Below are 115,343 nucleotides of genomic sequence, written 5' to 3'. Positions count from 1 at the left end.
AAAGGGGGATTATGAAGATGTGGAAAAGAATTGAATTGCACAATCATACCATAGAATCAGATGGCAGCATGACGGCAGCGGAGCTTGTGGATTATCTGGAAGGACAGGGGATTGATGCCTTTTCATTAACGGATCACAATACGATATCCGGATTTACGAAACTGGAAGAAAAACTTGCTTCCCATTCTTCACGGGTTGAATTCATAAAAGGGTTTGAGCTGACTTCTTATTACGGGCATCTTCTCTGCCAAAACGTATCTAATTATATTCCCTGGGATGATATTGATGAAATGAATGGAGATCTGCTGTTTTTAAGGGTTCATGAAGCCGGAGGACTTGCAGGACCTGCCCACCCGTTTTCCATTCCCTCTCCTTTTTCAAACGGAATGCGCTGGTCCATGAAGATACATGACTTAGGACTGATTGATTTCATTGAGGTTGTAAACAACTCCCATCCAATGGATCCGGATAACCAGAAAGCCATCCTGTGGTGGGAAGATTTGATTTTTTCCGGTTTCAATATCTGTCCGGTGACAGGAATGGACCTTCATCGTCCAGTTTCTATGAAAGGATTTTTCTCCACATATATCTTTGTAAAAGAGGAAGATTCTTCTCTTCCTCTTTCCATTAAACTGGACAAGGCCATACGGACTTGTTCCGCCTGCGTTACAAAAGGCCCTGTCCTTGACTGGGAACTGACGCAGGATGGGCTTAAAATATTTCTTGAAGACAGTCCCGGCCATCAGGAATGTTCTTACTTATGCCAGCTTCGAACCAGAGAGGAAACCCTTACTTTTTCACTAAAAAAAGAGTACTTACTTAAAGACATTACTGAAGGTATTCTATCCTGCAAAGCTGCTACACTTATGCTATTTGAGGATAAAACCGATATGTCTCATTTAACGGCCATTGCCCGCCCGCTTTTTTTTATCTGCAATAGTTAAAAATACTTTATTAATCCTTGGAAAGCTCTTATTCTGTTTTGTGTTTTCCCCAGTAAGACCGGTTCATGGTAAAGCTTAAAATCAGACGTCTGGGAAGGGTACGGTACCGTTTCCCCATAAGATACCCCATATATTTAAAGCCGCTTTTTATGATGACACCTGGAATCAGCCAGGGTTTCTTTTGCTTTACCAGCCAGATACAGGTATTCTTCACCAGCCGGATTCCCTCGCTTTCTGACCGGATTCCCTCGAACACCTCCGGGTGGTCTGCCTGGGATACAGCAAGATCAAAATTCCGTCTAAACTGGGCTATACACCCATAATTATGGGAGTGTATTACTTTTGCATCCGCTGCATATGCCACGGCCTCTCCCCGGTAGCGCACTGCATTTCCTGCATAAATCATATCTTCGTTGAAGATGGTGGTTTTTGTGAATCCCCCAGCCTCTAAAAATATGCTTCTGTCATAGGCACAGCATACATTGGATGCAAAAAACGTTTTAATCCCCAGTTCCTTTAGATCTGCCTCCGTCTTAACCCGGCTCCTTGCCGGATAATTAAAGGAGCGTGTGTACTGCTCTGCAAGGGCACAGTCCGGATTGGGAAGCTGTCTTGCATAAGCCATGACTACCCTTTCCCCTCCTTTGCCAGTGGCAAGGAACGCCTTTACCAGAGAACGGATCAGATTCTTATCAGCAGGAACCGCATCATCTGTCATAAACACCATAATATCTGCCCGCGAATAGCCGGCGCCCCGGTTTCTTGTACCGCCATGGTCGAACTCTTCTTTCGTCACATGATGGACTTCCAGATTCTTTATGTGTTCATAATCAGTTTCCTTCCAGAAGGACTGATCCGTATTCATAACAATTATTTTTCGTATGGGATAAGATTGTTCCTCCAGCCTGTGAAAAAGCCGCTTCAGCGTGTCATCCGGCTTATAAACCGGAATGATCACATCAACCGTTCTTTTCTCCCCTGTTAATTCTTCCATTTCAGATTCCTTCTTTCCTATCAGTAGCGCAGGCACGATGTGGAGCAGATCCGGATCAGCGCATAGATACTGACAAAACATTCCAGATACCATGCACTTTTTCTTAAATCTGCGCCGATTACCAGGCGGCGGTCATATATAGTCAGTAGAAGCAGGGGCAGAAGGGGAATGAAATAACGTCCCTGTACTCCTGTAATATACGTTAAATCTCTTGGTGTCCACCCCAGAAACATGGAGGTCAGAACAAGAACGGAGCTGGTAAATACCACGAATAATATCCACAGCTTCTGTCCGTCAGTCATAAGCACCTCTTCTCCCTTTCTCTTTATGACACTGATAAAGAGAGCGTACCAAAGCAGGGTTAAGCAAACCGGCGGAACCGTCAGGTTGGGATCCAGATTCCCTAAAAACCCTCCCAGCATAGTCACCAGATAATAGTCGTACTGAGTGACAAGAGTTTCGTAGTAAACCGTAAATACCTGAAATGGTCTCTGCCATACGTCAGATAAGTTATAACCTGCTGCTTCGCTCCATCCCACATAGCTTTCCGTGGCGCCTGCCCATGCTGAAAGTATCAGGTGGTTCACCAGAAAAACAGAAAGCAGCGTCACAGTAAGGACACAAAAAAGCGAAATCCAGTAATGTCTCCGGGATTGAAATTTAGATTTTGGAATCAGCAGACAGATTCCCGCTGCTGGCAGATAAACAATTTTTCCAGGCTCTAAAAGCACCAGCAGGAGCGTCAGAACCAGAAGATCTTTTCCTCTTATCTTCTCCTTTTCATAAGCCAGATGAAAACACCAGGAAAGCAAAAGCATGGAAAGCCCGATAAATGCAGCATCATAGGAATAAGAGGCTGCCAGATGAAGAGTCATGGGAAGACAGGAGACTGCCATCAGTACTTCTTTTTTAAAAGGCATCAGGCGGACAGAAACCGCTGCCATAGCTGCAAACGCCAGAAGGTTCATAAGCCGTCCTGAATATACCAGCGGAATATACCCCAGATGCATCAGTCTAGCAAGGGTGATCCCTGCTGCCTGGGGAAGATAGACCACTGGCGTGGTGTTAACCGGAATCTCCTCCCGGACAGTCACCGACTGACTGTGATCAACAGAAAACAGTTCTGTCAAAACCCGGTTATATGTTCTCTGACCAGGCTCCTTATAAAGACCGGGAACGTCATCACCGCTTCTTACCAGGACATTAGCTCCTTTTTTGATGCGTTCCTGTTCCTGAATTGAAGCATGCTTTAAAAACGCCTCGTCTGCCACGGCCGGCTTCCCCATGAGTTGGCTGGAAAGACGGTAGGCGCTGACAAAGTGGGCGGCTTCATCGGGAGCAGAAAAAGGTGTTAAGGCAAATAAGTAGAAAAAACCCAGTCCTATTACCACAATTGGATATAACCAGGGAAAAACTGCTTCCCTGATCCACAAAAGGAAGGCAAACGCAGCAAGAAATCCACAACCGAAAACAATCATCCACCAATAAAAACGGCGGACCGGTTCAAACTCCGGTGAGGGAATCCCCACGATGGTTTTCATATAGGTTCTGACAAACAGGAACATTAAAAGCAGAATGCTTCCGGCAGCAAGCCACAAGCCTTTCGTCCTTATCAAACGTTTCACAGTTTATGCTCCTCCTTCTCTGACGCTTCCTCTTTATCTAAGGCCAGCATCTGGATCAGCTCTGTCACCCTGCGTTCTAACTGGGATATCTTTATGGACTGGAAAAAGACCTTGGTGAGCAGGATAAAAATCATCAGGGTAAAAATAAAATTTGCTGTGGAATAGGTTCCCACCATGCCTGATATAAAATCTGCCACTCTGGGAAAAACACTGAACACAACCAGCAGCATGGAAAACATAACCCAGAAAATCGAATCCTCTATCTTCATTTTTGAGTGGCGTATCCTTGCCAATACATAAATAGTCAGCACCAGAGAAACGCTTATCAGCACGCAGCGCAGTAATAACGTCATGTCACGCACTCCCTCCTTTATCTTCTGTCCCGGACGCGGAAGCTCTGTACCAGTAAAATGGAAAAGAGCATCTTACCCATATACCGGGCCGCATTTAAGGGATTTAAGTAACTCTCTCCCAGAATCCGCTCATCCATCACCACTGGGATCTCCGCAACCCTGGCACCGTGGCGGATCAGATAGGATATGGTATCCGGTTCGGGTCCATAATTCAGCCCGTCTGCAAATTCCTTGATCATCTTACGGCTGAACATACGCATTCCGGATGTGGGATCGTTCACCTTCACCCCTGTTGTAAACCAGATGGCACCACTTAACATTCGGCTGCCAAGCATCCTGAGAGAGTGAGGTTTTTTGTCCGCTATAAAACGGGATCCTATGACGATGTCGTAACCTTCATCCATCTTTTCCTTCATTGGAAGGATGAATTCCGGCCGGTGCTGTCCGTCTCCGTCAAACTGTATGGCATAACCATAGCCCTTCCTGTGGGCATATTTCAGTCCGGTCTGAAACGCGCCTGCAAGTCCTAAATTCATGGGAAGATCGATGATCTTCCACCCGTTCCTTCTGCAGATTCTGGCGGTATTGTCAGTCGAACCGTCATTGATAATCACATAATCATACATGGGATAATTCTCTATGACCTCTCCCACCACCCGCTCAATATTCAGGGCTTCATTGTATGCAGGTATTACTACCAGTACCCGGTCTGTCATATCCTTTGTTCTCTCCTTCCCTTCTCTTTCGTATGAATAATACGGATTGCCTGCCCCATAAAGCAGAGCATGAGAATCAGCATTTCAAGCATGTACGAATACGCACCGCCGTTAATTCCGCCTGTTTTTACAAACTGATAGGAAAGTATAAACGAAAGGATACAGACCGGAACATATCCCCAGAATATCAGTCTCTGTCTCTTCATGATCACCAGGACATAATAAAATAAATTCATGACTGCGAAAAATCCGCCTCCCACAATAATGGCAAGAAGTCCTGATAAATAGGGAGCCAGTTCCACGTTAAACACAGCGGAAAGCACAGGAACTCCGATCGCCCACGCCCCTGCCAGGGCAATTACAGTAAGAAACAGTATAATTCCCGACAGCTTTTTTAGTACCACGCGAAATTCCGGAATCCTGTCTTCATTCCAGAGAATGGAGAGTCTTGTCAGGAACGGCCGGATTACAAAATTGGCCGCAAGGTTAATCACAGATGTGGGCATGAAGATTGCAACAAAAATAGCATTGTCTGCAGAGGTCATCTGGGAATCAACGGCATACTTTGCCATGGCAAAGATGAGACCATCTAAAAATACAGATAAAAACAAAAGGAAGCTGTCCTGTAACAGCTGTCTGTACCTTCCCTTAGCATGTACATAAGTAATATCCGTTATCCGGTCTGCCATTCGTTTATCAAACAGATAAATCCCCACTGCCTGGGATGCGGCTGCAACCGCTGATGAAACAATGAGATCCCTGGTAAATGCCAGAGTTCCTAAAAACAAACATACAGAAAACAGTGTCCGCCAGGTCATAGCCTGTCCGGTTAAATAAAGCTTTCCTTTTCTTTGAAATTCCGACTCGTAAACATCAGCAAAACCATCTAAGACCTTATAAAGAACCATGAAAAACACTACCATGATCTTTTCATACGTATAGTCGGAGGAAGAAATAAAAACTTTCCACAGAATATAGCAGATGCCGGAAAACAGGGCAGCGCCGCAGGTAACCAGACGGGCAAGCCGGTATTCTCCAAAGGTATAGCTCTCTCTAACATCGGTGCTCTGAATCGGTCTCATTCCAAAATATGCCACAAGAAACATCTGCTGCCCGAATGTACTGAAAGCAAACCCAAAGATTCCTCCCTGATCTGTTCCCACCAGATGATTGACCAGAGCCGTCAGCAGCATGCTGGATCCTGCATAAACCAGGCTTCCAATCATATTCCATGCTACATTTTTTCGTTCCATTATTATTCCTCTATTTCATTTCATTTCATTTCATTTCAATTCCTTTTATTCTACATGAAACGCCCAGAAAAGTAAACTGCCGGCGTTTTCTTACCTCCTCATGTTTTTCACCGTCCTGCATAAGTAAAAGAAACTTTCATACCGGAGCAGCCAGGAAAAACCTGCATAAAAGAGAACTCCTGTGATGATCTGCAATATCAATGTCAAAAGTGTCCCTTTAACCAGAAACTGCACACTGTAAACCAGGGCACACATGGCTGCGGACAGAACCAGAGAGGGAAATACATCTCTCCACTGCTGAAAGAAGCTGTAATTGAGAAGCTTCTTATTGGGGTATGCATTAATAAAGGTACAGATAAAATCAGTCAATGCCCGTAACGCCACCATGGTATAAATCCCAAATGGAATACTGATAAGCAAAGCGGCCACACTGACTGCTTTTTTAATAATTTCCAGCTTTAAAAAGATCTCACTTCTTCCAAGGGCATTGATTGCCTGTAAGTTTGCCACGTGAAGCGGCCAGGTGGCATAGGCAATGCAAAGCAGCCGAAGCATGGGAACACAGGGTAAATACTGATCTGTCAGCAGAAGCTTCACCATGGGTTCTGCTACGGCAATTAAACCTGCCATCATGGGAAAGACCAGATAGGAGCTTGTAACAATGGACCTTCTTACCATGCTTTTCACCCGGTCCCGGTCATTCTGGAAGGATGAAAAGGCAGGAAGCATCACAGACTGAATGGCAGCCCCCAGATTGTTGGCAATGAGGGCTGGAAACTGGTTTCCTCTTGAGTATTGCCCCATCATAGCCGAATTATATATTTTTCCAATTACCAATCCGTAAACATTGGTAAAAACCGTGTCAATCAGTCCGGACATCAGGATCTTCCATCCATAAGAGAACAAATCCCCTGCTTTTTGAAGGGAAAACTTAAAACTGGGTTTCCAGGTTTTTAAAACATGCAGCACAACCATAAGAAAAAAACTGTAAAAAAACTGCTGCATGGCAAGAGACCACAGCCCCAGACCCTTTAATGCCATCAAAACACCGATGATACCGGAACCGGCAGCTGCAAAAAGACTGGCCATACAAAGCTTTCTAAATTCCATGTTTCTGGAAACCGATGCGGACTGGACAGATATGACTGCACCAAAGAACAGAGTCAGGGATAAAATCCTGAGGACTGGAACAAATACTGGTTGTCCATAAAAATTCCCGATTGCAGGTGCACAAAAGAACAGAATTATATATAGAACAAAGGCAATCAGAAAGCTTACACAAAAAGCAGAGGAATAATCCATTTTATCCACATTCTGCTTCTGAATCAGAGAAGTGTTAAAACCGCTCTGGACAAATACATTGCCGATGGTAATAAATATCATGATCAGCATGACTTCCCCGGATTCGGACGGCGTTAAAAGTCTGGCGAGAAGGATGGATACAAGAAACTGGATTCCCTGTGTTCCCCCGTTTTCCATGACTTTCCAAAACAGTCCGGAAAGCACTCTCTCTTTCATATTTTCCTGGTACATACTGGCTTTTCTCCTCAATTATCCAATTTACATTTCCGCCTTATTGTACTATATTGACCAATAAATGTAAATCGTATATAGCATTTTCCAATTAGTTATGTTAAAGTATTATGGAATCACCATAAAATTTAGAAAGATTTACAGGAGGTTTTTAACATGCGTAAACTGACACGCGGCCTGGCGGCATTCTGCCTGACAGCTGCTCTTGTGCTCGGACAGGCTGCCCTTACTTGGGCGGATGAGGCATATGGACCAGGCTACAGGAATGGCGTCAGCATCAGTGATATCAGCCAGTCTGAAACTCAGAAACCGGCTGAAACTGAGGGAGGCGTTACAACAGAGGAAGCAGAAACCGCTTTGGCAAATGCAGGAATAGATATTGGACAGGAAGGAGAAGGAGGAGGTGAGGACGGCGTTGTGGATGAAGCCACGAAAGCTGCCCAGGAAGCAATGAAAGCAAACTTCCCCCGTCTTCAGACCACAGTTATGATCGGCGACGGCAACTGGACACAGCCTTTTGTCAACGACGCCTGGATTACCAATGACGGACAGGGCTTCCATGGATTATCTACATTTCTCACGAATATAGTAGGAAACGTGCTTTACCGGACCTATACATCAGGCACTGGCTGGTCCCCATGGGTTATGAACGGACAGCAGACCACCAATTATCCCAATGATGTGAATATCGAAGCCATACAGATGCGGTTTTCCGGTTATGTAAATAACCAGTTCAATCTCTATTATTCAGCGAAATTAGAAGACGGTACCACCACCGACTGGGCAAAGAACGGTACCAGTGCGGGAACCATGGGAACCGGACATTATATCACAGGCTTTCGAATGGCATTCTATGCAAAGAACTCTGTCTTTCCTTATAAGACTGACAAGCCGCTTATCTCCTCTGCTAAAGACGGTATGCAGATTATTGACGGCGGACTGCGTTACTTTAACGGAGACGGCACTCCCTTTACCGGCTGGGCCTGGCAGGAGAATGACCGATACTATTTTAAGGACTCTCTTCCAGTTGTAGGCTGGCAGTACATAGACGGCTTCAAATATTATTTTGATTTAAATTCAGGTAAAATGCTTACTGATTTAGAGCCTCTTGTGGGCAGCAGCGGTCCGTTTTTTATCAGCATCAACAAACAGATGAACTGTCTTACGGTCTTTGCTAAGGACGGAGCCAATGGATTTATTATTCCAGTCAAATCCTTTTTAACCTCAACAGGTCCGGATACTCCTCTTGGAACCTTCCAGACACCTGTAAAGTACCGTTGGAGGGATATGAATCATGGGATTTTCACTCAGTATGCAACAAGGATCTGGAAGGGCTTTTTGATCCATTCTATTCTTTACAGCCGTCCAGACAAGATGACTCTTGATCCCTCTACCTATAATTATTTAAGTATTGCCGAGTCAGCCGGCTGTGTCCGCCTCCTCTCCGGTGATGCCAAATGGATCTATGATCACTGCGCACTGGGTACTACGGTAAACATTTACGAATCACCGGTTCCCGGACCATATGAACGTCCTGCCATTGAGCAGATTATACCGGATACACAGACCTGGGATCCGACTGATCCTAACCTATAAAAACAACAAGTATTTTATCTGCTTCCGGTAAATGACCTACGAAGCAGATTGTATAAGCCGGGAGTCCGGTATTGAAACTGAATAAAGAACCTGGTCAGAGGCGAAAGCTCCTTATAATACCTTCGGAATGCAGGATTTAATATTTCCTTAAAATCTCTGGTATTGACCTTCGTCTGGTAATAGGTTCTGTCAGAAGCACTCATGGCGGCCGCCTTAAAACGGCCGCCTGTTGCTTTATCAAATTCATCATAGACCACTTTCATCCGCTCATAATAGGCCTGCTGCTTCCCGGCATAATTTCCTTTTTTCCCTTCAGCAGTCCAGGATCCTGCAACACCTACCCGGTATACGCTCATAGGTTCATCCATGTAATAACCGTACCCATTGGCTGCTGCCATCAGCTGCAAGGGGGTATCTCCTACGGGACAGTCCGTATAATAGTCAGGGAGTTCCTTCACAAGTCTGGCTGGAAATGCCATGGAAGACATGGCATACCCGGAGGCTTTGTCTATGATCTCTTCAGGCGTAAGAACTGTGGTCTTCCGGTAAGGCCTCATCTGGCGTTCTGCAACCGCTTTCCCCATCAGCTGAATTCTTGCACTGTGAATGCAAAGGGTGCAGTCCGGATGAGACTCCATATAATCCACCTGCTTTTGAAGCTTATCTGGTGAATCAAAGTAATCATCCCCATCACACATAAATATATATTTTCCTCTTGCACGGGGAAAATTAAATGCGCCGCTGATGTTATCGATCCCCTGGGAATACTGGTTTTCAGTCTGAATCAGAGGGCGGATCTTATCTGGATACTTAGCGGCATATTCCCGGATGATATCGCTGGTTTCGTCGGTTGAAGCATCATCATGAACCAGAATCTCATACTCAAAGTCCGTTTTCTGCATCAGAAAGCTGTCAAGAGCCTGCCGGATGAACGCACCGTGGTTATAAGTAACACAGTTAATGCTTGCCATGATATTCCTGTTTGATCCGTCTGTCATTCTGTAGTTCCTTCCTTTTCCAACACCTTTGTCACGTATTCCTCATATTTTCTGGCGATATACATTTCCGTGACAGCCACCTGGGCATCGATCTCCTCTTCCATGAAGCACCTCACATGGTTGGAGACAAAGTCATACCCTGCCATACAGGAAAATTCCACGCCGCCGGAAAACCGTGGATTACATTCCAGCATGGAATACGTCCCATCTTCCCCCTCAATGAATTCAAAATTAACACAACCGGTAATTTCAAGCGCCCTTGCTGACTCTTTACATAACTCTTCCAGAACAGGACTTGAAAACACCATAACAGAGGTACCTGCACCATTTAACGTCCTCAGCAATTCCCTGCGGCAGACAGCTGCAGACCGCTCAGGGTCCGCCTGCCGCACCACGTCCACTGTGATCACATTTCCCTTATAAAAGGGCTGTACCACATAATTAACCGCTTCACAGCCGGCAAGAAACCGTTTCGTCTCTTCCTGGCTGTGAAGATAGCAAAGCCCCTGGCTGCTTCTGCCGTTATACGGCTTTACAACTGCCGGATAAGGGATAGATTCAGGAGTCATGCTGTCCAGCCGTGCGGTGGGTATGGGATTTCCAATACCTCTTTCAGAAAGGAACTCATAAAACTTCATTTTATCTCTGCAGACCGTTATGGTTTCTTCCGGTGATAAGCATAATGTTACTCCGGCTTCCTCTAGTTTATTTCTGTTCCGGTTCCACACATCCACTTCTGCATCGGTCAGAACAATCAGTCCATCGGCAGCTTCCTTCCTGCATATGGTAAGAATCTCCTCAATGTACTCATCCTCCTGTGTAGCCAGAGGTACCTGATAAAATACAGATACATTGGAAGAATCAACAATCCACTCTGCAGGATAGATATCACAGCCGATCACCTTCAATCCCAGTTCTATTAAATTTTTAATTACAATGTCAGCGGAAAATGATCCGATCGCTGTTACAACTGCAGCTTTCATACGCTTTGGGTTCCTTCCTGTGCAGCATTTATGATTATATTACAGATTCGGTCTATATCCTCAAGAGGCAGATCCGCATAAAGCGGCAAAGTCAGAACACTGTCCGCCGCCCGTTTTGCATTGGGAAGCTTCAGACCGGAAAAACGCTCCCTGTAACAGTCAAAATCAGTAATCAGGGGGTAAAAATACTTCCTGGCAAAGATATTGTGGGAGGCAAGAATATCATATACCTGGTCCCTGGTAAGGCAAAAGCCTTCAAATGACACAGGAAAATAAGCATAATTATGCCGGATCCCCTCTTTTACCGGACTCAGACGGATTCCGGCAATCCCTTCCAAATGCTCTCTGTACCGTTGTGATGCGATCCTTCGTTTTTCAATGTTTTCCTCCACATGGCGGAGGTTGCAGATTCCCATTGCTGCCTGAAATTCATTCATCTTTGCATTGCCGCCAATGTATTCCACGGATTCTTTCCCGGTTATTCCAAAATTCTTTAAGTAATTGAGCAGGATCTCCAGCGCAGGCTCCTGAAACGTAACCGCGCCTCCCTCTATGGTGTTATACACCTTGGTCGCATGAAAGCTGAACATGGAAGCATCTCCGTAGGTTCCGATTCCACGATGATTCACCTCAACACCAAAGGCATGGGCTGCATCATAAATCACCTTTAAGTTATACTTCTTTGCAATAGACTCTATTTTTTCCACGTCACAGACATTTCCATACACATGAACGGGAAGGATGGCTGTGGTTTTATCTGTAATCAGAGCTTCGATCTGACCGGCATCAATGGTATAATCATCTTCTCTGATATCACAGAATACAGGAGTCAGATTATTTCTCACAATAGCATGGGTGGTGGAAGCAAAGGAAAAGGGCGTGGTTATTACCTCTCCGGTTAAGTTCATCGCCTGCAGCACCATCTCAAGAGCCATATGTCCGTTCACAAACAGAAGAAGATTTTCCGCTTTTAAATAATCCTTCAGCTGGTCCTTCAGTTTGTCATGGAATTCGCCCATATTGGTCATCCAGGCAGTCTCCCAGATTGGTTTGATCTCTTCTATAAATTCTTCGTAAGAAGGCATGGAAGCCCTCGTTACCAGTATTTCTTTCTCATTTGGTATCATTCTGCCATTCTCCTCATTTTCCCATACGCTGTGTCCGTTCAGATGGAAAACATCTGTCCCAGCGTTCTTACACGGGTACTTTTAAACAGTTTGTATTTTATAATGGTCTTAATCTTTCCCGCTCTGCTTCTTCCGGAAAGCTTTATAAATTCACGAAACAATTCCAGCTGACCGTCAGTCATGGATTGTCCGTAGATAGAAAGAAACGACTCTGCCTGTTCAAACAAACTGTGGTAATTTTCCCTGATTTTCTCCCGGCGGCCAATTCTCTGTGAGAGCTGTTTTATTCCGCTCTTTGCTCCTACCTGATTGGTGCCATGCTGCCGGTAGCGGACCAGCGGCTTGTCAATATAGGAGATTTTTCCAAAACAGCTTGCAACGAGACCAAGCCACCAGTCATGCATAACACATGTTTTTGGAATCTGCACTACCAGATTTTTTAAGGAGCGGTTAATCATCATGGTATTGCCTGTAATATTATTTTCAACCAGATAGTGGCTGGGGCGGTTATCATTAACTCCGATTTTCTGGTACCTTGCCATGGAAGGGGAAATCACCGTTCCTGACTGGTCCATGACCGAAAGGTCGGAATGGATTAAAAGCGGCATATCCCTGCCCCATCGTTTCTCCATCTTTTTCATTTCCCGCAGGGTTACTTCCACCTTATCCGGCAGCCAGATGTCATCCTGGTCACAAAACATAAGATATTCATCCGAGGCAGCTTCTAACAGGCGGAAAAAATTGTCTTTTGCGCTGCCTGTAGGCTTCCCGTTTTTTAAAGATACCACCCTGTCCGGAAACCAGTTTTCATATTCCATAATAATCTGGGGAGTCCGGTCAGAGGAACCGTCATCAGATATTAAAATGGTAAACTCCTGATTGGTCTGCCTCAAAAGTGATTCCATCTGCTCTTTTAAATATGCTTCCCCATTCCAGGCAGCCAGTAGTACTGTTATCATTCCATTCCCCTCTCTCAACTCCAATTACCATGACATTCCCAGAATCTTAGTTAAAAACCAGATCTCAAACATGAGAAAATTCAGGAATCCTTTTGCTGCCAATTCCTGAAACCGGTTTATTTTTAAATATTTTCTATAATAATGAAGCTTGCTTCTATGCAGCAGCGCCTGTTTCTTAAGTATTGAGCTAACTGATTTATTAATAGAGACCGAGTGAAGATGGACATAGGTCCTGTCAAGCAAAAGGAGTGTCTTATACCCCTTTTCTTTCAACTTATGGCCCAGAATCTTCTCCTCATAATAGAGAAAGACTTCTTCGTCATAGAGTCCGCATGCAGTTAATGCATCTGCATCTGCCAGCAAAAGAGAACCAGGAACTGCATCTGCTAAAGCGCAGCGTTTTGCTCCCCCTGGTACAGCCGCCCAAAAAGCACGCTTATCCGGATCATAGGTGAGCCACCGCTTCAACAGCCGGCGTGTAACCAGCCCGGTATCCAAAAGGTCCGCAAACAGACCTGTAAGCTTCCAGCCAGGCAGCCCTGCCTTACCGCTCTGGTCAACGGGAATTGCAGCTGTCACTGCAACAGATTTATCAGCAGCAAATAAAGCCTTCATGGCAAGAAGCGTCTCCTGTGAAAACAGGACATCGGGATTTGCAATGAGTACATGGGTAGCACCTAATTCGCTGTATGCATAGCGGATACCCAGATTATTCCCATAGCCATATCCGCCATTCTTTAAGGAGCTGACCACATGTATCCTTCCGCCGCTTAATTCCTTTAATCTGGCGGCAGAATCATCTGTGGAATGGTTGTCAACGATAACAATGGAGTCCAGAGAGGAATACTCTTTGATCGATTGAACCAGTCTTATGGTGGTATCGGCATCGTTATAGTTCAAGATGATACAGCTTACGTTCATATCTGCTCCTTTTAAGATCCTTTTCTGGAATTCACCAGCTTCATTCCAAACCGGCTGCTTATAAAGTCACGAAACGGGGGGCATAAATATGTGCCGTAATTCATGAGATGATACGCTGCCATATAGAATCGGTTTCCCTTCTCCTTAGGAGTCCCTGCCCAGGGAGTCTTCGCAAGATACTTCTCGTACGCTCTGCGGTAGTGGTTTAGATTTCCTTCCTTCCAGGGTCTTTCATCTCCCATGAAATGAAGAATCGCCGGGTGCCTGCCAGCCTGTTTAAAGCCGTTCTCCGTAATCATGGCATACACCGGCGACAGCCTGACCAAATGCCGGTAATGAAAATACCGGTAATTGGTAAAGTAATTATAGCGGGGAGACAATGGCCTGATTCTGCCCTTTAAGCTTCCATTAATGGTATCCTGGTCTCCGGCAAAGAGCTTTCCTCCCTTGGAGCGGTAGAAATCAAGAAGCATCTTCTGGGCGTTCTTCTCTCTCCACTGGTTTAAATCTATTAAAAGTACTCCGGAATTGAAATAAGGTTCTTCCGGACTTAAGCCGATCTCCTCTTTAATACATGGATAAATGGTAGGTTCCATCACTGCGCCAAGCAGAAAGGGCCCCAGATCTGCCTTCCATAGTCTCTCTAAGGAAGACAGCACCACCGTATCACAGTCCAGATAGAGAACCCGTTCCACATGCTCAGGAAGCACATCGCCTAAAAACAAACGGGCCATAATACTTAAATCAAATCCCCCGGTATCCACCTTATGGGAAAACCGTTCTTTTAAATTTCCCAGCTCTATCACCGAAAGCTCCCGGTCAAATTCTTCTGCTATCCCGCATAAGCGGTCTTTTGTTTCCTCTGACAACCCCATGGATAAAACCCAGATATCCAGTGTTTCTATCTTTTTGTTATGATCTAAAAGAGAATAGAGAGAAACTGCCAGGTGTCTGGCATACTTATCGTTGGATGCATAAACTACATTCATCATAACCTCCCCGGCCTGCCGATTTTTCCGTTGTATTGTACTATAGCTGACTGGAAAGAGCAAGCTGAGCTTCCGCCATTCTCATAGCAGACTCGATGACCTTGTCCATATCATAATATTTATATTCTCCCAGTCTTCCTCCGAAGATCACACGATCTTCCTTTTGGGCCAGTGCCGCATAGGTCTGATACAATTCCTGATTCTTTTCATCATTTACCGGATAGTAAGGTTCCATACCCTCACTCCAGTCACTGGGATATTCTCTGGTTATCACTGTCTTTTCCTGTGTGCCAAACTCAAAATGCTTATGTTCAATGATTCTTGTAAAAGGCGTCTCACGGTCTGTGTAGTTGACAACTGCAACTCCCTGATAATTGTCTGTAGGAAGAGTCTCTGTTTCAAATTTCAGGCTGCGGTATTCCAGTTTTCCAAACCGGTATCCGTAAAAGGCATCAATCATACCTGTATAGATAATCGTTTCCCCTAGGCTGTCATACTTCTCTCTGTCTTCCAGATAATCCACAGAAAGCTCCACATCACAGCCCTCAAAAAGCTTGTCTGTTATCACGTTATAACCGCCGATTGGAATTCCCTGATATAAATCATTGAAATAATTGTTATCATAGGTGAAGCGGACTGGAAGCCGCTTAATAATAAAAGCCGGAAGATCCTTACAGTCTCTGCCCCACTGCTTTTCCGTGTAACCCTTTACCAGTTTCTCATAAATATCTGTTCCAACAAGACTGATTGCCTGCTCTTCTAAGTTTTTCGGCTCGCCTGTAATCACCTGTCTCTGCTGACTGATCTTCTCTTTCGCCTGCTCCGGGGTAGACACTCCCCACATCTTGCTGAAGGTATTCATATTAAAGGGGAGATTGTACATCTGCCCTAAGTAATTGGCAACCGGACTGTTGGTGTAGCGGTTAAATTCCGCCAGTTCATTTACAAACTGCCAGACCTTACGGTTACTGGTATGGAAAATATGGGCGCCATACCGGTGTACATGGATTCCTTCCGTCTCCTCACAATACAGGTTGCCCCCCAGATGCTCTCTTTTTTCAAGAACCAGGCATTTCTTTCCCTGCTTTCCAGCAAGATATGCAAATACGCCGGAATAAAGGCCGCCTCCGACAAGCACATAATCATATTTCTTCATTTTTACTCTCCCGTCGTTTATAAACTGCATTTATTATACTAAAGTCTGCCACAAAAGTAAACGCCGGAGGCAGTCTGCTTTAAAAAGAGAATAAAATGACAAAAAAGGGACCCTGTCTCAAAAAAGATAGGATCCCTTTCATTATCTGATCTTAATAAAACAAACGGTTTACCGCACTGAAGATACCCCGGATCGACGCTCTGGTGATATTGGAACTGATTCCCACACCGTAAGTTGCCTTACCGGTCTTCACATCAAGCAGATGGATATAGGAGGCAGCCTGTGCTCCTGATCCTGATGTAAGAGCGTGCTCGTAGTAATCCAGCACCCGGATCTCGATACCAAGCTCCTTCTCCAGACCCTTCTGGACTGCATCGATAGGACCGTTCCCGACTCCCTCGAATACTTTTTCCACACCATGGTCTGTGTAGCGGACTTTTGCAAGAGTTGAGAACTCCACATCTTCCTCTGCCTCTGTAATCTGGCTCTTTCTGAAATGGACCGGTTCCTTTCTCTCTGTATAACAGCTTTTAAACTCTTCCAGAATCTGCTCAGGCGCAACTTCACCCTGCTTCTCGGAAATTGCCTGAATGACATCAGCAAACTCCTTGTGCATTCCCTTCGGAAGCTTGAAGCCATAGAAGGTATCCATAACAAATGCTACGCCGCCTTTTCCAGACTGGCTGTTGATCCGGACAATGGGCTCATACTGCCTTCCAATATCGGAAGGATCGATGGGAAGGTAAGGAACCTCCCAGAACGGATTCTTCCTTTCATGCATCATCTGCATGCCTTTGTTGATGGCATCCTGATGAGAGCCTGAGAATGCGGTGAAAACAAGCTTTCCGGCATATGGGTGTCTGGGTTCCACCTCCATCTTGGTACAGCGTTCGTAAACATCTACGATCTCACGGATATTCTCAAGATGAAGCTCCGGATTAATGCCCTGGGAAAACATATTATAGGCAACGGTTAAAATATCCACGTTGCCGGTACGTTCTCCATTCCCAAGCAGGGTACCTTCCACACGGTCTGCTCCCGCAAGAAGTGCCAGCTCCGTAGCCGCAATTCCGGTTCCCCTGTCATTATGAGGATGAACGCTTAAAATAATGCTGTCACGGTTTTTAAAACGGGAATTCATCCATTCTATCTGGTCTGCATATACATTGGGAGTAGTCATCTCCACTGTTGACGGAAGGTTAAAGATAATCTTTTTCTCCGGAGTGGCTTCCCAGGTATCCTGCACTGCCGTACAGATATCAAGGGCAAATTCCAATTCTGTTCCGGTAAAGCTTTCAGGAGAATACTCAAGCATAACCTCTCCCTTAAAATCCTGCATGTACTGCTTCACCCATTGGGTTCCCTGCACAGCAATTTCCTTAATCTCATCCATCTCTTTACGGAAGACCACATCACGCTGTAATGTAGATGTAGAATTGTAAATATGAACGATCGATTTTTTAACTCCCTCTAAGGCTTCAAAGGTTCTCTTAATCAGATGCTCCCTGCACTGGACCAGAACCTGAATCACCACATCGTCCGGAATCAGCTTCCGTTCCACAAGCTGCCTTAAGAAATCAAACTCAATCTGGGAAGCAGCAGGAAATCCCACTTCAATCTCCTTAAAACCAAGTTTAATCAGAAGGTTAAACATCTCAATCTTCTCTTCCACCACCATAGGCTCAATTAAAGCCTGGTTTCCGTCTCTCAAATCCACACTGCACCAGATCGGCGCTTTCATAATCTCCCTGCAAGGCCATTGTCTTTCCGGATAGCTTACTACCGGTACCCGCTTATATCTTTCATAATTCAACATGTCTGATCTCCTCCATCTTCCCTTAATGTCTGCTTTTACCTCGTTACATAAAAAATCAGTCCAGGCTCTGGAGTCGATAAATCACGCTGTATTTTTTGACAATGAACAACGTAGGCTTTAAAGGTCTAACCCCATCTATCATCATTCCTTTGCATTAAAATCACATGCCGTGCTGTAACAAACCACCACGGTAAAGTGTTATGCTATTATAGCATGAGTAAAAATGACTTACAAGAAAAACTTTTCAAAACTAACAACATTTATCTGCTCATCTGTAAAAGCTTGGTCTTTAATTCCCCTTCCATACGGGCAAGCTCTGCTTCTGCTTCTCTTCGCTTCTCCCTGCCCTCAACCTGAATGCGAACCACTTCATTAAGGGTTGTAATCAGGGATTCATTGGTCTTTTTCAGGGTTTCCATATCCACAATTCCGCGCTCTGATTCCTTCGCAGTCTCAATGGTTGCCGTCTTTAACACTTCTGCATTCTTTCGCAGCAGCTCATTGGTCATATCCGTAACTTCTCTCTGCGCCTTTGCCGCCTGCTCCGAATGATTGATTCCAATAGCAAGCACCATCTGGCTTTTCCAGAGTGGTATGGTGTTGACCAGAGTGGACTGGATCTTCTCCGTCATTAAAGTATCGTTATTCTGAACCAGTCTGATCTGAGGTGCCATCTGAATGGAAATCATACGGGTCAGCTCTAAATCGTGGATCTTCTTTTCAAAACGTCCGCACATGGCAGACAGATCATTGGCCGCCTGGGCATCTTCCGGAAGACCGCTTTTTGCCGCACGATCCATCAAAAGAGGAAGTTCCTCCTGCCGGACCCTGGTCAGCTTTCTTTTTCCTGCCAGAATATACATGGTAAGTTCTTTAAAGTAAGTGGTATTTAACTCATACATTTTATCTAACAGAGCAACGTCCTTTAAAAGCTGAATCTGGTGATTTTGAAGAAGCTTGCAGATCTGGTTTACATTGGTCTCCGCAGAAGCGTACTTAGCCTTTATGCTGTCAATACGGTTGGCGCTCTTTTTAAAGAAGCCAAAAAAGCCTTTTTCCTGTTCCTCGTCTTCAAAGCTTTTCAGCTCAGTGACCACATTGGAAAGCATCTGTCCAACTTCTCCCAAATCCTTTGACTTTACATTATCAAGAGCCGTCTCAGAAAAGTCAGCAATCTTTTTCTGTGCTCCTGCGCCGTACTGGAGAACCATATTGGAATCTTTTAAATTGATTTTTTCAGCAAAATCAGAAACGAGCCGCTCTTCTTCCGGGGTAAGCTCCGGGTCCGGCACTGCCTGTGTAACCGTAGCTTCACGCTCTAAAAGTTCTGCACCCTCTTTCACACCCTCCGTCTGTTCAAATGGAGTAAGTGTAAGCTGGGGTGCTTCTTTTATCATATCTTCCATATCCTTGCTCATTCTTTCATTCCTCCTGTAAAATCGCTTTCCGCCCAGCCATCCTTTTTGAGCATGGTCTGCAGCACCGACGCATCTGTGGTGATGTCCATAGCCGTATCCTGGTATAGATCATCCAGGAGCCGTTCAAACGCCTGATTAATGGTGTCAAGAGTGCCTTCTATTTCCTTTTTTGCATTCAGGATATTATTGCCCTCGATTCCTGTGCTGTCAAAATCCCGGTAGGCGTTCACCAGCTTTACGGTGGTAGGAAGGTAATAATCCATAAACTGTTCTATCTCTCCCATCTGATCCGGATGCTTTAAAACCGTATCAAAAATTCTCTGTATTACGTCCTCCAGCATGGATATTTTCCGGGATATCACTTCGCCTGGAATGGCATCGTTGGCTTCTTTTAATACCCGCAGATAATTTCTGCCCTGGGCCATTATCTCCTGTAAAGCCTGATTCTCCTGCACAGCCTCCTCAGTAATCTGACTGAGTCTGGCTTCTTCTTCCCGCTCCTTTAATGCCTTCTGGCATTCCAGATACTGGTTATAGGTAGCCTCACTTAATATCAGGCAGGTTTTCTGTTCATCTAAATAAGCATGGGGGAAAATCCCCAGCTTCATCATCTTCTCTATATCCTTCAGCACATATTCACGGGACTTTCCAACACTTGCGGCTAATTCCTCCAGATTGGAATACATCCGTTTTTCTGACTGCTTCGCATAGATTCTGGCCCTTTTTAATCTTCCGGTTATGGACAGTCCGGAAAAAAGAATGAAGCCAGAAGCAGTTCCGATTGCAAGAAGGGATACAAAAGCAATGGCTGCCGCCCATGCAACAGGTTTTAAAATCAGAGAAATAAACAGAGCAGCAAGAAGAGCAATAAAATTAAAACCCAGAAAAAGGCTTCCAAAAACAGTTAAAAGTATCCCGGATACCCGTCCCTGCTGGTTAATCTTAATCTCCTGTCTGCCTGTCCCTGCCTTTACGGTGCTGCTGGTCTGAAATGCTCTGTAGCCAGGTCCCTCATCCGTACGTTTTTTTTCTTCACCGGTTTCACCCGGATCAGTCCGCTTAAGCGTCTGGGTCCATCCTTTCGATCCTTTTACCAGCTGGTTTTTTACTTCCTCAAGCGCAGAGTTTACGGAATCGGATATCATTTGGTTCAGCTGGTTAAAATCCCTGGAATCAATTGCACTTTGTACTGTGCTGCGGATATGTTCTCCTAAGTTCGATTTATCTTTCTTATCCATATTTCCGATCTCCCAAAATAAGTTTGCAGATAAGTACAATCATAGCATGATTTTTTGGTATTTACAATCAGCCCCCCTTTCCGATCAGGAAATAACATGCCCCTTTGATTTCATAACATCAATTACCTGTTCCACATACTGCTCGCATGTTTCTAAATCAGCGGCTTCTACCATCACACGGACCACAGGCTCCGTACCTGACTGGCGCAGAAGAATCCTTCCGCTGTCTCCAAGGCTTTGTGACACTTTATCCACTTCAGCCTTTACCGCTTCATCATCCTGGGCTGCTGTCTTATCGTGAACCCTGACATTTTTTAAAACCTGCGGATAGATCTCCAGCTCAGAAACCAGCTTACCAAGGCTTTCTTTTTTCTCCAGAATCACTTCCATCACTTTTAATGACGTTAAAATCCCATCTCCGGTCGTTGCATGCTTACTGAATATGATATGACCTGACTGTTCACCGCCCAGGCAGTTTCCATTGGCAACCATATTCTCATAGACATATTTATCGCCCACAGCGGTTTTCTCGTATTCAATTCCTTCCCGCTCCAGCGCTTTATACAATCCGAAATTAGACATTACGGTTGTTACCACTTTATTATTTTTAAGGACGCCCTGCTCTTTCATGTATTTACCGCAGATATATAAGATACCGTCTCCATCAACTACATTCCCATTCTCATCCACTGCCAGACAGCGGTCTGCATCTCCGTCATAAGCGAATCCTACATCAGCTCCCACTTCTTTTACAAACTTCACCAGCTGATCAATATGAGTGGAACCACAGCCTGTGTTAATATTCAATCCATTGGGTTCATTACTGATTACATGGGTTTCTGCACCAAGCGCATCAAAGACATTCTTCGCAATTGCCGACGCGCTTCCGTTGGCACAGTCTAAAGCAACCTTTTTATTTTTAAAGGATCTGGTTGCCGTTGAAATCAAATAACCGATATAGCGGTTTCTGCCTGCTGCAAAATCCACGGTTCTGCCGATCTGGTCCTGGGTGGCAAAGGGAAGTTCTTCCATCTCACCATCTAAATATTTCTCGATTTCCGCAATAACTGATTCTTCTAACTTCTCTCCCTTTTCATTGATCACCTTGATCCCGTTATCGTAGTAAGGATTATGGCTTGCAGAAATCATAATTCCGCATGAAAAGCCTTCTGTCCGGACAACATAGGATACGCTGGGAGTTGTGGTTACATGCAGAAGATACGCATCTGATCCTGATGCTGTAAGACCAGCCACAAGAGAGTATTCAAACATATAACTGCTGCGCCTTGTGTCTTTTCCGATTACGATCCGGCATACCTCCTCCGGTTTTTTCCGGCCATAATACCAGCCTAAAAACCGGCCTACCTTAAACGCATCCTCAACCGTCAGTGTTACATTTGCTTCTCCTCTAAAACCGTCTGTTCCAAAATATTTTCCCATATTATTATTCTCCTTTTATACTACTGGGGTGATACAAAGTGATATGTACTATATCATAAACCTGCCTTTTTTTCAATTTAAGGGGCTGATACTGCGTAAAGAATGGTTCTGGCATCATCAAACTCATAGCTGCAGGTGACAAACGACCACAGGGTATCCACCGGCTTTTGCGGTGCCTGATAGAACTGGCCGTTCTTTGTCATCTCATCAACATAAGACTGAAAACTGGCATCTGAATCAAATTTCGTTTTTCTCCGGATACCTCCCGCATCGGTATAGAGCACCGTAACGGGCCGCAGATGAAACTCCTGCTGCGGTGTATAGATCACTATGGTCTGATGGGCCTGGTAAAAAGATTCATCCTTGTATTTTATGATATCTTTAAACATGGAACCGTTTTTCATATGATGCCCATAAATTATGTTATGCCTGCCGGAAAAATCAGGTTCGCTGTCACAATCCAGAAAAATAGCTCCTGACGGATTCTTTTTTCCCTCAAAATCTGTATCTAAGTAAGTATCATTGTTATCTGTCCTGACAATGGGGTAATCGATATTTGTGCCTTCAATGAGGATCCAGCCGACAACATCCGGATTGATTTTCTTAAGTTTATCAAAATCAATGGGGGAAACGTAAGGTTCTTCTTTATTTCCCTCTGTAACTGTATTGGCAGTCGTGCTCTCCTTCGTTCCCTCTGCAAGCTCTGCCAGACTTTCATAAAGATGCTCAGAATCCTGCCTCTCCCGGTAATCCGAATAAAGTGCACCGGCTCCCGCTGCCAGAAGCAGGAAGGCAAGCACAAGAATTCCTGCTGACAGTTTGTTTCTGTTCATAACTATCTCCTGCTTTCTTTTTTGTATTCTTATGCTTCAGTATAGCTTATTTTAATAAAAATCTCAATCTTTTATAAGCTGCGCTAGACTTTTGGCGTTTTTTTCTATATACTAAGGAAAGAAAATGTTACTTTGGAGATAACTTATGAAAAAACAAGAGACGATCATTTATGTGAACATGCTAGGCGGCTTCTCCGTTGCAGTAGGAGACAAAATAATAGTTGATCAGAATAATCAGGCAAAAAAACCATGGAGTCTTTTGGAATATTTGATCACCTTTCGGGGAAGAGATATTCCAGTTGAGGAATTAATCGACCTGTTCTGGAAGGATGAAGCAAGCAATAATCCTGCCGGTGCTTTAAAGACACTGATGTTCCGTGTCCGTAAACTTCTTGAGCCTCTTGGATATCCAACTCAGGAACTGGTATTTCAAAACAGAAAAGCTTACGGCTGGACAAGGGATCTTGTTACCGTGTGTGACACAGACAAGTTTGAAGAACTTTGTCTTCAGGCTGAAAGCAAGGAATTTCCGGAAGAGACACGCCTGAAACTGTCAATGGAGGCTTTTCATCTTTATAAGGGAAACTTTCTTCCTAAATCCGAATGGGAATCCTGGGTAATTCCGATTCATACGTATTATCATACCCTTTATCAGAAATTAGTCAAAAAAATTCTTTCCATGTTAGACAACCGGAAAGATTATCCCACTATGATTGATGTCTGCCAGCAGACAATTTCTATCGATCCTTACGGAGAAGATGCTCATTACTATCTGATTTATGCCCTGTACCAGAGCGGCAATCAGATGATGTCACTGGAACATTACAAACGGGTGAATGACATGTTCTATAACGAATTCGCCATCACTCCTTCCATCCGCTTTAAAGAGCTGTATAAGATGATCAGCGATAAAAAGCATGGAATTACCATGGATTTAAGCACTATCCGGGAGATACTTCTGGAAGGCGGAACCAATAAGGGGGCGTTCTGCTGTGAGCCTTCTGTGTTCCGGGATATCTACCAGCTGGAATCCAGAGCCATCGAACGAACCGGAGATTCCATCTTTTTATGCCTGCTTACCATCAGCAACTTAAAGGGGGAATTATTAAAGCCTGCAGTTCAGACCAGAGCCATGGATGAGCTGGGCAGTTCCATCCGCAATTCGCTGCGAAGAGGTGACGTTTACAGCCGGTACAGCGTAAGCCAGTATTTAATGCTTCTGCCTACTGCAACCTATGAAAACGGAGAGATGGTTTTAAAGCGGATCATCCAGAATTTCAAAAAGGAATACTCGAGAAAAGATCTGTCCATTACCTATTCTCTGCAGAGTGTTCTGCCATTTAATTAAGGTTTTACTTATCACTACCTACTACAGGAGGACTATGATGTTACAGGAAGATTTTATTACATTGACGCTTCAAAAGCAAAAGAACATAGCACTGATCGCCCATGACAATGAGAAACATTCATTGATTGAATGGTGTATAGAACACAAGGAGATCTTAAAAAATCATACGCTTTGCGGTACTGGTACCACAGCACGTATGATTACAGACCAGACCGGTCTTAAAGTTAAGGGGTATAACAGCGGTCCTTTAGGCGGTGACCAGCAGATCGGTGCCAAGATCGTGGAAGGACGGATTGATCTGGTTATCTTCTTTTCCGATCCCCTCACTGCACAGCCTCATGATCCGGATGTAAAGGCGCTGCTTCGTATTGCCCAGGTTTATGATATTCCCATTGCCAATACCAGAGCGACTGCTGATTTTATCATAACTTCTCCGCTTATGGAACAGACTTATGAACATCAGGTAATTAACTTCAATAAGAATGTTGCAGACAGAGCGAATACACTGTAACATGTAATAAATCAAATGGAGATACTGCTTCAATATCTGTTTTAGCAGCATCTCCATTTTTTTATCCGTTTCTTAGATTTTACTCTGTACTATTTTTATCTCAGCAGAATATCTGCAATTCTTCCGCTGGCCTTACCGTCTCCATAGGGATTGCCCGCCCTGCTCATCCTCTCATATAAATCTTTATCACTAAGCAGACCGGATACGCAATCATAGATACTCTTTTCTCCAATCCCGGCCAAAACCAATGCCCCTGATTCAATTCCTTCCGGCCGTTCGGTTGTTGTCCGCAAAACAACAACCGGTATTCCCAGACCGGGTGCTTCTTCCTGAATCCCACCGCTGTCTGTCAGTATTAGCGCTGCCCTTGCTAGGAAATTATGAAAATCAACTACATCCAAAGGCTCAATCAGACGGATCCGTTCCTCTCCTGCCAATACAGAACCTGCAATTTCCCTGACGAGTGGGTTTAAATGAATGGGATAGATGACCTTAACGTCGGGATAATCCTCTGTGATCCGTCTGACTGCCTGGAAAATCTGCCTCATGGGATCTCCAAGATTTTCTCTTCTGTGAGCGGTCAGTAAAATCAGGCGGCTTCCGGATGACCATTTTAGCAGATCATGATTATAGTCCTCCCTGACAGTTGTCTTCAGTGCATCGATTCCAGTATTGCCTGTAACAAATATGGCAGATGACTTCTTTCCCTCACGAAGCAGATTCTCTCTGGCCTTCTCAGTTGGAGCAAAATGGTATTCTGCCATAATACCAATAGCCTGTCTGTTAAATTCCTCAGGATAAGGAGAATAAAGATCATACGTCCTTAACCCGGCCTCTACATGACCTACCGGAATGTGCAGATAAAAGCAGGCAAGTGCACAGGCAAATGCCGTGGATGTATCTCCATGTACTAAAACCACATCCGGCTTTTCCTTTTCCAAAATAACACGAATGTTATTTAAGATACTGACGGTAATCTCAAACAGCGTCTGCTTCTCCTTCATTATGGAAAGATCGTAGTCCGGATTAATGGAAAATGCTTCCAGAACCTGTTTTAACATGGATTTATGCTGCCCTGTAACGCATACGCACACTCTGGCCTCATTTCTTCTTTTCAGTTCTTTCACCAGAGGACACATTTTTACAGCCTCTGGCCTTGTTCCAAACACAAGCATAATATTTTTCACATTTAACTCCTTACATCAGTCATACGGTTTTCCAGTATATTCATAGGCCAGCATTGCCATTACCTGATCAAACGCGGTAATCCCGCTGCCATCTTCCATACCAAAAGCTCCGTAATAAGGATAGGCAGTATCCATAATTCTCATTTTATCCATTTTTCTCAGGGCTTTCCCACGAAGTTCCATATCGCCTTCTGTCTCTGCTATCATTGCAATCAGAGCGTAAACGGCCGTTGAATCATAATTATAACCATCTGCAACAGTTCCATCTGTTTTGTACCGTGCCTTTACTCCCTGGGAGTCCATACGGGCATTTAACCATGCCATGGAATCCTCCGGCAGCAATCCGGCTTCTGCCAGGTGAAGCAGTGTAACCATGGCTTCTGCTGAATTTAAATCATCAGATGCATAGGATTTCTTCCCGTAATGATACCAGCTGTAATACAAGGGAAATTCATCACTTATTTTTCCGCCCAGAATTATCTTTCTGGCATACTGATACGGTTCTTTCAGCCTGTCATCCAGATCTGCCAGCCGGGCCATGGTTTGTAAATCCCCATAACACAGAGTAAACCTGTCTGCGTATTTCCGATAACGAAATTCATAGAAATCCACATAATTCCTATTATGCATTCCGTATTTTGCAACCTCAGAGGAATAACTGTTTATCAGCTGGTCATAACCGCCCCACAAATTATCCGCAGAGATAAGTGCACCCATAATCCGCAAATCATCTAACAGTGAATTTACCTGCACCGGCTTGTTTCCGCTCACTTTCCAGGATGTTAATCCATTCTGGCGCATTACCCCGGTAATATAGGATAGAACTTTATCAAACAACTGCTGATCTTTGCGCAGCACTGCATATTCCAGCAACACTCCCTGGGTTTCACTTAATACATCGCTGTTCATGGCATCGCCGGTTGCAGGATCATAGGACGTGTGTACCCCGCCCCTGTCATCCATCAAATGATTCAAAACAAAATCGCCGGTTATTTTTGCGCTGCCCTCAGTCAGATCTCTAACATATCCCTCAAATATAGAATCTTTCACAATCGGCTTTGTGCTCCATGACCGGATCACCCCGTGCTCATCCAGAAATAATGTGGTTGGTATGGAATGAAGTCCCAGCTCATTCCAGGCCGATAAACCCACATCGTAATAAGCTTCGACTGGGATTGCCTGATCAGAAAGATACTGTTTTGCTGCCTCCTTTGTCTCCTTCTTATTATCTGATTTATTTACCAGAATATATTGAAGATCTCCATACTTTTTTGAAATGTTTAAGAATTCACTGGTATGTGAGAGTTCGTTTCTGCAATCCGGACACCAGCTTGCCCAGAAAGTTATTATAACCGGCTTACCCTCAAACTCTTTGATTGATACCTTTTTTCCTGAATCACTAAAAAAACTGATATCCGGAATTTTTTCACTTAGATTGCAGTGTTCCGGAAGAATAGCAGTAATGTCGTCAAGAGAAGTTTCTTTTGCACTATCTTTTTGTTTTTTTAGCAGATCTTGTTCCCTGTTAAAATAATGGGATAATAATAACAGACCTCCGGTGGTGAATACCGTCAGCATGCAAAGTATGATTATCAATACTTTTTCCACTCTGGTGGGGGGAGGTGCCTTTTTCATACCGTATTCCCTCCTTCATTCTTTGCAGCGTCTGCATGGATCTGCCTCACCTGCTCTATTTCTTCCCGCAGCATGGTATATCCTTCCAGAAGATCCTTCTGGTTCTTCTCCAGTTCATTGATTTTATTCAGAATATCCTTTAATTCAGAGACCTCATTATTACCAGAAGCGGGTTGATGCAGGTCCATGGAAGGAATAACCATCTCTTTGGATTTGTGTGGAACTTTTCCGGTTTCTGCTATTTCTTCCAGCTCCAGTATAAGTGATTCTAATTCTTTATCTTCAGCCTTCACCGTTTCCTTCTTTCTTACTATTTCGTTTTTTTCTTCCTGCATCAGGTTCGGGGGAGGAGCTTCAGCAGCGGTAACTATGCTTTTTTCCTTTTTTATCTTAACAGGCTGCATATAGCTTTCTGAAACAGTGACAGTTATATTGCCGCTTCGTATGGCAGACTCCATATCAAAGGCATTGGTCATACTCTTATAACGTTGTTCTATAGCTTTATGTTCCTCGAATTCAAATTGTTTTAACAAATCTTCTTCTCTTTTCTCCTGCTTCTCCTTCTGCCGCCGTTCTAAGTCTGATGTTTTTACAAATATCACTGCATTATCAAATATAAATTTTATCCCAACAGATGCAATAATTATAAAAACCGGCAGGATATGAAAATGATACCGGTTCTGGCTTTCCACCATAAGATGAATGGCGGCTGTTCCAAGATAAACCAGAATGAGAACATAGAGAGCGGATGCCCGGCCTTGCAGCAAATAAATCAGCGTCAGAAAAGAGAACAGGACAACAACCATATACGCTATCTGGCTGACACCCTTCATCTGATTTAAAAATACTGCCCCGCCCTGAGCGAGCTGATTTTGCTCTTTTAAAAAAGCCAGATTCCAGTCAGCCCCATAATTATCGTTTCCCCATAGTAATTCGTATTTCTTTATAAAAAGGTTCAGGATTCCCCCCGGGTCGGCAGTCAGCCGTTCATAAGCTTTATTCCTGCAAGCCAACTGTGCCTCTATGGGAGAACCGGTCCGGTCCAGATTCTCATATAGAAATTTGGAATCCTCCTCATTCCACCCGCCATCAGAACTGGTATTGAGTCCCACCAGCAGATTATAGCCAAAGGACTGGCTGAAGGAAGGGATCGATTGATTAATCGTGAGTTCTATATCTGTATGAATGATATTGGATACAGCCATATAAGCAGTCAGAATAAAAGCCGCCCGCAGCCAGCCTTTAGCCAGAAATCTCACCCAGATAGAAATGCTGTTTCTGGGTATGTCTGGCAATTTCGTCTTTAGTGGCAGCAGGAACAACAAAACAGCAATTAATAGAATCAGAGCCATAGGGCGGATTGCCGCCGTTACTGCAATCATACAGCCAAGGACAATATGAAGGAGAACACCTCTGACTGCATGCTTAGTGGCACCATCATAATCCATGACCAGATGAAGAAAGAGGAGAACGCAAAAGTAAAAGAAGAATGTAAAAGAATACTCAGCTGCAAGCATATTGATATAGAGAATTTGGGAGGGCCAGAATGCGGCAGCCGCAAGTGCCGTCATGCCTGCTATTCTTCCACCCAGTCTTCTGGCAATCCGGTAAATGAAAAATACCGTTCCAACAGAAAACAGGACATTTGTAACCTGTCCGTTCCAGACACTTGTCCCAAATAGAACAAATACCGTTTTTAATAGATAGCAGTATCCCAATATATGGGGAAACATCCCAATATAATTGCAATATCCCTCTCCTTTTTCCTGGAGTATTCCCTCTTTTAACATCCATGCAATCTCGTAATAGGTCTTATAATCAGATTCCGGCTGCATAGGAAATTTTTGTATCATATAAATTCTGGCTGCAAATGCCAGGATCAGAATCACAATGACAGTGATCACCTCCAGGCCCAGGAAGTATTTATGATACTTCCTCAGCTTTTCGGTAAATTTAAACCTTGCTAAGAGCAGTGCAAAAAAATTCACTCCTGCCCAGGCGAGGAAAAAGATCAGGATAAGCATTCCTTTCATTGCATACGGATATGCCTGATTCTCCGGTACATCAGAAACGCCGGCAATCAGGATATATGCCATTCCCGCAATTGATAATGCAATACAAAAACTATAAAACCAGTTTTTCTCTAATTTCAACCTTCTCTTCATCCCTTCCCAAGGTTCTGTTTCTTAACTATTATTCATTCTTTTTCCGGTACGCCCGAATCCGCAGCAGGATTATAATAACTGCCAGGAGCATAAAAAACATTGCTGATGTGGCAACTGCTGTAAAAACAAGGGATTTTCTGTTCCGCACCAGCTTTTCCGCCAATGTGGGACCTTCCTTCACTTCCACGGTCTTTATAAACTTAAGAGCTGTCCCCTTTAAGTCAGGATCTATTATGACACAATCCTTCGTCAGTTTTTCTCTTTTGCTGCTGTCTCTAAGATACTCCTGTAGATTTTTAAGCGATTCCTCATTGCTTCCTGTCAGAACCAGCAATGCCCGGTTTAAAGAATAAGGAGATTTAAGAAGCTGCATAATTCCTATCTTTCCTGCATAGCCCCTGGATAAAACAAGCTGCTCATTGCTCTCAAATGAAGTCCCATCCTGGGTAAATTTAAATGCCAGCTTATCTCCGATCCGGGAAATAAACGCATTCCCATTACGTGTACCAGCTGTAATGATATTGTAATCACCGTCCTCTTCATTAAATTCACCTGCCCGCTTCACCAAGATGGTTCCATAAGGCTTTATCTCCGCACCATACATCGCAGCTGCCTGTCCCAAAAGATTGAGTTCCCCAGAGTCAGGTGCATCACTAAGAATCAGCATGACATCATTAAACGCCCCATTTCTGGTAAACGGAGACAGTCTGGAATCAAATGACAGCGTGATGTCATCAGAAGGCGGTAAATAGAGAGCAGATTCCCTGGAAATATATGCCCAGGGCATATCGCTCTGCCTTGGAGTACAAATTAAATCCGGAATTTCCAGATCAAATGAGATTTTGATGCTTGAGGCTGATGTTCCTATCACATCTCCCGGCATCTCAAAAGCCAGCTCATCTCCGGAAGCGTTTTCCAGACTGAGACGTTTGCTTGCACAGGGGATATCTCCCCAAAAAACCGTTATAAGAGAACGTTTAAAATCAAGATTTTCACTGTAACGGAACTTCAGAACCATTTTTCCTCCCTGTGCCAGAACAAAATCCCTTGAAACTGGAAGATAGATGAATTTTTCCTGATGAAACGGTCCTACATAGGAAAGACCGCTTCCCATGATATCCTCAAGCGTATAGTTAAACGCAGCCATATCACTTTGCTTTGCAGCATTGACTGCCAGTTCGCCGCTTCCCTTTTCCACCTCTGCGAGGTTTCCCATCTCCTGCTTACGGCGGTTTTCGTCCATCAGCATGTCAGCTGCCTCCATAAGGCTTGTATCATCGTTTGAAGTTATGACAAGCAGCGGATTTGAACTGGAGTCATCTATAAAATTAACAATTGCCTCTCCGGACAAATCCGGTGCCTTTGTCAATTTTTCTTTGTACCCGTCAGGGAGATTGACATAATCACAGATCAGTATAGTTGCCCGTGGCTGATAGTTATTTAAATCAGAAATACGGCAGATCTCAATCTCATTTCTTTTTCCGGTTCGTTTACTTAAATCAGCCATCAGACTCATGGCAGCAGAGACTTCCCCGGAAGCTGCCATATCAGATACTGCAATCACCAGACCTTTCCCTGTCGGCTGATCGGCAGCCATGAAGGGATAAGGGTAATACGAAATTCTGTGCTGTGGATCCCTGCTTTCATATCCGCATCTGATGTAGGATACATCGGCAATACTAAGCCAGTTTGCATCCGAATAATCGTCAACACAGCCCTGTTCATCAAACAGCCTTGCATAAGCAGAGACAGAAAGTGAATTATAGCCGGTATGAATCTGCTCTAATGGAATCCTGACATAAAGAATCTGTGAATTCCCCTCTTTATACTCCAGTCTGTAAGACTGAAGCGGGACATCATTAATGGAAAAAGTGACGGATGACGTGGTGCTCTCAATGAGCTGGCTGACATCATACTGTATTTTCGCGTACACATACTTTGTGTCCCAGTAATCCTCCACATAAAAATACAGATCCGCAGTGGAATAAATACCTTTTAACGTTTTTTTATAAAAAAATGTATCCTGGGTATGGCTGACCGGTTCATATACAGGTTCATTCTGATCTGGTACCTGGGCGGTTTTTGGATCTGCAGCAGGAAGATAACGGATCTGATCCCCCTGGCTTTCCTGGCTTTCCTGACTTTCCTGGCTTTCCTGGGAAAGATCCAAAGCCGGAGCTCCGGAATTGGAACCGTATACAGTCAAAGGAGTGGCTGTTATGACAATAAACAGCAGACAGGCTGCTAAGACTCTCCCTGCTCCCGATTGTTTCTTTTTATGTTTATCTGCCCAAGTCGTCATTCCCGTTGTCTCCTTACTTTCCTTTTTCTGTCATTTCATCAAAACGTTCTGTTTTATCCCATACAACTTCCTTCTGATAGATCACATCCCTGATCCCCTGAATGATTCCGTTTGCTACAACCAGAACCCACATCTTTGCATAAGTAAACAGCATTACAAATGTAAGCAGTATATTATTGAAATTAAATTCATTTCTTTCTACAGATAAAGTAATTGATACATTTAATACAAACAGTAAAATCGCCATCTCCCAGAGCAGTGAGGAAAAACCTCCCAGGGTTACATGCCCCAATCCCAGAATTCCAATGATAAATATCATATCTGAAAAAATAAGGGAACTGAACATCATCAGATAGACCATGGCATAATAGATTACGTCCAGTCTCATGATTCCTGCATCAGGGTCAAAGGCGTATTTAAAATTACTTTTCAGGACATACAGATTACCTTTTACCCACCGTGTCCTCTGCTTAAACCATTGTTTCAGTTTCTGCGGCTCCTGCTCCCAGGTAACCGCGTGTGGTATAAATTTGATATAATATCCCATTCTGTATAATCGAAAGCTGATCTCCGTATCCTCAGCAAGTGCGTTCACATCCCAGCCGCCCATCCGGTCAATCAATTCCCGCCGTATGACGTAATTGGTTCCAGGTATGGTACACAATTTGAAAAAGAAATACCGTCCTGCCTGATTCATGCACTGATAGGCCAGTGTCTCAATATTTACAAATCTGGTAAGCAGTGACGCATATTTATTTCTGGTCCTGAATTTTCCAATCACAGCCCCCAGCTTATCATCTGACATGAGATTTTCCACCAGAATCCGCAGTGCCTGCTTCTCTGGTGTATTATCCGCATCATAAATAGCAATTACAGAGCCAGAAGCCATGGAAAGGGCTATGTTTAATGCGTTTGATTTTCCTTTTCCTCCCACTATATGATCGGTATTGATGACAATAATTCTGGCAGCCGGATTCTTTTGCTGAATGGTTTTTAAAACCTGGGCTGAATTATCTGTAGAATTGTCGTTTACCACAATAATCTCATACAGATCCTTTGGATAATCAAACTTTAATAAAGCTTCCATTGTTTTTTTCAGCACAATACTTTCATTGTGAGCAGGAACCATAACAGTTACCATGGGATACTCGGAAACAGGCTGATGTCCGTCCGAGCGGTACATTCTCATTATATAAATATAACCGCCGATGGAAAGTACGATATTTAAAAACAACAGCCCCCAAATTGCAAAAATCGAATAAATTGCAAGTACATCAATAAGTGACATGGTTACCCTCCCTAATCTTGAAAGAAATAGTTTTTTCTATTTCTGTACCTTGCCCATAGAATCAGAAACAGAAAAAGTATGGAAGTCAGTCCCACTGCGATAACCAGTCTCCTGCTCTGGGATGTTAAATCCCTGGAAAACCGCTGAAGCATATTCCGGCGATAATTGTAACGGTCAGGATAAACCGAGGGCGTAAAGCTCAGATCCATTTTTTTGCCATTGAGAATCAGATCCCCGTTTTTATATGTCATAAGCTGCTTATCCAGCCAGTAGCTGTGGTCCATATCCCAAAGACTTTTCAAAGGAATGAAAGAGGTTCTGCAAGCCTGTATTTTTCTGTTAATCTCCTCATAATTCTCCTGAATACTGATGGACACTGCCGAAGATGAAACAGATAAATAACTGATCCCGGTATCATCAAGGGCGATGGAGGCTCCCACCCATTGATGTCCGTCCCTGTAAACCTCATTGTTTCCCATAACTTCTGTTTTTAAATACGAATCTGTTTCACCGGAAGTAAAAATTGTCTTAAAATGGCTCATAATCCCAATTGTATCTTTTTGGAACATCCAGTTTTCTGGTACTTCCAATGCCAGAGGAAACACCCCCTGTTTGTTGTATAGGATCATCGCCTGGGTGAGATATTCCAGCATGACGTCCTTCTTTAATGGATTCATCTGATTGATGGGAGCATGGATAATTACAGCTCCTCCATTTGCCTGTGCATAACGTAAGACTTCACAAAAGTGGGTCATGGATGGATAGTCACCATTTATATATATTGGCATCACAGAAATTACAAACGGTGTTTTTTTTCCAGCCAGTAATTTTACAACCTTTAAAAGCTTTTCCGGATCTTCATAGGGATAAACCCGATCAACTAAAATGTACTGCGCGAATACATGAGGACTGCCGTTATACGGCCATTTCCATTGGGACACCTCCCGGATCATTGCCGCACGATTCAGAGGATTGCTCATATCATGTGCTGGTATATGGGTTAAGATACCATTAGAAGCACAAAAATATCCTCGCTTGCTATTTACGGTTAATGTTCCGCTTTGATAAGTTGTTTGATTGAAAAATATAAAATAATTCTCCCTGACTAAGCCTGTTATACGGTCCAGACCGTGAAACGAATATTGCAGCTGTCCCACTGAACTGTTTACTAACTCATACTGATCTGATCTGTTTGTATGATCAAGATAGTATTTGAAATATTGATTACCAATAAATAAAATATGTTGGGACTGCCCTGCTCTGGCCTCATATTGTGCCAACCGATCAGTATAATCTGCCGGAATCTGATCTAAATCATAACAGATCACATAAGAAAACTGATCCAGATACTGTATGCTCCAGGAAGCAGGACCATAACTGACAGAAAAGCTCTGATACGTCAGCAGTTCCACCAGATTGTTGACTGCTTCCATTGCTGTATCATCTGCATTATCCTGGTAAATAATAAGAATATCTCCTCTGGGCAGCTCCTTTGCCAAAGCCGCACCGGCCATTTCCATGCTTATCAAAGCAAAAAGCAGGAACCCGGTAACACACACCACAAATCTCTTACACATCATACTGCAGTTCATTTTCTACCCTCTGTTTGAATAGAATCATATTGTTTTCATATATCTCTTTGTTGTATTCCAGGCTTGCCATCTTAACCTCAATCTTAATAGAAGCGTCGGTAATGCCGCTAAAAGCATCCTGACTGGAAATCCTGCTTCTGATTCTTCGCATGGCTATTTCACTTCCCTCTTTGTCACAGGTCAGTAAAACTGCCAGAGATCCTTTCTGATCAATGGAATAGGTTTTATCTTCCACCCTGACTGTATCCACTACAAGTTCAGCCAGCCTCTGTATGACATGCTCATAATTTTGTCTTGATAAAATACTTTTCAGTTCTGCTTCATATTTCAGAACTATAATCATCAAAGAAAGAGACATATGATTACGTTCAGCATATGCTGCCAGCACGTTTAAGTCATTGTACAGACTCCTAAGGTTATACAGTTTTGTCAGGGGATTGACCACAACCAGTTCATCCACCTGCCTCCTTAAAATATCGTTTTCCAGCTCCAGCCTGTGTGTTCCGGACACAAACATATACATGGCAGCTGCGCAGATAGGAGGAACCAGAATCCAGACATAGCTGTAAAATGGTATCTCCGTATCATAGGAAAGGAATAAATAAAGCCGGTAAGCGGTATATACCGTGACCTCTATTCCTGCCAGAACAAGGGATAACGAAAACAGTTTAAATCCGGAAAATAAAATAACGAAAAAGGTTCCAATCAGCATGATAACCGCTTCAAACATCATGGTTTTATCCGAATAACTTACAGTCATGGCTCCTGCAAACAGGCAAAACAACAAAATTATCAGTCCAACATCCTGCAGCAGATAACCAAATGAATTTTTATTTATCATCAGATTCATCCCCTCACATTCCCATCTGTCGCTGATTTAGACAATTCTCAGCTTATGAAGTAATTCTGCAAAAACACAATAAGTCATAATATCCATACACATTCCCACCAGGAACAGCCTCTGTACCATCTCTGCATCACCACTGTTCACAATCACCACTATGGACTGGGAAAGCAAAAAGGCAAGAACCATGAAAAGCATATCCAAAAATATGGTATTTCTTCTGTCTCCTGCCGGGCGTATGGAATAGCCTTTGTAAAACAAAAAGATCACGAAACCTGTCAGTAAGATTAAGAATCCAACGGTTTTGGGTGCAGATAATTCCTTGAAGCTGCTCCAGCCCGACCAGAACAGGCTCTTTGCCTTCTCCGGAAATCCGGCTTCTTTTTCATAGTTTCCGCAATTACTTCTCCTCATATCCATCCCCTGTTTAATAGAAACATCAATCATACGAATCAGACTTCCCGGATGACGTAAATAATAATTACCTATGTCTAAAATTGTATATTGATCCATAAAGCCATGGTACAGGGAACTGTCTCCGGATCTGACCAGAGGCAGGTCATCATAGGCCGAGGCATCCGCCAGCAATTCATAGGATGGATCAATTCCAAATTCTGAAAGAGTATCAGCAGGATCAGCTGAACTGAATAAAACCCCCCTGGTCATGGCATGCAGCTTGCTTGTTTCACTGAAATCATTTGGATATCCCAGGATACAAAGAAACGAAAGCAGACTCATCATAAGTGCACCCAGAATACAGCCTCCGCCCCAAATAAAGCTTCTGCGTACAGCAGTAAGGCGAATAACAGAAACTGCAAGGATAAACCCCAGCACAGCGCATTGGCGTCTGGAACTGACCAGTATCCCTCCTGAAACCAGAATAAGAATCAAAGCTGATACATCTTTAAATAAAGAACGTTTATTCTGAAAAGACATAAAAGCTCCCACACAATAAAGTACGGCAAGATACCATAATGCTTCCGGATAAAAGGAATTAAAATAAGTCATATATCCAACATCGGAGAAAATGATCAGTCCTGCCCCGGCAATCATTGCTCCTTCCGAAAAACGCTTTACCCGTTCGCAGGTCTGCCGGACAACCAGGTAAAAGGCAGGAAGAAACAGCAGAGAATAAAGTAAGCCCAGAAAACGAATATCAAAGATGCTGTCTCTCGTAATCAAATCATCAACCGCTTTAGCAGCATTTAAAAATAAAAGCTGGCTGTTTTGTGCCTTTCCCTGAATCTCCAGCCCAGATTCAACTTCTGTATATGTCTTATTAAAATAATTTCCGTAATTTACCGCCGGATCCTTATCTCTGTAATAAATACCGGCAGTCTTCATTATCTCATCTGTAGATCCATCGTTTGCCACTCCCAGATAATTGGGCAGGAAAAGAATTATAACCGTTGTCAGAGCTGCAATAGCCGTAACTGCAGCTGCAAGAAGAGAAGGAGAATATCTTCCTTCCATCTCAGAATTAATCTTCCCTATTATACTTCTTGCTCCCTGAAGCAGCTTCATAAAAAAGGTGATATATGAGACAGCACCGTTATCCTCATGATTCTTCATGTTTTTTCTCCGTCAGATCATTGACTTCAATGGCATATCTGGGACGCTCTTTAACTTCCATATAGATTTTACCTATATACGTTCCAATGAGTCCCACGGATAAAAGCTGGACTCCTCCAATAAACCAGATGGATAAGATTGTAGAAGTCCAGCCTGCAACCACTCTTCCCGTAACAAAAGAATAGAATGCATAAATGGCGGCACAGATACTGCAAAGAACAATGACCAGTCCCAATTCCGTTATCATGCGGATCGGCTGTATACTAAATGAAGTAATGCCTTCAAAAGCCATGTAGATCATCTTGCTCAATGGATATTTGGACTTGCCTGCAATTCGGGATTTCCGGTTATAGGAGACTGTTACAGAGGAAAATCCGATTAAAGGAATAATTCCTCTTAAAAACAGGTTTCGTTCTTTATACAGGGAAAACTGCTTCAGCGCCCTTTTTGACATAAGCCGATAATCCGCGTGGTTATAAACAACATCAATCTTCATCAGCTGCATCAGTCTGTAGAACCCAAGAGCAGTAAACTTTTTAAATAAGGTGTCTGTGTCACGCCTTTTTCGAACTCCATAAACAATATCAATACCCTTAAGATATAGATCCACCATCTCTTCCATAACTGAGACATCATCCTGTAAGTCCGCATCAATTGATATAACCATATCTGCATGACTCATCGCTGTTAGAAGACCGGCTGTCAAAGCGTTCTGATGCCCTGTATTTCTGGCAAGTTTGAGACCGAAGATCAGGGGAGACTGCTTACGGAAATTCTCAATTATATTCCAGGTACTGTCTCTGCTTCCATCATCCACATAGAGAATAAAACTGGCTTTGTCTATTTTACCGGACTGCATCAGTCTGTCTAAAACTCCAGTCAATTCTTTATTGGTATACAAAAGTGCCTGTTCCTCGTTATAGCATGGCACAACAATACAAAGTTTGTCCATACACTGTACTCCTTTCGGTCATCCTTCCTAGCATAAAGCTTTTATCTGGTAGTTTACCTGAAATGAAGAATTATAACCAAAGAAATGGTATTTTTAAGTTTCCGTATAAGCATTAAAAATGTCTGTCTGCAAGCTAGTAAGTTTTGGGGAATTTTCAGTAAAAAGATCTAAGAGTAAGACTGCCGAAAGATTATCGGCAGTTTTTTCATTCAAAGTTGATTTAAGAGGTGGAAGTGCATTCACGACCATCATTCATAACTATTACCAAATACAGAATCACACAATGCCTTATATTCCTGATAAGCACCAAACTTCTCCAAATCACTTAAGAGTCTGGCTATACCTAAATAATACCAGGCATGCTGGGATTTATCTTTTTCATTAAACCGCTGCCAGATCTCATCACCCATAAGAAGGTAATCTCTTGCAGTTGTTCTGAGATTACTAAGCTTGTCCGCCAGAACAAGAATCTTAATCTCCATTGACGCATGCTTAAGGTGCTCTAACGTGGCAGCTTTACGTTCTTTCCAGCTTTTCGTTTTATCTTCCGTTTCTTCCATAACAAGCTGCGCAACCCGGCTTCCAAATTCTTTTTCAAGCTGCAATTTCGTAACGCCTGCGTCCTCAATCACATCATGCAGCAGCGCAGCGCAGATCAGTTCCTGGTCTGCAGTCATCAATGACACAATCACTGCGGTTTCCAAAGGGTGGACGATATATGGGATACATGTCCCTTTCCGGCAGGTTCCCTCATGGCACTTTACCGCAAATTCAACCGCTTTCTCCACCATAGCTGATCTCCTTTTCTTTTTTTATATATTATCACAAATTATGACAGTTTAACAGGGCAGATTGGAAATTAGTTAAACAATCGGGAATTTCCAGAAAATAAAAAGGCACTGGTCAGTGCCTCCGTAAAAAATACTGTTATAAAATGTATCTCATCTTTGGAAATACGTATTTAGAGCTACCAAAAGCAAGTATTGGATAAAAGATAAATGGCAGGAATATCAGACCAAGCCCAAACATTTTCCCTTTCCCAAAAGAATTAGCCATAGCCTGGTTCACGAGCCTTTATATATATTTTCCATTTAGATACAGTAATTATTATAAAACAAATAATTAAAAATAAACTGATTTCAATTATATAATCATAAAAGCTTCCCATCTCTTTCATACCCCTTTTTATTAATTGTTAATTTCATGTTCTATCATTTTTTCTAATTGACTCAGACGATTTTCCTGATCTTTAATTACTCTTCTCAATGAAGTGATTTCGTTAAATGCCAGTAAAGCCACCACACACAACAGCACGACTGCATAGTATCCCATGCTATTTTTCTCCCCCTCTCTTTCCGATTACATATTTTACCATTTTTCGACATTTTTATCAATATTTGTCACTCATAATATAAATGAACAAATGCAGAAAGCCAAAAAAAGAATGCATTGAAACACTCTTAAACACGGTGTTTCGTAAGAATAAATTAAATTATTACGATTTATCAGATAAACTTGTAAGATCCCCTGTTTTCTGCTATGCTATGTATCGGAATAATTATCAGGAGGAATTTGAATTCATATGAATCAGTATAACAATCAATCCAGACCGGAACGCCGCAGGACAAGCTCCGGATACCGGCGTGACAACGGAAAAGGCGGTTTTCTTTCGGTCCTTCTGTTTTATGTGCTTCCTTTCATCGTATTTAACGGGATCATTTTTTTACTGGTTACCACCCGTCCGAAAGCAGAGATTACCATCGGTGAAAGCAGCGATTATATTACTACAACTATGGAATTAAAGGTTAAATCCCTTCTTCCCATAAAAACTATGGAAGTATCCTTAGACAGCTCTCCTATTGAATTAACCAAAGCAGGCAAAAAGACGTACAAAGCAACGTTAACCAACAACGGTATGCTGGAAGTGAAACTGATCGGACTTAACAAGATGAAGGCGGTCATGTATGAACAGGTCAATGTCCTGGATGATACCCCTCCTGCTATCAAAGATAAAGTTTTGGAGAATAATATTCTTTCTTTCCGGCTGGAGGACACCCAGTCTGGTGTGGATTATTCTTCTATTTCTGCATCCGATGAGGATAAAACAGATATTCTTCCTCTTTCAATTGACCGCAGTACCGGACTTGTTACTTTTGAGATTGAAAAAGAAAATATTGCCATTACCGCTAAGGATAAGATCGGCAATGAACTTCATGTTACTTTTACACCTCAGGGAGAAAGCTTCGAGGAGGCGGAAATGGAAAGTGAAGAGATGCAGGAAACTGCAGAATCTGAAGAAACAGAAGAAACAAAAGAATCAAAAAATACAAAACAAACAAAAGAATCAGTTAAGAATACAGATACTACGAAAACAACTACAAAAGCAACCACGAAAGCAAATACAACGAAGAAGAAATAGGTTATTTTACTTCGGCAAAAGCCGGATCCGTGTTATTCCTGAACAGACACGGATCCGGCTTTTTATTTTCTTCCATATAACAATGCCAACTCTCTGCATTGATCAATAAGATCAGAAGTTATCTCCCCCTGCTTTAAACGCCACTTCCAGTTGTTTCCCAGCGTAGAAGGCTGGTTAATTCTACCGTTTCTGCCTGTTCCCAGATAGTCCTGAACCGGAATAACAGCAAGATCTGCCACACTCGCCAGAGCAAGTCTGATAAAATCCCAGTAGATCTCTTCCTCAGGAGTGTTCCAGTTATTTAAATACCGCCGGCTGAAATTCCGGTCTGCTTCACACATATCCTCATACCAGCTTCTTAAGGTCTGGTTATCGTGGGTACCAGTATAGACCACGCAGTTATTGGTATAATTGTGGGGCAGATAAATACTCTCTCCATTGGCATCAAAGGCGAATTCCAAAACCTTCATGCCGGGAAAACCGGTTTCTGAAAGCAGCTTCAGCACCGACGGAGTCAGAAAACCAAGATCTTCCGCAATGATATCAAGGTCTTTAAACCGCTCCCTGAAGCATAGGAACAGATGGATACCAGGCCCCTTCTCCCATGTGCCGACCATTGCATCTTCTCTGTCTGCTGGCACACGGTAATATTCGTCAAAACCCCTGAAATGATCCAGCCGAACCGTATCATATAACCGGAAGCTGTATTCCAGACGTTTCAGCCACCACTCATATCCCGTCTCCTTATGATAGTCCCAGCGGTAAAGCGGATTGCCCCACAGCTGTCCGGTGGCAGAGAATGCATCCGGCGGACAGCCTGCTACTGCCTCCGGATATCCGCTTTCATCAAACTGAAAAAGTTCCGGATGGCTCCAGGCATCGGCGCTGTCAAATGCCACATAAATGGGCAGATCTCCGATAATCCGGATCCCCTGTCCGGCGGCATAGGACTTTAATTTTCCCCACTGTTCCCAAAACTTTATCTGCAGGAAGATATAAAAGCCTGTTTCATCAGCAAGTGCAGCCTTATAATGTTCCACAGCAGTGTCTTTTTTTAAGCGGATATCCTCATCCCAGTCAATCCAGCTCTTACCCTGAAAATGATCCTTTAATGCCATATAAAAACAATACCATACCGTTTCCTCATTAAGCTCCGCCTGAATATCTCTCACGGAATTTCCCTTCGATTTCCAGGACTCATACGCCTGTCTTAATAGCGGAAAACGGTGTTCATATAATTTTTCATAATCAACTGAGGATTCATCATCTCCGAAATCCGGTAAATCACACTGCTCACTGGTAATCAGTTCTTCCCGGACCAGTTCTTCCAGATCAATAAAATAGGGATTTCCTGCAAAAGAGGAAAAAGACTGGTAAGGAGAATCCCCATAACCTGTGGGCCCAAGAGGCAGAATCTGCCAGTAATGCTGTCCTGCTTTTTTTAACAGATCAATCCATTCATAAGCCTCTTTTGAAAACGCTCCGATTCCGTACTTAGACGGAAGGCTCGAAACAGGAAGCAACATCCCGCATCTTCGCATAACCCAGCCTCCTTTACCCATACAATTGTATGAGTTAACAATAGCATAAAGCTGCAGGATTGGCAACCACTGCCATTCCAGTATTATTTTGTAAATAAATCCTAGGAATTTTGACCTGGAATGTTAAGAGAAAAGAAATACTAATTCTTTCATTTTCCTGTAGAATAAAGATGTGACAACAAATGCAGCAAATACTGCAATAATAGGAGGATTCAATATGAGAAAAATCAATAAACCACTGGCTGCTGCTGCCGCAGCAGCCGCAGTTCTCGGCTTAACCGCCTGCGCCCAGACCACCGGTGCTTCTGCCCCTGCTCCTCAGGCGGTTGTAAACACACAGAATCAATCCAACATAGAGGTACAAAGTGAGGAGGCAGTAAAAGTTGTTCCGGACAAAGCAGAAATCAGCTTTGCAGTTCTTTCCCAGGCTGCAGATCCTAAATCAGTTCAGGATTTAAACAGCACTGATGTTGATAAAGTAATCAGCTTTTTAAAAAGCACCGGCATTGATGAAAAATCCATACAGACCTCTAATTTTGGTCTTCAGCCCATCTATGACTGGAATGACGGACAAAAGATAACCGGATATGAGATGCGTACAAGTATCGTTGTGTCAGATATTCCCATGGATCAGGTCGGCACCCTCATTTCTTCTTCCATCGATGCTGGTATCAACAATATTAACCAGATATCTTACATGTCCAGTAAATATGATGAATCTTATCAGGAGGCCTTAAAAAAGGCAGTTGAGACTTCAAAAGTAAAAGCGGAGGCGATAGCCGCTGCAAGCGGAAGAACTCTTGGTGAAGTTACCAATGTGCAGGAGATCAGTACTTACAATGAGAACCGTTATACCACTTATGATGCAGATTCTTCCAGAGGTTCCCTTGAGGCAGGCACAAAACAAATTGCAATTGAGCCTGGTCAGATCAGCGTAACAGCACAGGTTACCGTAACCTACAATCTCAAATAAATAATAGCTGCTGTAAAATGCCTCTGTATCCTGTATTCCGGCATTTTACAGCAGCTTTTTTATTTCCCGCTGTCTTTAATATGAACATCCAGCTGGCTGTATGGAATTTCGATTCCCGCTTCTTCAAACTCCAGCTTAATTCTTTCTAAGATTTCCCACCTGGCTGTCCAGTAATCCTCCACTAAAGTCCAGCCCCTTCCTCCCAGAGTTACCGAACCGTCAGCCAAATCACTGACGAAGATATCAACCGGCTCATCCTTTTTTACCTGTGGCTGGCTGTCAAAGATGGATTGCAAAAGCGCTTTTGCCTTCTTTAAATCGGCATCATAACTGATCCCAACCAGAATATCCAGCCTGCGCTTGTCCATCGCTGTTACATTGGTAAGCGGGGAATTGGCAAGTGTTCCATTGGGAATTACCACCTGCTTATTATCCGGAGTGGTAAGAACCGTATAGACCAGACCGATGGTATGGACACTACCCTCTCCTGACTGTGATACAATATAATCTCCTACACGGAAGGGTTTCATGAGAAGGATCAATACCCCTCCTGCAAAATTAGCCAGGCTTCCCTGAACTGCCAGACCAATGGCAATACTGGCTGAACCGAGAATCGCTACGATAGAAGCGGAATTTACTCCAATCTGGCCTGCAATTATGAATGCCAGAAGGCAGTACATCACTGCATTGGTAACAGAAAGAAGAAATTTCCTTACGCTGACCTCCATATCCACCCGCCTGAAGGAACGGTTGAGCATGCCATAAAACAACTTAATTATTCTGGAACCGATGAAGAAAATCACAATTGCCAGTAAGAGCTTTATGCCAAATGCAAGGATGGAAGGCATCCACCCTCTGATTGTCTCCATTAATACATTGGGTTTTAATTGTTCTAAATTATTCTGTACCTCCTGCAGAGCTTCAAACGATTCCTGAGGCACGGAGGCTGTAGTAGTATTTAAGTAAAATATCATACCGGATTCTCCTGTTTTATATTCTTAACTTTTTTTATTTTCACTCGTTTTGTAGTTTTTACTTTTACGGGCGTACAGGAAAAAACTGCTGTACTGAGGGGAGCCACCGTAATCTCGATGGAATTCTCCCGTTCGTCTGCTTCTTTCTTTTTGGAAATCTTTACCCTCTTATTCTGGTATCCTTCTCCTCCAAACGCTATATCACTGCTGTTAATCAGCTCCTTGTATTTTCCCTCAAAGGGAACACCTACCGAATATTTCTCATGGAGAACCGTATCAAAATTACAGATAAAAAGAAGTGTTTCCCTCTTCTTTTTTGTCTTTCTTAAAAATACAAGAATGCTGTCTGAGGAGTTGGAGCATTCCACCCATTCAAATCCATCCGGGTCGTAATCAGACGCATAGAGAGCCGGCTGGCTTAAGTAAAGATGGTTCAGGGCTTTCACATAATCCCGCAGCTGACTGTGCAGTGACTCGTCCAAAAGCTCCCAGTCCAGGCTTCTGTTCTCATCCCATTCCCGAAGCTGACCGAACTCCTGTCCCATAAACAACAGCTTTTTCCCCGGATGACCTGTCATGAATCCATAAGCAGCCCTTAGATTCGCAGCCTTTTTCTCCATCGTATCTCCCGGCATCTTATTAATCATAGATCCTTTTAAATGAACCACCTCATCATGAGAGAATACAAGAATAAAGTCTTCACTGTAAGCATACAGAAGGCTGAAGGTCAGTTCCCCATAATGATTCTTTCTAAAATAAGGATCGCACTGCATATAGCCGGTAAAGTCATTCATCCAGCCCATATTCCATTTAAAATCAAAACCAAGCCCGCCTTCTTTTACTCTTTCTGTAACTCTGGGCCAGGCGGTAGACTCTTCCGCAATCAGTACTGCACCATCTTTCCTGCTCTTAAAAACGGAATTTAAATGTTTTAAAAATTCCACTGCTTCCAGATTCTCATTTCCCCCATATAGATTGGGAATCCATTCCCCCGGATCTTTCCCGTAATCCAGATACAGCATGGAAGCCACCGCATCCATGCGGATGCCGTCTGCATGGTATTTCTCCACCCAGTACAGAGCATTGGCGATTAGAAAGTTGGTCACCTGAGGACGGCCATAATTATAGATCAGCGTTCCCCAATGGGGATGGGCTCCCTGTCTCGGGTCCTTATGTTCATAAACACAGGTGCCGTCAAAGCAGGCGAGACCAAAGCTGTCTCGTGGAAAATGTGCCGGAACCCAGTCTAAAATCACACCGATTCCTTCCTGGTGGCAAAGATCTACAAAAAACTTAAAATCATCAGGAGTTCCAAATCGGCTGGTGGGTGCATAGTAGCCGGTTACCTGATATCCCCAGGAAGCATCCAGAGGGTGCTCCATCACCGGGAGCAGCTCTACATGGGTATAACCCATTTCCTTTACATATGGAACAAGTTTTTTCCCAATCTCCCGGTAATTGAGAAATTCCGAGCCATTCACAGGTGTCCCTTCCTCATCATAATCCGGCTCTTTGCGAAGCCACGATCCCAAATGAACCTCATAGATGGAAAATGGCTCCCTGTCAAGATGAACTGAGGCTCTTTTTTTCATCCACGCGTCATCGCTCCATCTATACTGATTGATATCCCATATGACAGAAGCATTGCCCGGCCGCAGCTCACTAAACCCACCATAAGGATCACTTTTCAGCAAAATAGCGCCGCCCCTGGCCTTTATTTCATATTTATAAATCATTCCTGGATGCAGACCTGGTATAAATAATTCAAAAATTCCGGAATCCCCCAGCCTTCTCATCTGGTGCCGCCTGCCATCCCACAGGTTAAAATCACCCACTACACTGACTCTCATGGCACAGGGTGCCCAGACAGAGAAGGTAACGCCTTCCGTGTCCCTGATTGTCATAGGGTGTGCTCCCATTTTATCGAATATGCTGTAATGAATTCCGGAACTGAACTTTTTAATGTCTGTATCTGTATAACAGGATTCATAGCTGTAAGGATCAAAAAGTTCCTCTGTGGTATCGTTATCATAGGTGACCTGATAAACATAGGAAACTTTCGTTTTCTCCGGCAGAAGCACCGCAAAAAATCCGGCATCATCCGCCCGCTCCATGGGATAGAGTCTTTCATCGTTGATTACTTTTACCGTAATCGCTGCAGCCGTAGGGATAAATGCCTGAATCAACAGCCCTGCTTCTGTTACATGGGGTCCCAACAGCCGGTGCGGTTTTGCCGCTTCCGAATAAACGATTTCTTCAATACCTGCCCAATCCATTAACCCGTATAAAGTTTTATCCATATCTGGCTCCTCCCGCTTTTTTTGATTCTATACTGTAATTTTATCAAAGCAGAGAGTATTTTTCAATAGATTCCAAAGCCTTAACGTTCCTTTGTTCTGGCATAAGCAAGCATTAAGTCCACCATTCTGCCATAGCTTTTAACTCCGTCGGACTGGCTGTTCATTTTTAAATAAGTATTATTCATCTGATTTGCAACCTCAGCGGCTTTGCCCTCATACTGCCTCCAGAATTCATTGTTATGTCTTAAATCCTCCCATGCCCTCTGATCCAGAAGATGACAGATCTCCTGGTATGCAATGGCATCGGTCTTTGCCAATGCATTGGTCGCGTAAACCCAGCCGGTTAAATATCCGCTGTAACGGAACGCTTCATTATCTGAACCAATACATGCTAAATATCCAATGAAATTCGCCTCATCCTCCCGCATAAACCCTCTTAAATGAGAAAGTTCATGGCAGACAGTATGGGGAATATTGTAATCCGGCATGAATCGGTTATAGGTCGCCTCCACGGTAAAAGGCATATACTGACCGCAAAGCTGCTGAATGCTAAAATACTGGGATAATAAAAACGGTTTGGGCTTAGGATAATATCCGGATAAGCCCGGATAATTTTCTCCCAGCTTCTTCATCGCTTTCACGCTCTCTGTTTTCACAAGACCGGTATCCAGATGTCCGTTAACATCAGCTTCACTCAGACCATTCACAATCATGGTCAGCTGTAGACAGAGACTCTTTAGTTCCTCTGCCGAAGAATTTTTTACTTCCAGACCGGAAATCTTTGAAAATGGTATTCTATAATAATTGATTCCACATTGAAAAGTGAAAAGGAAAAACAGACATGCAACCAGAAACAATCCCCGGATCAAAAGACGCTTTCCCTCTCTGATGTGTCTGATTCCATAAAGAAGACAGCTAAAAAGCAGAACATAGGCTGAAAACTCTACAACTGCAAAGGGAAATAATCCGGAGAATCTGCCGATGCTCCCCACAATCAGCGGATATACAAATTTCGCATACAAATTACCAAATCCAGGAACTGTCCGGGCTAAAATCTGAGCTCCAAACGACAGGATAAGTAAAACCGCAGAACCAGTAATGTACTTTCTTTCTGTATTATTTCCTTTATTTTCCATATCTAGTAACCCCCAGATGTGATTGTTTATATATTAAGAATTTTATCACAATATTGTGGACAAACCATGAATGTTTGTGAATATTTTCTTACCATTTTGTGAAACCCCTTGCACATTTTACCAAACTCATTTAAAATTTGATTCAGAACTAAGAAGAAAGCAAAGAAGAGAAGCATATGAAAAGAGAAGAAAACATGTCACAGGAACCATTTAACTGGAAGGAAGAGATCATCAGCTGGATCAAGATTATTATTACAGCTGCAGTTATTGCTTTTCTGCTGAATAATTTTATTATTGCAAACAGCAGAGTACCAAGCGGTTCTATGGAGAAGACCATTATGACCGGCGACCGGGTGATCGGTTCAAGATTATCCTATTATTTTGAGGATCCGGAACGGGGCGATATTGTTATTTTCCATTTTCCTGACGATCCTACAGGGAAAACATACTATGTGAAACGTATCATAGGACTTCCAGGTGATACCGTCGATATCAGAAACGGAAAGGTTTTTATTAACAATTCCGATACTCCACTTGAGGAGCCGTATCTGCCGGAACCCATGGAGCCTGAACCGGACGCTCATTTCGAGGTGCCTGACGATTCTTACTTCATGCTGGGAGATAACCGTAATTATTCTGCTGACGCAAGAAGGTGGAATAATAAGTATGTGAAAAAGAAAAAGATTATAGCAAAAGTGCTGTTCCGCTACTTCCCATCAATTAAGAAACTTCATTAGACAGCGGGCTGAACGAATCCGGGTACTTTCCCGTTTTCCTTCAGCCCGTTTACTATTATTAAGAAAAATACCAGAGAAAAGGGAATTTATATGGATATTGAAAAAATAATTCCAACCGGCTTTAGCGGTTGTATTTCCATTTGCCAAAAAGAAAAAATCCTGTATCAGAAAGCATATGGATATGCCGATCTTCCCAATAAAGTCTTAAATAATATGGATACCAGATTTGCAACAGCTTCTGCCGGAAAGGTATTTGTGGCGGTGGGTATCCTGCAGCTGGTGGAACAGGGAAAGCTTCATCTGGAAGACACCATTGGAGCATTATTGGCTCTTGACTGGAAGCAGATTGACACTGAAATCACAGTCTGGCAGCTTCTCACCCATACCTCGGGGATACCTGACTATTTTGATGAATCAGTCATGACAGAGTATGAAGACTTGTGGGTTGATTTCCCAAATTACAGGATTCGCTCCAATAAAGATCTGCTTCCCCTCTTTATTCACAAACCGATGATGTATCCAAAAGGAAGCAGATTTCAATACAATAATACTGGTTTTGTTGTGTTAGCAATGATTCTTGAGCAGATTACAGGAATGGAATTTGACAAGTATCTGGAAAACTCTATATTTGTCCCATGCAATATGGCACATACCGGATATTACGAGCTGGACAGACTGCCTGCCAGGTGCGCTGCTAATTACATATTTGACAGGGAAAGAAATGACTTCCGCACGAATATATATAGTGTAGATGTTAAGGGTACCGGTGCAGGAGGCGCTTTTACAACAGTCGGAGATATCCGGTTATTCTGGAAAAATCTTCTGTCCTATAAGCTGCTCTCGCCTGCCATGACGGAAAACATGCTGTCCAGGCACAGCGGTGAAAACCAGTGTTATGGCTATGGAATCTGGCTGAAAAAAGCAGTGAATAATTATAATCCTTATTTCCAGGGCTGTGATCCGGGCGTGAGCTTCATTTCTTCATTTGACAGGGAAAAACAGATTCTGATAACGTTAGTAAGCAATTATGGAGACAATGTATGGAAGCTGAAAAGAGAATTAGAGGGGGTACTAAATGAAAATTGAACATATTGCCATGTATGTGAATGATTTAGAAAAGGCAAAAGAATTTTTTATTATCTATTTTAATGGAGAAGCTAATGACGGTTATTACAATCCAAAATCTGGCTTCCGCTCCTATTTCTTAACCTTTGAAGACGGCTGCCGGCTGGAAATCATGAACAAACCTGCTATGGAAGATCCACAAAAAGCGCTCACCCGCACAGGTTTTATCCACATTGCATTCCGTGTTGGAACCCGAGAAACTGTCGACCAGCTCACCAACAGGTTAAGACAGGATGGCTACGAAGTGATCAGCGGACCTCGGACAACCGGTGACGGATATTATGAAAGCTGTATCATTGGTCTGGAAGGAAATCAGATAGAAATAACCATCTGATTCCCTGCCAGAAACAGGTCAGTCGGAAACGTTAGTTTCTCTTTTCGATATCCATTACCATATCTACACGGCGCTGATGTCTTCCACCTTCGTATTTCGCATCCAGCCATTCTTCCGTGATCATCTTTGCCAGTTCAACACCTACCACTCTGGCGCCAAAACAAAGTACATTGGAATCATTGTGCATTCTGGAAAGCTTTGCTGTGTATGGCTCACTGCAGACACAGGCACGGATTCCCTTAACCTTATTACAGGCAAGAGAGATACCAACTCCGGTTCCGCAGATTGCAATCCCTAAATCCGCTTTACCATCTGCGACTGCGCGTCCTACCATCTCACCATACTCCGGATAATCGCAGCTTTCTGTGGAATTGGTTCCAAAGTCAATGACTTCATAGCCTTTGCTTTCCACAAATTCTTTGATCGCTTCTTTCATCTCTATCGCTGTATGATCATTACCCATTGCAATCTTCATTGTCGTTCTCCTGTTTCTATTTAAATAATTCAGTAATATATCCGGCATTTAACATAGCATAAATACCGGATATAATCAAGTTATTCTGTCTCTTTACCATAAAAGGATACAATCCGGTCCATTCTGGCAGATAAATTGGCAAGCAGTAAATCAACGGTTGTAAGGGCGGCCATTGCCTCTACTACCACCACTGCGCGGGGCACCACGATGGGATCATGGCGGCCTTTGATTTCGATCTGCGTTTCTTCCCCCTGTCTGGTAACTGTCTTCTGAGGCTGTGCAATGGAGGGCGTCGGTTTAAAAGCAGCACGGAATACCACGGAGGACCCATCGCTGATTCCTCCCAGAACACCTCCGGCATGGTTGGTCACCTTCGTAGTCCTGCCGTCAGCCCCTATGTGAAAGCCGTCATTATTCTCAGAGCCCAGGGCGCGGGAAGCTGAAAATCCATCACCGATTTCAAAACCTTTGACTGCCCCGATGGACATGACCGCTTTTGCAAGGGACGCATCGTATTTATCAAAAACAGGGCTGCCGATTCCAGCAGGCACACCGTCGATGATACATTCCACCACACCCCCTGCAGAATCCTTTCTTCCCATCATCTCTTCCAGATACTGCTCTGCCAGAAGACATGTCTCCGTGTCAGGCATATAGAGGCGGTTTTTATCACGTTGGTTTAAATCAAAATTCTCTGCTTTTACTTCATACGGTCCCACAGATCTGGTATAAGCCGTCACCGTGATCCCAAGACTCTTTAAAAAACAGGCGGCTATGGCACCTGCCGCAACTCTGCCGATGGTTTCTCTGCCCGAGGAACGCCCGCCTCCCCGGTAATCCCGGAAACCATATTTTTCATCAAAAGTATAATCTGCATGACCTGGCCGGTATACTTCCATAATATTACCGTAATCCTTAGAGCGCTGGTCCGTATTCCAGACAACCATTGAGATTGGGGTTCCAGTGGTCTTTCCTTCAAAAACACCGGATAAGATCTCCACCTGATCCCCTTCGTTTCGCTTTGTGGTAAATTTACTCTGTCCGGGTTTTCTCCTGTCAAGGAAACACTGAATATCCTTTTCTTCCAGTGGAAGACCGGCAGGGCAGCCATCCACTACCACACCGATTCCTTTTCCGTGGGATTCTCCCCATGTTGTGATTTTAAATATTGTGCCAAGTGTGGATCCCGCCATAGTTGTCTCTCCTTTTATTTGCTGACCTGCACGATTACACAGCTGTTGGGTTCATTAACTTTTAATTCTTTTCCGTTCATAATTAAAAGTCCTTTCTCATAATCCACCGCAAAGAAGGTGATGCTTCCGGTCTCATGGTTAATGGAAGCGATATGCCTGTCATCCGGGAATACACAGATGTCTTTTGGATAGCTTCCGCTGATTGGAAGACAGCACAAAAAGGTCAGCAGACCTGTCTTCGGATCACGGTCATATACCGTAACCGTATTATCCCCTGCATTGGAGCAAAACATGTGCCTTTCATCGTTGGAAAGACGCATAGCGCTTGCTGCGGTCAGTTGTGTCAGAGGTTTGGGGCCTGTGGTCTGAATGGTCTGAATCTTTTCAATCCTGGGCTGGCGCTCCCCTGTCTCATAGGTAAATACTTCAATTACATTCTTAAGCTCATGAATCAGATAGAAGAACTTACCGTCAGAACTGAAACGGAAGCATCTGGGTGCGGACTCCAATTCACTTCTGATGGCATCTACCAGCATCATCTCTTCGTCCTTTTCATCAAAATGATAGATCTTAACCTGATCGATTCCCAGATCAGCAACCATAATGAACTTTCCGTCCGGTGTACGTCTGGAACAGCTCACATGAGGACGGAAATTTCTCTCTGCAACGCTGCCCAGTCCTTTATGGAACACTCCGGTTACGATATCACCTACGGAGCCGTCGTCATTTAAACGAAGTACGGTACACTTTCCATCATGATAGCCGGATACAAATATATATTTATCATCTTTATCCGTAGATAAATGACAGCCTCTCATCCCTTTAATATTAGCAGTATTCATTCTTGTTATGGAACCATTCTCATGGATTCTAAAGGACACAACGCCTTCATCCGCTATGGAATAAAGTGTCCTGCCATTATTGGAGGCAACAACATAGGAAGAATTGTCAACTTCAACCTCACATCTGGGAATAAAACAACCCTTTTCCACATCAACATCATACACGGTGATACCCTTGGCCTGTCCATTGTAGGAATAGGAACCTACATACGCCATATATTTACCTGTCATAACAATTTTCCTCCTCGAATCATCCTTGTATAAGCTAGAAATATCATATCATAAGTTTCCCTGTTTGTTAAGGAAAAACTTCCCTAAAAACTATTGACATACATGGAAAATCCAGTATAATGAATCTTGCTGCATGTTTATTATTACTAAACTTTATAGTTATATTTATCGTCAGTTAGTATAAGTAAACTTTCGGCTTAACATAATAAGAAGGAGGAGCACATGGATATCGGTACAAAATTAAAGGAGCTGCGTATTTTAAAAGGACTGACTCAGGAAGAACTGGCTGACCGCGCGGAGCTCTCAAAGGGATTTATATCTCAGCTGGAAAGGGATTTAACCTCCCCATCCATTGCGACTCTTATGGATATTCTGCAGTGCCTTGGAACCTCCATCGGAGAATTTTTCAACGAAACCATAGAGGAGCAGATTGTCTTCGGAAACTCTGATTATTTTGAAAAACACGATGCTGATTTGAAAAATGAAATTAAATGGATCATACCAAACGCACAGAAAAATATGATGGAACCCATCCTGCTGACTCTGGAAGCAGGGGGGCAGACTTACCCGGACAATCCCCATGAGGGGGAAGAATTCGGATATGTGCTGCAGGGAAACATTTCCATTCATATAGGAACTAAAACATATAAAGCAAAAAAAGGGGAATCCTTTTACTTTATACCAGATAAAAAACATTACTTAAGCAGCAAGGCAGGTGCTTCCTTAATCTGGGTAAGTTCACCTCCAAGCTTTTAACAGGAGGATAAAGCTCATGGGTCAGCCACTCATCGATTTACGCAACATTTCTAAAAGCTTCGACGGAACGATGGTTCTTGATGATTTAAATCTTTCCGTGAAGGAGAACACATTTGTCACCTTGCTCGGCCCCAGCGGCTGCGGTAAAACAACCACCCTGCGCATCATCGGAGGCTTCGAAAGTCCGGACAGAGGCGAAGTTATTTTTGACGGACAGAATATCACCAGTCTGCCCCCTAATAAAAGGCAGCTGAATACGGTCTTTCAAAAGTATGCACTATTTACCCATATGTCCATTGCAGAGAATATTGCGTTTGGTTTAAAAATCAAGAATAAATCCAGATCTTATATTCAGGATAAAATTAAATATGCATTAAAGCTGGTGAACTTAGATGGTTTTGAAAACCGCAGCGTCAGTTCTTTAAGCGGGGGACAGCAGCAGAGAATCGCCATAGCAAGAGCAATTGTCAACGAACCACGTGTCCTGCTGCTTGATGAACCTTTAGGCGCGCTGGATTTAAAGCTTCGCCAGGATATGCAGTATGAGCTGATCCGTTTAAAAAATGAGCTGGGAATTACTTTTATTTATGTAACCCATGACCAGGAAGAGGCATTAACCATGTCCGACACCATTGTTGTCATGAATCAGGGCTATATTCAGCAGATGGGCTCTCCGGAAAACATTTATAATGAACCGGAGAATGCATTTGTGGCTGACTTTATTGGAGAAAGCAACATAGTTCCCGGAATCATGCTCCGGGATGAGCTTGTTCAGATATTCGGTGCTAAATTTAACTGTGTGGATAAGGGCTTCGGACTCAATAAACCAGTTGATGTGGTAATCAGACCGGAAGATATCGATCTGGTTGCTCCGGAGAACGGAACTCTTACGGGAAAAGTGACACATTTAATCTTTAAAGGTGTTCATTATGAAATGGAAGTAACTTCACCGGATGGGTTCGAATGGCTGGTACACAGTACAGACTTATTCCCTGTTGGTCAGGATGTGGGCATTCATGTTGATCCCTTTGATATCCAGATCATGAATAAGCCTGCGTCAGAGGATGAGGAGGCCGTAGGTATCAATGAATAAAAAATTATTGTCCGGACCATATCTGATGTGGATGATTGGCTTCATTTTGATTCCTCTGGCTTTGATTGTATTTTACGGACTGACCGACAAAAGCGGGGCTTTCACGCTTTCTAATGTAATCTCAGTCGCGTCGCAGGAACATGCAAAGGCATTGTGGCTTTCCCTGGAGCTCTCCCTGATCAGCACAGTCTTATGCCTGCTGATCGCTTATCCTCTTGCAATGGTACTGCGTTCCAGAGGTATGGAACAGGGAAGCTTTATCGTATTTATTTTTATTCTTCCCATGTGGATGAATTTCCTTCTCCGCACACTGGCATGGCAGACACTGCTGGAGAAAAACGGAGTGATCAATGGAGTCTTATCTGCACTTCATCTGCCAAACCAGGGACTGATCAACACTCCGGGAGCAATCATACTTGGTATGGTTTACAACTTCCTTCCATTTATGGTTCTTCCTATTTATAACGTACTGATGAAGATTGATGACAATGTGCTGAGTGCTGCCAGGGATTTGGGTGCGAATTCCACTCAGGTTCTGGTCCGGATTCTTCTTCCCTTAAGTTTACCTGGTATTGTAAGCGGCATCACCATGGTTTTTGTTCCTGCTCTGACCACCTTCGTAATCTCTAATATTTTAGGGGGAAGTAAGATCCTGTTAATTGGTAATGTAATTGAGCAGGAATTTACGAGAGGCAGCAACTGGAACTTAGGCTCTGGTCTTTCATTGGTCCTTATGATATTTATTTTGATCAGTATGGCGCTCATTGCCAAGTATGATAAAAACGGGGAAGGAACGGTGTTGTAATGAATCGGAAATCAGCTTTTTTAAGACGATTTATCCAGGATTTTTATCTGGTGCTTGTGGTTGTATTCTTATATGCACCCATTGCTACCATGACAGTGTTATCCTTTAATAATTCAAAATCACGTACACAGTGGGGCGGATTTACGACCAAATGGTATGGAGAACTGTTCTCAAGCAGCACAATTATGGATGCACTTTATAACACACTGCTGATTGCATTTGTATCGTCTCTCATTGCAGTAATCATCGGCACTGCAGCAGCCATAGCCATTAACAGCATGAAGCCGGTTCCCCGCTCTCTTCTCATGGGTATCACCAATATTCCCATGCTCAATGCGGATATTGTAACCGGAATCTCCCTGATGCTTGCATTCATAGCATTCGGGATCTCACTTGGCTTTCAGACCATACTGATTGCACATATTACCTTTAACATCCCGTATGTCATATTAAGTGTCATGCCGAAGTTAAAGCAGACAGATAAAAGTACCTACGAAGCAGCCCTGGACTTAGGAGCAACCTCGCTCACAGCATTTTTCAAGGTAGTATTCCCGGATATTCTTCCAGGAGTACTTTCCGGATTTCTTCTGGCATTCACCATGTCTCTGGATGATTTTATAATCACCCACTTTACTAAGGGGGCCGGAATCAATACATTATCAACACTAATTTACAGTGAAGTGCGAAGGGGAATCAAGCCTTCCATGTATGCACTTTCTACAATCATCTTTTTAACGGTGCTGGTTCTGCTTCTTATTACAAACTTTGCGCCCAGGAGAAAAAAATAACAGGAGATCAAGTAAATGAAAAAAAGAATGAAAACGTTTCTTGCAATCAGCGCACTCACCCTGCTTTCCATATCTGTAGTAAGCGGATGCAAAAAATCCGAGACAAAAGCAGGAAGCAACGGAGAGGTTTATGTATACAACTGGGGGGAATACATTGACGAATCCGTCATTCAGCAGTTTGAAAAAGAAACAGGGATTAAGGTTGTTTATGACTTATTTGAAACCAATGAAGAGATGTACCCTGTTATTGAAGCAGGCGGCGTTAAATACGATGCAGTCTGCCCTTCAGACTACATGATTCAGAAGATGGCCCAGAACAATCTTCTCGCTGAAATCAACTTTGACAACATTCCTAATATCAAAGAAATTGATCCAAAGTACATGGAGATGTCAAAGAGCTTTGACCCGGAAAATAAATATTCCGTGCCCTACTGCTGGGGAACCGTAGGAATCCTTTACAATACCAGCATGGTAGCAAAGGAAGATGTTCCAACCAAATGGTCGGATCTGTGGGATGAAAAGTTCAAAGACAACATTCTGATGCAGGACAGTGTCCGGGATGCCTTTATGGTTGCCCTTAAATCTCTGGGATATTCCATGAATACCACAAACGAGCAGGAAATCAATGAGGCAAAAGAGCTCTTAATTAAGCAGAAACCGCTGGTTCAGGCTTATGTAATCGATCAGGTCCGGGACAAGATGATCGGAGGGGAAGCTGCTGTGGGTGTAATCTATTCCGGTGAGATGCTTTATATCCAGAACGAAGTGAAGGAACTTGGTCTGGATTATTCTCTGGAATACGTGATTCCGGAAGAAGGGACCAACCTCTGGCTTGATTCCTGGGTAATACCAGCCAATGCCCCCAATAAAGAGAATGCAGAAAAGTGGATTAACTTCATGTGCCGTGCGGATATCGCAAAGAAGAACTTTGAATACATCACTTATCCAACACCTAACAAAGGCGCTTTTGACCTTCTTGATCCAGAATTAAAAAACAACAAGACTTTATTTCCAGATGAAGCTATGTTAAAGAACAGCGAAGTATATCAGTACCTGGGAGATCAGGCAGACAGTCTTTATAACGAAGCATGGAAAGAAGTAAAATCTAACTAACTGATACCAGACGGAGGGAAACTCATGGTAGAAAATCTGGAGCTTTTGCTGCTGCAGGTCGTAGATTTGGCAATTCTTCTCTTTGAATTTATAGGAGTCATTGTCATCGTCGTATCCGGAATCAAGGGTATTATTAACTATGTTAAGCACAATCCTGCCATACGGCTGAATCTTGCTCAGGGCATGGCGCTGGGACTGGAATTTAAGCTTGGAAGCGAGATTTTGAGAACTGTGGTTGTGCGAGAGCTTTCTGAAGTGGTTCTGGTTGCCGCCATCATTGTTCTGAGGGCTGCACTCACATTTTTGATCCATTGGGAGATTAAGGTGGAGAAAGAGTCAGATAAACAGAAGCAGATAAAATAAGAACGAAAAAGCGGATCCTCTGAATCGAATGAATCAGGGCTTCCGCTTTTTTAATAATTAGTTATAAGCACTTCAACCGTAACGGCATCCCGTTCTTTGAACTGATAATTACAGTTAGAATAGGTCTTATCAATATAATGGATCCGGTACTTCCGGCTCCATTCAATCAGCAGTTCATTGGACAGCCCCTTATGATAAAATACATTGGACAGGGCAAACCGGATTCCTTTCTGATTCAGTCTGTCAAGCAGGTCTAACAGCTCCCGCTCTTCCTTTTCCTTCCAGTCCTTAAATCCCCGGTTACCATCATTATAATTCCCGGTGGAAATGAGATAGGGCGGATCGCAGTAAACCAAGTCTTCCGGTCCAAGCTTTGAATAATCCAGTTCTGTAAAATCCCTGTTGGTAAACTGAATATTCTTTTTCTGAAGAGCCAGACAAAACCGGGTCAGATTCCTTTCAATATTGCTGTTAAAGGAACTTCGGTTTCTCCCAAAGGGAGAATTGAATTCATGGCTGTTATTAAAACGGATCTGGTGATTGAACGCGTAACAGGTGAGAACAAAAAGCTTTGTTAAATCACGGGTCTGGTTATAATCAGACCGAAGTGCATAGTATCCGTCTTTATTCTGCTGGGTCAGCTGATAGGTACTGATAATGTCTCTGATGCGCTCCAGCAGTTCATGGATCTCAGTGGACTGAAACATCTGAAACATCTCAATCAGATAATTAATCTGATCATTGCATATAATCGTCTCAGCCTCTGCATTAATCCCTATATTAAACCCTCCAGCAAACACATCCACAAATGTCCGGATGTCCGCTGGAAAGGCCTGAAAAACAGGTTCCAGAATCTTAAACTTTCCTCCTGTATAGTTAAGAGGACTTTTTATGTACATGGCGGCACCTGCTTTTCTATGTATACCAGAAGCTCTTTTAATCGTTCTGTTTCCTTAACCTTCCGGCTCTTGTATCTGCGGTAAGGAATTTCATAAACCTGATAAGTCTCCGGCTTTCCATATTTTTTCATAACCGCTTCTATCTCTTCCATAGCCATCAGTCCATCTGTACTGTAGCTCAGTATAATATGGCGGAATCTGGCATGAAAAAGCAGTTCCTCAAAGGCAGGAACTGCCTTGTTTTTCATACAAAATTCGGATTTCTGACCTTCCTGATCCGGCCTCTGCCCTGTAACCCCCCGGACTTCGGGGTAATCATATCTGGCAGCAGTCTCCAGTACGTGGTAATTGGAAAAATACTGTCTGGAATTGTAGGGCGGATCAATATACAGGATATCACCCTCCAGCCGCTTTAATAAATCCGATCCATTCTCATTGTAACACCGGTTCTCTTTCCCGTTATGGATAACCGGCAGGCGGTAAAGCTCATAATGCTTATAGCTTCTTCTCTCCCACGACTTATGAAAGGCCCCGTAAGTTCCCGAAGTATTGGATACAAAGGGAATGCCCTCTACAATACAAGCCACCAGATAGAAGTACTCGTCCTCACTTAGCAGCCCCGCAGCCTTCCAGTCTTCAACGGTACAGCGCGCAAAATCAATACGCAGGGCATTGTCATCATTTAAATACATGCGGCCGCCGGCTGGTGCATATGTATTCTGAAAAAAACGCCGTTTCACAGGCAGTACTTCCAGATCATTTTTCTGTCTGCCGTTAAAGTAATCCAGAGGATCATCTATTCCGGTCTCTGCCTTAAGGCGCTCAAATTCCGGCATCTGGTCGTTTTCAACGGTTGCCCGCTGAAGCACATAAGAAAAGTACAGCAGGTCATTGGAACAGACCTGGTACCACTGTTTAAAGTATCTGGCAACCGCAGCGGTTCCAGAAAATATATCACAAAAGCTTTTCGCTTCCGGTGCTTTCTCATCAATTACACTCTTAATCTGATCCAGCAGCAGTGTCTTGCTTCCAATAAATCTCATTCTTTTCTTGCTCCCATTTCATTTTACCTGCCTATCATTATAATGTAAAATGACAAAAAACACAAGAAAAGATACACTGGCTGTTACGGCTTTCTTAAGACCGGATTTTTTTCTGCTTTCGAATCCTTTTTAACCGGTACATTTTTTCATCCGCTATTTTTAAGGCCGTCTCTGGCAGCAGATTCATGTCTTTTTTTATGCAGATAATTCCGAAGCTTACAGACATGGGAAAATCGGCTGAGATACAGGAAAGATTCCTGTTCACCGCAGCCATCCGCTTTCCAACCTCGCTCTCCGATACTCCCCGGTAGAGGGCCACAAATTCATCCCCTCCAAAGCGGCAGATGAAATCTCCTTCTCCTATAGTTTTCTTTAATTCCTTTGATACGCATTTTAAATATTTATCTCCGTTTAAATGACCAAACTGATCATTAATTGTTTTTAATCCATCCAGGTCAATCATACACAATGCAAATGAACATTCATCCTTAATATAATCATCGATGGTGCTGATACAGCATCTCCGGTTATTCAGTCCAGTCAATTCATCTTTATATGCCATTACTTCCAAATATGCCTCCGTTTCTTTCTGATATGTCACATCCGTAATAAGATGAATAACCGCTTTCGTATTTTCCCACTGCAGCGGATGTGATACCACCTGAAAAAATTTCTGTTTGCTGCATTGATACTCGAATTTATATTTGTGTTTTATTTCATTTGGTGACTGCAGGCGTTCCATCAGCCCACACCCGTCATCGCAGTAAAACTGCCCGGTTTGCTGATTATAAAACCGCTTTTTAAAAAGATTGTTAGTAAAAAGGATTTCACCAGTCTTTTCCTCTGTTACAACAACCCAGTCTTTTAAACTGTTAATGATAGCCAAAAGCAAAGAACTGAAGCCTTTATTTCTAACTGCCTGCTCTCTCAGTTTCCGTTCTCGAACTTCCAGCTGATTCAGCCTCTCTGCCAGAAAATTATCCTGTTCAGACAAAGGCTCAATCTCTTTTTCTTCTGCCAGATTTTTTATAAACCGGTTCATTTCCGACATACATCTGGATAAATAGGAAACCGTCTCCTGAAGCTCCTTAAATACTGGCGCTTCTCCCTCCAGTTCTCCCACCGCCGGTTTATTTAAAATAATACTCCGAATCTGCTCAAGAAGAACATAAGCATCTTTTTCCGTCATTTAATACACCTTCAATCATGAGTTGGCACTTGGTTTCAGCTTTAACTGGCTGATCAGCCCCATTTCCTGAGATATTTCTGACACTGATAAGAATTGCCTATTGCCCTTTTCATTGATACCCTTTCCATATTTTTGTACCGGAATTCAACCGGCCCCCTTTCGTTGTTACTCAGTACGGTTACATTGTTTCAATATTTGATAAATATAACCACATTTCTATGTATTTTCATATATTTTCTGTCACAAAGGTGTACCTTTTTAGCAATACAATATGCTTGTCAAATGAGTAAAATCAACCATAATATATTATAATAAAAATTCTGACATATTTCAACAAAAAAATAACAGAAAGGTGAATTTTAATGTCGATATAGAAAGGTACACCTTTTTAGCAATACAATATGCTTGTCTCATTTTAAAATCCACCCTTTCTGCCATACTAAGAAGGACAGGAGGAAAACAATATGAATAATTTTTATGGTTACGTCAGAGTCTCCACACTGGACCAGAACGTTGAACGCCAGCTGATCGAATTGATTAAGTGGGGAGTTTTAGAAAAAAATATTTATTGTGATAAATTATCGGGAAAAGATTTCAACAGGCCACAGTACCAGAAACTAAAACGAAAACTAAAAGAGGGAGATGTGCTGGTGGTCAAGAGCCTGGACCGTCTTGGTAGAAATTATGAAGATATTCAACAGGAATGGAGAGATATTGTTAAAATCACAAAAGCCGATATTGTAATTATTGATATGCCGATTCTTGACACAAGGACCAATAAGGATTTAATTGGAACGCTGATCTCAGACATTGTGCTGCAGCTGCTTTCCTATGTAGCCCAGGCAGAAAGAGAAAGTATCCGGCAAAGACAGGCAGAAGGGATTGCCATAGCAAAAGCACAAGGGAAGCACTTAGGGCGATATCCCTCTCCTCTTCCTGAAGAATTCTTCCCAGTGTATGAGAAATGGCAAAACCGGGAGTATTCACTGCGGTCAGCCAGTGAAGTCCTTGGAATTACCATCAGTCAGTTTCGTACAATGATAAAAAAGCATGAAAAAGCATTGGATCACCTGACTTGAAAACAAACGGCATTTTGTGTTACAATAGACAGATATGAAAAGAACTACTGAAAGAAGGTGGCTGTTACGAAAATACAGGAATCTGCTGAAAATTATCTGGAAGCAATTTTAATGCTTCATCAGCGCAACGGATATGTCCGCTCAATTGATATCGCCGGTGAATTGGAATTTTCCAAGCCCAGTGTCAGCGTAGCAATGAAGAATCTGCGTGAGAACGGTTTTATTGATATGGATGAAAACGGACATATTACACTGCTGGAAAAGGGACAGGAAATTGCAGAACGGATGTACGAGCGCCACACCTTCCTTTCCGACTGGCTTATGGCTCTTGGGGTGGAACGTAAAATTGCCTTAGAGGATGCCTGCCGGATTGAGCATGTGATCAGCGCTGAAAGTTTTGCAGCAATTAAAACATTTGTCAATAGCAGGCAAAAGGGGTAACAGATAAGCAGCATTGCAAAGGAGAGTACGTTTTATATTACTGTCTCCTTTTCAATGCTGCTTATTTCATTCATCTGCATACAGAAACTAAACATACTATTATTATACCCTGATTACCCGAACACCAAAGGCATGACACTGCTCCGCACAAAATATCAGGCATTCCTCATCATTTCCCTCTATTATGGATTATAGAATAATAAACAAATGGAGGAAAACCATGAACCACGACATTTTAAATTTAGAACATATCATTGCTGCAGATTACGATAATATTGCTGGTATTGTTGTGATGAAAAAGGGAAAAACGGTATATGAACGCTATTTTGACGGATTTACCCCAGAAGATACGGTTCACATTATGTCGGTGACAAAAAGCATTGTATCCGCGCTGATCGGTATTGCCATAGATAAAGGCTTTATAAAAAATCCGGACCAGAAGGTTCTGGATTTTTTCCCTGATTATACGATCAAACGGGGAGAACACACAATCCAGAATGTTACCATAAAGCAACTGCTTACAATGACCGCTCCTTATAAGTACCGGAACGAACCTTACACGAAGGTATATACAAGTAACGACTGGACAAAGGCTGCCCTGGATCTATTGGGTGGCAAAGCCGGGATCACAGGGAATTTCATGTATTCCACAGTTGGAACACAGATTTTATCCGGTATTCTGGTGAATGCTGCAGGCAGATCTGTGGTGAACTGCCTTACGGATATTTATGGTGGATTATAAATGACAGCAAAGGTCCATGCTATGCAGCGATTGGTGACTGTGGTAATTTTATTTTTGTCAACGAAAAAAAGAACATTGTTGTAGCCATTACTTCCCGGTTTAAGCCAAAATACAACGTCAGGCTGGAGCTGGTGACCCGAGAGATCGTTCCAATATTTGAATAGGAGGTTTTAAAATGGATTGGATCAGCGGAATACAAAAAGCGGTGGATTACGTAGAAGAGAATATTACTATGAATCTGGATTATAATGAGATTGCAAAACAGGCGTACTCATCAGGCTTTCATTTTCAGCGGGTATTTGGACTTCTCTGCGGATTTACATTAGGAGATTATATCCGTATGCGGAGACTGACTCTTGCAGGGGGCGAACTTGCTGGTACAAATGCCCGTATACTGGATATCGCCGTGAAATACGGCTATGAAACTCAGGAAAGCTTCAGCCGGGCTTTCACCCGCTTTCATGGCGTATCCCCTTCCCAGGCCCGAAAAGGAGCCAGCTTAAAATCATTTTCCCGCCTTTGTGTAAAACTGATATTAGACGGTGCAACGATTACAGATTACAGAATTGAAAAAAGAGTGGGGTTTCAGATGATCTGCAAACCGCTTCGTGTATCCGCAGAAAAAGAACTGACCTCTGCCAGAATAACTGAATTCTGGCAGCAGTGCCGAAAGGATGAGACAATCCCAACGCTGTGCCGATATATTCCAAATGACAGCCTATTTGGCAATTGCATGACTGGGATAAGCTTTGGGGCAGATGCTGTAAATCCTGGCATACCCTATGCCATTGGAGTTCCCTATAACGGAATTACAGCAGCAGACAAAGACTTTTTGATAACCGCAATACCGTCTCATACCTACGCAGTGTTTCCGTGTACCGGCACAATGCCGGAGGCATTTTCCCGGCTGTATAAACAGATTTACAGTGAATTTTTCCCTGCAAATGACTACCAGCCCTGCGGCGGCACAGACTTTGAAGTCTATCCGTCGGACGATATAAAAAATCCTGGCTACACCTGTGAAATCTGGGTTGCCGTGGAAAAGAAATAGCCGCAGCACACCGGTTCAACCGGCTGCACTGCGGCTTCCGTATTCTGCTTCAATCTGCACCTTCGATACCAAATTTATTACGGGTCTTAATCCTGTCCAAAAGTTCCAGAAAATCCGACCGGTATTCCAGTGGCTCCAGAATCCTCACATGATCCCTGAAGCCAAGAAGCCAGCTGAATAAAGACGCCTTATCTGACCAGCTGATTGTCATTGTAAGTCTGCCGTCATCGCTTTCCGTAAAACTGCCGATTCCGAACTCTTCGATGAGACGCCATTTCATGGTTCCATCAAATTCTGCTGTTACATATACTTCATTGGTCCAGGATACCTCACTCGGATTCATCTGGTATAACTGCGGCTCCCTCTCCTCTATGTCCTCATTGGTACATATTATCTGTGTCATACGGTGCAGCTTAAACATGCGGAGATCATCTCTTAGCAGACAATATCCCCAAACATACCAGGAGGACCATTCAAATATCAGCAAACGAGGTTCTATGATCCGGTCATTTTCCCCACCCGGACCATAATAGTGAAACTCAATTATCTTTTTTCTCTCAATGGCATCCTTAATCAGCTCAAATTTAGGTGTCAGAGAGGACTGATACCAGGAACTCAGATTAATGACGACCGGTCCGCTGGCTCCCACATAATCACTACTTCCAAAGGAAAGCTTATCCATGAGTAGCTGGTAGCGGTTGGTTCCTGACACGCTGTCTAAACTCTTTAACCCTGAAAGTATTGCCTGCATTTCTGAAGAAGTAAACAATGTTTTATCCACCTTATAGCCTTCTGCTATGGATATTCCCCCATTTTTCCCCTGCTCGGTGACAATCGGGATTCCGGCTTTGCATAAATCTTCCACATCCCGGTTTATGGTTCTTCTGGATACCTCGAACTTATCTGCCAGATAGGGCGCTGTCACCTTTTCTTTTTGAAGCAGTATGGATATCATACCGATCAGCCGATCAATTTTCATCTTTTCGTCCCCCCTTTTTTGCAATTATATCATGAACTCTTCATTTGGAACATAAAAAATAAGGTTCACTGCAAATCCGTAGAATTGCAGTGAACGCTTAATTTAATATTTTGCCGAGTCGTGTATATTAACCGAAGGGGTTATATATGTTTGGTCAGGTTCGGTATATACTTTAGTATCTGTATTATCAACCGGTACCTCAAGGGTGGCTGCGGCCTCATAACGGACGCTTTCCTCTTTTTCCTGCGGATCGGTATCCTGAAGCCTGAATTTCTCTACTTCCTGCTTTAATAACTGGGCCTGGGCATCCAGTTCCTCACTGGAAGCAGAACTTTCCTCTGCTGTTGCCGCATTGGTCTGAACGACTGTTGAGACCTGGGTCAGTCCCTGGTTAATCTGATCGATCGCCTCCACCTGTTCATTGGAAGCAGCTGCAATCTCCTGAATCGTATGCTCCACCTGTCCGGATTTCTCTGCAGCTGACTTTAAAATGCGGGTTGTCTCATAAGCAATCTTTACACCTTCTGACACGGTCTGAACCGAATGTCCGATGAGATCTGCTGTCTGCTTGGCAGCCTCTGCAGATTTACCGGCAAGATTACGTACTTCATCGGCTACCACTGCAAATCCCTTGCCTGCTTCTCCAGCTCTGGCTGATTCTACCGCTGCATTTAAAGCCAGTATATTGGTCTGGAATGCAATATCCTCAATTACCTTGGTAATGTTTGAAATCTTCTCTGAAGCCTGTCCGATTTCCTTCATGGAGTGATCCAGCTTCTCCATATAAGTATTGCCTTCGTCCATTCCGGTAACCGCCTCTCTTACATAGCCAGTAGCCTTCTGAACATTCTCTGCATTCTGCTGTGCCCGGTTAGAAACGCTGCTTACCGAAGCGCTTAATTCCTCAACTGTAGCTGCCTGTTCGGTCGCGCCCGAAGCCAGTGCCTGGGAAGCGTCGGAAATCTGCCTTGATCCCTCTGCTACTCTGTCAGAAGATTCTTTAATCTTAGTAAATACCGAATTTAAGTTATAGGTAATACCATTCAGTGAATCCCTAATCTGTACAAAATCACCTTTATAATCCTGAGTTGCTGTAATCGTGCAGTCTCCCTTTTCCAGACCGCTTAATATTGTAGAAATCTCATTAATATAGCTATTAAGGGTATTGATCGTTCCGGTAAATGAACGGGATAAATCCTCAAGCTCATCTCCGGTATTGATCTGAGGTACTTCAGAATGCAAATCTCCCTCATCAAGAGCTTTGATACGCTCTGCCAATCCGATAATCGGTCTGACGATCGGGCCTGCAATCCGAAAAGCCATATGGAGAGATGCAAGAATCATCAGAACCGCCAGAATGATTGTGATAATCAGCGACTGATAGAAGCCTGCCATCATCTCGGACTGGTTTGCTGCAACTCCGATGGACCAGCCGTCTGTGTTGGTTATAGGTGTGTAACCCATGACCAGAGTCTTCCCCTTAAAGCGGGCAGTCCGGATATCAGACTTTCCATTAATCATCTCCTGTATATTGGCGGCAACGCCCCTGAGTGATGAATCACTTTTTGCCAGTTCAATATAATTGGTCTCATTTGATACTACGTTTCTGTTTTTGTGGGCAACTACCTTGCCGGCTTTATCTGCAACGAATCCATAACCGGATTTTCCCATGGTAACTGCGTCAATCATCTTGCTGAATACATCTGCATCCAGGGTTCCTGTTACAATCCCGTTATATTCCCCGTTATTCACCTTAGCTGCAATGACCAGAACTGTTTTGCCCAGTTCCTTGCTTTGCATGGTAGTTGATATGTAAGTTTCGCCCTTTATTGCGTGGCTAAAATATTCCAATTGGCTGACGTCTGCACCATTCGATGCTTTTCCGTTGACATCCGCTGTTGTAACCTCCAAAAAGCCGTAATCCTTCGCCAGCTTATCCATCGCTTCTTTTCTCTGCCCGTCACTTTTATTCCGGTCTGTAATGGAAGTGTATTGTGCGATGGCCTCTATTTTAATCTTGTAAATATCTATGGCGTTCTCAATCGCCTGACTATAAGCCTCTGCTGATTCCTTAAGTCTCATATCAGTATTATTTTTCGCATCCCGGTAGAACAGATAACCATTGAAAGTACCAAACAAAATAGATATTGCCACACACATAGCAATGATACCAGACAGCAATCTCCCTTTTATGGATTTGTTCTTTCCCGATGGGTCAGACCCCTCCTCTGACTTTTTTATGACCCTCTTTAATGCCTTAAATTTTCCCGCCACAGTCATATCCTCCTAATCATTATTTACATGCTGGAAACTACTCACCTTTTCTGTAAAATTTTTACTGAATTTTACTAAATAATATTATATAACATGGGGCAGATATTTGTCAATTATGACAGAATTTTGAAGAATAATATGAAAATTGAAAATGTAAATTCCACTACCACTTACCCAGGTAGAGTTTACCTCTGCACAGTTTATATTTACTCTTTCATACATATATGGTATCTTTATAACTCCTTCTGACAGCAGTAGAAGGAGATTTTATGAGTAAATATATTCCTGGTAACCAGAAGCATCTCACTCTGAAGGATCGTGTTTTTATTGAAAACTCTTTAAATCAAAATCATACATTTAAAGATATTGCAAAATATCTATGCAAAGATCCAACCACCATCTCTAAGGAAGTGAAGGCCAGACGTTCCTCTGACTGGTATCATAAAGGCACCTTTTACAATGCCAAGAACTTCTGCATTCACAGGTTTAGCTGTCGAAAAGTAAATGTCTGCAAAAAGATTCTTGTATGTGGGGTCAAATGTGCTTCCTGTCCAACCTGTAATCAAACCTGCCGAGATTTTGTGAAGGAACGCTGCTCCCGACTGGATAAAGCTCCCTACGTTTGCAATGGCTGCGACAAGAAGATCTCTCACTGCACAATTGCTCACAAATACACATACAATGCACGGTTTGCTGATCGCAAATATCATGAGTTACTCACCAATTCCAGAAATGGTATCTGCATGACAAAACACGAGCTGCATCAAAAAGATATGATTGTTTCTCCACTGATTGAGCAGGGGCAGTCTCCCTATCAGATATCCATAAATCATCCGGAACTGGATATGTCTGTCCGCACAATCTATACCTACATTGACAAGGGTCTGTTCTCCGCCAGAAATGTAGATTTAAAGCGTAAACCTAAGTTCAAACCACGTAAATGCCACAGGATGCAGATCACGGATCGCTCTGTTTTTGTCAACAGAACCTATCTTGATTTTCAGGCTTTGGACCTTGAATACTTTGCAGAAATGGACACGGTTCATTCTTCCCGAGAATCTAAAAAAACTCTGCTGACGTTCTACTTAACAAGGGAAAAACTTTTTCTTGCATTCCTGATGAACCGATGCACCAAAGGCGCCGTACGACTTGTATTTGACCATCTCGAAAAACGACTGGGAACCTATGAATTCGTTTCCTTATTCGAATACTTATTAACTGACCGTGGCTGCGAATTTGGCGATCCTGTAGGCCTGGAGACTGGGATCAGCGAAATACAGCGCTGTAATCTCTACTTCTGTGATCCGATGCGTAGCGGCCAGAAGGGGGGCGTTGAAAATGTTCATACCATGCTTCGCATGGTGCTTCCAAAAGGAACCAGCTTTGAATTTCTAACTCAATGGGACGTGAATCTGATTGTTAATCATATCAATTCCACACCACGGGAGAGTCTGGGTGGCGAAACGCCATATAATCTGGCTCTAGAATCATTTGGTGAAGACACCTTAAAAGCGCTTCAGCTTAGGCGCATTGTCCCTGACGAGGTCAATCTGACACCTAAGCTGATTCGCTACAACCGTTAACTAACTTACTTAAATCTGCTGTCGGACTGGAAGTAAACTTTTCACAATTTTTTAATGTGACCGGTGGAATTTAGCCTCGCACGCGAAACTCCAGTGGCCTGTTTTCTCTGCCCTAAAATATGATTTTTTGTAAGAAGTTAGCTTAATTATAGCAGAAATCTTAGAATAGCGCGCAAAAACCTCTACCATTTATGACAACTTTTAAAGGGTGGTGGAATTTAGTCCTGCACTGGAATTTACTTTTTCAAGTCAGCTTGAAGAATAATATATTAATTTGTAACTTAAGTTAAAAAATGTGAGAGTTTTACCCTATCTGGCCCAGGAATCTTCCAATATTTCAAAATTATCCTTTATTATTGGTCCGTTCAGATCTGCATTCAGCTGGTACATATCATTGAATTTTTCAATAGCTGCCTTTTTTTGCTCCATCAGGGAATGTGCATAGACATTTAGGGTGATGGATACGCTGGAATGTCCCAGAAGCTCGCTGATGGTTTTAATATCCACTCCCAGTTCCAGCGCCCGGGTGGCAAAGGTGTGGCGGATGGCATGAAACTTCCGGTCTTTGACACAGGCTTCCCTTAACAGTCGTTTATAAAGCTTCTGAAAGCACCTGGGGTCGAAGGGAACATCTGTTTCCGTAAAAATATAATTCTCCTGGCTTCTGCTTTTATAAGAAGCCAGCACCGGCATGTTCAGTAAAAACTGGGGAAGGGGGATCCTTCTCATAGATTTCCGGCTTTTTGGTGCCCCTACAAACAATGCGGTTTTATGATCTTTTTTGTCAAAATGGCGGATCCGGGAAACGGTCCTGCTGACAAATAAGGTTCCTGTTTCCATATCAATATCTCCCCATTTTAATGCACATAATTCCCCCAGACGAAGGCCGGTGTAAAAACAAAGGAGAATTCCCATGGCACGCCTGTCCCCGTAACGAAAAGCGGTCTGCTCAATCTGACGCTGTTCTTTCATGGAGAATACCTCCACCTCTTTGTCATCTGTTTTTGGATATTTAATCAGATCCATAATGGCAAAGCATTCCGCAGATCCCTTTAAAATCTCTTTTACTGCTATTTTAAATATAGTCAGGTTTTTCTTTTTAGAAGAATCTGCAAGCTCCTCATTCTCATACATTTCCTTTACAAAACGCGAAACAGAATCCGTTGTGATTCTCTGTTTTTTTTCCTTTTCAAAAAACGGGATAACGTATTTGTTTATGCACCGGTAATAGCTTTCATAGGTAGATGGCTTTACTCTTACAGAGACGTCCTGAAGCCAGTTCTCAAAAAGGACAGCCCCTTCCTCTGCCTGTCCCGATTTCTTAGCTCTGTAATTCACCTGGTTATCCTTATAATTCTTCATCTTTTCCTTTACACCCTTATAGCTTCTGGAATAGAAGTACTGGTACTTCCCCGTCTGCTTTAAAGTTCTTCCTTCCCACCTTCCATCTTTGCGTTTATAAATATTTTCTCCTCTTCTTGGCATGGTTAACTCCTTTGCTTATGTTATTTTTTATTATATGACGGTTTAAGCGTTGGAAAATAATCCAATTATTTCCAAATCATATAAAAGGACCGCTCTCATTTTAACCTAAAAATGGCGATCCAGGATAGTTCTGGGTCGCCATTTCGGATTCCGGTACCTCTTCTGGCATGAGAATCAGGTTAGTCCGGAAATCCGGAAAAACAGCTTCTTATCATTGCCTGTACCTTTATTTATATCAGGAGTTTTCAAATGATTCAATAACATATAGCTTTATTTTCTTTTTTGTGCCATTAAAAGCAAGGTGATTAAAAGGGTATATCCGATTAGTACTACACCGGAAGTAAGCCAGATTCCTGTTACATCAATGCGGTCCACTGTCAGGCTGCTGAAAACAGATCCGAACACAGATCCTGTCTGTAAGAGAAATGATCCGACTGATAAAACACTGGCTCTTAAAGGTCCTGGCGTATACTGATTGATCAGCGTGTTTTCTGCTACACTGCCGGTTCCAAGAAACAGATAAATACCTCCATATAAAATAACAAATATCCAGGCGGAATTCATAAGAGCCAGAATCAGTAAAACGCTGCCAGCGAAAATACGGCTGATGCTATAGATTCTCCACTGTCTTCCCGGATATTTTAAGAGCAGCCTGCGGCAGAGAGAATTACCTGCGGCTGAAAGAAAAAATCCGACAAAGGAAAGTACTCCCAGCATCCAGCTTCCCTGTGTTAAATCCGACAGTCTCATATAGACCGGCTGCCAGTATGTCTCAATGGGAGTAATTAAAAATCCGGTGATCAGCATGCCTGACAGTATGAATGGAAAATCCCGTTTTGAAAATACAGTAACAAATCCTCCCTTTAAATGGCTGACAAAGTGCGGGCGTTGTTTTCCTCTGCCAGATATCGGGGCTTCCTTTATTCCAAATATGCAAAGTCCCATGGTCACCACAGTTAATGCAATGCGCAGCAGAACGTTGGCATTATAGGAATCGCCTAAGCAGGAAAAAAAGCCTCCAAGGATACATCCCAATGCCAGACCCAACTCTCCCATGATGGAAATACGGGCAGTCACATCGGGCAGGCATTCCTCCCCCCGTTCTTCCAACGCCTGGTCTACGATTAAGGCATCCAGACTGCCGGATGAAAAAGCCCTGCTGACACCATTCAGTACAACGCAGCAAAATAACCAGAACAGATTCTGTGCAAAACAAAGCATAACAACCGATAAGAACTGGCAGGCTCCAGATATCAGAAAAACAGTTTTCCGTCCATACAAATCTGCACAGATTCCGCTGGGCAGCTCAAAGCATAACACCGCAGCGGAATAACTGGCAATTAAGAGTGGAAGGGTTTTAAGATCTGCTCCCTTTTTCAGAAGAATTAAATTTAACACCGGCAAGAGGATTCCCAAAGAAGTATAGTTAAGGAAAATTATCAGCTGTTTTATCTTACTCAAAAAGATCTTCCTCCGCGTTATAAAGAATAAGGGCGTATTCCCACGGAGACTTCTTAGCAGAAGGTACCGCGTGTGCATCCAAAAAATCCATAATCAGTTTTAATAATTCCTTACCTTCTTCTGGCTCAAGGTGAATGACTCCTGCCAGAATATCGCCCAACCCCCACCTTGATTCCAGATCCTCATCATTATAATGCTCTATAAATTTTTTCTTTTGTGTTAAAAAGCCATCATAGGTTTTTGCAATCTGCTCCTGGACCAGAATCTCTTTCTGCATGTGAGTGTCATCCGGATGGTCCAGACCAATCTGGACATTGACATAGGTTGGACTATAATATCTGGCCGTAATTCCATTAATAACCTCTGTGTGATCCAGCTTAATGACCCCAAGTGACTCCAGTTTTTTAATATGATGCTGAACACTTGATGGAGAGATATCCAGCTTTAGTGAGAGCTGCTTCGGTGTCATGGGCAGCTTAGAACGCTCCAGTATCCGGAGGAGATTCTGCCTCACCGGATTCATATAAATTTCCAGTTCCTTTTTCGTAGACAGTTTAACTTTATCCATTCCGCTTATCTCCTTACTTCCTTATCGTTACACTTATTGTATCATTACATATTTTGTAATGTCAAGTCAAAAAATCAAAGAATGAAGATCACACAGTCACTCTGAGATCTTCATCCCCTTTTTATATACTCTTACGGAGTTACGAACTCTTTTTGCATCATATAACGCATAATCGGACAGAACAAACAGCCGGGCTGCATCCAGGTGGCTGGAGTGAGCCGCCAGACCGAAGCTGGCAGTAAAAAGGATCTCACTATTCTCCTCTATTCTGATCTCTTCTGTTAACTTCCTGACCGTCTCACAGACCTGGACCGCCTCCTCCATAGTCATGTTCTGAAACAGGAGACAGAATTCATCGCCACCATAGCGATAAGGTGTATAGGCACATGATTGTTCCCTTAAAACCCTGGCAAATTCTATTAAGCATTTATCTCCCATATAATGACCAAACTGGTCATTAATGCTTTTAAAGTTGTCAATATCCACAACAGCAAGAATATGTTCTTCACATGATTTCTGAATCTCCATGACAGACATGGCCTCATCGAGGGCCTTACGGTTATAGATTCCGGTCAGCTCATCTAATTGAATGCTCTGCTTTAACTGATACCTCTCAAGATCCGTCCTGATGCTGGCCAGATTTTTCTTCTGTTCAAACAGGATTACTACCATGCTTGCAGCGGAAAAGGCAATCAGTATTATCATGGATATCAGAAAATTCCCCATTCTCATGCTGCTTTCAAAAATTGTGATCTTATCTGAGCCCCATTTAATGAATATTTCAGAAAATGCAGCCGCTCCGATACAAAGAAAGGAAGTGGCCCCTGTAAGCCTGTAATCTGCATATAGAATCGTCATCATAATCGCCCCTGGAAATATGTAATAGGTGGCAGTAAATCCGCTGTGAACCGTAAACAGGACAAATGTGATTAAAACCAGCAGCAGGGATACACAATAGATTTTCAATTTCTGGGTGAATGCTTTTGAATTTATAATCAGGGTTTCAGCCAGAACACAAGTTAGATTAATTCCGGAAGGTATTATGATGTATTTTAAGATGTAGCGTTCCATCGTTGTATGAATCAGACCTGACCGGGCAAAAAACAGGCTCATAAGACATTCCATTATCAGAGAAAAAACAACAATACCCACAGTGGTCTTATAATGCAGCTTCAACCAGTCATAATCTATAATCTGATACTGCTTTTCTATATCTATATTACGGATATCATCCGGTATCATGTTAGAAACCGCCTCCTGTCTTTTCCATATTACCACATCATAGAATCACCTGTTCATCCTAGAATATTCCTGATTTTCCATACAGTGAACATAATACCATTCTCCGGATGAAACAAAAAACAGTATAGCATACCAATAAAAAAAACGCACTCCATTTATTCCGGAATCCCGGCATAAATGAAGTACGATTCTTATACTAAGCCTGCTGAGCCTGAACTGAAAAATAGATTGCCGCCAGTTCCCTCTCTCCTTTCAGCTTCTTTTTTAATGCTTCTGCTTTTTTCCCATCCTCTCCCTCCGGATTATCAAAAAAAAGCTTCATTCCTGACTTTTTTATAAAAATAAGTCCTTCACCCTCTGCATATTTCTGAAACAGCTCCTGTTTTAACGGTGCATTAATTATAATCATTTCTATCCCCTCTTATTTAAAAAATACGCCAGCTGCTGCCATAATCGCAGGTATGGTAATTAAAGACAGTACAGTTGTAATTGTTAAAAGATTTGACGCATACTGGCTGTTCTTTTTGTACTGCAGGGCGAACATGGTACTCATGGCTCCGCTGGGGCAGGCTGCCGCCGTTAAGACCGTCACAGAAATAGTCTTATTCACTCCTGCTGCCAGCAAAAGAATCATGGTCAGGGCGGGAACCACAATCAGCTTGGAAATGCTGATAATGTAAGTCCTCCTGTTCTTTAATCCCCCCAGGAAATCACTCTGGGCAAGATTAATTCCTGAGATCAGCATGGCAGCAGGTGTGTTCATTCCGCCGATTAAGGAAACCGGTTCCCGTATAATCTCAGGCAGCTTTATTCCTGTCAGAAACAGAAGTATTCCTGTGATGATTGCTGCATTGGACGGGTTTATCAGGCTTTTCACAGTCTTTTTTATACTCTCTGCTTTTCCGCTCATCAGCATGATTCCGTGTGACCAGACAAACATATTAAATACTGTCAGATAGGCGGTCAGATAGAACACACCTTCTTTTCCCAGAATACTGTCTATCAGAGGAATACCAATAAAGCCGCAATTGGAATAAACAATGGACATCCGTTCCACTGCCATATCCGAGCCTGTGTTCTTTGGCACTGCACCCCTGGATACTGCTATTGCAATCAGAAAGCTTACAAAGGACAAAAGGGCTGTAATTGCCAGACCATACAGTCTCTCTCTGTCAAAATCAATCTGATAAGATAAAAGTATGACACAGGGAGAGATAATATAAAGCAGAACAGAAGTCAGCCTGCTGCCTGTAGTTTCATCTGCGATTCCTGTCTTGTATGCGCCTGCACCGATTAACAGAATGATAAACATTTCGATTATTTTAGTTGCTGTAATATAAGCCAGATTCATGTTTCACCTCTGTCAGCTGCCGGTACCTGCTTACGCTTTTCTGCCGTTATTCTTTAGTCTCCAAGTGCTTTTTTCACCTGTGCAATAACCTTTGCTCCATTCATGGTTCCATAGGCCTGCATATCAATGCATTCGACGATTTTTCCGGGGCATTCCTTTTCAACCTTCCCCTTACCAAAACGAACCTGTGGTCCCAATAGAATGATATCCGCATCCGGCCCCTTTTCTCTCGCGCTTGCCAGTGCATATGCGTGAATCTGACACTCGTAATTTTCCTTAGCAGCTGCTTCCTTCATTTTGTTGACTAAAAGGCTTGTTGACATGCCTGCGGCACAAAACAATACAATATTTCTCATCGTTACAACTTCCCTTCTCTGAATATTTTAACTTATTTTCTTAAAATATCAATCATTTCTTTGCATAGATCCATGACCGTCATGGCATTCATTAAATGATCCTGTGCGTGAACCATCAGAAGTCCGACATCCACTTTATTGCCGTTTAATTCATTCTGGATCATCTCTGTCTGTATCTCATGAGCTTCCTTAAGTGTATTGTCTGCCTCCTCCATGAGTTCATCTGCCTTCTTAAAGTCACCGGTCTTCGCCGCACGAAGTGCCTCAATTGCACTACTTCTGGCATTTCCTCCGTTTACTACAAGTTTCATAACAATCATTTCAATATCCATCACTATGCTGCCTCTCTCTCCTAACCAGCGATTATGAGTTTCACAAATGTAAACAGGGTGCAGATCGCAATCATGGTCCATACCCATTTTTCCGGTCTGCGAAATTCAGATGAAGAATTCCATACCCGGAAAAGTCCATAAGGCGGACATAATACAATCCACAGATATGAAATAATTCTTGCTTTTGAAAATACGTCTGTCACCTGAAGCTCATCCTTTTCCTTCATGTTCCAATTTCCTCCTCTTTTTGTCAGACTCATAATCGCCTCATTCTGTTTGAAACTGTTATTCTTCTGTAACAACCTGCTGTTTGTTTGCTATCAGAACAAACGGGATATATACAACAAATGCGAGGAGGATACAGATAATCTGAGTTATTGCTGCCCCTATATTACCGCCGGAGCAAAGAAACGCCATAAGTCCGGGTGGTGTGGTCCACGGTGCATTTACCACCAATCTTCCGCAGAAGCCGATCTTTGTCATGGCGTAGGCAAAGGTAGCGGACACTGCCGGTGATATCATAAATGGAATAGCAAGTACCGGATTCATTACGATAGGAAGACCAAAGACCAGCGGTTCATTGATGTTGAAAACCGCACAGGGAAGCGCCAGCTTTGCAATTGCCTTATAGTCCGCACGCTTGGAAAACAGCATGATTGCAATGATCAGTCCTCCTGTAATTCCTGCTCCGGTAACGGTTGAAAAGCAGGACATAAAAGGGGTACTGATAATATTGGGAATCGCTGTTCCTGCAGCATAAGCGGCCTCATTTTCTGCAAAGGCAGCCAGAAGAATGGGATCATATACTGCCTTTGTCACCTGGGTTCCATGAATACCAAAAGTCCATAAAACTGTGGTGATAAAAATCAGGGTAATATACCCGGGGAAGCTGGTTAGAATATGAGACAGCGGTCTCTGAATAAATGCAGTTATGGCATTAAATAATGTCATGCCTGTGACCATTTCAAATACCAATCCTACCGTTGAAATTAAGAGCACGGTAATGAGTGACGGAAACAGGATGGTAAAGGACCTTGCCACATTGGAGGGAACGGCATCCGGCATATGTATTTCCAGCTTTCCGCTCTTTACCAGCCGGCAGTAAATTTCCGTAGCAGCTATGGAAGCAAACATTCCCACAAACAGACCCTGTGCGTTGGTATACACTCTGGAAAGAACATTGGTTATTGCAACTTCGGTTCCGTCAGCTGCTTTCCCGCTGGCAGTAAAAGCACAGAGAGAGATATAGGCGCCCAGAGCTACAATTGGTAATGCCTTATCAGTAATTCCGTAATATTCCCCCAGCTCCATGGCAATTAAGATCACACAACCGATAGCAATAAAATTCATGGTTCCGTAATTAGCTGCCGTAAACATCGGGTTCAGCTTTCCAAGGAAGCTTAAACCAGGTATGTTGGCAAGGCTGAAATATCCTGGTGTGGTGTTGCAGATTACATTGGAAAACAGTGTACAAAATGAGCCGATAATGATAATTGGCAGAAGGCTCATAAATGCATTCTTAATTGCTGCCAGATGTCTTTGCGTCTGCATTGCCCCCGCTGCAGACAGCATGCCATTCATTAATTTGTCTTTCATCTTTTCCTCCATCTCCACCGTATTAACGGTATTTACTTACTAACGTCACGCATACACCTCATTTTTGTGCATCTCCCCCACTTTTTTCGATATTTTTTCGGTTTTCTTATGCGTATTGACATGATATCACATCTATCTATCAAACTCCATGTTCAGTTTTTCCATTTTGATAATGGCATTTTCTTCTTCGCTCCAAAGAAGCAGACACCACTACTAATTTGGAAAAAGTGTTCTTTGATGTTGATCTTTCGCTCTGTTATAATAGCATGGAATATAAAAAACAGCTAAGGAATGGGGAGGGAATTATATGAATCACAAACGGACATTTCCGGAAGGTTTTCTCTGGGGCGGTGCAACTGCTGCCAACCAGGTTGAAGGCGGATGGAAAGAAGGCGGAAAAGGAATTTCCGTATCAGACTGCGCCAGAGCACATTTTGATACAGACGTGACCAATTATAAGGCTCACAACGCAATAACGACGAAAGATATTGAAGCTGCTCTTGCTACCGATGATGAGGTATATTATCCCAAACGCCATGGATCGGATTTTTATCACCATTATAAAGAAGACATAAAGCTTTTTGCAGAAATGGGCTTTAAGGTCTACCGCATGTCCATTGCCTGGTCCCGGATTTTCCCAAACGGGGATGAGGAAATGCCCAATGAAGAGGGACTTCAATTCTATGACGATGTATTTGATGAGCTTCATAAATATGGGATTGAACCTCTTGTAACTATGTCCCACTATGAACCCCCTGTCAATCTGGTATTAAATTATAAGGGCTGGTACTCCAGAGAGGTCATTGGCTTTTTTATCAGATATGTGGAAACCATCTGCACCCGGTATAAGGATAAAGTAAAATACTGGCTGACTTTCAATGAAGTGGACTCCATGATCCGTCACCCCTATACGACCGGCGGCTTAATCGAAGACCGTTTCCCAGGCCAGAACTTTGAAGAGGTGATCTTTCAGGCAATGCACCACCAGTTTGTGGCATCTGCCCATGCAACCAGAATCTGCCATGAGATGATTCCCGGCTCTTTGGCTGGGTGTATGCTGACAAAGCTGACCTATTATCCCTACACCTGTAAGCCGGAAGATGTATTAAAAGCCCAGCAGATGATGCGGGGGACTTATTGCTACAGTGATACCCAGGTGTTTGGCGAATATCCGGCTTACTTACTTTCCAGATTCAAAAACAATGGTATCACCATTCAAAAAGAGGCCGGGGATGATGAGATCATGAAATCCTATCCTGTGGATTTTGTTTCCTTCTCCTATTACAATTCCTCCTGCGCAGCTGAGGACACTTCTAATTTAAATGTAACGGCCGGCAATACCATGACAGCTGTTAAAAATCCTTATTTAAAGGCTTCGGACTGGGGCTGGCAGATCGATCCTACAGGACTGCGGATTTCCATGGTGGATCTTTACGACCGCTATCGTAAGCCTCTGTTTATCGTAGAGAACGGGCTGGGAGCTGCAGATGTGATGAGAGAAGATGGAACGATTGATGATCAGTACAGGATTGATTACTTACGGGAGCATATGAAGGCGATTTTAGATGCCATTGAGGAGGATGGCGTGGATTGTCTCGGCTATACCTCCTGGGGTTGTATCGATCTGGTTTCAGAGTCAACGAAGCAGATGTCTAAACGGTATGGCTATATCTATGTTGACTGTGACGATTATGGGAAAGGGACGTATAAACGACTGAAGAAGAAATCTTTCTACTGGTATAAGAAAGTCATTGAAACAAATGGACTCAGTCTGTTTTCAGGTGAAGAGTGTTAAATAAAAAGAATAAATGATATTTAGGGTAGTTCAGTTTTCAGAGCTACCCTATTATTATATTTATTGTTCATAATTTACGGGAGGTACTCGTTCTATAATATTAAAAGTTGCATATATACTCGTAATAATTACAGGTGATTTTAATGTATAATAGAAGATATTAAATATTAGCTATTTATTATTTTTGTAAAGGAAGTGGATATCTATGAAAAAATCCAAAAGATATTGGATAATCAGTATAATAGTAATTTTATTAAGTATCATAACGTTACTGCTTATGGTTATTGGAAAAAAGACTATAATAGCTTGTTCATTTTTTATCTATGAATTATTTATGATGTTACTGGTTGGAAATGTAGCATCTTACTTAACTACATATTGGTCTCAACGTAAAGAATTGAAAAAAAAGGACATGTTATATATTTGTATTTTTTTAATAATTAATATAATATCACTATTAATATATTTTTATTTTATTACAATATCTTATCTTATTAATTAACATCAAGCTGAACATTAATCTTATTAATCCACTTCTTTCTAAAATATTACATCGGATGAGTTTCTTCCATCTGTGCCATAGCCTTAATAAAAGCATCAAAATCCTGCTTTTTTACCAGTTCCTGAATCTGCTTCTGACTTAACAGAAAAGATGCAGTCAGCTGATAAAAATGCTGCAGCTCTGCGCTGGTATGGTCCTTGTCCGCAATACACACCAGGAAAACAGCCCGGATTTTCTGATCTCCCCACTCCACCGGCTCATCAAGAATTCCCACACAGACAAAGGTCTCACTGCTCATGGCTTTATAAGCATGAGGCATTGCCACCTGATTGCCAAAGGCTGTTTTTGCCACCCGTTCCCGCCTGAGCACCGATTCATAAAATTCCTCTGGCAGATTCTTCTTTTCAATGACAAACTGACACATAAAGCGAAGCACTTCAGTTTTTGTCCGGAACTTTAAGTGCGGCAGAAACAACTCCCGTTCATAATAATTCCGGACAGAAAACGATTTCTGGGCACAAAGGGCTTTCTTAACATTTACAATATCCTCGTCACCGAGAAAATATTCCACTTCCAGAATGGGCAGCGGAACAGACAGGGTGATGGGTACCGTGGTAAAGATATAGTCATATCTGGAAAAGTCCATCTTATATAAGCTTCCAACGTCGCAGGCAATGATATCATCGATATAATCCTTAAAGGAATTCTTGTATTTGTACTGCAAAAGCTGGGCACTTCCCCTCCCGGAGGAACAAACCAGAATAATATTTTTCTTCTTAATTTCTGTTTTCTTCCGTTCAAGGGCCAGTGCAAAGGCGAAAGCAAAGTAAGCCACCTCATCCTCAGATAAGGAGACCTTAAAATGTTCATTAAGCACAGTGACTGCATTACAAGACATGGTATAGGACAGGCAGAATTTTTCCTTTACATCACGCAGCATGGGATTTTTCATATCCATATCAAAACGGATCCTGACACTTAATGGCACCAGATGCTGGCTTAAGATCATTCTCAATTCTAAATCACTTCGAAAATCAAATTTAAACAGATCATATACCCGTTCCAGCATAGCAGTTACAAGATCACTGATCTCCTGGGTAATAATTACATTTTCTCCTGAACCTGCTTCCTGCAAAAACATCTTTTTCCCAGCCAGATGAATGGCAATGTAGATAACCTCATTTTCAGGAAAACTTAAGTGAAACCGTTCTTCCAGCTTTGCTGCTATCGATTTTGCTATATGATATTCATACCGCTCTTCCGGATTATCAAGAAGCCCTTCCGGCATAGGAACGTAGTGGCTTTCCATAATCCTGCTGATGGCGATATAAAGATGGACAACCAGATTCTGATAAGCCGCCCCGGTAATCAAAAAATCATTTTCCTTTAAAACCATGGATACAATGGCAGCAATCTCGTCCATGCTTTCATTTCCCTTGTGAAGTCTCTTTCCGGAAAATGATGCAATACAGAGTCTGGTATCAAATTCTTTCCCTTCAAGGCGGATTCCATAGTTTGGCTTACGTATAATCCGGATATTAAATTTATTTAAAAACTGCTCGACTTCCTTTAGATCTTCCGTTAGCGTTCGTTTGGATATATAAAGGCTTTCGCTTAATTCCTCCAGTTTTGCATAGGATTCGCTGTTGATTAAGTACTCCAGTAAATATTGTACCCGTTCTTCTGAAGTAGAAGGTAAATATTCTTCCAAACCACGGGCGCAGCTTTCACGGCAGTAAGCCTCATATTTTTCATGATCCTGAATATTGAGGAAATAACCAACTCCGTATTTCGATAGGATTCCCGCACCATAAGGCTCGATCTCCTGACTGATCTCTTTTAAAAGATTACGAACCGTTTTTGTCCCTGCATGAATCTGTTGTGCAAGCATCTCTGCTGTACAGTAATCTCTGTCTGATAAAATATCTAAGATCTGCTTCATTCGCCTGTCCATTCTTTTCACCCCTGTCAATCACTGCCCGCGTCATACTTTTTTGTATATTTTTCATCTTTTATTAAAATACATCTCCATATTTTTATGCATATTTACATAGTATCATAAATCATCATTTAACTGAATGAATCTTTTTTCCATTTTTAAAGTGGTAAAGTCTTCTTTTTTGCGGTTACATACAACATAACACCATGCATATAATGAAATAGAATCTTTTAATCAAGGGAGACTGACTATATGATGGCAGAAAGCGGGGACACAAGAGAAACGATTACAATAAACGGAAGCATTATAGAAGTGAAAAATGCCCTTGTGGAGGAGATGTATACTTCCAACAGCAGAACGGGATACTTAATTATTTCATATGCCGTAGCCGGCGAGAATGATATGGTAAATATAGAACTGGTCCAGTTAAATATCGGATGGGACACCATTCTAATTGATCAATTCGGAGAAACAATCAGTTTATGCAGTATTCTAAAAGGAACCTATGTCAATGCGGCTTTTTCTACTGTAATGACAAGAAGTATTCCTCCCCAGTCAAACGCCTACCGGGTTATAGCCATGCTAGAAGTCACCTCCTATGTCGTAACCACAGACCGGATTGTCTGGATTGATCCGGAGAACCATTTTGTTTATACAGGCAACCCCAATGATGAAAGGGGTCAGATGCGTTTTCTCATTACCAATGCTACCCAGATCTTAGACCAGAATGGAACCCCTGTTACTCTGGCCGATTTAGTGCCAGGAGAAATGGTCCGGATTAAACATGCCAGCTTCCAGACTGCAAGCATTCCTCCCCAAACCAATGCATATGTAATTGAGATGGTATCCAATTAAAAACACTGCCGGCAATACCAATTGGTAATTGCCGGCAGTTTCTGTTTTTTCTTTATTCTATATCAAATCCTCTGCCTATAATATTATTGCTTAAATTCGCGCAGATAAAGCTGTCATCATGAAAGGATCTTACAAACTCTTTAATTGCAATTAACTCCTGCTGGTTTACCACTGCCTGAATCAGCATCTTCTTCTTAACATTGGTGGTATCCATTCCCTGAATAAAAGTTGCTCCCCGGTTTAAATCGTTGCGGATAAACTGTGTAATCTCTAAATACTGATCTGACATGATATTAACATTATAATATTTCTCAAATCCAATGATCAGCTTATCGGTCACCACACTCTGGACAAATGTGCAGATCAGGGAATAAATGATCATCGTAATATCTCCGTATATGATAGAGGAACCAATTACTACCGTGTTAAGAATTAAATAGTAGGATCCGATTGACAAACCCCTTTTTTCTTTCAGATACAATGCCACAATGGATTCCGGTCCGTTTGCAACCCTTTGTTTCATAATAATACCGCCGGCAATTCCTCCCACAACGCCGCCGCTGATGGCTGCTGCGATAGGATCTGTATGAAGCTGGGGCAGAATCTGATTTACGATTCCCACATAAAAAGTAAACATAAAATAGCTGAACCCTGCATAAAAAATCTGTTTTCTGCTGTATCTGAAAAATGCCCAGATAAAGATAGGCAGTGCCATGATTATTAAAAGCAGCTGTACATTAGCTCCAGTCAGGCGGTTAAAAACAGTTGCCAGACCTCCAAGTCCGGTAGCCACTAAATTGTTGGCGTTTAAAATCTGGCAGTATGCACATGCAGAGATAAACTGGCCGATTGCTATCCAAAATAGCTTTTTTTTCATCGTTGCTCTCCTCATTCCAGTAGGTATGTCATTACACCGACACCTATTATATAGATTAAATTCCTGTTAAGCAACAACATTAATTTGTTAATTATTTGACTATTTTCTTTATTCATGCCATATATGAGGTTATTTTCGGAATATATCATATTAACAGTTGTCAATGTATCAAAACATCGAAACGCTATGGTGATATAAGTCCAGAAAATCAACGTTTGCGGGGAAAAGTTTGTTAAATCTCTACAAAATCGCCTCTCTTTTCTACCACGTTGTAACCAATGGAAGAAACCCGGTTTCTCAGGCACACATTACACTCCGCCGCTTCTTCTCCGGTACAGATTTTATTGTCATAAAGTTCATATTTCTTTCTCACACCAATGGGCGATAAATTGGGCATTAGAACATTGGAACCGGATAAAATTCCTTTCTCTCTTCCTTTTGGATCAATGGTTCCCAGCGCGGTGGTAGCCGGTATTAAGGCATTGGGAAGCATGAGTCTGATCAATCCGATCAGAAACAGGGTTAAATCCATGCTGCCGGCGGGAAAATCCTTAAAAGGAGTCTCCTTATGGGGTATAAAAGGTCCGATTCCCACCATCTGCGGAGACAGCTCTTTAATAAACTTAAGATCCTCTGCCAGACATTCAGGGGTCTGGTAAGGAGACCCTACCATAAAGCCGGTTCCCACCTGATATCCGATCTTTTTTAAATTCCATAAGCATTCCTTACGGTTCTCAAGGGAAAGAGACTCCGGATGAAGCTTTTTATAATGCTCTTCGCTGGCAGTTTCGTGGCGCAGAAGGAACCGGTTGGCACCAGCCTCAAAATATGCCAGATACTGCTCATAGCTTTTTTCTCCGATGGAAAGGGTAATGGCACAGTCCGGGTATCCCTCTCTTATTTCTTTAATAATATCGGTCATGATTTCATCTGTAAATGCTGCATCTTCCCCGCCCTGAAGGACGAAGGTCCGAAATCCCAGCTCATAACCGTTCTTACAGCAGGAAAGAATCTCCTCTTTGCTTAAGCGGTAACGGCTGACATTTTGATTGCTTCTTCTGATTCCGCAATAAAAACAGTCATTCTTACAATAATTGGTAAATTCAATCAATCCTCTGATAAAAACTTCTTTTTGAAAATGCTCCTGGCTGGTTGTCCGGGCCAGGGAAAAAAGATATTCACTGGCATCTTTGTCAAAATTCTCTATTAAATAAACGAACTCTTCCTTTTCCAGGTCATGATTTTTATATAATTTATCGATCAGTTCTCTCATATGCCTCTGCTCCTTCTCCTGAAACGGCTACGTGTCCGTGCCTTATATGATTATTCTAGCATGTTTCCCTTACCTGCAAAAATGAATTTTCTGGCAGTTTTATGTACATTCATAGTACATTGGTATGTTAATACTATCATTTTCCTGTGCTCAAGGGAAGTGGGTTTTATTTTCTTGACTAAAAACTATACATTCGCTACAATTATATCATAAATGGAAAGGTTTTTCTGTCGGTTTTCACAATGATCTTTTCCATTTCGGCTCCTATCACTCTCAAACTTAAACTTAAGGAGACCAGTTATGAAATATTTTAATCAGGAAGACAGTGCTTACGCGGTTTATGGGGAAAGAGACAAAGAAGTAATCGCACTGCTTGCCAACCGCTTTATCGGAGAAAATCCACAGGTGCCTTATCAGTACAGACTGGATTTTACTTCCGGAATTTTATGTGATACAGAAGGCTGGTATTTATTCGATTTTGGCAGCCGCTTTCCTCAGGCGCAAATCGGGGAAATCTGCTATGGGGCAGGTGACCTTTACAGCCATGAACAGACACCATCAAGCTTTGAGGTCCGCTGCCAGGGGCCAGTAGTATGTTATGTTAACGGAGAAGAGGTATTTCGTTCCCTGCCTGGTGACGAGAGTTATAAAACCTCTGCGTTTTTTTCCATCACCCTGTTACCAGGTCTTAACCATTTCGTCCTGGTGACGGAGAAGACAGAGGTCGGCTTTGGTCTGAAACTCCGGAATGCGAAGCCGCAATGGGAACCTCCTCATTTTCTCTCTCCCATACCAGCCAGGAACGGACAGGCAGGATTTGTTTACAGCCAACCGGACCAGTGGAACCTGGAACGTCAAAACTTAATTCTTTCCGGCTGCTATGACGGCATAACCTGGTTTCCCTGCGAAGAATATGAACAGCCACAGTCCTGCTGCCCCATCACCCGTATCTTCGGTGCCTCCAGTCATGGAACAGCAGCACTAAAAAGCCAATTTTACCTTGAAGAAGCAAAAACCGTACATGGAGTGATCCGCTGTGATACACAGGCGTCCCTTTATATAGACGGAGTTTTAAAAGGGGAATGGCAGGGCGGTACCTGGGAATCGGAAATGAAGCTTTCTGGCGGCGCTCATACGATTCTTATTCTTTGTCAGAAGCAGCCGGACGAAGAAACCGGACTGACTGTCCTGCTGGAGACTGGCGGCAATGCGCTGTCTTTATGTGCAGGCGTGAAAGGTTACGAAGGTCAATGGATTTATACCGGCCTGTTTGACGGTAATATCCCGCCTGTCTCTGACTTACTGTCTATGGAAAAGGTCTATGAAGGCATAAACGGCACCTGCTTCTGGAAAGCAGATGTACCGGATTCGTCTGTGAGAATCTTCGCAGAAGAGGAATTATATGGAAAATGGACCTACCCCTGCGGAGTTACCTTATATGGTCTGTTAACTGCCGCCCGTTATCTTAACCGTGAAGACTGGCAGGAATACGTTCTGGAGTATGCACGTATGACAGCAGCAGTGTATGATTATTCCGTATATGACAAATCCGTTTTTGGTTATCCGGGAGTAAATACACAGCTTTGCTGGCTAAGCGAACTGGATGACTGCGGCTCTTTTGGGTCCTTCCTTTTAGAAGCATATAAATACCGGCCTGTCAAAGAGGCCAGAAAACTGGCTGATGTGATTGCCGACTTTATGAGAAACCGGCAGCGGCGCGAAAAAGATATGGTATTTTCCAGGAATAACAATACCATGTGGATCGATGATATGTATATGAGCATACCGTTTTTATGCAGGTATTATAAGGTCAGCGGGGATGCGGCATATCTTACTGATGCCTGCAGGCAGGCGAAGCTGTTTAGGCAGTACTTTTTTATGACAGATAAGAAGCTGATGTCCCATATTATTGATTTAACTTATGGAAAGATGAACCGGATCCCCTGGAGCAGAGGAAACGGCTGGGTGGTTCTTGCTCTTTCTGAACTCCTTCTTATCCTTCCAAAAGAGCACCCGGATTACGATGCGGTCACTTCCTTTTTCCTTGAAATGACAGAAGGCATATTACAGGTACAGGATGAAACAGGAATGTGGCATCAGATTCTTGATGATCCCGCCACCTATGATGAGGCCTCTTCAACATCCATGTTCATCTGTGCCTTTTCCAGAGGAATCCGGCTGGGTATTATAAAAGAGGATCTGCGCCTCCGGTGCATGACTTCTATAACAAAGGCATGGACGGGTATGAAAAAAACTGTGATTAACCGGAAAGGTGACTTATACGGCGTATGCCGCGGATCCGACTGCTCTTACAGCAGATCCTATTACCGTCAGCTTGGCTGGCGCTTTAACGATCCTCATGGAATCGGTATCGCAGTTCTGGCAGGAGTGGAAAAACTTATGCTGGATGAATTCCTTCAAAATACTGTCTCCTGTTAAACAATAGGGGCGTTCCACTCGGAGCGCCCTTTTTCAAATACTGTCTTTTCTAATCAGATATTGATAAATAGCATCAATTCCTTCACTGATAATTCTATAATCATAATCCCATTTCGTCTGCTGCCTCTTCCCAGTACTGTTCAGGAAGTATGTACCATGACCCTTTTCCACCGTTTCTCTCCCACTTTTCCAATGCGGCTGTCAGACAGACTCTTGAATAATCCCTGCCTGTAAGCAGAGTTTTCTCAACCAGCTTCGTCCAGATCCTGGCCTTTTCATTCAAATGGCTGTCATACAACTCTTTTACTGCCAGTGCTTTATCGTAATCCAGCTGAATCAGCTCTGCCATCCACTGCCCATTCTCCCCGTGAAGAATACAAAACTGTGCGTCTCCGTTATAATCCCAGGGAACACCAACTGATCCTGCATTAACATGGGTTTTGCCTTTGTATTTATATATCCCCTGCCTGTGGGTATGACCAGAGATGATAAGATCTGTATCCAGTTTTTCAAGAACTTCCTTTTCACTTTCACTACCCAGATGAAACACACCTTTTGTATTATCCATGGTTCCATGGCAAAATTGAAATTCAGGATAACCTTTCATCTGCATTCTGCCTGATATTCTCATGCCTTCAAAAAATTCCAGATCCTCTTTTGTCATATGTTCGTAGGTATATAGAAGACCTCCCGTAGCAGAGGAAGGTGTAATCCATCCATCTTCTGCCCCTTTCTGGTGATTCAACAGATAATCTTCCCTGTTTCCCCGAATGAAGGTGCAGGGATATCGGTCTCTGATATGGTACAATAGTTCCATTGTCTTTTCAGGATATGCACAGTCACTGACATAGTCTCCCAGAAACAGGAACTGGTTTACCCCTCTCTTTACCGCCTCATTATAACAGGCTCGAAACCCATGGTAATTACTGTGAATATCGGCAAACACCCCTATCTTCATCTGTCTCCTCCTTTTCTTACCGCAGCCTTCAAGTCTCTTAAAACCCGGTCTCCCTCAAAGTGGCCGAAAGTATCATTGATTCTTTTAAAATGATCCAGATCCATAATCATAAACACACCGTACAATCCAAAACGCTTCACCTGTTCCATGAAAAATCTGCGGTTATAAAGTCCGGTCAGGGAATCTGTAGTAGCCAGAATCTCCAGCTGCTGTTTTGCATTTTCCGATTCGGTAATATCACTTGCTACATAAATATGGACTCTGTGGGCTTTCATTGCAATTGCCTTAAAGCTGTATTTTCTTCCGCAAATCTCATGAACCGGATCAGAACGGTCCAGATTATGATCTTTTAATTCTTCAATAAGAGAAAAAGGCTGTCCGATTTTCAAGTTCACAAGTGAGGGAAAAAACTCTTTTGACACATTATTAAATCCAATCAGCAATCCATTGCTGTCAATTACAAGAACTGCTTCATTGATGCTTTGAAATATCATTTCATACGTGATTGGATTCAGAACCAATATATCATATCTGAAAAGGCCTATAGTGATGGAAATGCTCATGATGAAATAAGAGAACGGGGTCAAATCCAGGTAAACAGGTCCAGGACCCAATAGATAAATTAACATTGTGACTACAGGTGCAGTTACACCAATCAGAACAAGTACCAGCTTACGTCTGTAACTGCCACTGGAACTTTTCAATTTTATTATCAGAATTGCCAGACTGTATAAGATAGAAAAACCGAGAACCAACATATGAATCTGATACCAGACTCCCTTATGCGATGCCATTACGGGAAATCCAGGCGAATGATCCACACCCATCGAAGAGTAATAAAGGAAATGATGGTTATTGGTGTATACAAGCACTAGCGTGATGACATCAACCAGGAATACAAGCGTCACCATAAATCTGTTTGCAAAGCTTTTCTCTTCTGCATATTCCCTGGTAAACATCATAATAAGAAATGGATAAAATGCCGCTCCGATATACTCAATCTTAATCCAGAAATACATGGCATTCACAGTATCCGACAGAAGTTCAAATGCATATCCTACGGAATGAAAAATCATAGCAGTCATTAAAAGGCAAAAATAGTAAACACCCGGAGTTTTTTTTCTGGCCAGACCATAAATAACAAAATTACCGATCAGTGCAGAAGATACGATCAGTAATACGCTCAGCAATACATTATTCATCTATAAAACTCCTTTCCCGCTTGTTATTTTAGAGAATCAGCAGACAAATGTCAATGTCCTCCCGGCAGGAAGTAAAGAAATCAATGCCAAAAACGCACCATCCACGTGAGATGGTGCGCATTTAATATTCTTTTGTTTACTCTTTTATAAAACTCATAATATGAAATAAAAATTCATTTGGCTTCTCAAGATTAACCCCATGGGAAGCTTTTTCAATAAAGACTGCTCTGGTATTTGTTCTTTTCTGTTCCATTTCAAGAATATGATCATCGGAAACCACCCATGACTTTCTTCCATGAACAAGTATCATTGGGCAGCTGCTTGCCAGGAAAGTCTCCCAATGGTTCCCATTTAAATGACTCTGGGCTTCCGGTATATGTTCCCGATCAAACCGGAATCCCCAGCCATTCTCATCTTCAAAAGCACTTTCCACAAAATAGGAGGGATCCTTGATATGGAATGCCTTCAGGCTGTCTCCTAAGGCTTTTAAAGACATCGCCCGGTTGACAATATTACTTGCAAAGGAACAATCATCCTGTTCCACTGCTCCTATATCTTCCAGAATCAATTTCGTAATTTCCGGGCGTCTGGCTGCTGCGTAATAAGCTATGATTCCTCCCAAGGAATGACCTACGACTGTTACGCTGCTGCCTTTCACCACTTCATCCATAAAAGAATAAAAGTCATTTAAAAAATGGGAAATCGTGTACTCTCCTGATCCGGCATGGCTGCTAAAGCCATGTCCCCTTTGATCCAGGCTATATACATGGTACTCCTTTAGTTCCAGAATATTTGCATAGTATCTGGCATTTCCAAAAAGTCCGTGAAGGCAGATTATAACAGGTCTTCCAATCTGCTCATTATCAAGATATGACAGTTTTAACTGTCCGCATATCAAATATTTTCTAATCATAGTTTCCTCCTGTACTGTTTATCAGATCTGTGATAGTATTGTCTCATATATAGGTGTCATTTTCTGATACCATTGGAGGGAAAAATGAAAAAAAGTGAACGTCTTAACTGTATACTGCGTTTTTTATCAGATAAACAGCAATTTCACATATCAGACCTGATGAAAGAATATGGAATTTCAAAAAGTACCGCTCTCAGGGACATTGCCTCCTTAGAAGATATGGGGCTGGCTTTATACAGTGAGCCAGGAAGGTACGGAAGATATGTTTTGCTAAACAATAAGGTCTTACCTGCCATCCGTTTTACCCAGGAAGAATTATTTGTGCTGTATCTGTCCCTCATGACCATGAAGGGCTACCAGACGCTCCCATTCTCTGTGGAGTTTTCTCATATCCGGCAGAAATTCCTTGACAATGTATCTGCGTGGTCCAGAAAAGAATTTGAAAAACTGGAAGACATCATTACTTTTGAAAACGAGGACCACCCTTATAAAAGCGCCTATCTGAAGGAAATCATTTACAGCATTCTGGATAATTATGTGGTACTAATCCGCTACAAAGAGAAAGATTACCAAATTCAGTTCTATCAGGTATCCACCAGTTTTAATCAGTGGTATGGCTGTGGAATTGACCGCAGCACAGAAACGTACAAGGTTTTCAGATGTGATAAAATTACATTTCTCAAACAGACAGACTGTTATCAGCCGCTTACCAGGGAACAGATCATAAGCCATCTTCCCGATTTTTCCCAACGTAAGAACCAGTTTTACGCTGAAATCCTTCCTCACTTTGCTGATGTGTATTATAAAGAGAATTACCCTACAATACAGCTGATACAAGAAAATCATTCCTTTTATTTAAAAGGAACCTATGATGATGGTGAGCTTCCCTTTATTCTCCGGTACTTATCTAGATATTCTGAGGGCATTATAAGCCTGAAGCCGGAACGGCTAAAACCAGAATTAATCCAATATTTGGAAACCCAGATAAAACGGCTTTCATGACTACCATATAAATGGTAGTAACCTATATGTACGCTTCTCATACTCCGTAAATTCGTTACCAAAATGCTTTCTTAATGCCTCTTCTTCAACAACAATTCTGGCATAATAACAGGCCATAGAATAACCGACTACCAGAACCAGTGCAATCAGCCCCCTGAGCCCAAGCGCTGTACCAATCAGGCTGCATATGCTCCTTATCTTTTCTTTTAAATCTGCTATGTATTTTCTTGAGACAATCAGATGCTCACCATTTATTAGTTCTACCATAATTCTGTGATTTGGATAGGGTTTTACATTATTGATGGCAGTAATATTTAATAATAGTGATTTGGAAATACGGACAATCGTTGTCCCATCCAGTTCTGTTTCTATTGTCTGAATGGTCTTTCTGGTCTCATATACATTTTTGTTTGAATAGAAAAATGTTTTTCTGTCGATTGTTTCTATATAACAGATCTGCTCCAATGGAATCTGATAGACTTTATCCTCCCGATACCCCTCCAGCATGATATCAAACTGCCTGATGTGCTGAATCATTTTTTCAATTCTTTGTGTCATATCCGGATATCTTATTTCAATCTCTGTCTCCTGTAACTCATTTTTATGCAGCAGCAGCATTAACTTCAAAAAATCACCTCCTGACTGGATAAATATAAACTATTTTTCCTGTCTGCTCAAGAAAATCTGTTTCAAATACCCTAAAAGAGGTGTATAATACCTATCATGTATCTAAGATCTATATGAAAGGATTGATTTCTATTAAAAAGTTATTAAAAATAACAGCAGCAGCGTTACTTACTGTGTTAATCCTCCTGATCTCAGCGTTTTTTCTATATACCTCCATCTACTATAAAGCGGATGATACCGTTGTAATCGCACTAAATAAAGATATAAAAAGCGGCTTGGCTAAAGAAGGACAACATTCTATCATTATACCTGCCAGAACCCAGACAGATACCGCCCTGATATTTTATCCGGGAGCAAAAGTCGAAGCGGAAGCTTACTATCCTCTTCTATCCCAAATTGCAGAGCAGGGGATTACCTGCATTCTGGTAAAAATGCCTTTTCACCTTGCTGTACTGGACTCTTCTGCAGCAGACGGAATCATTCAGGATATGCCGGAGATCAACAACTGGTATATTGGCGGTCATTCCATGGGCGGTGCTATGGCAAGCAGTTATATGGCATCTCATCCGAACTCCATCAGCGGACTAATCCTTCTGGGTGCCTATCCTTCTGGGGAGATTGACAAGAAAAAAGCACTTGTTCTTTACGGTACCAGGGACGGAATCTTAAGCAGGGAAAAACTGGAAGGTGCAAAAAATGTGATTCCCATAGAGGGCGGGAATCATGCCGGTTTTGGAAATTACGGTAAACAGAAAGGGGATGGAGATGCTTTCATCCAGGAAGATGACCAGCAGGAGATTGCGGTAAATGCAATCCTGAAATTTATTCAGGAAAAAGAGCAGGAAAAAAGCGAATAAGGTGCTTTTTTCCTGCTCTAACTATAATTCCATTCACTGCTTTCTGTTCTTTTTTATCTCCTTCCAGATTTTCTCCGGAGTTGCCGGTATGCTTAACTCTTCCGGATAGGCTCCCAGCGAGCTAAGAGCATGTGTGATTGCAAAAAACACAGCTTCTCCATAGATAAAGGGGGGTTCTCCAATCGCCTTAGACCGCTTGATCCCCAGTTCATTCATACAGCCTTCCATCAGTTCAATATGAAATTCCTCGGGAATATCACCAATGGTTGGTATCTTGTAGGTAGCCGGTGAACCGCTGATCAGCCTTCCTTTTTCCTGATACACCAGTTCTTCCGTTGTCACCCAGCCCACACCCTGGATAAACGCTCCCTGAATCTGCCCGATATCCACCATAGGGTTGATGCTGCTTGCGCAGTCGTGAAGGATATGGGCTGAGTCAAGAGTGGTCCGGCCTGTAAGCAAATCCACTGTCACCTCAGCAACTGCAGCTCCGAACACATAATATAAAAACGGATGCCCTTCCCCCTTTTCTCTGTCAAAATAGATTCCGGGAGTTGCGTAGTATCCATGATCACACAAATCAATTCTCTCAAAATACGCCTTTTGAACCAGCTCTTTAAATGTAATAAGAGGATTTTCATATTCTGTCTCTCCCTCATGTACCGGATAAACAAAACCGTTTTCAAATACCACCTCTTCTACCAGATACAGTTTTTGCACCAGTTCCTTCAGCCTTCCCAGTATCTTAAGTGCAGCATTCTCAACCGCATGACCATTTAGATCACATCCGGAAGACGCCGCAGTAGCCGATGTATTCGCAACACGCTTTGTGTTGTTGCTTTCAATTCTGATAGAAGTAATGGGAACTCCCAGAGTGGTTGCCGCAATCTGAGCGATCTTCGTATTTACCTCCTGCCCCATCTCGATGGCTCCGTGGGTTACGGAAACGGATCCATCGGTATATACGTGAATCAGTGCACTTCCCTGGTTTAAATGAGCGGCTGTAAAAGAAATACCAAACTTCACGGGAGTGATTCCAATTCCCTTTTTCACATAACGGCTGCTTTGATTGAATACAGCAATTTCTTCTCTTCGTTCATCCCACCTGCTGTCTGCTCTCAGCTTTTCAAATATTCTTCCGATGTCCTCCCCATGGTGGATTTCCTGCCCGTAAGGAGCTATATCCCCTTTCCGGTACATGTTCTTCATTCTCACATCATAAGGATCCAGTCCCAGCGTAAATGCAATTCTCTCAATCACGCTTTCAATTGCGAAAATCCCCTGCGGACCGCCAAAGCCACGAAATGCGGTGGCGGGATGCAGATTGGTTTTGCAGGGTCTGCCAATGATTCTTATATTATCAATGTTATAGCTGTTTTCTGCATGGAGCATCGCGCGTTCCAAAACAGAGGTACTCACATCTGCAACAGCCCCGCAGTTGGAATTAAGTTCTACGGAATAAGCAAGAATCTTTCCCTCTTTATCAAATCCCACCCGGTAATCGCTTTCAAATGCATGGCGCTTTCCGGTGGAAAGCATATCTTCGTCTCTGGTCAGACGGACCAGGGCAGGACGGCCGGTCTGATATGCGGCAAGAGCTGCAAGGCAGGCCCAGGAAGTGGCTTGGGATTCCTTTCCTCCAAATCCTCCACCCAGTCTTTTAATGTCCACAGTAACCATATTCTGAGGCATGCCAAGGACACCTGAAACCATCTTCTGAATCTCGTTGGGATTTTGGGACGAGGAATACAGGGTGATGCCGCCATTGTCTTCCGGCACAGCCAGGGCACTCTGGGTTTCCAGATAAAAATGCTCCTGGCCTTCATTTCTGATCACGCCTTCCAGATAACAGGGACAATTATCAAACACTTCTTCCACGTCTCCCCGTTCAATTTTTCTCACCGGACCTACATACTGTTCTCTCCGGATTGCTTCTCTTACTGTAAGCACAGGCGTTTCTTCCTCTACCTCCAGTATGATCTGTTTCATTGCTGCCTCTGCTTCCTGCCTGCTGTCAGCAGCAATGACAGCTACAGGCTCTCCAGCAAACTGCACATGACCCTGGGCAAGACAGACCTCATCCTTAATAATTCCGCCGATCTGGTTCTCTCCTGGTATATCCTCTGCAGTCAGAACAGCCGCCACCCCAGGCATCTCACCAGCTTTTTGTATATCCAGCTTTTTGATCCGCCCGCAGGCGGCAGGGCTGACCATGACTGTTACATATAACAGGTTTCCGGGTTTTGGTATATCATCAATAAACTGGGAACGTCCCATCACGTGATCACGTCCGTTTACATGCAGGGGAGATGTTCCTGCCTGCCCCCACTGAATGTTTTGCTTTATCTGTTCATTCTTCATGGCCATCTGCCTCCTGACTGCTTTTATAAGCCAGATATTGTTTCATTAAAAGATTTTGCATTACAGCCTTCCGATAGTCTGCACTGCCTCTCACATCGCCAATGGGGTCGGCTTCCCTTCCAATTATTTCATAAGCACTGAAAAAGGTCTCTTCTGTCATACTCTTTTCCTCCAGATAACGGGAGGTTTCTGGCATAAAAAGAGTGGTAGGCCCCACACCTCCGCAGGCAATGGACGCCTTTTTAATCATTCCTTCTGATATCTTTAAGGCTATGGCAGAATTCACCGCAGATATATCCACTTCTTTTCTTTTGCTTACTTTTTCAAAGTGGATAAAATCGTACTCTCCCAGAGGAATAGATACAGAAGCAACCCACTCACCGGATTTGTTTTCCGTCTGTTTATAACCGTGATAAAACTCCCTGACAGGTACGGTTCTCGTTCCTTCACAGCCTCTTAACGTAACAACTGCATCTACTGCCATTAAAAGAGGGACTGTATCCGCTACCGGAGATGCATTAACTAGATTGCCTGCCAGTGTGGCAGAGGATCGTATCTGCTCCGAACACATACTTAAGACTGCATCGGAAAACTGGGGAAATAAAGGCTTTACAGTATCTATAATGGCGGACAAAGTAACTCCGCCTCCAATTGTCAGATGGTGACCTTCATCGTATGATATTTTCTGCAATGATGAAATTCTGCTGATGTCGACCAGCAGTCTGTAATGCTGGTTTCTTTTCTTGATTCCCACTACTACATCACTTCCGCCATTTAAGAAGCGCAGATTCTGTCCGGATACAAGTTCCCCGTGATCTCTGATAAATGCTTCCAGGTTTTCCTCTGATACAGGAGAATAATAAGCGTTTTCCCCATCATCAATAAAAATATCCTCATGGACGAACGCCAGCTGCTTTACTTCTGTCTGTTCCAGATATGAAGGGCGGATATTTTCATTAGAAATGGTGATATCGTTTAAGTATTCCGGTACTTTCCGAATGGCTGCATAACCCGTACACCGGCAGAGATTCCCCTCTAAATATCTACGGAATTCTTCCCTGTCAGGGTTCGGTCTCTCCAGATAGAGTGCCAGTATGGACAGAATCACACCCGGTGTACAGAATCCGCACTGAGTCGCATGTGCGTTTAAAACTGCTTCCTGTATGGGGTGAAGCGTTTCCTTTTGTGCCAGTCCTTCTATGGTAATAAGATGCTTTCCCTCCAGCTTTGCCGCCAGATACAGACAGCCTGCCACTGACTTATAGTGTACCTTGCCCTCTCTTACCTCCCCAATCACCACCGTACATGCTCCGCAATCCCCCTCTCCGCAGCCCTCTTTGATCCCGTTTAGCTGGAACCGGCTGCGAAGAAGCTCCAGAACTGTTGTTTCCCCATTGACTGAAATCTCTTTCAATTGTCCATTCAGAAAGAAGCGAATCGTTTTCTTCATACCTTCCTTACTCCTTTTCATTCCTGTTTTCCCGCTGGTCTGCATACATCCCCTGAAGCTTTTGGATAAAAAAATCCCCAGGCACACGAAACACATCAGAACAACAGCTTCTTTTGAAGCGGCAGTTCAGTCTGTGCTCATGTAGCCTGGGGCAATTTAAGGTCGCCTGGTCGAGACGCTCAAACCATATTAATGAGCTTATACAAGAAGCAGTCCATATTCAAATACTTCTTTGTATCTTTACAATAAATTATACCGGATTATGACAGATAGTCAATAAAAAATATCTGATTTCTAATATTTTCCTAACTTCATATGACCGGCAAGCTCTGTCTTGGATCTCTGCTTAATGGTCCATGCCTCATCCTTTGCCTGTGTAAATGCAGATACACATTTAGGATCCAGATTATCCTCGATTCCTTCCTTGCATAATTCGATCATCTTCTCTGCCAATGTGATCACTTCCATGTGAATAGCATTGGTACGATCGGAACGATATATCTTTTCAGCATCTTCTTCGCTGAGTTCTTCAAATTTCTCTGCTCCTACTTTACATTTCGGGCAAGCTTGCGGGGGAGTCTCCCCTTCATATACATATCCGCATACAGTACATTTAAATAATTTCATATCCTATACCTCCTACTAATTGAATTATTTTAATCAATACTTGAAGATTACTAATAGTATCATCTATATAAAATCATTTGTCAACCGCTGCAAAAAAAATTCACCATTTTTTAACAATTATAAAACCTCAAGCATCTCCGTTTTAGAATCTGGTGCAAATGCCCGGATTCGCTCTTCCAGCTTCATCAGTGCTGTCCTGACTTCATGCGTGCTGATTCCCGGCGGCGCATAGATTGTAAACAGGACATTCCTTGTATCTGGTGTTATCCTGGTATCATAGTCCGGTCCTTTCAGAATACTGGAAATCACCCTGGCATTGTCACATAATATTAAATCACCTGCTGCAGTGGTCACGTCTCTTCCAGAGATAGACTGGTAACCTTCATTTCCCGTTGCAAGATTCAGCATAAGAGGTGGTTCCAACGAGTTTAAATCGTGACCGGCAGTCAGCATCATACTCTCCAGCTCATTGAAAAACATGGACTGCAGCAGAAGTGATTTTGATTCGCATGTTTTTTTCCCTTTTAACATGGAATCAAGCTGTGACAGAAGGTGATAACTTTGTCCAAACTTTTTATAATAAGCTGCGTATGCATTAACAGGTCTCTGCTCTTTTAATTCTTTTTTTGTAACTCCCTCATATTTATCCCTAAGCTTTTTTAAAAATGTGGCTTCATCTTCTTTTTTGCAGCCCTCTTTTTCCATAATACCCCTTATAATGAGTACTCCCATTTTGGTTCCTGGATAAACTTTTTCTATGTCTTTATCAAATATAATCATAACTTCCTCCTGTTTTGTGACTGCCCCCCGATGAACAGCATACCGAAAATAATAAGTCCTCCGCCTGCCCATTGGTGCAGACTAATTGGTTCTTTGAGAATAAATAATGACAGAAGCATGGATGTGAAAGGATTATCATACTCTCATTTAACTTCTCAGTTAGTATGGAACCTGTAACAACGGAAGTTCCCGCTAAGGAAAACCCAAGCATCAGATAAATTTTTCCAGTAATATTTTTCATGTCAGTCCTTTCTCACAGCATTGCAATACAGCGGATATTTGCTATAATGATACCGTAACGATCTGGTTGTCGTAAGAGCCAGTTAAGACTTATTTTCAATGGTCCAGTGAAAGGAGAGCTTATGTGGGGAATTGAATTGCGTACCAACAGTGAAATCAGTCTGGCACGCCAGATTTTTCTCTCCCTCCGGAAGCGTATTCTCGCGGGAGAAATACTTCCAGGCGAACCACTGCCATCCACCAGGGAACTGGCAAAAGGGCTGGGAACCTCCCGCAATACTGTATGCGAAGCCTATGACATGCTGCTGACAGAAGGGTTTATTATCAGCCGGCAAGGTGCCCCCTCCAGAGTGACAGAAGGACTGCATCTTATGCCGGGGAACGCCAATACCAGCCAGGACACAGGAAACGAGCAGCCGGAGCATGGAGGTGAATCCGGAAGATATATTTATTACCTCAGGAGCTACCCAGGCATTCTATTTACTGGTTGATATTCTATATAAAAATGAGCGGCCTTTTTGTCTGGAAAATCCCTCTCACCCAGCGATCCGCACCGTCATAAACGACCGGAATTATCCTCTGTGCTTCATGCCTGCTGACAGGCAGGGAGCCGATGACTCATGGATTAAAGAGAGGGATTTATCTGCCGTATATCTCACCCCGTCTCACCAGTTTCCCTTAGGTGGTATTCTGCCTGCTTTGCGCCGTGCATCTTTTATTCGTCTGGCAGCAGAAAAAGATTATTATATTATTGAGGATGATTATGACAGCGAATACCGCTACTGCGGCTCACCGGTAACCCCTCTCTATTCTTTGGACCCTTCCAGAGTAATTTATGTGGGAACCTTTAGCAAAACTTTGTTTCCAGCTCTGAGAATCGGATTTGCCGTGCTTCCGAAAGAGCTTCAGAAAAAGTGGAGGCATTACCGGAACTACCTTGATGTACAAAATCCCATTCTGGAACAGGCTGCTCTGGCTGAATTTTTAAGAAGCAGGAAAATGGATAATCATATCAGGCATATGCGAAAAGTATATGCAAAGAAACGCGAAACCCTTCTGCAATCTGCGAAGGAGGCATTTGGAAGTCAGATTCGTGCCTGGGGTGATGAATCCGGACTTCATGTAGCTCTTGAATTTCCGGAAATGAAATTTGGAAAAGATTTCGTATCTGACTGCAGAAATAACGGCATACAAATACAGACCGTATCCCAGTACTGCAGCGATGAAAGCTGTCATGCAGATAAACTTTTATTGGGCTACGGACATCTGAACGAAAAAGAGATTCATGAGGGTATAGCAGCGTTGAAATCATTAATAGTCTCGTTTGCCCCCAGCTTGTAGCTGCGTAGCGGAATTCTCCGTATACTACTGCATAATCCACCTTATTATCAGCAGTAATCTCATCTAGTTCTTTTTCAAGAGATTCTGCAAGCTTTATAAGAGTATCATAAGGACGAACGCTCCCAGTGGCACTAAAACTGGGGGTGGGTATTTACTTATCTTCTACGTCAATATCAGTAAGTTCAAATTTTAATAATTTGTCCTTTAATTTTATAACTAAGTGGTATTGATCAGCATCTGTTATCCAATATTCCATCCCATTTTCACCAAAATTAGCCTGTTCGTTCTCTGTAGGTATTAAGTTTATGGATATGATTTTCTTTATTGTACCTGTAGGCGTAATGTCATTATTATTATAATCTTCAGAATCCCTCAACTGATATAAATTGTTGTTAATCATTACCAGCGGTGGCAATGAGTCATTTAAAAAGTCATTCTTAGGAACAACAAACTCTCTATAATGTATGATAATTTTTACTAATATTAAAAATAAAAAGAAAATTATAATAAGTATAGTCTTATCTTTTTTCATATTCATATCACAGAAACCTTTCATGTGTTATTCAGTAAAACATATACATTTTACATTACCAAAGTATCAAAAATATGTAATCAATAATATTATGCAGGAAATAATGTTTAACCTTATTTTATATTCTGACAAATAAAGCATCTAAAAGAATCGAATAGAAACTCCTCATTTAGCAGATAAGTAATTGCGAAACTCAAAAGGCAACAGAGTTTCGCAATTGACTATCATTTGGCAGAGATATAAAGGAGTATATTGGAATAACCAAATACTCTTCTCTTTATATAAATTTTAAATATAATTATTTTTTAACAGAAGTTTAGTTATTTATCCTCCTCTATTATATAAACGTTTTAAACCTTAATTCGTAACACTATTATTCAAAATTTAAGTTTTTAGAGACTATGACCTGCCCCAGTTTTAGTGTCATAATTAAGACTTTCATCTCTTAGTTTTCCATTTAAACTTTCGATAAAGCATCTTTGAACGAAAAAATTTGCACCGGTTCACCGGTGCAAATGATTTGTTTATTTTAGGACATTTTCAAAAATGCTTGACAGTTTTTTTACATTATATCAGCTTCACTCCAAACCCCTTACGAACGTAAGGAAGTAATTTTAAATCTGTTTCCTTAATCTGCCCAATCACATTAAGCCGCTCATCCATAGGTAAATCCACGCGGGCTATTTCAAGTTCACCCATATACCGTGCATATTTCCTATTTGAAATACAGATACTTCCTGCCTTTCTGAAGCGCATCTCATTTTCCACAGGTTCAATGTCCATCTGATATAATCTGGATTCCTGGGAACGGAATATAAATTCACTGGAATCCGGCCTGTCATGATGGATCTGGTCTCTGACAAATTCATACTCCGGGAGTAAGTCAGCTTCCAGATCCACATATCCCCGGCTGATGCAGTTTACCGCTTCCCAGTCCTTCTCTTTTATATCCACATCGCCGATCAGAACCACATCACAGTCACCACCCATAAAAAGCTCCAGCATGTTATAAGCCACCTCATCCCGGCTGTTCCTGTGCGACTCCACGGTAGGCAGACCTTCAAAGAGCGGCCCCCTGAGTGTTAAGTTACCAGGCACAAATGCCATGGTTGTAAACCCCAGATACTTTAATCTGCTGTTGATTTCTTTCACCTGATTTAAGGACAATGCGGTAAACTGCTTGGGATAAAAGTTATGACATGCTGCAAATCTGGTAAAATCTGCTCCATACTGTTTCCATTCTGAAAGCTCCTCTTCCATAATGGTGGAGGCATTGAAAACCACATGAAAGCTTTTGGAGATTTCCACCACTTCCCTGGGTGAAAAGCCATAATCCAGTCTGACATGGGTAATCCCCAGAGATTTTAACTCCTCCATATTTGCAACACCAAGCTTTTCATAGGTTTCAGGTCCCACATCCGCAATCAGGTTCAGTTTTTCTTCCCTGCAGCAGTTTAGAAGCTGCCTGATTCCCTGCCTGTAGTCCACTCCTGTCTCTTCTGGAATGTGGAGGGAAGTAAATGCATATGTGGCCCCGTTTTTTACCGCTTTTTTAATCAGTTTTTCATTCTTCTCCATCTCATTGGAGAAATAGATGGAAATTCCAGTTTTCATTCCTCTTCTCCGTAAACTTCATTAATTCTGTTTTCATCTACACCAAAAAAGTAAGTAACCAGGAAGCCCCCTGCATAGGCTGCAAGCATAGCAATGATAAAGGGCAGCTGCTGACCCGGCTTTACAATCAGAAGACCGAACAGGCCGGATACTCCCTGGGAAACGGTTCCCAGATGAAGAAGCGCTGCCAGCGCTCCTCCAAATCCACTGCCGATGCAGGCAGTCAGGAAGGATCTGCCAAGAGGCAGGGTAACTGCGTACATCATTGGTTCTCCAATTCCCAGAATTCCTACAGGAATGGAGTCTCTTATGTATCTTTTTAATTTTTTATTCTTTGTTTTCATATAAAGAGCAATTCCAGCTCCTACCTGGCCGCCGCCTGCCATCATTAAGATGGGAAGCAGGTAATTGATGCCGCCTGTGGCACCTGCCGGGTCATTTAACATGGCATGAATAGGCGTAAGAGCCTGATGGAGTCCCACTGCTACCAGCGGAAGGAAGCCTGCAGACAGAATATAGCCGCCCACTACTCCCATTTTTTCATATGCAAAGCTTAATACTGCAAAAATCACCTTAGTCAGACCGGCTCCCAGAGGCTGAATCACTAACAGTGCAACAATTCCGCCAATGATCAGCACCAGAAGCGGGCTGATGAAGGTATCGATTAGATCCGGCATGTGCTTTCTGATCCGTTTCTCCAGCACTGCAAAAAACATACCGGCAATTAAAGCTGCTAAAAGACCGCCGGAAGCAGGGTTAAATGGCGCATTGGTAATCGGAAGTAAGATCTGTTTCTCCTGAATCACTGCAAGAAGCGGCATTCCCGCATTGGATATGGACATAGCTCCTGCAATGGCTCCCAGTGCTCCGGAGCCGCCGAATTCCCTTGCCGCATTGTAGCCTACCAGAATAGGGAGGTATGCAAACAGTGCCCAGCCCATGGTCCTTATGCAGGCAAACCACCACACTCCTGCCAGTGCTCCGTGAGTGGAAACATTGATGACGTTGCAGATCCCATTAATTAAACCAGCTGCTATAATTCCCGGGAGCAGTGCCACGAAAATATTGGCGATTTTCTTTAAGAATCTCTGGACAGGCTTATCATATTTCGCCTTCTGCAATTCCTTGTTTTCTCTTGTAACGGTCTGAATATCCTCTCCGGAACCGCCATCCTCTGCCTGACCTTTTGGCAGTCCCGTAAGCTTATAAAATTCATCCAGTACCTTATTCACCTTCCCAGGCCCAAACACGATCTGAAGGGTATTGCTTTCCACCACTCCAAGGACTCCTTCTACCTTTTTTATCTGCTCTAAGTCCACTTTTGATAAATCCTTCACTCCAACCCGAAGCCTTGTCATACAGGCAGCATTGGATGTGATGTTGTCTTTTCCCCCCAACAACAATAACAGTTCTTCACTGACTTGCTTGTAATCCATCGTTCTCCTCCTTTTATAAACGTTTTCTATTTCAAAGCCTGACGGACATTTCCGCCTGCTTTTAACAGCTTTTCTCTCGCTTCGCTGGCATCACAATCAGACAAAATCATAATCACTGCTGTTTTTACATGACCGTCTGCCTGCTCCAGTACCTCTTTTGCTTCCTCTCGTTCACACCCGGTTGCAGTCATCACAATATTTTGTGATCTTACCACAAGCTTTTCGTTGCTCTGTCTGACATCCACCATTAAATTCTGATAGACCTTTCCGATTCCGATCATACTTCCGGTCGATATCATGTTTAAAACCATTTTCTGAGCAGTACCTGCCTTCAGTCTGGTGGAGCCGGTAAGTACCTCCGGTCCGGTGACCGGTTCAATGGCTAACACTGCTTCCTTTCCAATGTCCGAATTCCTGTTGCATGAAATGGCTACGGTTTTACAGCCAAGGGAACGTGCATACCGGAGTCCATGAATGACATAAGGCGTTCTACCGGATGCCGCAAGACCAATTACAATATCTTCTTTTGACAGACAGATGGACTTTAATTCCTCTCTGCACAGGGTTTCACTGTCTTCCGCGCCTTCCACTGCTTCCACAAATGCCTTCTCACCTCCTGCAATCAGACCCACAACCATCTGCGGCGGCACGCCGAAGGTAGGAGGACATTCCACCGCATCAAGTACTCCCAGGCGACCGGAAGTTCCCGCTCCCACATAGATGATTCTGCCTCCTGCTTTCAGGCTTTCTGCTGCCCACTCAATCGCCTGTGCGATCTGAGGGATTACTTCCCCGATTGCCTTAATAACAGCACCATCCTCCTGGTTCATAATCCGGGCAATTTCAATAGGAGTCATCTCATCTAACCCCATGGTATCCGGATTTCTCGACTCCGTTGTCAGTTTTGATAAATCAATCATCTTTTATGTTCCTCCGTCCTTTTGTATATGCGTTCTGCCAAACTGATTCATGCAGAACTCGTAATTCCGATTTACATAAGCGGTAAACAGCACATCTACCACATTTAACTGTGAGATCCTGGAAGACATGGCGCCGCTTCGGTGAATAAGCTCCGTAGCAGCCACAGGCAGGACAAAATCCGCCTCTGCAGCAAGCTTTGACTCAACTGCTCTTGTGATGGCAATCACCTTTGCACCGTTTGCCCTGGCTTCTCTGGCACACTGAAGCATCTCTTCTGTCAGACCGGAATAGCTGATCACTATCGCCACATCACCGGGCCGCAGGTTCCTGGCAGTCAAAAACTGGGCATGCCAGTCGTCACATAAGCTGCAGATTACATCTGCCCGAAGAAGTTTCAGATACAGATCCCTTGCCACAAGAAGGGAGGTTCCAAGTCCGTATAAGGAAACCGTTCTGCTGGTTTCCAAAAGCTTTACACACTCTGTAATTGTCTTTGGTTCCAGAAGCTTTCTGGTGGTCTCCAGTGATTCAATATTTTTCTTTGTCACCTTATAGATAATATCCTCCACAGTGTCCTTCTGGGTGATCTTCTGAAATGCAATATCCCGGCTCTCCCGAAACAAGGCCACCTCATAGGCAAGCGTGCTCTGGAAATCTTTATAGCCGCTGCACCCCAGCTTTTTGCACAGCCTGACAATTGTGGCAGGGGAGGTATAAGTTTCCTTTGCAATCTCCTTAATTGTTTTTCTTAACACAGATTCCGGATTTCTCTGCAGCCTTTTTATCAGCTGTTTTTCAGCATCTCCTGCATTTTTAACATAATCATCAATTCTAACAAGCAGACCTTTCATTGTCCCTTCCTCTCTAAAAGAGCCGGAATGAATTCACCGAACTTCACAGTTATGTTGAATCTCATTCTAGCGGGTTTGTATTGTAGTTTCAATATGCTGCGAAAACTATGAAACTTATTTTCATTATATGATGGTTTCACGGGGATTAACAGAAAGAAATTTTCTATGGACAGGCAAAAAAATCCCGGATCCGTTTGGGATAACCCAATGAACGAAACCGGGAGCTTTCGGTGTTTATTTTCTTTTTGTACCGACGTAGGAACCCATTCCGCCAGCTACATTTACAATATCAAAGCCTTTTTTCTGAAGAACGCTGCAGCTTCTTTTGCTTCTTGCACCGGACTGGCACATGATATAATAGGTTTTGTCCTTCATTAAATATTTTTCCGGGTTGTTTAGCAAATTGCCCATGGGGATATTTTTTGCCGTTCTAATGGTCCCGCTTTTGTATTCATAAGGCTCCCGGATATCAATTAATTCAATGTTTCCAATGAGCGGATCTAAATCATTGACATGAATTACTTTTCCTGTATTTCTTTTTAAAAATTCAAACATAGTTATCTCCTCTTATGTTTTCTTTTATATTTAAAATTATATTTATTATAAATCCTGTTTTATTATTATCCGTGACTTTCTCACATATACGCCTCAAAACGGCAATAAAATACCCGGACATTACCTGCCCGGGCTATTATTTTCTTATTTACACATCTGTTCGATCTTTTCCTTTGTAATACAGCCGTCAATCTGCTCCTGTATCCTACAGTCCTTAATCCAGACTGCGCAGGGTCCGCTTTGAACACCAAGACGTTTTGCAAGTCCGTCTGATTTATAGGTATCGATGCAGGATACCCGAATGCTCTGATGGCTCTGCTCAAATTCCTTAAATACAGATAAAAGCTCCCTGGAATGCGCATCAACCGCATTATAGATATAGACAAGAGAAGGATTTCCTTCGTTCATGATCTGCTGCTCAAATATCTCACTTTCGGAAAGATACTTTTCTGCACCGTATCCTGCCACGGCTCCGTCTCCCACAGCTGTTGCTACCTGCTTTAAGAACTTATCACGGACATCGCCGACTGCATAAACTCCAGGTATGTTTGTTTCCATCCGGTCATTGGTAATTAAATACCCGCCCCGGTTCATATCTAAAACTCCCTTAAATATCTCGGTATTTGGAAGATAGCCGATGAACAGAAAGCAGCTGTCAACCGGAACCGGAATCAGTTCCTCCGTCTTTACATTTTTTAAGACTACCGTGTTAAGCCGTTCGTCTCCTTTAAAGCTGTCAACAACCGTATTCCATAGGAACTCCATTTTAGGATTAGCAAGTGCCTGTGCTTTTGCGATCTCATTGCAGTCCATCTTTCCGGTGTCATGCATAACGGAAACAATGACTTTGTCAGCGAATTTTGTTAAAAACATTCCTTCTTCAATGGCTGCGTCACCGCTTCCGATTACCATAACGGTTTTTCCGGTGTTGGCTGCAGCATCACAGGTTGCGCAGAAAGAAATTCCTTTATCATAAAGATACAGTTCCTCATTCTTTGCACCAGTCAGACGAGGCTTTCCGCCGCTTCCGATGATAACTGCCTTTGCTTCAAATATATTGCGGAAAGTTTCAACCTTTTTTACATCACCCTCAAGAGATACGCTTCTTACATCGGTTAATTTAAACTCAACTCCGAATTTTTTGGCCTGTTTATGAAATAAATCCATCAGTCCAAGGCCGGTTGCTCCTTCCGGAAAACCAGGATAGTTTTCAATCTCATTGGTATAGGTCGCAAGTCCTCCTACCAAGGTCTTTTCAATAATCAGCGTCTTTAATTTTGCCCTTCCGCAATAGATTCCTGCGGTTAAGCCGGCAGCGCCGCCGCCGATAATGACTACATCATACTGTAATGTTTTCTTTTCCATGGTAATATGCTCCAGTCATTACATAAAATAGTTTGCCAGTAACTTGCTTCCAATAAATGCTCCCACCAGAAGGAACGCTCCGAATATCCAGCCGGATAAGGAAAAGGAAGCAATTGCAGTGAATAAAGCTCCGATGTTACAGCCGTTTGCAAGCCTTGCTCCGTAGCCCATAAAAAGACCTCCTAAAACTGCTGCTACCACCTGTCGCAGGGTTTTAATCTTCTTTATCTTAAACTGTGATGCAAATAAGGTCGCCGCCAATGCTCCGAAGATAATGCCCAGATTGCGGATAGAACCTCCGTCTGCCAGAAAACTGGTCTGAAGCTCTTTCTGCATCTTTTCTGATGCAAAGTATGCCCAGCTGCCTGCATCTCCGCCCAATGCGTTATAAACCCAGGTTCCCCAGACAGCAAATGTACTAGTTACTCCCCAGCCCTTTGAAAATACTGTAAAGTGTGCAATCTGGAATACGGAAAGTAAAACAGCTCCCGCCACATAGGTCAGAGGTTCCTTTAACAGTTTTTTGTAAATCGGATGATCACCCAGTTTAATAAAAAACTCTTTCAATTGTTTCACCTACTTTCACAGCGGTTATTTACTTCGCTTTCTCAATGACGATTTCCCATTCCCCGTCATCTACTTCTTCGATTTCCACATTGTGTCCCTGTTTTCTTGCCCACTCGGGAACATTCTTCATTGCACAGCTGTGGTCTATGGAAACCACCAGTACATCTCCTACAGACATCTCATTGATCTTTTTTTCTGTTTTCATTAACGGTACAGGACAAGCCTCGCCTAAGCAATCCAAAGTAAATTCAGCCATCTTTTTAATCTCCTTTAATTATAATTTTATTCAATACTTCCCATTTTCTTTTTCTGCCATTTTACAGCGGCTATGTAGAGCAGAACAATAATCAGCCCCTGAACGACAATTGCTCCAAACCAGCCAAACACATCCGGTAAAAAGACCTTCGGAGCATGGGAATTTAATTTTCCCCAGAATCCCATATCATGAGCGCCCCAAGCAGAACCCACAATAAAGAATACTAAAGACAGAATCTGCATGAGGAATCCTTCCCCCACACGCATTAATGTTCCGGAAGCACAGCCTCCTGCTATTACCATACCAATTCCAAATAAAACGGCGCCGATGATTAACGGCAGGCCGATGGGGGATACCCCCGCCATGTTTAAGTTGGTTTCTCCGCCTCCTATGGCACTGGTATACTTAACAGCCAGAAAGCCTATGCTTGATACGGCAAATGCCACCAGAACAGCCCTTGTCAATGAGGTGCTTCCTGTTATGCAGGGATCACGGAACGCTGCCGTAAAACAGAACCTGGATCGCTGCAGGATATAACCAAATGCGATTCCAAATATCCAGTAAACCGGAAGCTTACTGCTCCCCTGCCCCAAATAGAATCCAAAAGCAATAATCAGTGCTGTAAGCAGTAAAGCATATGGAATCTGGCTCTTTTTCGGCTTTCTTGTCTTACGCACTCTTTGTGTACCTGTTTCGGTACTTGAATTAGTCTCTGACACCTGAATCCTCCCTTCTACATTGATAATTATATAACAATCTTTACAAGTAAATTATATCATAATAAACAGAAAGCAGTTAATCAACATTCTGATATGGTATAAGATATCCTTATACCCTAAGCAATCTTGCCACTAGCCATAATAGTTTATATTTGTTATAATGAGCCGGGGAAGGATTTTATCATGAAAGGGGGATCTTATGAATGTTCAAAATCTGAAGATGTTCATAAAGATAATAGAGACGGGCAGCATTTCGAAGGCTGCGGAACTGATGAATATCAGCCAGTCCGCTTTAAGCCAGCAGCTTAGGGTTATGGAAACAGAAATCGGCACCCGGCTTTTTGAACGCAATTATAATGGGGTTATACCTACCGATACGGGGAAAATCGTATACAACCATGCCATGGAAATTACATCTTCTTATGACCGAATGTTTCTTGATATCTCTAACTCTCAGAATCAGAATAAAACCATACATATTATAGCCAATCCCTGTGTTTACTCCTACGCCCTGCCCTGCACGCTTTACCATGTAAAGAATAATTATCCCCAATATACCCTTCAGATGGAGGTTATGTCCAGCCAGGCAATTGAGGATAAGATCGCAAAGGGTCAGGCAGATATGGGGATTATTATCGGTAAACCAAAGGATAAGAATCTTTCATCCAAAAAGGTTTTCACCGACCGTCTCTGTCTGGTGGCAGGAGAAAAAATGGAGGTTCCCGGACGGCTGACTCGTGAGGAGCTTTACAATTACCCTCTCTTAATGCTTGTGAAGAATCAGAAAACCAGACAGCTGATGGACAAATCCTTAGTAAAAAGCGGCATACAGATCGGCAGACTCCATATCCTTTATGCACTGGAATCAACGGAGTCCCTCAAGCTTTCAGCGATTAACGGCTTTGGGCTGGCATTTCTGCCTTATATGGCAATAAAAAAAGAGCTTTACCATAAACAGCTTCGCATCATTCACTGCCCTGGGCTGGAGTTTGAGAATAATTATTTCTCCATCAAACGCCCAAGTGATGTTCCTGCCTCTCCCGAATCGGCAAAGCTCATAAAATACATCGAAAAAATATTAGAGGATACTATCTGCTAGCGGTTATGGTGATCTCCCATACGCCGTTCATCACCTCATCCAATTGGTAATTTAGTTTATTCGCTTTACAAAAAGATTCCAGATTGGAAATGGTGCAGCTGTGATCCGTAACCAGCAGATAGTCCTCTCCCTTTTGTATGGAATCCATCACTGCCTGCAGTTTCATAACTGGTACCGGGCAGATTTCGCCCAGACAGTCTATTTTTTTCATACTTTTTCCTTTCCTTTTTTCACTCCGAAACGCATGGGGCAGACAGTTCTGCACCGGTTGCATTCTACTGTTTCAAAGCCCCGCTTTGTTTTTCCATAACTATACTGTCTGCATGGTCTCTGCTCCACAAAACCTGGCTTAATAGCTTCCTGAGGGCAGTTCTCTATGCACAGCCTGCAGCTGTCCGGACAGATGGAAACAGCTGGTTCATCTGGTTCTGTTTCCAGATCAGTAAGAACGCAGCCCACTACCAGTCGGTTTCCATAGTCTTTATTCAGAAGCAGCGTATTTTTCCCCAAGGTACCAAGACCTGCCAGACATGCGGCGTGCTTCATGGATATGAGACCGCGCCCTTCCAGCTTCTCTTCATCCCAGTATTCATAGGGAGAATCACAAGGCAGCGGAACTGCGCGGGCTTCAAACGTATCTTCAAGCAGCTTTGCAGTCTGTAACGCGATATGGTCTGCCTGCGGACATGCCAGACTATTGTAATGAGAATAAACAATACGGGAATCAACCTCATATAGCCCGCGGGGTAAAGCAATACCAAATACCACAACACTTTTACAGTCGGAAAAAATGCTGCAGGGATGAAAGCCATCAGGTGCCTGATAAAACCCTTCTGCACCTGCAAATCCGCAGACATCTGCGCCTAACTTAAGAACTGCGTTACGAATCTTTTCTTTCATATCAAACTCCCTCGTCTTATCCGGTATTATAAATTTTCCTTCTTACTCTTTGACCCAGTATAAAGTTCCATCGTTTGTCCGATCCATAAATCCATATTCAATAAGTGCTCTCCGTATGGCCGCATTATCATCATAAATTCTTTTTAAAATACGGTTTAACTCCTTCTCCTCATATTGTTTACCTGGAGAAAAGTTCTTTACGATCTCGCTTAAAACAACCAGCTTTTTCTTTTCTCTGGCAGGTACGCTTTTTAAACCGCCTTTGTCATCAAAATAGGCTTTTCTGATACTATCAATTTCTTTATCCGTGATATTATAGCGGTCATCCACCATAGTGGCCGAACTGTGCGCATCATGCAGTACACTTCCTTCCAGGCGGCTGATTTCCTTTTGTGTCTGTTCAGACAGCAGTTCCATCATGGCCAGAAAAACCCTGGCCTGCTTTTCTTTTTCCCTTAATTTGTACTTGTGGTTTCGAATGGTTGAATCAGCAACGCCTAATGCTAAAGCCACCTCCTTATCCGACATCCCCTGCGCAATAAGCTGAAGTACTTTCTGCTGTGCCTGGGTAATTCCGGTATTAGCGCAGCTCATATTCAGAATATAGGTAAGCATGGATTCATGTTTTTCTTTTATATGCTCCTTCACTGATCTTTCTGCATCATAGAGTAGTCCGGCCTTTTCATATATCCGGCCTTCCAGAAAGCTTTCTTTGCAGATAACACAGGTATATGTCTCCCCTTCTTTGATATACCCTTTTTTAAGTTCATTCGTTGACGCTTCCCAAAAAATAGTATCATCTCCTTTATACTTTATATAATCAATATATTAACACAACTATTCGTTTATGTCTATATATTTATAGTCTTTTATTGTTTTTGTTTGCTTTTTTGTATGAGTAACATTCAAAAAGCCATTACAGAGTTTTTCTTTGCAATGGCTTTAAATCTTTAATCTATTTTCTTAACAGCTTTTTATCCGCAATCCCTGGTTTCGTCATATTCATGGGATTCAGCACTATACTTACGTCAGCCGGAGACAGAATTCCTTTTTTTATAATCAGCTCTCTTACCGGTCTGCCAGTGCGAATGGCCTCTTTTGCAATCTCCGCCGAATCTCTGTAACCGATGTGAGGGCATAAAGCGGTAATGACTCCCACACTGTTTTCTACTAATTGACGGCATCTCTCCTCATTTACAGTAATACCGGTTATACAGTGATCCACAAATGTCTGCACGGCACAGGTTAAGGTATCTATCGATTGAAACAGAGAGTAAAATACAATGGGTTCAAAGGCATTTAACTCTAACTGTCCTGCTTCAGCAGCTAACGTTATAGTCAGATCATTTCCAATAATATGAAAGGCCACCTGATTGACCACCTCAGGAATTACCGGATTTACTTTACCCGGCATAATGGACGATCCATTCTGCCTTGCCGGAAGATTGATTTCTCCAAATCCGGTTCTTGGTCCAGATGACATCAGCCGTAAGTCACTGGCAATCTTTGATAGTGTAACGGCACAAGCCTTAACTGCTCCCGAAACGGCCACAAAGGAATCCAGACTCTGGGTTGCATCAAAAAGATCGGAAGCCTGTATTACATCAATGCCGGATATCTCTTTCAGCTTTGGAACAATCCGTTTCATATACTGTTCATCCGCATTGATTCCCGTTCCTATTGCAGTGCCGCCTAAATTTACATATCTCATCTCTTCAAGGGTTTTTTCTATACGGACCATATCCCTTCTGACAGCAGTAGCATACGCGTGAAATTCCTGTCCCAGACGAATGGGTACCGCATCCTGCAGCTGGGTTCTTCCCATCTTAATCACATGATCGAATTCCTTCGATTTTTTCTCAAATGCTTTATGCAGGCGCCCCAGCTGTATTAATGCTTTCTTTGTAAGAACATAACACGTCATTTTGCCTGCTGTGGGAATCACGTCATTGGTTGATTGTCCGCAGTTCACATGATCATTGGGATTAATCAGGCTATAGTCCCCTTTTTCTCCACCCATAATCTCTATTGCTCTGTTTGCGATTACTTCATTGGCATTCATATTCAGGGAAGTTCCTGCTCCCCCCTGTATGGGATCCACAATAAAATATTCAAGAAGCTTTCCTTTCAGCAATTCATCGCATGCCTGGACAATCGCCATAGCAATTGTTTCATCCAGTAAGCCAGCTTCAAAATTTGTAATTGCAGCCGCTTTTTTAATATATGCCAGATTTTTAATGATCTCCGGATGCATCTTCAACCCTGTAATATTGAAATTTTCTTTTGCTCTTAAGGATTGAATACCATAATAGGCATTTCTGGAGACATTCAACTCTCCAATAATATCTTTCTCCAAACGATACCCTTCCTCTTTATCATCCAAACTGTTTTTCATAGGATTCCCTCACTTTTTACAAATGTTTGATCTCTGATTCTTGTAATAAGTATATAAAACATTTATACTATAATCAAATATCAATTGATTTATAATTATCATAATTCTACACTTATATGGAGGCGAATATGTTTTCCGGCAAAGAATACGTTTATGAAGTCTACAAAGAAAAAAGCTTCTCGAAAGCAGCTAACAATCTCTTTATTTCCCAGCCCTCTTTGAGTTCCACCATCAAAAGAATCGAGAACAAAATCGGTATGCCCATTTTTGACCGAAGCACTGCACCGGTAGGGCTGACCGGGTGCGGGCTTAAATACATACAGGCAGCAGAATCAATCATGGCCATTGAACAGGACTTTCAAAATTATCTTGATGATGCCAGGAACTTACAGACCGGAACTCTGACCATCGGAGGCAGCAATTTATTTGCTTCTTATGTCATACCCCCTCTAATTTCAAGTCTGCACCAGCAGTATCCGGGAATTAACGTAACGATCATAGAAGACAATACCAGCAATCTTGAATCCCAGCTATTGCTGGGTTCACTGGATTTTATCGTAGATAACAGCACCCTGTGCGAATCCAAGTTTGATTCGTTTTTATACAGAGAAGAACATTTAATGATCGCGGTTCCACAAAAATATGAGATTAATAAAGATCTTTTGGAATATCAGGTTACTCTGGAACAGATCCGGACAAACGCCTGTCAGGACTCCAATATTCCTGTAGTGCCGCTGCAGGCTTTTAAAGAGTACCCCTTCATAATGCTTAAGCCAAACAATGATACCATGCAAAGGGGCGCTTATTTGTGTAAAGCAAATGGTTTTAAGCCTGATATCCTGTTTGAACTGGATCAACAGTCAACTGCATATCACATTGCATGCTCCGGTATGGGAATCTGTTTTGTCAGCGATACTCTTTTATGTAAATCACCGGCGCTGAAAGACATGGTCTATTACAAACTTGACGAAGAAAAAAGCAAACGTAATATCTGTTTCTTTTGCAAAAAGAACCGGTATATTACGTTTGCCATGTCTGAATTTTTGAAATTGATTTCTTAACTGGTTTTACTTTTTTTACAATAAAGATCCTTTAAATTCCTTTTTAATATCTTTCCACTTTCACTTTTCGGAAGCTCCTCCACGAAAAAGACAGCTTTCGGAATCTCCCATTCACACAGGGAGGTCTTAAGATATTTACGAACCCGCAGCATATCAATATTCACCTGTTCCTCCGGTACAATCCATGCTGCCAGTATATCCTGCCCTCCCTTTTTCAAAGTCTTCACTGCAGCTTCTGCTACACCCGGGCAGCCTGCCAGTTCATTTTCTATTTTAGCGGATATCACCTTACGCCCGTTTACATTGCATATTCCATCTTTTCTGCCGTCAAAACAGAGCAGTCCGTTCTGGTCAAAATGACCGCAGTCTCCAATCCACTCCTCCTCTTTAGTCCCAATCACTCCATACCTTGTACTTACCCGGATTTCACCGTTCTCAACACGAAGCTTTACCTCTGGAAACGGGCTGCCAATCAAAGTCTTGTCTTCCCCCATCTGATAATCTTTCACATAGGTGATATAATTCAATTCACTGGCTCCATAGTAAAGAATGACCGAGGCATTTTTAAAAACCTGTTTTAACTCTTCTGCCTCTCGTCTGCCCAGGCTCTGGGAGCCGCTGATTATGTTCCTTACCCCGCTGTTCTTCCAAGCCTTCCGATCGTATGCCTTTTTCAGCAGGCGCAGTTTTGCCGGAATCAGATAAACCGTATCCGCCTTCCAGTCCTCTATCTCTTTCATCCACTTTCTGGGATCAAACGCATTGGCTGCTACAATACTTCCACCTGCTGTCAGCTGTGCCAGATATAGATTTAAATTACCCGTAAACGCCAGGCTGCCCTGCATAAAAATCCTGCTTTTGTCTCCCATGCCGAATATCTTATTCTGGGTATGAAAGTACCCCTGCCAGCTTTCCAGTGTACGAAATAACAGCTTATTTTCTCCTGTAGTTCCAGAGGTCATGACCGCCATGCAGGCTTCCTTCGGAACTTCTGTCTGAAGCAGTGTCTCGTTAATTTTCACATCTGCGGGCACAATTACCGGAACTGCCTGTGTACCGCTTAAAGCAAGAAAAGTAATCAGCTGCACCTCAATTTCTGAAGACTGGATTACTTGGATTGTTTTTCTCTCGCCCCATGTGAGCCCTTCTTTAAATCTCAGCTTTTCAGCCTGATCCGCAAGCATTCCAAAAGTATACCGGCAGCTGTTAATAATCAGGGCAATACGATCAGCTGGTATCTGCCTGATCAGTTCCAGATAATCAACCCTTCTATCTTCCTTATTCAATCCCTTCATCTCCTCTTTCAATGAGAACAGCGCTGCCGATTCCTCCTGCAGCTGCAATGGAACAAATCCCATATCTTCCGCCTTTTATCTCCAGTGCTTTAAGCAGATGAACAAGAAGGAGTGCTCCTGAAGCTCCATAAGGATGCCCATATGCCAGGGCGCCTCCGAATATGTTATATCCGTCTTCAATTCCCTTAAAATTTTTCAGGAAAAGTGCATCAATGACAGCAAACGCTTCATTGACTTCATAAGCATCAATCTTATGGTAATCAAATCCCGCAGCTGTTAACAGCTTCCTGGCGGCAAGAACCGCTGTTTCCGGACTTTTCAGTGGATTCCCGCCCACTGAGACTCCTATCCGAAAATATGCCTTTGGCTGCAGCCCCGCTTTTTTGGCATAACTCTTTGAACAAAGAACCAGAAAAGCTGCTCCATCATTCATCAGGCATGCATTGGCAGCCGTTATCACCTTCCCTCCTGGAAGAATAAAGGGAAGCCGGTCAATCAATTTCTGATTCATACCAGCCCTTATCCCCTCATCTCTCCTGCTGCCTTTCACAGATATAACCACATCAGACAAAAGACCTTTCT

The 115,343-nt window shown here is 42.8% G+C and carries 109 protein-coding genes, 1 pseudogene and 1 riboswitch (2 of these 111 running past the window's edge); of the genes and pseudogenes, 30 read left to right on the top strand and 80 right to left on the bottom strand.

Features of this window, described 5'->3' with window-relative positions:
- A protein-coding gene (locus tag CRO04_RS06215; RefSeq protein WP_097003364.1) for a DUF6669 family protein crosses the window boundary here: on the top strand, positions 1-34 show its end. Its footprint begins 431 nt before the window's first position; only the last 34 of its 465 coding nucleotides appear in the window; the start codon falls outside the window, past its left edge; the stop codon is at positions 32-34.
- On the top strand, positions 18-944 hold the full coding sequence (locus tag CRO04_RS06210; RefSeq protein ID WP_097003363.1) for a CehA/McbA family metallohydrolase: 927 nt from the start codon (positions 18-20) through the stop codon (positions 942-944). Before CRO04_RS06215 ends, CRO04_RS06210 begins: the two co-directional genes overlap by 17 nt.
- A gap of 28 nt (positions 945-972) precedes the next feature.
- Here CRO04_RS06210 and CRO04_RS06205 read toward each other — a convergent pair whose 3' ends face one another.
- The 6 genes from CRO04_RS06205 to CRO04_RS06180 form a co-directional block, all read right to left on the bottom strand.
- A complete protein-coding gene (locus tag CRO04_RS06205) occupies positions 973-1,938 on the bottom strand; it encodes a glycosyltransferase (protein ID WP_097003362.1) in 966 nt (321 codons plus the stop codon).
- Between the two features lie 20 nt (positions 1,939-1,958).
- The gene (locus CRO04_RS06200) at positions 1,959-3,563 is read right to left on the bottom strand and encodes a DUF2142 domain-containing protein (RefSeq protein WP_097003361.1); all 1,605 of its coding nucleotides are present in this window, start codon (positions 3,561-3,563) and stop codon (positions 1,959-1,961) included.
- Positions 3,560-3,916, bottom strand: a complete 357-nt coding sequence (locus CRO04_RS06195; protein WP_097003360.1) for a DUF2304 domain-containing protein — start codon at positions 3,914-3,916, stop codon at positions 3,560-3,562. Before CRO04_RS06195 ends, CRO04_RS06200 begins: the two co-directional genes overlap by 4 nt.
- Before the next feature lie 17 nt (positions 3,917-3,933).
- On the bottom strand, positions 3,934-4,632 hold the full coding sequence (locus tag CRO04_RS06190) for a glycosyltransferase family 2 protein (RefSeq protein WP_097003359.1): 699 nt from the start codon (positions 4,630-4,632) through the stop codon (positions 3,934-3,936).
- The gene (locus CRO04_RS06185) at positions 4,629-5,885 is read right to left on the bottom strand and encodes a lipopolysaccharide biosynthesis protein (RefSeq protein ID WP_097003358.1); all 1,257 of its coding nucleotides are present in this window, start codon (positions 5,883-5,885) and stop codon (positions 4,629-4,631) included. The genes CRO04_RS06190 and CRO04_RS06185 overlap by 4 nt, the downstream gene beginning before the upstream one ends.
- A gap of 90 nt (positions 5,886-5,975) precedes the next feature.
- Entirely contained in the window at positions 5,976-7,418 is a 1,443-nt protein-coding gene (locus tag CRO04_RS06180; protein WP_097003357.1) for a lipopolysaccharide biosynthesis protein, read from the bottom strand.
- A 156-nt stretch (positions 7,419-7,574) separates the two neighbouring features.
- Between CRO04_RS06180 and CRO04_RS06175 the strand changes: the two genes are divergently transcribed.
- A complete protein-coding gene (locus CRO04_RS06175) occupies positions 7,575-9,014 on the top strand; it encodes a L,D-transpeptidase (protein WP_097003356.1) in 1,440 nt (479 codons plus the stop codon).
- Between the two features lie 14 nt (positions 9,015-9,028).
- Here CRO04_RS06175 and CRO04_RS06170 read toward each other — a convergent pair whose 3' ends face one another.
- From CRO04_RS06170 to srtB, 12 genes are all read right to left on the bottom strand, one after another.
- Positions 9,029-10,012, bottom strand: coding sequence for a glycosyltransferase (locus CRO04_RS06170; protein ID WP_097003355.1), 984 nt, complete (start codon positions 10,010-10,012; stop codon positions 9,029-9,031).
- Positions 10,009-10,995 (bottom strand): ATP-grasp domain-containing protein, encoded by a 987-nt coding sequence (locus CRO04_RS06165; protein WP_097003354.1) that lies wholly within the window; start codon positions 10,993-10,995, stop codon positions 10,009-10,011. Before CRO04_RS06165 ends, CRO04_RS06170 begins: the two co-directional genes overlap by 4 nt.
- Entirely contained in the window at positions 10,992-12,122 is a 1,131-nt protein-coding gene (locus CRO04_RS06160; protein WP_097003353.1) for a DegT/DnrJ/EryC1/StrS family aminotransferase, read from the bottom strand. Before CRO04_RS06160 ends, CRO04_RS06165 begins: the two co-directional genes overlap by 4 nt.
- A 38-nt stretch (positions 12,123-12,160) precedes the next feature.
- Positions 12,161-13,081 (bottom strand): glycosyltransferase family 2 protein, encoded by a 921-nt coding sequence (locus tag CRO04_RS06155; protein WP_097003352.1) that lies wholly within the window; start codon positions 13,079-13,081, stop codon positions 12,161-12,163.
- A gap of 24 nt (positions 13,082-13,105) precedes the next feature.
- Positions 13,106-14,002, bottom strand: a complete 897-nt coding sequence (locus tag CRO04_RS06150) for a glycosyltransferase family 2 protein (protein WP_097003351.1) — start codon at positions 14,000-14,002, stop codon at positions 13,106-13,108.
- 11 nt (positions 14,003-14,013) lie between these two features.
- Positions 14,014-14,994, bottom strand: coding sequence for a glycosyltransferase family 8 protein (locus CRO04_RS06145; RefSeq protein ID WP_330400789.1), 981 nt, complete (start codon positions 14,992-14,994; stop codon positions 14,014-14,016).
- Between the two features lie 37 nt (positions 14,995-15,031).
- Positions 15,032-16,147, bottom strand: a complete 1,116-nt coding sequence (gene glf, locus CRO04_RS06140; RefSeq protein ID WP_097003349.1) for a UDP-galactopyranose mutase — start codon at positions 16,145-16,147, stop codon at positions 15,032-15,034.
- A gap of 151 nt (positions 16,148-16,298) precedes the next feature.
- Complete coding sequence (leuA, locus tag CRO04_RS06135; RefSeq protein ID WP_097003348.1) at positions 16,299-17,963, bottom strand: 2-isopropylmalate synthase; 1,665 nt, start codon at positions 17,961-17,963, stop codon at positions 16,299-16,301.
- 260 nt (positions 17,964-18,223) lie between these two features.
- Positions 18,224-19,381, bottom strand: coding sequence for a toxic anion resistance protein (locus CRO04_RS06130; RefSeq protein WP_097003347.1), 1,158 nt, complete (start codon positions 19,379-19,381; stop codon positions 18,224-18,226).
- Entirely contained in the window at positions 19,378-20,619 is a 1,242-nt protein-coding gene (locus CRO04_RS06125) for a 5-bromo-4-chloroindolyl phosphate hydrolysis family protein (protein ID WP_097003346.1), read from the bottom strand. The genes CRO04_RS06130 and CRO04_RS06125 overlap by 4 nt, the downstream gene beginning before the upstream one ends.
- An 84-nt stretch (positions 20,620-20,703) precedes the next feature.
- Positions 20,704-22,059, bottom strand: coding sequence for a phosphoglucosamine mutase (glmM, locus tag CRO04_RS06120; protein WP_097003345.1), 1,356 nt, complete (start codon positions 22,057-22,059; stop codon positions 20,704-20,706).
- Positions 22,060-22,136: 77 nt separating this feature from the next.
- Positions 22,137-22,892, bottom strand: a complete 756-nt coding sequence (gene srtB, locus CRO04_RS06115) for a class B sortase (RefSeq protein WP_097003344.1) — start codon at positions 22,890-22,892, stop codon at positions 22,137-22,139.
- Positions 22,893-23,037: 145 nt separating this feature from the next.
- On the opposite strand from srtB, the gene CRO04_RS06110 reads away from it, so the two are divergent.
- On the top strand, positions 23,038-24,240 hold the full coding sequence (locus tag CRO04_RS06110; RefSeq protein WP_097003343.1) for a BTAD domain-containing putative transcriptional regulator: 1,203 nt from the start codon (positions 23,038-23,040) through the stop codon (positions 24,238-24,240).
- A 37-nt stretch (positions 24,241-24,277) separates the two neighbouring features.
- Positions 24,278-24,751 (top strand): methylglyoxal synthase, encoded by a 474-nt coding sequence (locus CRO04_RS06105; RefSeq protein WP_097003342.1) that lies wholly within the window; start codon positions 24,278-24,280, stop codon positions 24,749-24,751.
- Positions 24,752-24,846: 95 nt separating this feature from the next.
- Here the strand turns inward: CRO04_RS06105 and wecB are convergent, their stop codons facing one another.
- The 12 genes from wecB to CRO04_RS26125 form a co-directional block, all read right to left on the bottom strand.
- Positions 24,847-25,938, bottom strand: coding sequence for a non-hydrolyzing UDP-N-acetylglucosamine 2-epimerase (gene wecB, locus CRO04_RS06100; protein WP_097003341.1), 1,092 nt, complete (start codon positions 25,936-25,938; stop codon positions 24,847-24,849).
- A 15-nt stretch (positions 25,939-25,953) separates the two neighbouring features.
- On the bottom strand, positions 25,954-27,573 hold the full coding sequence (locus CRO04_RS06095; protein WP_097003340.1) for a glycosyl hydrolase family 8: 1,620 nt from the start codon (positions 27,571-27,573) through the stop codon (positions 25,954-25,956).
- Positions 27,570-29,726: an ArnT family glycosyltransferase gene (locus tag CRO04_RS06090; RefSeq protein ID WP_097003339.1), complete on the bottom strand. Its 2,157-nt coding sequence runs from the start codon at positions 29,724-29,726 to the stop codon at positions 27,570-27,572. The genes CRO04_RS06095 and CRO04_RS06090 overlap by 4 nt, the downstream gene beginning before the upstream one ends.
- A 40-nt stretch (positions 29,727-29,766) precedes the next feature.
- The gene (locus CRO04_RS06085) at positions 29,767-32,040 is read right to left on the bottom strand and encodes a cellulose biosynthesis cyclic di-GMP-binding regulatory protein BcsB (RefSeq protein ID WP_097003338.1); all 2,274 of its coding nucleotides are present in this window, start codon (positions 32,038-32,040) and stop codon (positions 29,767-29,769) included.
- 13 nt (positions 32,041-32,053) lie between these two features.
- On the bottom strand, positions 32,054-33,328 hold the full coding sequence (locus tag CRO04_RS06080; RefSeq protein WP_097003337.1) for a glycosyltransferase: 1,275 nt from the start codon (positions 33,326-33,328) through the stop codon (positions 32,054-32,056).
- Positions 33,329-33,339: 11 nt separating this feature from the next.
- Entirely contained in the window at positions 33,340-34,920 is a 1,581-nt protein-coding gene (locus CRO04_RS06075; RefSeq protein ID WP_097003336.1) for a DUF2334 domain-containing protein, read from the bottom strand.
- Positions 34,898-35,761: a GGDEF domain-containing protein gene (locus tag CRO04_RS06070; protein ID WP_166432486.1), complete on the bottom strand. Its 864-nt coding sequence runs from the start codon at positions 35,759-35,761 to the stop codon at positions 34,898-34,900. Before CRO04_RS06070 ends, CRO04_RS06075 begins: the two co-directional genes overlap by 23 nt.
- A 36-nt stretch (positions 35,762-35,797) precedes the next feature.
- Positions 35,798-37,336: a hypothetical protein gene (locus CRO04_RS06065; protein WP_097003334.1), complete on the bottom strand. Its 1,539-nt coding sequence runs from the start codon at positions 37,334-37,336 to the stop codon at positions 35,798-35,800.
- Entirely contained in the window at positions 37,323-38,288 is a 966-nt protein-coding gene (locus CRO04_RS06060) for a glycosyltransferase family 2 protein (protein ID WP_097003333.1), read from the bottom strand. The genes CRO04_RS06065 and CRO04_RS06060 overlap by 14 nt, the downstream gene beginning before the upstream one ends.
- 248 nt (positions 38,289-38,536) lie before the next feature.
- The gene (locus CRO04_RS06055) at positions 38,537-39,079 is read right to left on the bottom strand and encodes an HD domain-containing protein (protein ID WP_097003332.1); all 543 of its coding nucleotides are present in this window, start codon (positions 39,077-39,079) and stop codon (positions 38,537-38,539) included.
- Positions 39,080-39,215: 136 nt separating this feature from the next.
- Complete coding sequence (locus CRO04_RS27405) at positions 39,216-39,344, bottom strand: DUF5684 domain-containing protein (RefSeq protein WP_278321357.1); 129 nt, start codon at positions 39,342-39,344, stop codon at positions 39,216-39,218.
- 132 nt (positions 39,345-39,476) lie between these two features.
- Positions 39,477-39,620, bottom strand: coding sequence for a hypothetical protein (locus tag CRO04_RS26125; RefSeq protein WP_166432485.1), 144 nt, complete (start codon positions 39,618-39,620; stop codon positions 39,477-39,479).
- 250 nt (positions 39,621-39,870) lie between these two features.
- Between CRO04_RS26125 and CRO04_RS06050 the strand changes: the two genes are divergently transcribed.
- Positions 39,871-40,707 (top strand): hypothetical protein, encoded by an 837-nt coding sequence (locus tag CRO04_RS06050; protein WP_207654406.1) that lies wholly within the window; start codon positions 39,871-39,873, stop codon positions 40,705-40,707.
- A gap of 62 nt (positions 40,708-40,769) precedes the next feature.
- On the opposite strand, the gene malQ is transcribed toward CRO04_RS06050, so the two are convergent.
- Positions 40,770-42,248: a 4-alpha-glucanotransferase gene (malQ, locus tag CRO04_RS06045; protein WP_097003331.1), complete on the bottom strand. Its 1,479-nt coding sequence runs from the start codon at positions 42,246-42,248 to the stop codon at positions 40,770-40,772.
- A gap of 217 nt (positions 42,249-42,465) precedes the next feature.
- Between malQ and CRO04_RS06040 the strand changes: the two genes are divergently transcribed.
- The gene (locus tag CRO04_RS06040) at positions 42,466-43,221 is read left to right on the top strand and encodes an SIMPL domain-containing protein (RefSeq protein WP_097003330.1); all 756 of its coding nucleotides are present in this window, start codon (positions 42,466-42,468) and stop codon (positions 43,219-43,221) included.
- Positions 43,222-43,280: 59 nt separating this feature from the next.
- Here CRO04_RS06040 and CRO04_RS06035 read toward each other — a convergent pair whose 3' ends face one another.
- The 3 genes from CRO04_RS06035 to CRO04_RS06025 all read right to left on the bottom strand — a co-directional run bounded on the left by CRO04_RS06035 (position 43,281) and on the right by CRO04_RS06025 (position 47,631).
- On the bottom strand, positions 43,281-44,195 hold the full coding sequence (locus CRO04_RS06035) for a mechanosensitive ion channel family protein (RefSeq protein WP_097003329.1): 915 nt from the start codon (positions 44,193-44,195) through the stop codon (positions 43,281-43,283).
- Positions 44,192-46,495 carry a 1,4-alpha-glucan branching protein GlgB gene (gene glgB / locus CRO04_RS06030; RefSeq protein WP_097003328.1) on the bottom strand — a complete coding sequence of 768 codons (2,304 nt, stop codon included), beginning with the start codon at positions 46,493-46,495 and terminating at the stop codon, positions 44,192-44,194. Before glgB ends, CRO04_RS06035 begins: the two co-directional genes overlap by 4 nt.
- A gap of 80 nt (positions 46,496-46,575) precedes the next feature.
- A complete protein-coding gene (locus tag CRO04_RS06025; protein WP_097003327.1) occupies positions 46,576-47,631 on the bottom strand; it encodes a DUF3810 domain-containing protein in 1,056 nt (351 codons plus the stop codon).
- A 176-nt stretch (positions 47,632-47,807) separates the two neighbouring features.
- On the opposite strand from CRO04_RS06025, the gene lepB reads away from it, so the two are divergent.
- The 3 genes from lepB (at position 47,808) to CRO04_RS06010 (ending at position 49,827) form a co-directional block, all read left to right on the top strand.
- Entirely contained in the window at positions 47,808-48,368 is a 561-nt protein-coding gene (lepB, locus tag CRO04_RS06020; RefSeq protein WP_097003326.1) for a signal peptidase I, read from the top strand.
- A 90-nt stretch (positions 48,369-48,458) separates the two neighbouring features.
- Positions 48,459-49,454 (top strand): serine hydrolase domain-containing protein, encoded by a 996-nt coding sequence (locus CRO04_RS06015; protein ID WP_097003325.1) that lies wholly within the window; start codon positions 48,459-48,461, stop codon positions 49,452-49,454.
- The gene (locus CRO04_RS06010) at positions 49,444-49,827 is read left to right on the top strand and encodes a VOC family protein (RefSeq protein ID WP_097003324.1); all 384 of its coding nucleotides are present in this window, start codon (positions 49,444-49,446) and stop codon (positions 49,825-49,827) included. Before CRO04_RS06015 ends, CRO04_RS06010 begins: the two co-directional genes overlap by 11 nt.
- Before the next feature lie 31 nt (positions 49,828-49,858).
- Here the strand turns inward: CRO04_RS06010 and rpiB are convergent, their stop codons facing one another.
- The 3 genes from rpiB to CRO04_RS05995 all read right to left on the bottom strand — a co-directional run bounded on the left by rpiB (position 49,859) and on the right by CRO04_RS05995 (position 52,568).
- Positions 49,859-50,302, bottom strand: a complete 444-nt coding sequence (rpiB, locus tag CRO04_RS06005) for a ribose 5-phosphate isomerase B (RefSeq protein WP_097003323.1) — start codon at positions 50,300-50,302, stop codon at positions 49,859-49,861.
- Between the two features lie 80 nt (positions 50,303-50,382).
- Complete coding sequence (gene aroC, locus CRO04_RS06000; protein WP_097003322.1) at positions 50,383-51,495, bottom strand: chorismate synthase; 1,113 nt, start codon at positions 51,493-51,495, stop codon at positions 50,383-50,385.
- A gap of 14 nt (positions 51,496-51,509) precedes the next feature.
- Positions 51,510-52,568: a lactonase family protein gene (locus tag CRO04_RS05995; RefSeq protein WP_097003321.1), complete on the bottom strand. Its 1,059-nt coding sequence runs from the start codon at positions 52,566-52,568 to the stop codon at positions 51,510-51,512.
- A 222-nt stretch (positions 52,569-52,790) separates the two neighbouring features.
- On the opposite strand from CRO04_RS05995, the gene CRO04_RS05990 reads away from it, so the two are divergent.
- Genes CRO04_RS05990 through CRO04_RS05970 form a run of 6 tightly spaced genes read left to right on the top strand, consistent with a single transcriptional unit; the run spans position 52,791 to position 57,486 of the window.
- Positions 52,791-53,324 (top strand): helix-turn-helix domain-containing protein, encoded by a 534-nt coding sequence (locus CRO04_RS05990; protein ID WP_097003320.1) that lies wholly within the window; start codon positions 52,791-52,793, stop codon positions 53,322-53,324.
- 16 nt (positions 53,325-53,340) lie between these two features.
- On the top strand, positions 53,341-54,417 hold the full coding sequence (locus tag CRO04_RS05985; RefSeq protein WP_097003319.1) for an ABC transporter ATP-binding protein: 1,077 nt from the start codon (positions 53,341-53,343) through the stop codon (positions 54,415-54,417).
- Positions 54,410-55,222: an ABC transporter permease gene (locus CRO04_RS05980; RefSeq protein ID WP_097003318.1), complete on the top strand. Its 813-nt coding sequence runs from the start codon at positions 54,410-54,412 to the stop codon at positions 55,220-55,222. The genes CRO04_RS05985 and CRO04_RS05980 overlap by 8 nt, the downstream gene beginning before the upstream one ends.
- On the top strand, positions 55,222-56,010 hold the full coding sequence (locus CRO04_RS26760) for an ABC transporter permease (protein WP_242974356.1): 789 nt from the start codon (positions 55,222-55,224) through the stop codon (positions 56,008-56,010). Before CRO04_RS05980 ends, CRO04_RS26760 begins: the two co-directional genes overlap by 1 nt.
- Positions 56,011-56,025: 15 nt before the next feature.
- Entirely contained in the window at positions 56,026-57,123 is a 1,098-nt protein-coding gene (locus tag CRO04_RS26755; RefSeq protein WP_242974355.1) for an ABC transporter substrate-binding protein, read from the top strand.
- A gap of 24 nt (positions 57,124-57,147) precedes the next feature.
- Positions 57,148-57,486, top strand: coding sequence for a DUF1622 domain-containing protein (locus CRO04_RS05970; RefSeq protein WP_097003317.1), 339 nt, complete (start codon positions 57,148-57,150; stop codon positions 57,484-57,486).
- A 50-nt stretch (positions 57,487-57,536) separates the two neighbouring features.
- On the opposite strand, the gene CRO04_RS05965 is transcribed toward CRO04_RS05970, so the two are convergent.
- The 3 genes from CRO04_RS05965 to CRO04_RS05955 all read right to left on the bottom strand — a co-directional run bounded on the left by CRO04_RS05965 (position 57,537) and on the right by CRO04_RS05955 (position 60,617).
- Complete coding sequence (locus CRO04_RS05965; protein ID WP_097003316.1) at positions 57,537-58,385, bottom strand: Dam family site-specific DNA-(adenine-N6)-methyltransferase; 849 nt, start codon at positions 58,383-58,385, stop codon at positions 57,537-57,539.
- Positions 58,376-59,428 (bottom strand): DNA adenine methylase, encoded by a 1,053-nt coding sequence (locus CRO04_RS05960; RefSeq protein WP_097003315.1) that lies wholly within the window; start codon positions 59,426-59,428, stop codon positions 58,376-58,378. Before CRO04_RS05960 ends, CRO04_RS05965 begins: the two co-directional genes overlap by 10 nt.
- 94 nt (positions 59,429-59,522) lie before the next feature.
- Positions 59,523-60,617 (bottom strand): GGDEF domain-containing protein, encoded by a 1,095-nt coding sequence (locus CRO04_RS05955; protein WP_097003314.1) that lies wholly within the window; start codon positions 60,615-60,617, stop codon positions 59,523-59,525.
- 464 nt (positions 60,618-61,081) lie between these two features.
- Between CRO04_RS05955 and CRO04_RS05950 the strand changes: the two genes are divergently transcribed.
- From CRO04_RS05950 to CRO04_RS05935, 4 genes are all read left to right on the top strand, one after another.
- Positions 61,082-61,696: a recombinase family protein gene (locus CRO04_RS05950; RefSeq protein WP_097003313.1), complete on the top strand. Its 615-nt coding sequence runs from the start codon at positions 61,082-61,084 to the stop codon at positions 61,694-61,696.
- 57 nt (positions 61,697-61,753) lie between these two features.
- Positions 61,754-62,137, top strand: coding sequence for a metal-dependent transcriptional regulator (locus tag CRO04_RS05945; RefSeq protein WP_097003312.1), 384 nt, complete (start codon positions 61,754-61,756; stop codon positions 62,135-62,137).
- Positions 62,138-62,357: 220 nt separating this feature from the next.
- Entirely contained in the window at positions 62,358-62,879 is a 522-nt protein-coding gene (locus CRO04_RS05940; RefSeq protein ID WP_330400787.1) for a serine hydrolase domain-containing protein, read from the top strand.
- A 175-nt stretch (positions 62,880-63,054) separates the two neighbouring features.
- Positions 63,055-63,930 carry an AraC family transcriptional regulator gene (locus tag CRO04_RS05935; RefSeq protein ID WP_097003311.1) on the top strand — a complete coding sequence of 292 codons (876 nt, stop codon included), beginning with the start codon at positions 63,055-63,057 and terminating at the stop codon, positions 63,928-63,930.
- A 49-nt stretch (positions 63,931-63,979) separates the two neighbouring features.
- On the opposite strand, the gene CRO04_RS05930 is transcribed toward CRO04_RS05935, so the two are convergent.
- Positions 63,980-64,909, bottom strand: a complete 930-nt coding sequence (locus tag CRO04_RS05930) for a helix-turn-helix transcriptional regulator (protein ID WP_097003310.1) — start codon at positions 64,907-64,909, stop codon at positions 63,980-63,982.
- Positions 64,910-65,011: 102 nt separating this feature from the next.
- The gene (locus tag CRO04_RS05925; protein WP_166432484.1) at positions 65,012-67,183 is read right to left on the bottom strand and encodes a methyl-accepting chemotaxis protein; all 2,172 of its coding nucleotides are present in this window, start codon (positions 67,181-67,183) and stop codon (positions 65,012-65,014) included.
- Positions 67,184-67,452: 269 nt separating this feature from the next.
- Between CRO04_RS05925 and CRO04_RS05920 the strand changes: the two genes are divergently transcribed.
- Entirely contained in the window at positions 67,453-68,766 is a 1,314-nt protein-coding gene (locus tag CRO04_RS05920; protein ID WP_097003308.1) for an IS30 family transposase, read from the top strand.
- Positions 68,767-69,075: 309 nt separating this feature from the next.
- Here CRO04_RS05920 and CRO04_RS05915 read toward each other — a convergent pair whose 3' ends face one another.
- The 10 genes from CRO04_RS05915 to CRO04_RS05870 form a co-directional block, all read right to left on the bottom strand.
- Entirely contained in the window at positions 69,076-70,251 is a 1,176-nt protein-coding gene (locus CRO04_RS05915; protein WP_097003307.1) for a tyrosine-type recombinase/integrase, read from the bottom strand.
- 270 nt (positions 70,252-70,521) lie between these two features.
- Positions 70,522-71,712, bottom strand: a complete 1,191-nt coding sequence (locus CRO04_RS05910) for an MFS transporter (RefSeq protein WP_166432483.1) — start codon at positions 71,710-71,712, stop codon at positions 70,522-70,524.
- The gene (locus CRO04_RS05905; RefSeq protein WP_097003305.1) at positions 71,705-72,280 is read right to left on the bottom strand and encodes an ArsR/SmtB family transcription factor; all 576 of its coding nucleotides are present in this window, start codon (positions 72,278-72,280) and stop codon (positions 71,705-71,707) included. The genes CRO04_RS05910 and CRO04_RS05905 overlap by 8 nt, the downstream gene beginning before the upstream one ends.
- 96 nt (positions 72,281-72,376) lie before the next feature.
- A complete protein-coding gene (locus tag CRO04_RS05900; protein WP_097003304.1) occupies positions 72,377-73,522 on the bottom strand; it encodes a GGDEF domain-containing protein in 1,146 nt (381 codons plus the stop codon).
- Positions 73,523-73,718: 196 nt separating this feature from the next.
- Positions 73,719-73,931, bottom strand: a complete 213-nt coding sequence (locus CRO04_RS05895) for a hypothetical protein (protein ID WP_097003303.1) — start codon at positions 73,929-73,931, stop codon at positions 73,719-73,721.
- A gap of 12 nt (positions 73,932-73,943) precedes the next feature.
- Positions 73,944-74,873: an AEC family transporter gene (locus CRO04_RS05890; protein WP_097003302.1), complete on the bottom strand. Its 930-nt coding sequence runs from the start codon at positions 74,871-74,873 to the stop codon at positions 73,944-73,946.
- Between the two features lie 53 nt (positions 74,874-74,926).
- Positions 74,927-75,229 carry a PTS sugar transporter subunit IIB gene (locus CRO04_RS05885; protein WP_097003301.1) on the bottom strand — a complete coding sequence of 101 codons (303 nt, stop codon included), beginning with the start codon at positions 75,227-75,229 and terminating at the stop codon, positions 74,927-74,929.
- Between the two features lie 32 nt (positions 75,230-75,261).
- Positions 75,262-75,561, bottom strand: coding sequence for a PTS lactose/cellobiose transporter subunit IIA (locus tag CRO04_RS05880; protein ID WP_097003300.1), 300 nt, complete (start codon positions 75,559-75,561; stop codon positions 75,262-75,264).
- 20 nt (positions 75,562-75,581) lie between these two features.
- On the bottom strand, positions 75,582-75,788 hold the full coding sequence (locus CRO04_RS05875; protein WP_097003299.1) for a hypothetical protein: 207 nt from the start codon (positions 75,786-75,788) through the stop codon (positions 75,582-75,584).
- 58 nt (positions 75,789-75,846) lie between these two features.
- Entirely contained in the window at positions 75,847-77,157 is a 1,311-nt protein-coding gene (locus CRO04_RS05870) for a PTS sugar transporter subunit IIC (protein WP_097003298.1), read from the bottom strand.
- Between the two features lie 307 nt (positions 77,158-77,464).
- Here CRO04_RS05870 and CRO04_RS05865 point away from each other — a divergent pair, with 307 nt between their 5' ends.
- A complete protein-coding gene (locus CRO04_RS05865) occupies positions 77,465-78,952 on the top strand; it encodes a family 1 glycosylhydrolase (RefSeq protein WP_097003297.1) in 1,488 nt (495 codons plus the stop codon).
- A 548-nt stretch (positions 78,953-79,500) separates the two neighbouring features.
- Here CRO04_RS05865 and CRO04_RS05855 read toward each other — a convergent pair.
- Positions 79,501-81,408: a BglG family transcription antiterminator gene (locus CRO04_RS05855; protein ID WP_097003295.1), complete on the bottom strand. Its 1,908-nt coding sequence runs from the start codon at positions 81,406-81,408 to the stop codon at positions 79,501-79,503.
- Positions 81,409-81,645: 237 nt separating this feature from the next.
- On the opposite strand from CRO04_RS05855, the gene CRO04_RS05850 reads away from it, so the two are divergent.
- A complete protein-coding gene (locus tag CRO04_RS05850) occupies positions 81,646-82,248 on the top strand; it encodes a hypothetical protein (RefSeq protein WP_097003294.1) in 603 nt (200 codons plus the stop codon).
- A 52-nt stretch (positions 82,249-82,300) separates the two neighbouring features.
- Here the strand turns inward: CRO04_RS05850 and CRO04_RS05845 are convergent, their stop codons facing one another.
- Both CRO04_RS05845 and hydE read right to left on the bottom strand, forming a co-directional pair.
- Entirely contained in the window at positions 82,301-83,125 is an 825-nt protein-coding gene (locus tag CRO04_RS05845) for a YitT family protein (protein WP_166432482.1), read from the bottom strand.
- 232 nt (positions 83,126-83,357) lie between these two features.
- Complete coding sequence (hydE, locus tag CRO04_RS05840) at positions 83,358-84,398, bottom strand: [FeFe] hydrogenase H-cluster radical SAM maturase HydE (RefSeq protein WP_097003292.1); 1,041 nt, start codon at positions 84,396-84,398, stop codon at positions 83,358-83,360.
- 300 nt (positions 84,399-84,698) lie between these two features.
- Here hydE and CRO04_RS05835 point away from each other — a divergent pair, with 300 nt between their 5' ends.
- Positions 84,699-86,837, top strand: a complete 2,139-nt coding sequence (locus CRO04_RS05835) for a glycoside hydrolase family 88/105 protein (RefSeq protein ID WP_097003291.1) — start codon at positions 84,699-84,701, stop codon at positions 86,835-86,837.
- Positions 86,838-86,937: 100 nt separating this feature from the next.
- Here the strand turns inward: CRO04_RS05835 and CRO04_RS05830 are convergent, their stop codons facing one another.
- The 3 genes from CRO04_RS05830 to CRO04_RS05820 form a co-directional block, all read right to left on the bottom strand.
- The gene (locus CRO04_RS05830) at positions 86,938-87,795 is read right to left on the bottom strand and encodes a metallophosphoesterase family protein (RefSeq protein ID WP_097003290.1); all 858 of its coding nucleotides are present in this window, start codon (positions 87,793-87,795) and stop codon (positions 86,938-86,940) included.
- Complete coding sequence (locus tag CRO04_RS05825; protein WP_097003289.1) at positions 87,792-88,997, bottom strand: histidine kinase N-terminal 7TM domain-containing protein; 1,206 nt, start codon at positions 88,995-88,997, stop codon at positions 87,792-87,794. Before CRO04_RS05825 ends, CRO04_RS05830 begins: the two co-directional genes overlap by 4 nt.
- Positions 88,998-89,133: 136 nt before the next feature.
- Positions 89,134-89,910: an alpha/beta fold hydrolase gene (locus tag CRO04_RS05820; protein ID WP_097003288.1), complete on the bottom strand. Its 777-nt coding sequence runs from the start codon at positions 89,908-89,910 to the stop codon at positions 89,134-89,136.
- Between the two features lie 84 nt (positions 89,911-89,994).
- On the opposite strand from CRO04_RS05820, the gene CRO04_RS05815 reads away from it, so the two are divergent.
- On the top strand, positions 89,995-90,912 hold the full coding sequence (locus CRO04_RS05815) for a helix-turn-helix transcriptional regulator (RefSeq protein WP_097003287.1): 918 nt from the start codon (positions 89,995-89,997) through the stop codon (positions 90,910-90,912).
- On the opposite strand, the gene CRO04_RS05810 is transcribed toward CRO04_RS05815, so the two are convergent.
- Positions 90,913-91,530, bottom strand: a complete 618-nt coding sequence (locus tag CRO04_RS05810; RefSeq protein ID WP_242974363.1) for a LytTR family transcriptional regulator DNA-binding domain-containing protein — start codon at positions 91,528-91,530, stop codon at positions 90,913-90,915. It lies immediately after the preceding gene.
- Between the two features lie 122 nt (positions 91,531-91,652).
- Between CRO04_RS05810 and CRO04_RS05805 the strand changes: the two genes are divergently transcribed.
- Positions 91,653-92,396 (top strand): alpha/beta fold hydrolase, encoded by a 744-nt coding sequence (locus CRO04_RS05805; RefSeq protein ID WP_097003285.1) that lies wholly within the window; start codon positions 91,653-91,655, stop codon positions 92,394-92,396.
- 33 nt (positions 92,397-92,429) lie between these two features.
- On the opposite strand, the gene xdhB is transcribed toward CRO04_RS05805, so the two are convergent.
- The 5 genes and pseudogenes from xdhB to CRO04_RS27395 all read right to left on the bottom strand — a co-directional run.
- Positions 92,430-94,757, bottom strand: a complete 2,328-nt coding sequence (gene xdhB / locus CRO04_RS05800) for a xanthine dehydrogenase molybdopterin binding subunit (protein ID WP_166432481.1) — start codon at positions 94,755-94,757, stop codon at positions 92,430-92,432.
- The gene (locus CRO04_RS05795) at positions 94,747-96,207 is read right to left on the bottom strand and encodes a xanthine dehydrogenase small subunit (RefSeq protein ID WP_166432480.1); all 1,461 of its coding nucleotides are present in this window, start codon (positions 96,205-96,207) and stop codon (positions 94,747-94,749) included. Before CRO04_RS05795 ends, xdhB begins: the two co-directional genes overlap by 11 nt.
- A gap of 122 nt (positions 96,208-96,329) precedes the next feature.
- Positions 96,330-96,433: riboswitch (purine riboswitch) on the bottom strand.
- A 68-nt stretch (positions 96,434-96,501) separates the two neighbouring features.
- A complete protein-coding gene (locus CRO04_RS27400; RefSeq protein WP_097003282.1) occupies positions 96,502-96,834 on the bottom strand; it encodes a rubredoxin-like domain-containing protein in 333 nt (110 codons plus the stop codon).
- Positions 96,835-96,951: 117 nt separating this feature from the next.
- Complete coding sequence (locus CRO04_RS05785) at positions 96,952-97,614, bottom strand: hypothetical protein (protein WP_097003281.1); 663 nt, start codon at positions 97,612-97,614, stop codon at positions 96,952-96,954.
- Positions 97,611-97,736, bottom strand: a pseudogene (locus CRO04_RS27395) (hypothetical protein); the annotation flags it as partial. The gene CRO04_RS05785 and the pseudogene CRO04_RS27395, both read right to left, overlap by 4 nt.
- A 240-nt stretch (positions 97,737-97,976) precedes the next feature.
- Here CRO04_RS27395 and CRO04_RS26750 point away from each other — a divergent pair.
- Both CRO04_RS26750 and CRO04_RS05775 read left to right on the top strand, forming a co-directional pair.
- Positions 97,977-98,345 (top strand): GntR family transcriptional regulator, encoded by a 369-nt coding sequence (locus CRO04_RS26750; protein ID WP_242974353.1) that lies wholly within the window; start codon positions 97,977-97,979, stop codon positions 98,343-98,345.
- Positions 98,278-99,195 (top strand): PLP-dependent aminotransferase family protein, encoded by a 918-nt coding sequence (locus CRO04_RS05775; protein ID WP_242974352.1) that lies wholly within the window; start codon positions 98,278-98,280, stop codon positions 99,193-99,195. The genes CRO04_RS26750 and CRO04_RS05775 overlap by 68 nt, the downstream gene beginning before the upstream one ends.
- Positions 99,196-99,346: 151 nt before the next feature.
- Here CRO04_RS05775 and CRO04_RS05770 read toward each other — a convergent pair whose 3' ends face one another.
- From CRO04_RS05770 to CRO04_RS05725, 10 genes are all read right to left on the bottom strand, one after another.
- Entirely contained in the window at positions 99,347-99,727 is a 381-nt protein-coding gene (locus tag CRO04_RS05770) for a hypothetical protein (protein ID WP_141400944.1), read from the bottom strand.
- 567 nt (positions 99,728-100,294) lie between these two features.
- The gene (locus CRO04_RS05765) at positions 100,295-101,341 is read right to left on the bottom strand and encodes a MupG family TIM beta-alpha barrel fold protein (protein WP_097003278.1); all 1,047 of its coding nucleotides are present in this window, start codon (positions 101,339-101,341) and stop codon (positions 100,295-100,297) included.
- Positions 101,338-102,777, bottom strand: coding sequence for a PTS transporter subunit EIIC (locus CRO04_RS05760; protein WP_097003277.1), 1,440 nt, complete (start codon positions 102,775-102,777; stop codon positions 101,338-101,340). The genes CRO04_RS05765 and CRO04_RS05760 overlap by 4 nt, the downstream gene beginning before the upstream one ends.
- Before the next feature lie 26 nt (positions 102,778-102,803).
- Complete coding sequence (gene murQ / locus CRO04_RS05755; RefSeq protein ID WP_097003276.1) at positions 102,804-103,697, bottom strand: N-acetylmuramic acid 6-phosphate etherase; 894 nt, start codon at positions 103,695-103,697, stop codon at positions 102,804-102,806.
- Positions 103,698-103,700: 3 nt separating this feature from the next.
- Positions 103,701-104,549 carry a MurR/RpiR family transcriptional regulator gene (locus CRO04_RS05750; protein ID WP_097003275.1) on the bottom strand — a complete coding sequence of 283 codons (849 nt, stop codon included), beginning with the start codon at positions 104,547-104,549 and terminating at the stop codon, positions 103,701-103,703.
- 234 nt (positions 104,550-104,783) lie between these two features.
- A complete protein-coding gene (locus tag CRO04_RS05745; protein WP_097003274.1) occupies positions 104,784-105,104 on the bottom strand; it encodes a rhodanese-like domain-containing protein in 321 nt (106 codons plus the stop codon).
- A 144-nt stretch (positions 105,105-105,248) separates the two neighbouring features.
- The gene (locus CRO04_RS05740) at positions 105,249-106,469 is read right to left on the bottom strand and encodes an FAD-dependent oxidoreductase (protein ID WP_097003273.1); all 1,221 of its coding nucleotides are present in this window, start codon (positions 106,467-106,469) and stop codon (positions 105,249-105,251) included.
- A gap of 18 nt (positions 106,470-106,487) precedes the next feature.
- Positions 106,488-107,045, bottom strand: a complete 558-nt coding sequence (locus CRO04_RS05735) for a YeeE/YedE thiosulfate transporter family protein (RefSeq protein WP_334293614.1) — start codon at positions 107,043-107,045, stop codon at positions 106,488-106,490.
- Between the two features lie 19 nt (positions 107,046-107,064).
- On the bottom strand, positions 107,065-107,292 hold the full coding sequence (locus CRO04_RS05730; RefSeq protein ID WP_097003272.1) for a sulfurtransferase TusA family protein: 228 nt from the start codon (positions 107,290-107,292) through the stop codon (positions 107,065-107,067).
- A gap of 26 nt (positions 107,293-107,318) precedes the next feature.
- Positions 107,319-108,011: a YeeE/YedE thiosulfate transporter family protein gene (locus tag CRO04_RS05725; protein WP_097003271.1), complete on the bottom strand. Its 693-nt coding sequence runs from the start codon at positions 108,009-108,011 to the stop codon at positions 107,319-107,321.
- 199 nt (positions 108,012-108,210) lie between these two features.
- Between CRO04_RS05725 and CRO04_RS05720 the strand changes: the two genes are divergently transcribed.
- The gene (locus CRO04_RS05720; RefSeq protein WP_097003270.1) at positions 108,211-109,110 is read left to right on the top strand and encodes a LysR family transcriptional regulator; all 900 of its coding nucleotides are present in this window, start codon (positions 108,211-108,213) and stop codon (positions 109,108-109,110) included.
- Here the strand turns inward: CRO04_RS05720 and CRO04_RS05715 are convergent.
- The 4 genes from CRO04_RS05715 to CRO04_RS05700 all read right to left on the bottom strand — a co-directional run bounded on the left by CRO04_RS05715 (position 109,100) and on the right by CRO04_RS05700 (position 112,405).
- The gene (locus tag CRO04_RS05715) at positions 109,100-109,321 is read right to left on the bottom strand and encodes a sulfurtransferase TusA family protein (RefSeq protein ID WP_097003269.1); all 222 of its coding nucleotides are present in this window, start codon (positions 109,319-109,321) and stop codon (positions 109,100-109,102) included. The genes CRO04_RS05720 and CRO04_RS05715 overlap by 11 nt on opposite strands.
- A complete protein-coding gene (locus CRO04_RS05710; RefSeq protein WP_097003268.1) occupies positions 109,318-110,010 on the bottom strand; it encodes an epoxyqueuosine reductase in 693 nt (230 codons plus the stop codon). Before CRO04_RS05710 ends, CRO04_RS05715 begins: the two co-directional genes overlap by 4 nt.
- Positions 110,011-110,052: 42 nt before the next feature.
- Complete coding sequence (locus CRO04_RS05705; protein WP_330400786.1) at positions 110,053-110,658, bottom strand: DUF2087 domain-containing protein; 606 nt, start codon at positions 110,656-110,658, stop codon at positions 110,053-110,055.
- A gap of 307 nt (positions 110,659-110,965) precedes the next feature.
- On the bottom strand, positions 110,966-112,405 hold the full coding sequence (locus CRO04_RS05700; protein WP_097003266.1) for an aspartate ammonia-lyase: 1,440 nt from the start codon (positions 112,403-112,405) through the stop codon (positions 110,966-110,968).
- A 128-nt stretch (positions 112,406-112,533) separates the two neighbouring features.
- Between CRO04_RS05700 and CRO04_RS05695 the strand changes: the two genes are divergently transcribed.
- A complete protein-coding gene (locus CRO04_RS05695; protein ID WP_097003265.1) occupies positions 112,534-113,466 on the top strand; it encodes a LysR family transcriptional regulator in 933 nt (310 codons plus the stop codon).
- Here the strand turns inward: CRO04_RS05695 and CRO04_RS05690 are convergent.
- Together CRO04_RS05690 and CRO04_RS05685 are read right to left on the bottom strand one after the other, a co-directional pair.
- The gene (locus tag CRO04_RS05690) at positions 113,463-114,824 is read right to left on the bottom strand and encodes an AMP-binding protein (RefSeq protein WP_097003264.1); all 1,362 of its coding nucleotides are present in this window, start codon (positions 114,822-114,824) and stop codon (positions 113,463-113,465) included. The two genes, CRO04_RS05695 and CRO04_RS05690, sit on opposite strands and share 4 nt — an antisense overlap.
- Positions 114,745-115,343: the 3' portion of a thiolase family protein gene (locus CRO04_RS05685; RefSeq protein WP_097003263.1), read on the bottom strand. Its footprint extends 556 nt past the window's final position; the window shows 599 of its 1,155 coding nt (coding positions 557-1,155); its start codon lies beyond the right edge, outside the window — the gene reads right to left on this strand; it ends in the stop codon at positions 114,745-114,747. The genes CRO04_RS05690 and CRO04_RS05685 overlap by 80 nt, the downstream gene beginning before the upstream one ends.

Source organism: Lacrimispora amygdalina (genome assembly GCF_900205965.1).
In the GTDB taxonomy this organism is placed as follows: domain Bacteria; phylum Bacillota; class Clostridia; order Lachnospirales; family Lachnospiraceae; genus Lacrimispora; species Lacrimispora amygdalina_A.
This window is presented reverse-complemented; position numbering and strand designations above follow the sequence as displayed.

Coding starts and splice junctions, on each gene's coding strand:
- CRO04_RS06210 (WP_097003363.1), top strand. CDS start 18: ATGTGGAAAAGAATTGAATTGCACAATCATACCATAGAATCAGATGGC.
- CRO04_RS06205 (WP_097003362.1), bottom strand. CDS start 1,938: ATGGAAGAATTAACAGGGGAGAAAAGAACGGTTGATGTGATCATTCCG.
- CRO04_RS06195 (WP_097003360.1), bottom strand. CDS start 3,916: ATGACGTTATTACTGCGCTGCGTGCTGATAAGCGTTTCTCTGGTGCTG.
- CRO04_RS06190 (WP_097003359.1), bottom strand. CDS start 4,632: ATGACAGACCGGGTACTGGTAGTAATACCTGCATACAATGAAGCCCTG.
- CRO04_RS06185 (WP_097003358.1), bottom strand. CDS start 5,885: ATGGAACGAAAAAATGTAGCATGGAATATGATTGGAAGCCTGGTTTAT.
- CRO04_RS06180 (WP_097003357.1), bottom strand. CDS start 7,418: ATGTACCAGGAAAATATGAAAGAGAGAGTGCTTTCCGGACTGTTTTGG.
- CRO04_RS06175 (WP_097003356.1), top strand. CDS start 7,575: ATGCGTAAACTGACACGCGGCCTGGCGGCATTCTGCCTGACAGCTGCT.
- CRO04_RS06170 (WP_097003355.1), bottom strand. CDS start 10,012: ATGACAGACGGATCAAACAGGAATATCATGGCAAGCATTAACTGTGTT.
- CRO04_RS06165 (WP_097003354.1), bottom strand. CDS start 10,995: ATGAAAGCTGCAGTTGTAACAGCGATCGGATCATTTTCCGCTGACATT.
- CRO04_RS06160 (WP_097003353.1), bottom strand. CDS start 12,122: ATGATACCAAATGAGAAAGAAATACTGGTAACGAGGGCTTCCATGCCT.
- CRO04_RS06155 (WP_097003352.1), bottom strand. CDS start 13,081: ATGATAACAGTACTACTGGCTGCCTGGAATGGGGAAGCATATTTAAAA.
- CRO04_RS06150 (WP_097003351.1), bottom strand. CDS start 14,002: ATGAACGTAAGCTGTATCATCTTGAACTATAACGATGCCGATACCACC.
- CRO04_RS06145 (WP_330400789.1), bottom strand. CDS start 14,994: ATGATGAATGTAGTTTATGCATCCAACGATAAGTATGCCAGACACCTG.
- glf (WP_097003349.1), bottom strand. CDS start 16,147: ATGAAGAAATATGATTATGTGCTTGTCGGAGGCGGCCTTTATTCCGGC.
- leuA (WP_097003348.1), bottom strand. CDS start 17,963: ATGTTGAATTATGAAAGATATAAGCGGGTACCGGTAGTAAGCTATCCG.
- CRO04_RS06130 (WP_097003347.1), bottom strand. CDS start 19,381: ATGAGCAAGGATATGGAAGATATGATAAAAGAAGCACCCCAGCTTACA.
- CRO04_RS06125 (WP_097003346.1), bottom strand. CDS start 20,619: ATGGATAAGAAAGATAAATCGAACTTAGGAGAACATATCCGCAGCACA.
- glmM (WP_097003345.1), bottom strand. CDS start 22,059: ATGGGAAAATATTTTGGAACAGACGGTTTTAGAGGAGAAGCAAATGTA.
- srtB (WP_097003344.1), bottom strand. CDS start 22,892: ATGAACAGAAACAAACTGTCAGCAGGAATTCTTGTGCTTGCCTTCCTG.
- CRO04_RS06110 (WP_097003343.1), top strand. CDS start 23,038: ATGAAAAAACAAGAGACGATCATTTATGTGAACATGCTAGGCGGCTTC.
- CRO04_RS06105 (WP_097003342.1), top strand. CDS start 24,278: ATGTTACAGGAAGATTTTATTACATTGACGCTTCAAAAGCAAAAGAAC.
- CRO04_RS06095 (WP_097003340.1), bottom strand. CDS start 27,573: ATGAAAAAGGCACCTCCCCCCACCAGAGTGGAAAAAGTATTGATAATC.
- CRO04_RS06085 (WP_097003338.1), bottom strand. CDS start 32,040: ATGACGACTTGGGCAGATAAACATAAAAAGAAACAATCGGGAGCAGGG.
- CRO04_RS06080 (WP_097003337.1), bottom strand. CDS start 33,328: ATGTCACTTATTGATGTACTTGCAATTTATTCGATTTTTGCAATTTGG.
- CRO04_RS06075 (WP_097003336.1), bottom strand. CDS start 34,920: ATGAACTGCAGTATGATGTGTAAGAGATTTGTGGTGTGTGTTACCGGG.
- CRO04_RS06070 (WP_166432486.1), bottom strand. CDS start 35,761: ATGATAAATAAAAATTCATTTGGTTATCTGCTGCAGGATGTTGGACTG.
- CRO04_RS06065 (WP_097003334.1), bottom strand. CDS start 37,336: ATGAAGAATCATGAGGATAACGGTGCTGTCTCATATATCACCTTTTTT.
- CRO04_RS06060 (WP_097003333.1), bottom strand. CDS start 38,288: ATGGACAAACTTTGTATTGTTGTGCCATGCTATAACGAGGAACAGGCA.
- CRO04_RS06055 (WP_097003332.1), bottom strand. CDS start 39,079: ATGGTGGAGAAAGCGGTTGAATTTGCGGTAAAGTGCCATGAGGGAACC.
- CRO04_RS27405 (WP_278321357.1), bottom strand. CDS start 39,344: ATGGCTAATTCTTTTGGGAAAGGGAAAATGTTTGGGCTTGGTCTGATA.
- CRO04_RS26125 (WP_166432485.1), bottom strand. CDS start 39,620: ATGGGATACTATGCAGTCGTGCTGTTGTGTGTGGTGGCTTTACTGGCA.
- CRO04_RS06050 (WP_207654406.1), top strand. CDS start 39,871: ATGAATCAGTATAACAATCAATCCAGACCGGAACGCCGCAGGACAAGC.
- malQ (WP_097003331.1), bottom strand. CDS start 42,248: ATGCGAAGATGCGGGATGTTGCTTCCTGTTTCGAGCCTTCCGTCTAAG.
- CRO04_RS06040 (WP_097003330.1), top strand. CDS start 42,466: ATGAGAAAAATCAATAAACCACTGGCTGCTGCTGCCGCAGCAGCCGCA.
- CRO04_RS06035 (WP_097003329.1), bottom strand. CDS start 44,195: ATGATATTTTACTTAAATACTACTACAGCCTCCGTGCCTCAGGAATCG.
- glgB (WP_097003328.1), bottom strand. CDS start 46,495: ATGGATAAAACTTTATACGGGTTAATGGATTGGGCAGGTATTGAAGAA.
- CRO04_RS06025 (WP_097003327.1), bottom strand. CDS start 47,631: ATGGAAAATAAAGGAAATAATACAGAAAGAAAGTACATTACTGGTTCT.
- lepB (WP_097003326.1), top strand. CDS start 47,808: ATGAAAAGAGAAGAAAACATGTCACAGGAACCATTTAACTGGAAGGAA.
- CRO04_RS06015 (WP_097003325.1), top strand. CDS start 48,459: ATGGATATTGAAAAAATAATTCCAACCGGCTTTAGCGGTTGTATTTCC.
- CRO04_RS06010 (WP_097003324.1), top strand. CDS start 49,444: ATGAAAATTGAACATATTGCCATGTATGTGAATGATTTAGAAAAGGCA.
- rpiB (WP_097003323.1), bottom strand. CDS start 50,302: ATGAAGATTGCAATGGGTAATGATCATACAGCGATAGAGATGAAAGAA.
- aroC (WP_097003322.1), bottom strand. CDS start 51,495: ATGGCGGGATCCACACTTGGCACAATATTTAAAATCACAACATGGGGA.
- CRO04_RS05995 (WP_097003321.1), bottom strand. CDS start 52,568: ATGACAGGTAAATATATGGCGTATGTAGGTTCCTATTCCTACAATGGA.
- CRO04_RS05990 (WP_097003320.1), top strand. CDS start 52,791: ATGGATATCGGTACAAAATTAAAGGAGCTGCGTATTTTAAAAGGACTG.
- CRO04_RS05985 (WP_097003319.1), top strand. CDS start 53,341: ATGGGTCAGCCACTCATCGATTTACGCAACATTTCTAAAAGCTTCGAC.
- CRO04_RS05980 (WP_097003318.1), top strand. CDS start 54,410: ATGAATAAAAAATTATTGTCCGGACCATATCTGATGTGGATGATTGGC.
- CRO04_RS26760 (WP_242974356.1), top strand. CDS start 55,222: ATGAATCGGAAATCAGCTTTTTTAAGACGATTTATCCAGGATTTTTAT.
- CRO04_RS26755 (WP_242974355.1), top strand. CDS start 56,026: ATGAAAAAAAGAATGAAAACGTTTCTTGCAATCAGCGCACTCACCCTG.
- CRO04_RS05970 (WP_097003317.1), top strand. CDS start 57,148: ATGGTAGAAAATCTGGAGCTTTTGCTGCTGCAGGTCGTAGATTTGGCA.
- CRO04_RS05965 (WP_097003316.1), bottom strand. CDS start 58,385: ATGTACATAAAAAGTCCTCTTAACTATACAGGAGGAAAGTTTAAGATT.
- CRO04_RS05960 (WP_097003315.1), bottom strand. CDS start 59,428: ATGAGATTTATTGGAAGCAAGACACTGCTGCTGGATCAGATTAAGAGT.
- CRO04_RS05955 (WP_097003314.1), bottom strand. CDS start 60,617: ATGACGGAAAAAGATGCTTATGTTCTTCTTGAGCAGATTCGGAGTATT.
- CRO04_RS05950 (WP_097003313.1), top strand. CDS start 61,082: ATGAATAATTTTTATGGTTACGTCAGAGTCTCCACACTGGACCAGAAC.
- CRO04_RS05940 (WP_330400787.1), top strand. CDS start 62,358: ATGAACCACGACATTTTAAATTTAGAACATATCATTGCTGCAGATTAC.
- CRO04_RS05935 (WP_097003311.1), top strand. CDS start 63,055: ATGGATTGGATCAGCGGAATACAAAAAGCGGTGGATTACGTAGAAGAG.
- CRO04_RS05930 (WP_097003310.1), bottom strand. CDS start 64,909: ATGAAAATTGATCGGCTGATCGGTATGATATCCATACTGCTTCAAAAA.
- CRO04_RS05920 (WP_097003308.1), top strand. CDS start 67,453: ATGAGTAAATATATTCCTGGTAACCAGAAGCATCTCACTCTGAAGGAT.
- CRO04_RS05915 (WP_097003307.1), bottom strand. CDS start 70,251: ATGCCAAGAAGAGGAGAAAATATTTATAAACGCAAAGATGGAAGGTGG.
- CRO04_RS05905 (WP_097003305.1), bottom strand. CDS start 72,280: ATGGATAAAGTTAAACTGTCTACGAAAAAGGAACTGGAAATTTATATG.
- CRO04_RS05900 (WP_097003304.1), bottom strand. CDS start 73,522: ATGATACCGGATGATATCCGTAATATAGATATAGAAAAGCAGTATCAG.
- CRO04_RS05895 (WP_097003303.1), bottom strand. CDS start 73,931: ATGATTATAATTAATGCACCGTTAAAACAGGAGCTGTTTCAGAAATAT.
- CRO04_RS05890 (WP_097003302.1), bottom strand. CDS start 74,873: ATGAATCTGGCTTATATTACAGCAACTAAAATAATCGAAATGTTTATC.
- CRO04_RS05885 (WP_097003301.1), bottom strand. CDS start 75,229: ATGAGAAATATTGTATTGTTTTGTGCCGCAGGCATGTCAACAAGCCTT.
- CRO04_RS05880 (WP_097003300.1), bottom strand. CDS start 75,561: ATGGATATTGAAATGATTGTTATGAAACTTGTAGTAAACGGAGGAAAT.
- CRO04_RS05875 (WP_097003299.1), bottom strand. CDS start 75,788: ATGAAGGAAAAGGATGAGCTTCAGGTGACAGACGTATTTTCAAAAGCA.
- CRO04_RS05870 (WP_097003298.1), bottom strand. CDS start 77,157: ATGAAAGACAAATTAATGAATGGCATGCTGTCTGCAGCGGGGGCAATG.
- CRO04_RS05865 (WP_097003297.1), top strand. CDS start 77,465: ATGAATCACAAACGGACATTTCCGGAAGGTTTTCTCTGGGGCGGTGCA.
- CRO04_RS05855 (WP_097003295.1), bottom strand. CDS start 81,408: ATGGACAGGCGAATGAAGCAGATCTTAGATATTTTATCAGACAGAGAT.
- CRO04_RS05850 (WP_097003294.1), top strand. CDS start 81,646: ATGATGGCAGAAAGCGGGGACACAAGAGAAACGATTACAATAAACGGA.
- CRO04_RS05845 (WP_166432482.1), bottom strand. CDS start 83,125: ATGAAAAAAAAGCTATTTTGGATAGCAATCGGCCAGTTTATCTCTGCA.
- hydE (WP_097003292.1), bottom strand. CDS start 84,398: ATGAGAGAACTGATCGATAAATTATATAAAAATCATGACCTGGAAAAG.
- CRO04_RS05835 (WP_097003291.1), top strand. CDS start 84,699: ATGAAATATTTTAATCAGGAAGACAGTGCTTACGCGGTTTATGGGGAA.
- CRO04_RS05830 (WP_097003290.1), bottom strand. CDS start 87,795: ATGAAGATAGGGGTGTTTGCCGATATTCACAGTAATTACCATGGGTTT.
- CRO04_RS05825 (WP_097003289.1), bottom strand. CDS start 88,997: ATGAATAATGTATTGCTGAGCGTATTACTGATCGTATCTTCTGCACTG.
- CRO04_RS05820 (WP_097003288.1), bottom strand. CDS start 89,910: ATGATTAGAAAATATTTGATATGCGGACAGTTAAAACTGTCATATCTT.
- CRO04_RS05815 (WP_097003287.1), top strand. CDS start 89,995: ATGAAAAAAAGTGAACGTCTTAACTGTATACTGCGTTTTTTATCAGAT.
- CRO04_RS05810 (WP_242974363.1), bottom strand. CDS start 91,530: ATGCTGCTGCTGCATAAAAATGAGTTACAGGAGACAGAGATTGAAATA.
- CRO04_RS05805 (WP_097003285.1), top strand. CDS start 91,653: ATGAAAGGATTGATTTCTATTAAAAAGTTATTAAAAATAACAGCAGCA.
- xdhB (WP_166432481.1), bottom strand. CDS start 94,757: ATGAAGAATGAACAGATAAAGCAAAACATTCAGTGGGGGCAGGCAGGA.
- CRO04_RS05795 (WP_166432480.1), bottom strand. CDS start 96,207: ATGAAGAAAACGATTCGCTTCTTTCTGAATGGACAATTGAAAGAGATT.
- CRO04_RS27400 (WP_097003282.1), bottom strand. CDS start 96,834: ATGAAATTATTTAAATGTACTGTATGCGGATATGTATATGAAGGGGAG.
- CRO04_RS05785 (WP_097003281.1), bottom strand. CDS start 97,614: ATGATTATATTTGATAAAGACATAGAAAAAGTTTATCCAGGAACCAAA.
- CRO04_RS26750 (WP_242974353.1), top strand. CDS start 97,977: ATGTGGGGAATTGAATTGCGTACCAACAGTGAAATCAGTCTGGCACGC.
- CRO04_RS05775 (WP_242974352.1), top strand. CDS start 98,278: ATGGAGGTGAATCCGGAAGATATATTTATTACCTCAGGAGCTACCCAG.
- CRO04_RS05770 (WP_141400944.1), bottom strand. CDS start 99,727: ATGAAAAAAGATAAGACTATACTTATTATAATTTTCTTTTTATTTTTA.
- CRO04_RS05765 (WP_097003278.1), bottom strand. CDS start 101,341: ATGAAAACTGGAATTTCCATCTATTTCTCCAATGAGATGGAGAAGAAT.
- CRO04_RS05760 (WP_097003277.1), bottom strand. CDS start 102,777: ATGGATTACAAGCAAGTCAGTGAAGAACTGTTATTGTTGTTGGGGGGA.
- murQ (WP_097003276.1), bottom strand. CDS start 103,697: ATGATTGATTTATCAAAACTGACAACGGAGTCGAGAAATCCGGATACC.
- CRO04_RS05750 (WP_097003275.1), bottom strand. CDS start 104,549: ATGAAAGGTCTGCTTGTTAGAATTGATGATTATGTTAAAAATGCAGGA.
- CRO04_RS05745 (WP_097003274.1), bottom strand. CDS start 105,104: ATGTTTGAATTTTTAAAAAGAAATACAGGAAAAGTAATTCATGTCAAT.
- CRO04_RS05740 (WP_097003273.1), bottom strand. CDS start 106,469: ATGGAAAAGAAAACATTACAGTATGATGTAGTCATTATCGGCGGCGGC.
- CRO04_RS05730 (WP_097003272.1), bottom strand. CDS start 107,292: ATGGCTGAATTTACTTTGGATTGCTTAGGCGAGGCTTGTCCTGTACCG.
- CRO04_RS05720 (WP_097003270.1), top strand. CDS start 108,211: ATGAATGTTCAAAATCTGAAGATGTTCATAAAGATAATAGAGACGGGC.
- CRO04_RS05715 (WP_097003269.1), bottom strand. CDS start 109,321: ATGAAAAAAATAGACTGTCTGGGCGAAATCTGCCCGGTACCAGTTATG.
- CRO04_RS05710 (WP_097003268.1), bottom strand. CDS start 110,010: ATGAAAGAAAAGATTCGTAACGCAGTTCTTAAGTTAGGCGCAGATGTC.
- CRO04_RS05700 (WP_097003266.1), bottom strand. CDS start 112,405: ATGAAAAACAGTTTGGATGATAAAGAGGAAGGGTATCGTTTGGAGAAA.
- CRO04_RS05695 (WP_097003265.1), top strand. CDS start 112,534: ATGTTTTCCGGCAAAGAATACGTTTATGAAGTCTACAAAGAAAAAAGC.
- CRO04_RS05690 (WP_097003264.1), bottom strand. CDS start 114,824: ATGGGATTTGTTCCATTGCAGCTGCAGGAGGAATCGGCAGCGCTGTTC.